This window comes from Salegentibacter agarivorans, assembly GCF_900113135.1.
GTDB lineage: Bacteria > Bacteroidota > Bacteroidia > Flavobacteriales > Flavobacteriaceae > Salegentibacter > Salegentibacter agarivorans.
Genome location: NZ_FOOH01000007.1, coordinates 1 through 115,343, shown reverse-complemented (window position 1 = coordinate 115,343; position 115,343 = coordinate 1). Strand labels below are relative to the sequence as shown.

Below are 115,343 nucleotides of genomic sequence, written 5' to 3'. Positions count from 1 at the left end.
CAAATGCATCAGAAGAAAGAGCAAAAAGAATAGAAAAAGCGATTCACGAATTAGGTGAAGATCTTCTTTCAGTATCAATTTAATTACCAATCACCACATTCCATTTTTTTACCGACCAGCTTTTAATAAGTCCGTTTTTTACATATGGGTCATTTTTAGCAAAAGCTTCCGCGATTTTCTCACTTTCGGCTTTAAAAACTAATACCGCTTCGTTTGCCGAGTCGATGGCTCCTCCAAGTATTAAATAGCCTTCATTAAAATATTCGGTGGCGTGATTTAAGTGTTCTTTTCGGTATTTCACCCTTTCCTCCAGGTAATTATCAGAGGTGATATAATCTAAAATATAATAATTCATCTTTAGTTTTTAAATTGTCTTCCCTTCCAGGAAAAGTCCGAAAATAGGGATTTAACCGCGACGTAAGTGCTAAAAAAAGGATAAAAGATACTGCTCCAAAAATAACTTCGCAATACTGTTTCTCGCTGAAAAAATTTAGCTGAACTGTAGATCAGAATAAAATCAAGATTAAATTTTACTAGAAAAATAATCAAAATAGGCTGGTAGAGCAGGATTTGAAAGAAGACTAAAAAAAGAGCGATCACAAGACTTAGGTTCATCAAAAGTACGCTTACTCCTGTGAATTTTGCAAATAAACCTTTATAAGCCGGCGCTTTAGAAGCCCAACGAATTCGCTGTGACACCAGATTACCAAAACTTTGTTGAGGTTTGGTATAAACGAGTACTTCTTTACTTTTTAAAAACCCGATTTTATAATTCTCCTGTTGAAATTTTTGAAGCAAAAAAACATCATCACCGCTTGCAATGTTATCATTTCCGGTAAACCCTGAAACTTCTAAAAAGGCATCTTTCTCATAACATAAATTTGCGCCATTGCACATAAATGCTTTCCCGATACCGAAGGCTCCGGCAGTAGATGCCTGCAGACTTAAAACATCTAACTCTTCAAAGTTCCTTAAGATATTTTTACGTTTTATATTTGTGTTTGCTGTTGGAAGAGAACTTAAAGCCACCGGCCCGGCAATGAGTTTATTTCCGGTTTTAAGGATAAAATCATTGTAGCTTTTTAACCAGTTTTTAGGAATCTTACAGTCGGCATCTGTGGTAATTATATATTCAAAATTAGCAGAATTAATCGCAGTGTTAATGGCGTTTTTTTTTGGAGAATTGGAAACCCGTTTGTTTTCTAAAAGTTTTACACCGAATTCTGAATGATTCTCCTGAAATTCCTCGATGATTTCCACCGAATTATCTTCAGATTCATCGTTCACCAGGAGTATTTCAAACTTAGATTCAGGATAATTTATCTGGGATAAGGAATTCAATAAATTCGGTAAATTTTCAGTTTCATTTCTAAAAGGAACAATGATCGAAAACCGGATTTCCGCAGGGGAACTTTCCGAAGAGAATTCAGGAATTTTTTTCCAGCCGTAAAGCAGCATTAGCATTAAAACCGAATAACAAATACAGATTATAACAAAGATGAACATACTCGGTTTTTAAAGTCTTAATTTCCCTGTAAAGTAAATCAAATCACTGCAAATTGAAGAGCAGTAGAAAGAGAAAATATCTTAACTATGGCGTATTTGAAATCTCGCTTAGCGAGTAAGGAAATGAAATTGCTTAGCTTTGCTAAGCTACCTATAATTTGGTGAATTTTAAATTGAAAAAAGTATTTTGAAAAGCGAAAGAATCATTTTAGGAATTGATCCCGGTACCACCATTATGGGCTTCGGACTCATAAAAGTGGAAAACAAGCAGATGAAATTTATGCAGCTAAACGAGTTGCAGCTAAGTAAATACAGCGATCATTACGTTAAACTAAAATTGATTTTTGAACGTACCATAGAGTTGATAGATACTTATCATCCAGATGAAATTGCAATTGAAGCCCCGTTTTTTGGTAAAAACGTACAATCTATGCTTAAGCTGGGAAGGGCACAGGGCGTGGCTATGGCCGCCGGACTTTCAAGAGAAATACCAATTACTGAATATTTACCCAAGAAAATTAAAATGGCAATTACCGGGAATGGGAATGCCAGTAAAGAGCAGGTGGCAAAAATGCTGCAAAGTTTATTAGGTTTGAAATCATTACCAAAGAATCTCGACTCAACCGACGGACTTGCAGCTGCGGTTTGTCATTTTTACAATTCAGGTATAACCGAAGTGGGGAAAAGCTATTCGGGTTGGGCTGCTTTTGTAAAGCAAAATAGCTCTCCAGATTCTAAAGGGGGAGTTAGTTCGGTAAATCTAAGGGGAAAAAATTCCAAAAAATAAAGAGATTATATTCTATGAAAACCAATAGTAGCGAGAAGGAATCTACGGGTTCCCCCTTTGGGGGCGGAGGGGGCTTATACATTCACATTCCTTTCTGTAAGCAGGCTTGTCACTATTGTGATTTTCATTTCTCTACCTCTTTAAAAAAGAAGGGAAAGCTTGTGGAAATGTTATGTAGGGAATTAGTGCTGCGGAAAAATGAGCTTAACTCTCCTGAAATCCAGACGATCTATTTTGGTGGCGGAACTCCCAGTTTGTTAGAAGCGGAGGAACTTCAGCAAATTTTTGAGACAATTTATGCGAATTATAAGATTGCTGAAAATCCTGAAATTACCCTGGAAGCAAATCCCGACGATCTAACCGAAGAAAAGTTGAAAATGTTGAAAGCTTCAAAAATAAACCGGTTGAGTATCGGAGTTCAATCTTTTTTTGAAGAAGATTTAAAGCTGATGAACCGCGCGCATAATTCCGAGGAAGCTTTAAAAAGTATAAAACTCGCAAAATCATATTTCGATAATATTTCTATAGATCTTATTTACGGAATCCCTGGAATGAGTGCGGAACGATGGCAACGAAATATAGAAATTTCACTTGAACTTGGCGTGCCTCATATTTCCAGTTATGCACTTACCGTAGAACCGAATACCGCGCTTCAAAAATTTATTGAAAGAGGAAAAATAAAACCGGTAGATGATGAAGCCGCTAAACTTCATTTCGAAATCCTGGTGGAAACCCTTACAAAAAATGGTTTTGAACATTACGAGTTTTCTAATTTCGGCAAGCCTGATTATTTTTCAGAAAACAACACTGCATATTGGCTGGGGAAACCTTATTTAGGTATTGGTCCTGCCGCGCATTCTTATGATGGGGATTCCAGGAAATGGAACATCTCCAATAATCCTTTATATATAAAAGCCCTGGAAAATGATAAAATTCCCCAAGAAACTGAGACCTTATCGCTTTCAGATAAATACAACGAATATGTAATGACGCGGCTTCGCACAAAATTTGGAGTAGAGCTTGCTGAGGTTTCCGGGAAGTTTGGAGAAAAATATAAAGCCCATTTTTTGGAACTTGCTAAACCGTTACAAAAGGAAGATCTACTTCGGGAACAAAATGGGATCTATCATATTACTTCCAAAGGGAAATTTTTAAGCGACGGGATTGCTGCAGATTTGTTTTTCCTGGATTAAGAAATGCTAGTTTTTGACTTTCAATTTAAAAACTATACAACAAACTCAAACCTCGTCAAGCTGAATTTATTTCAGCTTCTAACATGTTCTAGTTACTAAAAACTTAGATCCCCGAATAAAATCGGGGCAGGCTCTGAAACAAGTTCTGGATGACAATCAGATGACATTTGCCAAAGATTCTTATTATTCCATTTTCATATTTAATAGCAGAAACTTTTTAATACATTTATCTTGTGAAAGCAAGTATAGAACTCAACAGGAAAACTTACGAAACCGATCTTTCCAAACCAATTGATATTTCCATTGGTTTGCGGGGCGATGCTAAAAACCCGGTGGCCTGGTATTTAGATGCTCCTAAAATAAATCCGGTTAAAGACGGTGATTTTATTGGGAAAGTTTCAGAAGGAGCCTCGGTTAATTTTAATAATATTCAGTTTAATCCGCACGCTCACGGTACGCATACCGAATGTGTAGGGCATATTTCCAGGGAATTTTACAGCGTCAATCAAACCTTAAAAACTTTCTTCTTTCTTTCTAAACTGATTTCAGTAGAGCCTGAAACAAGAGGAGAAGATAAGGTGATTTCCGAGGCAATTTTGAGGGAGAAAATTCAGCCGAATGAAACGGAAGCTTTAATTATACGCACGCTGCCCAATTTCAGGGAAAAGCAGACTAAAAAATATTCACATACCAATTGGCCTTATCTTAGTGAAGAGGCCGCGGTTTATCTTAGAAATTCCGGTGTAAAACATTTGCTTATAGATTTACCTTCGGTAGATAAGGAAAAGGATGACGGGAAATTATTGGCGCATAAAGCTTTTTGGAATTACCCGAAAAACACTCGGTTTGATGCTACTATTACCGAACTTGTGTATGTTCCTAATTCTATGGAGGATGGGGATTATTTGCTAAACCTGCAAATAGCTTCTTTTGAAAACGATGCCAGCCCCTCAAAACCTGTTTTATATAAATTCTTATGAAAATAACACTCGCACTTGAAGAACTCGGAATGTTAATATTGGGAATCTTCGCTTTTAGCCGATTAGACTTTGCCTGGTGGTGGTTTTTAGTTTTATTTTTTACACCAGATTTTGGAATGCTTGGATATCTCTTCAATAATAAAATTGGTGCTTTAATTTATAACCTTTTTCATCATAAAGGATTTGCGATTTCAATCTGGTTCCTGGGATTTTACCTGCAAAATGAAGTATTTCAATTAATAGGTGTAATTTTGTTTTCACACGCGGCTTTTGATCGTATTTTAGGCTACGGGCTCAAGTATGAAAAAGGCTTCAAGTTCACTCATTTGGGAGAAATAGGAAATTAATATGGAATTTTTATTTATCGGATTGGCCGTGGGAGCGGTCGTGGCTTATTTTATTTTTGCCAGGTTTAATAAGGAGAAATCAAAGCTTAAAACCAATGAGCAGTCCTTGGTGATTATGGATAAAATAAGGAGTGTTTGCAAATTTATAACCGTTGAAGGCGATTTTTCTGAAGTCTATCATTACGAGAATTTAAAAGAAAAATACCTGAGTTTGCTCTTAGGAAAGAAAAAGGCCATAGTGTTGGTTAATGCCAAAGCGCACGTAGGTTTTGACCTTAGTAAAGTGCGAATGAATAGCGAGAATGAAAAGAAAACCATTGTGCTCACCAATTTTCCGCAGCCCGAATTACTTACTGTAGAAACAGATTTTAAATATTATGATAAGCGCGAGGGATGGGCAAATCCGTTCACTACTTCAGATCTTACTGATATTAACCGCGACGCCAAAAACTATATAGTTGATAAAATTCCCCAAAGCGGACTTTTAGACCAGGCGAGAAAAGAGGCGCTGGATACTATTTTATTGATGGAAAAAATAGTGGAAACCATAGGTTGGAAGCTAGATTATACCGCGCTGACTTTAGAAGATAGAAATCAGGCGAAGATTGAAAATTAGACGGTGACGTCATCCTGAACTTGTTTCAGGATCTAGCATATTGATTATTAGATAGATTTCCGTCTTCACGGAAATGACAATTCTTAAATATATGGACATCGAAACCCTTAGAAACTACTGCATCAGTAAAAAAGGCGTGACAGAAGGCTTACCTTTTGGTCCAGATACGCTGGTTTTTAAAGTTATGGGCAAGATGTTTGCCTTGGCCGGTCTTGATGCGATTCCGCTTAGTGTAAATTTAAAATGTGATCCAGAAGAAGCTATAAGATTGCGGGAAGAATACGAGAATAATATTTTACCCGGTTACCATATGAACAAACAGCATTGGAACACAGTGATCCTGGATGGTCACTTAAAGCCCGATTTTATTTTTCAATTAGTAGACGATTCTTACAATTTGGTAGAAGCGGGATTAACCAAAAAGCAACAACAAGAACTTAAAGATTTAGATGAATAACCCATTAGAATTTTATTCAAAGCAAAAAGAAATACACCAGCAGGAATTAAGCAAGATCTCTACAAAATTGCTGGTCTCCAGTTTAATCAGGCTTTTCATTTTTCTAGCAATATGTTTTACGATCTATTATTTTTTCGGAAATATGAATGTGATCGTTCCTGTAGTTATTGGTGGGATTGCACTTTTTTTATTCCTGGTTTCCAGGCACAGCAATCTTAAAGATAAGAGTGATAAGCAAAAGGAAATCATCAAGCTAAACGAACTGGAAATTGATATTTTAAAAACCCGGAATTTTCAGGATTTACCCGAAGGCAGTGAATTTGAAAATCCCGTTCATCCTTACAGCCAGGATATCGACTTATTTGGAAGGGGTTCCTTTTTCCAGTATTCCAACCGAACCGCACTTTATGAAGGTACTAAAAAGCTTGCTGGTATTTTTACTGAAAATAGCATAGAAGATATTTCTCAGAAACAGGAAGCCGTTAAAGAACTTGCAACTAAAGCTGAATGGAGACAGGAATTTACGGCCTTAGCCAGATTGGTAAAAACTGAGACCCCATCAAAAACCGTCATTAAATGGTTTAAAAATTATAAGAATTTTGTTCCGAATTATATGAAATGGTTGCCCACTGTCTTTTCGGTGATTTCCATTCTAGTGATCGCGGGTTATTCTTTTGATTATTTAAAGGGAATTCATCTTTTTCTGTGGTTCTTAGCCGGCTTACTTTTTACAGGAATTTACCTGAAGAAAATCAATTTACTTTCGGGGAGCGTAAGTAAAGTTCAGGATACTTTTCATCAATATCATTTGTTGCTGGAACTTCTTGAAAAAGAAGATTTTTCTTCAGAAATTTTAAAGAAAAACCAGTCGCTTATTCATTCAGAAAAGAAAAAGGCATCCGCAATTTTCAAAGAATTTTCCAAAGCGATCGATGCATTAGACCAGCGAAACAATATGATTTTCGGCATTTTTGGCAACGGTTTTTTACTCTGGGATCTTCGCCAGAGTTATAAATTAGAAAAATGGATTTCAGCATACCGCCAAAACGTCGAAAAATGGTTTGAGGTCATTGAATTTACCGATGCTTATAATTCCCTGGGGAATTTCGTGTTTAATCATCCAAACTATGTTTTTCCTGAAATTGTAAACGAAAAAAGAGGTATTTCAGCTATCAAATTGGCGCATCCACTTTTAGATCCTAAAAAGAGGGTTGCTAACGATTTTACGATTGGAGACGAAGAATTCTTTATTATTACCGGCGCGAATATGGCAGGGAAAAGTACGTTTCTAAGAACGGTATCCCTTCAAATTTTAATGAGCAATATTGGACTTCCGGTTTGTGCTGAAGCCTGTAAGTATTCGCCGATTAAACTCATTACCAGTATGCGTACCAGCGATTCGTTAAGTGACGACGAATCTTATTTCTTTTCAGAATTAAAGCGCTTAAAGTTTATAGTAGACGAAATTAAAACCGATCGATATTTTATTATTCTTGATGAAATTTTAAAAGGAACCAATAGTAGCGATAAAGCTATTGGCTCTAAAAAGTTTATCAGGAAACTGGTGAACTCTAATTCAACCGGAATTATCGCTACGCACGATTTGAGTTTATGCGAAATCACTTCAGAATTAAGTCAGGTGAAAAACCATTATTTTGATGCTGAAATTATCAATGATGAGCTGCATTTTGATTATAAATTTAAAGATGGAATTTGCCAGAATATGAATGCCTCATTCCTTCTAAGGAAGATGGAGATTGTTGATGATTAACAGCATCGTCACCCTGAATTTATTTCAGGGTCTAAATTGTCAAAGAGAATGAAGCTAAAGGAAAAAATATAAATGGATTCACTAACACAAATAGTCTTAGGCGCAGCCGTTGGCGAAGCGGTTCTCGGGAAAAAAGTTGGGAACAAAGCGATGCTTTATGGAGCCATTGCGGGCACAATTCCCGACCTGGATACTTTTGCAAGCACCTTTACCGATACTATTACCGCTATTGAAATTCACCGTGGCTTTACACATTCCATCGTATTTTCTATACTTTTTGCGCCCATTTTTGGTTGGCTCATTTCAAAGATTGAAAAGAAATCTATTGCCACCTGGCAAAATTGGTCCTGGTTGATGTTTTGGGGCTTTTTTACGCATCCGCTTCTGGATTCTCATACAACCTGGGGAACACAGTTATTCTGGCCCCTGGAAGTCCGTTTGGCGTATAAGAATATTTTTGTAATAGACCCTTTATACACTTTGCCATTTTTAGTGTTCTTAATCCTGGCGATGCGACAAGCAAAAGGAACTAAAAAAAGAAGAAAACTAAATAATCTTGGCCTCTTAATAAGTAGTATTTATTTGTTGGTTATTACCCCGGCCCTAAAACTTTACACGTTTTATAAGTTTACGGAAGCTTTGGAAAACCAGGATATTGCCTATTATAAAATTGAAACAAAACCTTCCCCGTTAAATGCCGTGTTATGGTCGGCTAATGTGGAGGTGGAAGATGCATATTTAATTGGGAACTATTCAATTTTTGATACCCAACCAATAGCGTTTGTGAAACATCATAAAAACCATCAATTGCTTGGTGACTGGATCGAAAAGCGAAATGTAAAACGGCTTATCAATATTTCGGAAGGTTGGTATACCATTTCAAAAAGAGATGGAGAAATTTATTTTAATGATCTTCGTTTTGGGACTTTAAGTCCGATAGCCAGAGTAGATGCCGACTTTGCATTTAGCTATAAACTGATCGAGGAAAATGGCGAAATCAAAGCCATAGAAGCCGAAAAAACACGCGGTGACGCAAAGGAATTATTATCGCAGTTAGGTACCCGAATTTTAGGGAATTAGATTTTTTGAGAACCAAGAACCAAGAATCAAGAGAAAAGAATAAGGAATAAGACAAAACATTCGTGTATTCGTGGCAAAAGGCTCTGTAAATTAGCATTTAGTTATTAGACGATATTTGTAATATAAATTCTACAAACTAAAGACTACCAGCTAGAGATTAAGAATAGCCGTGTATTCCTGGCAAACCAAATTCCATACAAACTTCTTCAGAAACCTTATCTTTATCAAAACTTCAATTTTTCTATGAAACAAATATTTACTCTCACCCTCGCTTTTTTATGTATTCCTACCTTAACTGCGCAGGAAGCTTCAGAAAATTTAAAAACTATTATTGAGGAAATGGATGATCATAAAGCCTACGATCGGGAAGAATTTCCTTTGGGATTATTTACCGAGAAATATTACAAAGAAGAATCGGAATTTGCTGAGAAGCAGTTGGAGCAACTCCAGGAAATAAAGGCCGATTCTTTAAGTGAAACCGAAAAGATTTCTCTGGAAATGCTAAAATTCAAGCTTCAGGAAACCGTAGATCGCTATAAATACGAAGCTTATTTAAATCCGTTGCTTTCAGATTCGGGATTTCATTTAAGCCTTGCTTACCAGGTTAGAGATTTAAATAATTATAATCAGGTAAAAGCATATTTGAATAAATTAAATGCGATTCCCACTTATGTAGATCAGCATTTCGTCTTATTGCGTGAAGGATTACAAAAAGGAAATACTCAGCCCAGAATAATTTTTGAAGGATACGAATCTACTTATAACGACCAAATCGTGGAAGATCCAAAAGAAAGCTACTTCTATGAACCTTTTGAAAATCTTCCGAAAACGCTTTCTGAAGTGCAAAAAGATTCTGTTTTAAAAGCCGCAGAAGAGGCAATTGGTAAGAATGTGATTCCCCAGTTTAAAAGAATTAAAACATTTTTTGAAACTGAATATCTACCAAATACGCGAAAAAGTTTAGGCGTTTCTGAAATTCCAAATGGAAGGGAATATTATCAAAACAGGCTGGATTATTATACTACTTTAGATCTGACAGCAGAGGAAATTCATCAAATTGGTTTAGAGGAAGTAGCGCGAATTAATTCAGAAATGAAAAAAATAATAGCTGAAGTTGAGTTTGAGGGTAGTTTCGAAGAATTCATTCATTTTTTAAGAACCGACGTACAATTTTACGCTAAAACCGGGGACGAATTATTAATGGAAGCACGTGATATCGCTAAGCGCATTGATGCTAAACTTCCAGCTTATTTTAAAACCTTACCCAGAAGACCTTATGGAGTGACAAAAGTACCTGATGCTATAGCGCCAAAGTATACCACGGGGCGTTATATTGGCGCTTCAAATGAAACCCAGCCGGGCTATTATTGGGTGAATACTTATAATTTATCCAATCGTCCGCTATATGTTTTACCTTCTTTAACCGCCCACGAAGCGGTACCGGGACATCATTTACAGAATGCTCTAAATGCCGAATTAGGCGACAGTATTCCAAAGTTCCGAAGAAATATGTACTTATCGGCTTATGGAGAAGGCTGGGGCTTATATTCCGAATTTTTAGCTGAAGATATGGGGATTTACACTACGCCATACGAGATGTTTGGTAAGCTTACTTACGAACAATGGCGTGCTTGCCGATTAGTTATCGATACAGGAATTCACGCAATGGGTTGGAGTAGGGAAGAAGCGGTAGAATATTTCGAGAAGAATACCGCACTTTCTATGCATAATATTAATACAGAGGTAGATCGTTATATTTCCTGGCCGGGACAGGCAGTTTCCTATAAAATAGGAGAAATTAAAATCAGGGAATTGCGTAAAAAAGCAGAAGAAGCCCTTGGGAGTGATTTTGATATTCGCGATTTTCACGAAGTGATTTTAGAGCAGGGTGTGGTTACGTTGCCTATTTTGGAAGAACGGGTGAAACAATATATTGAAGAAGCAAAGGAATAAAGAAAGGGATTTTTAAAGGTTTGTCAGCCTTTTTGTAATAAAAATATCAGCTCAGGTTTATAATATCCTATCTTCGCGACTTCAAAAATCACTCATGAGTTTAGAACAAGAATTAAGGAAACGCAGCGATAGTACCTGCGAACTTTGTAGTGCTACAGATAATTTACAGGTTTATAGTCTTGAAAATTTCCCGGGTGAAGTTACCGATGGAAGTTTTATGGCGTGCCAGGTTTGCACCGAACAGCTGGAAGATTTTGATAAAGTTGAGGTAAACCACTGGCGTTGTTTAAACGATTCTATGTGGAGCACGGTTCCTGCTGTTCAGGTAACGGCTTTTCAAATGCTGACAAAATTAAAAGCCGAAGGCTGGCCTCAGGATTTGCTTGATATGATGTATATGGAAGACGAGTTAAAAGCTTTTGCCAAATCCCAGTTGATTTCCGAAGAAAACACTACACCGGAATTTATTCATAAAGACAGTAATGGTGCAGTAATCGAAGCCGGTGACACCGTGGTGCTTACTAAAGATTTAAATGTGAAAGGCAGTAGTTTAACCGCTAAACGCGGAACGGCTGTGCGTAGGGTTTCTCTAGTACACAACAATGCAGAACAAATTGAAGGAAAGGTAGAAGGACAACAAATTGTTATTTTGACCAAATTCGTTAAGAAAGTATAAATTGAATTTTTTAGAACAGATATTTCAAATAAGCGTCTTGAATATTTTTCTAATAAAAAAGCCACGAAAACATATTGTATTCGTGGCTTTAGATTTTACAGAAAAATTGAAGAAGGAAATTGAAATTTTCGTTTCTTAATAATTTTTATGATAATTCAATTACTCGATAATCGAGATTAAATGCTCCGAGGCTTGCCTCGAAATCAAATTATATTTTTCAATAATAATGATTCGTGAGCTTGTTCCGAAGTTGTTTATTCCGCTCCGGCGTCTTCCTTTAAAAAGCTATATTTCTTTGAATACTCCAGCATTTGACTTTCAAAGCTTTCGGGCTGAGTTACCTTAATAGTCGTAATTTCACCATTTTCGTCCGTTTCGGTTACTAGCTCAGGATTTACAAAACCGCTGTAAGGCGCTGACTTAAAGACTGCATTTCGTTCTAAAACTTCTTTGTGAATTTCCTGATCTACTTTTACACCATAATTTTCTACAAGGTTTTTGGCAGCTTCGTAATCACCTTCAGATTTAATTCTTTGAGTTTCACGTAATAACTCTCCAAAAAGTTCTCTAAGTTTCTGGTAATCTTTTATGTCGTAATAAGTTTTTCCCTCTTTTTTAACTTTTTCGATCACTCCATCTTCTTTCCCTTTTTCAATAACCCAGGAACTTACCCACATCCTGTTTCTCATGTGAGCTTCCTCATTGTCTTCGCCCATCTCGATCCTGGTTAATTGGCCCAGCATTCCATTCCTGATATAATCGTTATAAGCCGCTTTACTAAGCTTCGAATGATCATCTGTTAATCCTAATTCTTCTAATTTTGGACCCATCAGGTAATAAAGTCCTACTAAATCAGCACGACCTTCTTCCATAGTAGAGGCATAACTTTTTAAGGTTTCTTTGGTCTGGCCAACTCCCTGGTTGATTTTACCCGATGCATGGCCCACTACTTCGTGGAGTGCAGTATGCAATTTATCGGCCTGTTCGCCGTATTGCTCACTTAGCTCAATCTCTTCTTCATCGTGAGAGAATTCTTTAAGTTTTTCGCTTCCGCCAGCTTTGCTATAGGCGTTAATAATATTACCTAGAGAAACCGATTTACTTCCGTGTTCCTGTCTTATCCAGTTTGCATTAGGAAGATTTACACCAATGGGCGTGCTGGGTGAAGCATCTCCAGCTTCCCCTGCAACAATAACGGTTTTGTAGGTTACGCCAACTACTTCTTCTTTTTTGTGCTCATCCATGATAGGGGCGTTGTCTTCGAACCATTGCACGTTATCTTCCAAAACTTTCATTTTTTGAGACATATCGAAATCTTTTATCTGCACAATATTCTCATAAGAACCACGGTAACCTAAGGGATCATTATACACTTCGATAAACCCATTAATATAATCGATATTTCCTTCTGTGGCTTCAACCCAGGCAACATTATAATCGTCCCAAACTTCAAGATCTCCGGTTTTATAATATTCTATGAGAAGTCCTAAAGCATTAGCTTGTTTTTCGTTTTCGGCAACTGCTTCAGCTTTTTCTAACCATTTGATAATTTCAGAAATTGCATCGCCATAAAGGCCACCAACCTTGTAGACCTGTTCTTTTAATTGCCCGTTTTCCTTGACAAGTTTAGAATTGAGACCAAAAGAAAGCGGTTTCTCAGGATTAGGGGATTTTTTATTTGCATAAAATTCTTCAACTTCATCAGCGGTTACATCCGCTCCGTAAAAATTGGTGGCAGATCCAGAAAGTAAACCTTCAGCTTCATCTAAGTTTACTTTTTTAGCGTCCTTGTCGTTAAAAATAACTTCTAAAGGCTCACCACTAAGTTCTGTATTAGTTTCTGATAATAATGATTGCAGGTATTCTTTATCAAAATCCGGCTTGATTTTATTATTAGAGTAATGATGATGAATACCGTTAGAAAACCAAATTCGTTTCAGGTAGGTTTCAAAAGCTTTCCAATCTTCAGAATCTTTGTCGCCTTCGTAATTAGCATACACATTCTCTAAAGCTTTTCTAATTTTTAGATTGTGTTTGTAGTTTTGAGCCCAAATAATATCTCGCCCGGAAAGGCCTGCCTGGGTTAAATAATAAACTAATTTTTGCTCCTTGAGGTCCAGATTTTCCCATCCCGGTATTTCGTACCTAAGAATCTTAATATCTGCGAATTCATCTACCTTAACAGAACTATTCTTTGTGGTTTCAGTTTGTTCCTGGTTAGTATTCGCTTCTTTTTCCTGATCATTACAGGAAATAAAAATGCTTGCAAGTGCAAGCAATAAAATTCCAAATTTATGCTTCATTTTGATGATTATTTAGATTCCAAAGTTAAGAATAATCCTCTTTCTTCGAAGCTTCCAGATGTGGAAATCAGCCGCCATTGTAATTTCAAAAAACACCTTGGTGATTTCCAAAAAATGCAGAAGTCTGGCTTTTATGAAACCTTTTTTGAGTCAGAATAAAAACCTGATTTAAGGAATTTCTGGGGAGAAAATTATCTTGTTGATCACTTATTGGCTTAAAACCTCTTTTCGTTCATCACTTTCTACTATCCCGTCACGAAGACGAATTACCCGGTGGGCGTGGTCTGCAACCTCCTCTTCGTGAGTAACCAAAATTACGGTATTCCCCGCAGCGTGAATTTCATCAAAAAGATTCATGATTTCTAATGAAGTTTTTGAATCCAGGTTTCCGGTAGGTTCATCGGCAAGAATTATAGATGGTTTGTTCACCAAAGCCCTTCCTACGGCTACCCTTTGACGTTGTCCACCCGAAAGTTGATTGGGTTTATGGTCCATTCTATCTCCAAGTCCTACGTTGGTTAAAACCTCTTCTGCACGTTTTTTTCGGTCGGCTTTATTGTAGCCGGCATAGATCATTGGTAAAGCAACATTCTCTAGAGCGGTAGTCCTGGGAAGCAGGTTGAAGGTTTGAAAAACAAAACCGATCTCTTTGTTTCTAATTTCGGCAAGTTCATCGTCACCCATTTGGCTCGCATCTTTTCCATTAAGGATATAGGTTCCGGAAGTTGGCGTATCCAGGCAACCCAATAAGTTCATTAAGGTAGATTTTCCCGACCCTGAGGGGCCCATAATGGCTACATATTCACCTCTATCAATATCCAGGTCAATCCCTTTTAAAACTTTTACCACTTCATTTCCCAGTGGAAAATCCCGGGTAATTTGCCTAATCTCAATGACTTTACTCATGCCAAAATAATTTTGTGTTTATAGGACGCTGCTTTGCCCTTTTTGTTACAACCTTATTGTAAAATGCTGTTTAGCCTGTTCTTTTCTAAAAAATACAAGTCCGAGGAAAAATGTGTCAATAGTTACTCTTACTTTAGGGTGCGCTTTAATTTCTTCCCAGGCTTCTTCCATCTCTGCAGACCAGTGAATATCATCAAAAACAAAAACTGAACTATTATGAGCGCTTGATAATAATTGTTGAAAATATTTTAAGGTAGCTTTTTTGGTGTGATGTCCATCGAAATAAATAAGATCGAAGGTTGTTTGGTGTTTATTGTTTTTTGTTTGTTGTTGATGTCCTTGAGAATCTTTGGAAGTTTTACTTTTTTCCTCAGGTTGGGTCACGATTTTAGAAAGAATTTCTTCAAACTCCCCAACAGTTAGTTTTACATTTTTAATATTGAATTTTTTCAGTTGTTTCCGTGCTACTTCGGCGGTTTGGGGGCAACCTTCAATACTTAATAAGTTACTTTTTTTATTTGCAGCCAGAGCAGCAGCACCTATTCCCAGGGAAGTACCTAATTCAAGATTATTTTTACAGCTTAAATAATTAACCAAACGAAATAAAAACCTGGCTCTTTTCTTCGGAATCCCCACATTTTTAGCAATCGCTGAAATTGTACGTTTATTAGAGGTAAACACTCGACTCCCGGCACCAAAATCGGTTACCTGAATAGTGGTGTTATTTTTCAGAAGATCTTTTCGGTACTGCTTTAACAGCTTATATTCGTTGTATTTCTTTTTATCATAAAAACAATTCGTCACCAAATCATACACAAACGGCGAATGCAATCCGTGCTGATTTTGGGATTTTAGAAGGAATTTTATGTAGGATTTTAATTGCAGAGTTTCTGGTATATTATTTTTTTATTAATTCAGATTTAAGAACTCAAATGCTTATCTCGAAATCAATTTATTTGTGAAAACTATCTCCTGGACCTCACCAGAGGTAGTTTGCTTAAGTTACTATATTTTAATTTGAACAGTTGGAAAAGCGACATTTCCGTCATCCTGAATTTATTTCAGGATCTAAGATGAGGATAATTCTATCAAGTTAGAAGCTGAAATAAATTCAGCTTGACGATTTTTTAAACTATTAGATAATTTATACAAACAAAATTTCATTTCAGACTGTCCAAATTTTTTAGTGTAATACTGCTTACTGCCACTAAAAACTGCCAACTGAAACTACTCCGCCTTCGCCCCAAGCTCAAACCAGCGTTCGGTTTTGGTTTCTATGGCATCATCAATTTCCTGGAGTTTTATTGAGTTTTCTTTAATTTCATCTGGATCCAGATCTTCTAAGAATTTTTGCTGAAATTTCTCTTTTTTCTGCTCCAGTTTTGCGATTTCTTTTTCCAGTTTTCCAAACTCTTTTTGTTCGTTATAACTTAGTTTAGTACCGGAACTGGTCTTTTTCCAATCTTTCTTATTATTATCGTTTTCGGAAGTTTCTTCCCTGGCTTCTATAATGGCGCTATCTTCATATGCACGATAATCGGTGTAATTTCCTGGAAAATCCTGGACTTCTGCATTTCCCTGAAACACGAAAAGGTGATCAACAATCTTATCCATAAAATACCTGTCGTGGGAAACCACTAATAAGCATCCCGGGAAGTCTAACAGGAAGCTTTCCAATACATTCAGCGTAACGATATCAAGATCGTTTGTAGGTTCATCGAGAATCAGGAAGTTGGGATTTTGAATAAGCACTGTGCAGAGATAAAGTCGTTTTCGCTCACCGCCACTTAATTTTTCAACAAAATCGTATTGTTTTTTTCGGTCGAATAAAAAGCGCTCTAAAAGTTGTTGTGCCGAAATTTGCCGACCCTTTTTCAAAGGAATATAATCGCCAAACTCCCGAATCACCTCAATAACTTTTTGACCGGGTTTAATATTAATTCCAGATTGAGTGTAGTAACCGAATTTTATGGTTTCCCCAATAACTACTTTGCCAGTATCGGGTTTAATTCCTCCGGTTAGAATATTTAGGAAAGTTGATTTTCCAGTACCGTTTTTTCCAATAATACCAATGCGTTCACCCCGTTTGAAATTATAACTGAAGTTTTCCAGCAGTTGTTTATCCTGAAAAGACTTGCCGATATTATGAAGTTCCACAATTTTGCTGCCCAGGCGTTCCATATTTAACTCCAGCTGCACTTCGTGATCCTGTCGGCGTTTATGAGCCCGGTCTTTAATATCCTGGAAATCGTCTATCCTGGATTTGGATTTCGTGGTACGCGCTTTGGGTTGGCGACGCATCCATTCCAGTTCTTTTTTGTAAAGCTGTTTGGCTTTTTCGGTATTAGTGGCTTCCTGGGCCATCCTTGCATCTTTTTTATCCAGGTAATAGCCATAATTCCCTTTATAGGTGTAGAGATTACCGTGATCAAGCTCAACGATCTCGTTGCAAACCCGTTCCAGGAAATACCTGTCGTGAGTTACCATAAAAATGGTGAAATTCTCTTTTTTGAAATATTCCTCCAGCCACTCGATCATATCCAGATCCAGATGGTTGGTAGGCTCATCCATTATTATGAAGTTTGGTTTTTGGAGTAACATCACGGTAAGAGCAAGTCGCTTTTTTTGTCCGCCTGATAGAAATTTCACCTCTTTAGAAAGATCATCCAGTTTCAGTTTAAACAAAATTTGTTTGTACTGGGTTTCAAAATCCCAGGCTTGCGCAGCGTCCATTTCTTCAAAAGCTTTTTGATAAGCTTCAGCATCATCAGGATTTTTAAGTGCTTTTTCGTAGCGGTTTATAATATTCAGAATTTCATTATCTGAAGAAAATATAGTTTCCTCTACCGTTAAATTCGGATCTAAATTGGGTTCCTGCGGAAGAAATGCAGTAGTGATATCCTTCCTATACACCACTTTACCCGCATCTGGCGCATCGAAACCTGCCAGGATATCCAGAAGCGAAGTTTTTCCGGTTCCGTTTTTAGCTATAAATCCTACTTTTTGTCCTTCATTGATTCCGAAGGAAATATCTTCAAATAACACGCGTTCCCCGTAGGCTTTAGCAATATTCTCTACACTTAAATAATTCACAGACTTGAGTTTTGTGCAAAATAAAAGGAAAATTGCGACTTAATTTTATTATTAGCCTACAAAAACTATATTTGTTAAAACTATCTAAATTAAGATGCTGGCTCGCTGTGGAAATGTGCGTTGGTCGATTTAAATCATCTTGATATCCCGAATCAATAGCAAAATATGCTGAAAAGATACTATCTCATTTTAATCTTAATGGCGGGAGTTTTAAGTTTCTCGTCTTGTATTTCTACTAAAAAAACAACTTACCTGCAGCGTAAGGACCGGGAAATGGATAGTATTATCCAGATTCAGCAACTAAAAAAACCATATCGCATCCAAACCGGCGACCTTTTAAGTATTCGGGTGAAAACCCTGGACCAGGAACTTGTGGGTATGTTTAATCCCGTTGGGGAAGCTAATAATAATGCCACGACTGAAGAGCGCGTTTATTTTGATGGGTTTACAGTAGATGATCACGGGAATATTCGTGTGCCTACTCTGGGAGAAGTAAACGTTTTAGGTTATACCGAAAGGGAAATAAGAGAGAAAATAGAAAACTTATTGTTAGAAAATTACTTTAAAGAGGAAGCAAATCTATTTGTGACGGTAAAACTGGCAGGGATACGATACACTACGCTTGGAGAAATTGGTACCGGCAGCCAGGTAATTTATAAAGAAAAAGTAACCATCATGGAGGCCGTGGCAAACGCCGGGGGAATTTCCGAATATGGGGATATGGAAAATGTAAAGATTATAAGGCAATATCCATATGGCGAAGAAGTTCATAAAATAGATCTAACCGATATTGAAGCGACCCAAAGTGAATATTATTATATACAACCTAACGATCTTATTTTGGTAAATGCTTTGCCACAAAAGGCGCTGGGATTGGGGACAACCGGATTAGAAATATTTAGAACAACAGTTACCATATTATCTTTTGTAACCACAACCATCTTATTATTTAGCAGGATTTAAATGGCGCACGAAGACGATCACATATCAGATGTTGGCTCAACCTTCGATTTTAAAGGTTTTGTACTAAAAGTTATAAGTTACTGGAAGCTTATTTTGCTTTCGGTAGGGATTAGTTTGGCAGTTGCTTACTACAATAATGTAAGGAAATTACCGGTTTATAATCTTGGAAATTCCATTTCTATAAAAGACGATCAGAATCCATTTTTTACCAGTAATACCAGTTTAACTTTTAACTGGGGAGGAACTTCAGATAAGGTAAATACGGCGATGACCATCTTGCGATCGCGGTCGCATAACGAAGAGGTGGTAGAGGAACTTCAGTTTTATACTCAATATTTAAAAGAAGGCGAATATCAACGTATAGATGCTTATGGCAGCACCCCATTCACAGTGGTGGCAGATACGGCAAAGGCCCAGGCTACAAATGTGACGATGACAATTACCTTTATAGATTCGGTAACCTATAATTTAAAAGCGAATGTACCGGCGAGTGTAAGTCTTCAGAATTATAAGACTAAAGAAAAAACTTACCGCGAGGTAGATCCTAAAGAGTTCAGTAAGAATTATAAATCAGGGGAACAGGTAAGGCTTCCTTTTTTCAATGGAACTATCCTTAGAGTAGATCAACCTTTACAAGCCGGCACCCCTTTTTACGTAAGTTTTATGAATTTTGACTCGGCAGTAGGGAGATATCGAAATGTAAATGTAAGTCCCGAATCTCAGGGGTCCTCTGTGCTAAAAATGAATCAAACCGGTGGAAATAAAGACCGGATTGTAGATTATCTCAATGGAACCGTTCGTGTACTTAGTGAAAATATGCTGGCGCGGAAAAACCTTTTTGCAACCAAAACCATTCGATTTATAGATTCCAGTTTAGCAGTACAATCTGAAGCATTAAAATTAGTTGAAGCAGAGCTGAATCAATTCAGGAATGAAAATGCAATAATGGATATTTCTGCGGAAAGTTCCCAGCTTTCCGACAGGCTCTCAGCTTTAGACCTTAGAAAAGAAGACATCAGGCGGCAACTTTCTTATTACGAAACCTTAAGAAATTACCTGGAAACCCGAAATGATTACTCCAATGTGCCAGCGCCTTCTGTAGCGGGGATCTCAGAAGGAAGTATTGCCAGTGGTGTATCCAGAATTATTGGCCTGGCAGAAGAAAGAAGTAATTATCAGTATTCACTTAAAGAGAATTCCCCGGTTTTTGACGATATAGATCGGCAAATCAATTCGGTTAAATCAATTTTGCTGGAGAATATCAGTTCTTCAAGAGGTTTGTTGAGGGAGGAGCAGCAGGATATTAACCGACAAATCGCCCAACTGGAATCTGAGATAAGTAAACTTCCGCAGGAAGAACAGGATCTACTTAAAATTCAGCGCCGTTACAGCCTTAACGAGAAATCTTATAATATGTTTCTTGAGAAGAGGAGCGAAGCCGGACTAATAAAAGCTGCGAATGTAAGTGATGTGATGGTGATCGATTCGGCTAAAGATACCGGTGGTGGGCAAATTGGCCCGAATACCCAGCTAAATTATGTTATGGCTGTGCTGGTTGGGGGCGTAATTCCCTTAACTTTTGTATTCCTGCTAGTTTTTATGAATACCAATATTCATAATGCACAGGAAGTAACGCGTTTATCTCCAATTCCTATTCTTGGTATGATAGGAAAAAGTAAAACCGATTCTAATCTGGTCGTTTTTAATAATCCAAAATCATCTATTTCGGAAGGTTTCAGAGGTTTGCGTTCCAGTCTTCAGTTTATGTATAAAAAACAGGGTGTTACAGGTTCCAAAACTTTGCTGATTACTTCTTCAGTTTCGGGAGAGGGAAAGACTTTTTGCGCAATGAACCTCGCAACGGTTTTTGCTCTTAGTGAACGAAAAACGGTGCTGGTTGGGGTCGATTTAAGAAAGCCGAAGATCTTCGATGATTTCCAATTGAATAACGATTTAGGAGTTGTGAATTATTTGATAGACCAGGCGAGTAGTGATGAGATTATTCAGCAAAGTAAGATTCCATATCTAGATGTAATTACCGCCGGGCCGGTACCGCCAAATCCATCAGAGTTGCTTATCAACGAGCAAATGGATAAGCTGATGGAAGAATTAAAGCAGAAATACGACTATATTATCCTGGATACGCCACCTATTGGGATGGTTGCCGATGCTTTAAATCTGGTGAAACATGCCGATGCTACAATTTATCTGGTGCGCCAGGATTACACCAAGCGTGGCATGCTGGAGTCTATAAACGAGAAATACGGTAAAGGGGAAATTAAGAACATCAGTTTTGTATTAAACCACTTTGTTCACCGTGCTAAATATGGTTATGGCTACGGCTATGGTTACGGCTACGGCTATGGTTACGGCTACGGATATAACCGGTATTCTAAAGGCTACGTAGAAAAATCTGATCCCACCCGGAAATTCAAACGCTGGTGGAAGAAAGCGATGCGAAATTTCGAATAGTTGGTTAAGCGTGAATGGTGAAGTGTGAAGAGAAATAAATAAATAACAAGATGAATCATAAAGATCTGGATGTTTGGAAAAGGAGTATGGATTTGGTGGAAGAGATTTATAAGGTGACTTCTAATTTTCCTTCTTCAGAAATTTATGGCTTGACAAATCAGCTTAGACGAGCTTCAGTTTCAATTCCTTCGAATATTGCTGAAGGAGCAGCCAGAAAGGGTAATAAAGAACTACTTTATTTTATCAATGTTGCAATTGGTTCAATTGCCGAAATAGAAACTCAATTACTTATTGCGGTGAGGTTAGAATATATAAATGAAGAAGATATCATCTTTGAGTCAGCTACAGAAGTTCGTAAGTTATTGCTGGGTTTCAGAAATTATTTAAACAAAAAGTAATGAATATATTATTTTATATTTTCATCTCTTCACTCCTCACTCTTTACTAATAATACAATAATGAGCGAAGCGAATAAAACTAGCCGAACTTTCCAAAATGATTAGTAGTTTGAAGCAATATTTGAAGAAATAAGAGTTTTTAGTCTGTAATGATTAGTCGTTAGAACCATAAGAACTACCGTCTAAAGACTAAAGTCTAGCGACTTTTTTTACGCCACGAATCCACGAATATTTAGTCTTTGTTCTTTATTCCTGGTTCTTGTTTCTCGTCATTACGAGCGACGCAGGAGCGTGGTAATCTTATGATTGAAAGTTTTCGAATAAAGAGATTGCTTCAGTCGTCCCTCCATCGCAATGATGCTTTTACTTGATAATCTAGATTGAAAACTCCGAGGCTTGCCTCGAAATCAAATTATATTTTCAATAATAGTGCTTCGTGAGCTTGCTCCGAAGTAGTTTGCTGATGTTTTGCCACGAATCCATGGATTTTTTAATATTTTGTTGCTTATTTCGAGATCAGGAATAAAAGCTCCTTCCCTTTTTCAAGGGAAGGTGGCACATCTTCGATGTGACGGAAGGGTTTTTGCGTAGTTAGAATGCTTCTTGTTCCGCTAAAGCTAATCAGAATCTCACACTATATTATATATTAGATGTTAGAAAAAACCTACCGACTAATAACTAATTAAAAATCCTTAATTTCGTTGCTGAAAAATTTTCCCAAAACACCTTGACAGAAAACAACGACTGGCTATACGAAATCACCCCAAAGCGAAAGCTGATCGATCTTAATTTTAAGGAGATCTGGCGGTATCGTGACCTGTTGATTCTTTTTGTGAAAAGGGATATAGTCACGGTTTATAAGCAAACCATTTTAGGGCCGCTTTGGTATTTTATCCAGCCGCTATTTACCTCGATAATCTTCACTCTTGTTTTTAATAATATTGCAAGTATTCCTACAGGAAATGTGCCTTCCTTTCTTTTTAACCTTACAGGAATAACCGCCTGGAATTATTTTAATCAGTGTCTTAGCGGAACCTCTAATACCTTTACAGCCAATGCAGGTATTTTTGGAAAGGTCTATTTTCCACGAGTAATTATGCCTTTAAAAACGGTAATTTCCAATTTGTTTAAATTCGGAATCCAGTTACTGATTTTAATTATTTTCTATTTCTATTTTCTATTTAATGGAGTTGAGTTAAGTCCTAATTCTAATCTACTCTTGTTTCCGGTTTATGTGTTAATGATGGCTTTACTGGGACTTGGGGCGGGAATGACGATTTCTGCATTAACCACAAAATACCGGGATTTGACGGTGTTGGTAGGTTTTGCCACTACTTTATTAATGTATATCTCTGCCGTGCCTTATCCTTTAAGTGAAGTTTCCGAAAAAATGCCCGACTGGGCCTGGTTAGTAAAATACAACCCCTTAACGCAAATTATTGAAGGCTTTAGGTATATGGTATTGGATACGGGCACATTTACCTGGCCTGGCTTTTTATATACTTTAGTGGTTTCAATTGTACTTTTTCTGCTGGGGTTAATAATTTTTAACCGAACGGAAAAGAATTTTATTGATACTGTTTAAAAGTGATGAGGAGTGAAGTGTTCTACGTGAAGAGTGAAGGGTTGAATTTTTTTAGTCAATTCAAACTTTAGTCCACTTTGGCTGATTCTATAGATTTTATTTTTGCGCCAACTTTTGCAGAAAAGAGTTGAGCTCCTTTGTTGTTTAGGTGGTTACAATCATAAAAGTAATCTTCGGTACTAAATAGTCTGGAAAAATTCCAAAGTGTAGGTAGCTTTCTTTTAAGTTTAGATATATAATCAAGATTTTTAGTTTTAGGACAAAAAGGCGCTGTAAAGTAAATTACATTTATATTTTTCTTATTGGAAAAATTATTTATAGCATTTACATAGGTATTTAAATTTCCAATAGATTTTGAAAGTTTCCCCTTTAGAGGAACTCCACTATAGCCATACTTTGGAAAATAACCATTTGCAAAGTCTGTTTTTGAAGGTTTCTGAATGCCTGAACTAAAAACTTCTCTAAAACCAATCTTATAGTCATATTTAAGATATTTATAAAATGGAAAGTTTATAACCCACCAATAGTCGTCAGTGGTTTCTTCCAGATGATTACTTATATGAGCATTTTGGGTATAAGGCATTAGATAACTGTTGAGAATCTTAGATTTCCCGCCCAAATCAAAACTATAGTCTATCTGAATAAATATCTTTTCCGTTTTAATATTTAGTTCATCAATTAATTTTAATAGTAAATAAAAATCATTCGGTTCAGTCGCTTGAATCCCAAGATTTAAAGCCTTTTTTCCAGTAATATCTTCAATTATTTCCGCATCAATTGTATTGTCTACTCTGGAAGATCCGAGGAAAATATAATCAATCTCTTTCCCTTCTAAAGACATTAGATATGATATTTTATTCCTGGGTAACCCATTCTTATAGACATAACTATATAGCTGATCTAATGTGAAAAGTAAGAACATTAAAGCAATTAAAATCGAGAGTATGTAGGCAATAAATCTTTTCATTTAGAATTGGAAATAAATAAAATCGGAATGTTCAGAATAAACCCCAAAGACAAGAATGAAAAATAGAATTGAGGTTGTTTTCAGCAACCTGTACTTGCCATAGATAGGCTGTTCTTTTTGTTGAGAAAACCATTCTATACCTACAAAAAGAATTATAAGAATCATCATTTCTATATTATAGCGCTCTATAGTGAGGTATTGCAACTGGAAATTCATATTGGTGAACATACGCTTTAGATAGTCAAAGCTAGTATTTATTGTGGGAGAACGGAAAAATATCCAGGCTAAACATATTGTTATAAATGTGCCTGAAATTTTCAAAAAGTCTTTAAAATGAACTGAAATAGAAGACCTTGAGTGATGAGTGTTTTTCTTCACAAAAAGGAGCGGTATATAAAAAAGCGCGTGTATAGCACCCCAAAAGATAAAAGTCCAGTTAGCTCCATGCCATAAACCGCTAATCAGGAAAACGATACTAATATTACGAATTGTTTTATTACGACTGAGTCTGGAACCCCCTAGAGGAATAAAAACATAATCGCGAAACCAGGTAGAAAGCGAGATATGCCATCTTCGCCAGAATTCTCCCAGGTTTTTAGAAAAATAGGGATAATTAAAGTTTTGCATAAGGTCGAACCCCAGTAACCTGGCACTACCAATAGCAATATTGGAGTAGCCTGCAAAATCTCCATAGATCTGGAAAGCGAAATATACAGCTCCCAGAATAAGACTTAAAGAATTCAAATTTTCATAATTTGTAAAAATTGTATTTACATATGTGGCACAATTATCTGCGATCACTATTTTTTGGAAAAGTCCCCAAATTATAAGTTCTATCCCGCTTCTTGCCTGAATAAAATTGAAATTTCTCATTTTTTTAAACTGGGGAAGCAAGCTGGACGCACGCTCTATGGGGCCTGCTACTAATTGTGGAAAAAAAGAGACGAATGCACTAAAGGCGATCAGGTCTTTGGTAGGTTTAATGCGCTGTTTATATATGTCTATAGTATAGCTTAGTGTCTGGAAAGTATAGAAGGAGATACCTACCGGCAATATTATATTAAGCGTATTAAAATTAATGTTCAAGCCTATGATAGATGTGAATTCAACCCAGCTATCTATAAAAAAATTATAATATTTAAAGAAGCCTAAAAGAGAGAGATTTGTAAATATGCTTATTGCCAATAAGTAGCGCCGCTTGCCAGGGGTTTTCTGTTTGTTTAGTTGAATTCCTACAAAAAAGTCTACCAGGGTACTAAATATAATTAGTACAAGAAAGCGATAATCCCAGCAGGCATAAAAGAAATAACTGGCAATAAGAATAAATAGGTTTTGAATATTAAGTTTTTTCTTTAAAAGCCAATAGATGGTAAAGACCAGAGGTGAAAATAGAAGATAGGAGATAGAGTTAAATAACATTCTTACATTTGAAGCTTGAGGAAAGTTTTATTGATATAGGATCTATAATTATTACTGAAAATTACCAGGATTAAAAATAATCAAATATTTTTGTCTTGATACCTATGCTTATAATAACTTAAACGGTTTTGGTTATACTTTTACTACTAGGATTAACCGCACCGAGAAAAAAATATAGATACAGTTGAAATTATATTCTCAACCTAACAAAGTCTCCCATGAAAAAGCTTATTTATAAAGCAATAAATAGATTAGGTTATACTTTTTATAACAAGAAAAATAGGGAGCAAGAAATTAGAGGAAAGTTAGAAAAATTTGAGGTTGAAATCCATAAAAATTTACTGCTCTATTCCTATAAGTATATAAATCTTTTAGCTAATAAATTTCCAGATTTAAGTATAACTGATGCCGAAAATAGTCTTAAAGTCTGTTTTGAAGATCTTACCTTTTATATTGAGAGTCAGGAGGAATTTTTGATTTTAAAGGAAATTTTTATCGATGAAGAGTATAAGTTTATAATAAAAGAAAAGTGTGTTTTAATTGATATAGGTGCTAATATAGGAATAGCTTCAATGTATTTTTCGCAGTTTGATTATATCCAAAGAATTTATGCTTTTGAACCCGTAAGAGATACCTACGACCTAGCGAGGAAGAATTTTAAAGAAAATAATATAACTAAAATAGCGGAATTTAATAATTATGGATTAGGTGCAGAAGATAGGGAAGAAAATTTTTTGTACAACAAATCCGTCAAAGGGAATAGTGGGATAAGAGGAAAATTAAGTCCCAGCCACACTAATCGTGAAAGTCCTGAAATTAGAAAAGTACAAATAAAGGATGTTGATAAAGTTTTGAATCCCATTATAAAAGACAATAGAGATTACAAAATAGTAATTAAGATGGATTGTGAGGGTGCAGAATATGAAATAATGAATAGATTAAGTTCTAATAGTCTATTAAATCATATAGATATTATTATTTTAGAATGGCACGATTTCAAAGCTGAACCATTAGAGGATGTCTTAAGAGAAAATAACTTTACTGTTTTTTCAAGAAATCTTGATTCCATTTCCGGAATAATATCTGCTGTAAAGAATTAACCATTTTGTAGGAATTTGATGAATATTATTTTAAAAGCTGAAAATATTTCTAAACAATACCGTCTAGGTACTGTTGGTACCGGCAGTTTACAGCACGATGTAAACCGGTGGTGGCACCAGATTCGAGGCAAAGAAGATCCATACTTAAAAGTTGGTGGTGTAAACGATAGGAGTGCTAAAGCTACTGAAGATTATGTATGGGCTTTGCGCGATATAAATTTTGAAGTTAAACAAGGAGAGGTACTCGGGATCATTGGTAAAAACGGAGCTGGGAAGTCTACCTTGCTAAAACTCCTTTCCAGGGTTACTGCTCCAACTACAGGCTCAATTAAAACCAAAGGTAGAATAGCTTCTTTACTGGAAGTGGGGACTGGATTTCATGGTGAGCTGACCGGCCGGGAAAATATCTTTATGAATGGAGCTGTATTAGGAATGTCTAAAGCAGAAATTAAAACTAAATTAGATGAGATCATCGCTTTTTCCGGTTGCGAAAAATATATAGATACCCCGGTAAAAAGGTATAGTAGTGGTATGACGGTACGTTTAGGTTTTGCAGTTGCCGCACATCTTGAACCGGAAATCTTAGTGGTAGATGAGGTGTTAGCGGTGGGTGACGCTGAATTCCAAAAAAAGGCCATAGGCAAGATGCAGGACCTTTCTACTGGTGAGGGGAGAACAGTGCTTTTTGTAAGTCATAATATGGCGAGTGTTAATAGTTTGTGTACAAGAGGTATCGTGTTGGAGGATGGGAAATCTGTTTTTAAAGGTCGCACTAGAGACTCTATTGATTTTTATCTTAATAATAAAAACCAACACAAAAAAGATCTGAATTTTTATGATCTAGATAAGCAAAAAGGTATTTATAAAGTAGAATTTTTGGACAAGGAAAATAAACTAATTAATACTGTCCAAATAGGACAGGAAGTAAGAATAAGAATAAAATATAAAAATCCTACAGGAAATAAAACATCTCTTTCGATAGCATTTTATGATGTTTATGAAAAGTTTCTATTCGCTTGTAGAAGCGACGTTGTAAATAAAAAATATTCTAATGAAACTGGGGAAGGAGTGTTGATAATTAATAAATGGCCTTTAAGCACAGGTGTGTATACATATAATACAGGTATGTTAGAAGCTAACATAATGATTGAAAATTTAAAGGAGCTAGGAAAGCTTACTGTAGAAAATGGGGATTTTTATGGTTCAGGCAAATTACCTGCTCCTAACAAAAGAGGATTTTATATAGATTTTAGATGGCAATAAAAAGAATCAAATCTTTTCTATTTAGGTTGAAGAAAAAAATCATTATTTTTTTTAAATCTTCTTATCGAAAAAAAAGAAGAGAAAAAATTGTTTTTGTATTAAGTACAGGTAGATGTGGTTCTACCAGCATTACAAGAATGTTCAATCAGCATCAAAAGTTTACGGCTTTTCATGAAGTTATACCAGAGCTAATTAAATTAAGTACAAAGTTAGCAGAAAATCCTAATACTAAAATCGAAGTTTATAATGAACTTAAATCGATATTTAGAAAAAGAAAGTGGGAAGGGAAAAAAAAACAGGTACTAATACATTCAGACCACAGAATGTGGAATTTGGTTGAATTTTTATCAGACTATTTTCCAAACTCTTTATTTATACATTTAATGCGTAACCCTTATGATTCTGTTCAATCCTTTTTGCCAAGAGGTTGGTATACAGAAAAAGATAATAGGATTGAAAATAATTTTGGTCAATTTAGGTTGAAAGGAGATAAAATTGGTGCAATGTCTTCTGCGGAATGGAAAAATTATTCACGTCTAGAAAAGTGTACATGGTATTGGGATTACGTAAATACACGTATAGAAAATCAACTCAAAGATTTAAAAAAGGAGCGTGTTGAGGTGATAAAGTTAGAAAACATTCAAGAAGATATGAATGAAATAATAAAAAATAAATTCGGCATTTCGCCAGACTTTAAATTTTCCAATATTGTTACTAATAGAGGTAAATATGATATTAAAAACTCAGTAGAAGATGAACAAGTGAAAAATGCACTCCAAAAAGTAGGAACTGGATTTTATTTAAGATATTATAAATAATGATCAACAATATAAAAAATAAAATAAAAAGATTTATTGATGTTAGAGTTAGACTTCTTAGGGACCAACAACATCAAAATCAGCAGGTTTTATTTAATGATAGCCAGCTTAAGCAACTATATAGCGAGGATTGTTTTATACCGTTTTCGGGATGGGCAATTTCTCCAAGTACTATTCTTCACGTTCTAAATGATATTAGTATTAATAAGCGAAAATGCATTATTGAATTCGGTTCAGGAGCTTCAACGTTTTATATTGCAAAATTATTAAAAGTTTTAAAATCAGATGCTGTTTTTTACAGCGTGGAATCAGATGAAAAATGGGCAAATGAATTGAAAAGACAGCTACAAATACATAGTGTTTCTGATTATGTAAAGGTAATATATGCTCCACTAGCCAAAGTTCCGGATAATTATTCCTTAGAAGAACAGGAAACCTGGTACGATATTCAAATTTTAGAAAAAACTTTTACTGGGGAGGAAAAATTTGATCTTATTTTAGTAGATGGCCCATTTGGTGGAAGTACTCCTTATGCTAGGTATTCAGCAATTCCTTTTCTAAGAAAACTAACTTTAGACCAAGCCAGTATTTTCCTGGATGACGTCCAAAGGACCGATGAGGCATTTATTTTAAAGGAATGGGAGCAATTATTAGGTAGAGAAGCTAACATTCAAGAGAGATATGGTTTTTTCAAAAATCACACATCCTTTGATGTTAAGCCTTTTCAATTATCGAAACCTGCTTTATAATTTTTAAATAACTTTTTTGAAGTCACTAGTTTCCATAATTATTCCCACTTATAACCGGGCTCATTTAATTGGAGAAACCCTAGACTCTATTATAAACCAAAATTATCCTAATTGGGAATGTTTGGTAATAGATGATGGTTCTAATGATTATACAAAAGAACTAATGGAGTTCTATTCTAAGGATAAGAGGATTAAATATTGTCATCACCCAGATAATTACAAGAAAGGGGCAAATGCTTGTAGAAATTATGCTCTAAGAAATTGTAAGGGTGATTATATCAAATTTTTAGATAGTGATGATCTTTTAATTACAGATTCATTGCTTATTCAAGCGGCTCATCTACAAAATAATCCTCACCTTGATGTTTCTATAGCTTATGTAAATTATTTTAATGGTAGTTTAGATTCTAATTGGAAATCTAAGCCTAAAAAGTTATTTTCAGACGATTTAGTTTTTGATTATGTGATGGGGGATTTTTTTTTAAGTACTGCAGGACCACTCTGGAGAAGCTCCTTTTTGAAGGAGCATCATTTTTTTTTTAATGAAAAATTCTATAGACTTCAAGACACAGAATTTCATTACAGAATTATTTTAAAAGGATTAAATTTTGAATTTTTAGATAGAGCTGTTGTGAACTATAGATTCAATACTCCAGATGCAATTACCTTAGATTCTTCTGATAGAAATTTGGGATCTATCTTTAAGTATTGGCTCTATGTATTAAATACCGCTAAATGTCAAAACACCACTAATCAAAAAAGAATGGAAAGATTTGTTGCTAACAACATCTCCCTGGTTTTTCATCGAATTTTACTAAATCAAGACTCAATTTTAAATAGACTAAAAACAACATATATATATTGGAGAGATTTGATGTGTACTTTGAAGAATGCCAATATTCCAGCTGCACAAAAGCTTAAGTTTTATGCAGGAATTATTATTACAATTATAACCGGTAAGGGCCTGCGATTTTTCAGAATTACCTAATTACATTTAATATTTTGGAAGAATCACCCTTATTTTCAGTAATAATACCTACTTATAATAGAGCAGATCTATTAGGCGCTACTCTTGAATCTATAATTAATCAGGAATATAAGTATTGGGAGTGCTTGGTCATAGATGATGGTTCGTCAGATTTTACTAAGGAGTTAATGACATTCTATGTAGAAAAAGATGAGAGGATTCGGTGCATTGAAAGACCAGAAAATTTAATTAAAGGAGCAAATTCTTGTAGGAATTATGGCTACGATTTATGTAGGGGAAGTTTTGTCTTATGGTTTGATAGTGACGACGTTATGTTGCCGGGGTATCTAGAAGAAGGTAGGATTGCATTATCAAACTCTGACATACATTTATTTATTTGTTCTGGATATTTTACAGATTCCCAATTAGATAATAGAACTCCAATGAGTTTAGATCTTAATATTGAGCTATTCAAGGATTATGTTATTTGGAACCAACAAATTATTACAAATTCAGTTATTTTTAAAAACTCTTTTTTAAAAGATAAAAAGCTTTTTGATACAAGGCTTACACGAGGCCAAGAAGCTGAATTATTTTCAAGAATATTCTTTTCTATTTCTAAAGAGCAGTACTTTATATCTTCGAGGAAGTTATTCTTGTATAGACAACATAATGGCACAAAAACTTCAGAGAATTTAAATTATAATAAATTAAATAAAGAATCTGAAGCGATATTTTTGATAGAGAATTTAAACAGGGCTATGTGCCTTAATGATTTAGACCTTCTAAATAACCTTTATAAAAGATTGATTGAACTATTTTTCTTAGGGATACATAATTCTCATTATGCAAATTCTAAATATGTAATTAATAATATGTCAAGAATTTTTCTTGGAAAGAAATTCTTTCTAGCTATAGAACACTTTGTTTTAGGTAATCTTCTAATACATTGTAAAAGAAGTAGCTATAAAATCGAAAAAAAATGGAACAACAGAATTATTTAAGAATATAATTATGATGGAACCACTCATTTCTATTATTGTGCCATGTTATAATCAAGCCGAATTTCTATCTGATGCATTAAATTCTGTCTTGTGTCAGGAATATAAAAACTGGGAGTGTATTATAGTAAATGACGGTAGCTCAGATAATACTTTGGAGGTGGCATCTGTTTGGTTAAAAAAGGATGAAAGATTTAAATATTTGCAACAAGAAAATAATGGAGTTAGTAATTGCAGGAATAATGGAATTCTAAAATCTAGAGGTGAATTTATTTTACCATTGGATGCTGACGATAAGATATCTAACAACTATATTTCATTAATTATTCGAGCTTTTCTAAGAGATTCTAATTTAAAAGTTGTCTATTCGGAAGCGGTTAAATTTGGAGAAGTAGAAGGAAGATGGGATTTAAATGATTTTTCATTAATTGAGCTTGCTAAATCAAATATGATATATAGTTCTGCAATTTTTAAAAAATGTGATTGGTTGCGTGTTGGCGGATACGATGAGAATATGCATTCGGGTTTAGAAGATTGGGAAATCTGGATTGCTATTTTGAAGGAGGGTGGAGGTGTTAAACGTTTGGGGTTCGATGGTTTTTATTATAGGGTTAAAAAAAAATCAAGAACTACAGGAGTTAGCAGTAAAGATTTTGTGTCAATTTATGAATACTTAAGTGTGAAGCATGCTGATTTTTATGTTAAGAATTTTGGTTCCTTCCATCACCTTAACGATCTACTTCTTAAGCAAAATAAAAATTTTGAGGAAAAATTAAAGAGTGAAAAATTTATAATTGACGTTTTTTGTAAAAAGGTTTTTAATAAAAGTTTATTTGGAAAATATGATTAATCGAAAATTAGCCATAGTCATTCCTTATTTTAAAAACGAATATTTCAGAGAATGCTTAGAGTCTTTGGAAAAACAAAACGACAATAGATTTAATGTTTATATAGGTGATGATTCATCACCACAAGATCCCTGGATTTTAATTAACTCATCACAAAAGAAACTAAACATTACTTATAAGAGGTTTGATAAAAATTTAGGTTCAATTTCTCTTACACAGCAATGGGAGCGTTGCTTGGGAATGATAAATGGTGAAGAGTGGATTATGTTGCTTTGTGATGATGATGTACTATCTGAAAATGTCGTTAATTCATTTTATAAAAATCTAGATGAAATAGAGGATGCCAAATCTAAGGTTGTTAAATTTGCATCACAGGTAGTTGATGAATACGGCAAACCAGTGACAGAAAAGTATTGTCATCCTAAATTACAAGATTATCGGGATGTTTTTTATGATCGTTTTTTTAATGCAAACAGAAGCTCGCTTTCCGAACATATATTTAGACGGACTTCATTTCAGAAATATGGATTTCATGATTACCCATTAGCTTGGCATGCAGATGATATGGCTTGGCTGGAATTTTCAGAATTTGGAAAAATTTATTCGATTAACGAGGCTTGTGTTTATTTTCGTTCATCTGCAATACATCTTTCCCGATCAGATTTTTTATTAGAGGAGAAGAGAGATACTACCTACTTGTTTTTTAATAACGTAATTTATGAGTATTTAGAAAATTTCAATCAATATCAGATTACAGCAATATTGAAAAGATATGAATTGTTAACATTTTCGTTTAAAAAGGTTAATTTCAATTTTGTATTTCAATTTTTTCGCCTAAAACTTAAGCATGAAGGAATTTATGAAGCCCTTAAATTTATCCGTCGTATTTGTATAAATAGAAAAGAACTTAAATGAGAAAAGTTTCTATCATTATACCAAATTTTAATAGGGCGCATCTCATATTAGAAACGTTGCAAAGTGTTGTTAATCAAAACTATACTAATTGGGAATGTGTAATCGTGGATGATGGGTCTACAGATAATTCCTTGCAAGTGATTCAAGATTTTATTTACAATGATGATCGATTCACGCTATTAAAACGACCTCTAAGTAGAAGGAAAGGAGCAAATGCCTGTCGAAATTATGGGTTTGAAAAAAGTGATGGTTATTATGTTCAATGGTTTGATAGCGATGATATAATGACAATTGATCATATAGAAAAATTAGTATCTGCTATAGAGATTAATAATGTTGACTTTGCTGTGGGGGATAGTCAAAATTTCCAAACTGAAAAAGGAAAATTAGGCAAGCCATATAATTTTGATAGAAAAAGTGATAAGATTAATGCTAATAATTTTGGAAGACAGGTAATAGGATGGATAACTGATGATTTTTTAGGCAAAAGAGAGGTGTTATGTTTTCTGAAATTTAATGAAGCAATTATAACAGATGGGGATGAATATAATTTTTTCACTCGATTTTTGCTCTTAAATAAGAATGGGATATTTGTGAATGAAATCTTAACATATGCAAGAATTCATGATGTAAGTTTAAGTACAATCAGTTCTATCACTCCTTTACTAAGAGTAAAATCAACCGCGTCAGTGAAAATTTTAACCCTTGATGATATTAATAAAACTTCTCCTTTTTTATTAAAGGAATGGTATTTATCGGGTTATGCGCAGTATGCTTTCAAATTAGCTTTGGAAAAAGAGAAAATTCCATATTTTTTAAAAAGTATAGTTTATTTTACCAGAATGAAATCTGTTACAAAAATGCTTTCTTTTGTTTTGGGAATATCGTTGGCTTATATTGTAGGAAAAGGATATAGTTTCATAAAATTTGCGAGAAACTAATGACACCTGAAGTAACCATCATTATTCCACTTTATAATAAAGAAAATTATATCTTAGAAACTCTTCAGTCGGTTTCCAATCAAACATTTAAAAATTGGTTGTGTATTATTATTGATGATGGATCTACGGATGATTCATTTCAAAAAGCCAATAATTTTATTAAAAATGATTCACGCTTTATCTTAATAAGGCGACCAGATCATAAAGTAAAAGGAGCTAGTTCTTGTAGAAATATAGGTATCCAACTTGCCAAATCTACTTATATTCAATTTTTAGATGCAGATGACATTATATCAGAAGAAAAAATTGAAGACCAAATAAAATTACTCCAAAATGAAAACACATTTAGTATAGCTATATGCAGTTGGGGAAGGTTTGGAAATGAGAAAAAATTTTATGATAACTTATCTTCATATTCAGATTTTAAATTACCTGAAGATTTTCTAATTTCACTGATAAGCTCTAAAGGTTATTTTCCAATTCATTCATATTTAATACATAGAGAAATAATTGAACTGACTGGACATTGGAATGAGTGTTTAAAGTTGAATGATGATGGAGAATTTATTTTAAGGGTAATAGCCAATTCTTATAATATAAAATTTAGTGTAAAGGGAATTGCTTGGTATAGATGGGCTACAGATAATAATTTAAGTTCTTTTTGTTCAAAGAATAATGTAGAAAAAGCCATTTTAAGCTGGCAATTAATAGAGGCCCAGTTAAAAATTAAATTCGAGGAAAGAGTAGATGAGTTTATTGATTGGAACAAGGAACAGTTGTATAAAAACGTAAAATCTTCATATCCAAAATTATTGAAAAAGCATTATTTCTTTTTCATAAAATCAATTAAAAAGGATAATAATCTATTAATATTTAGGATTATAAATAAACTTGAAATGTACAAACGATGAATGCTGTAATATCAATAATAATTCCCTGTTACGATGATGCAGAGTTTATTGAACAAGCAGTAAATTCGGCGATAGGTCAAAATTATCCATATAAGGAAATAATTATTGTAGATGATGGCTCAAATTTAGAAACTAAAAGAGTTTTAAAGAATCTCGAACATAAGATTGATCTTCTAATTACTCAGGAAAACAAAGGTCCTAGTTCTGCAAGAAACATTGGTATTCAAAATTCTTCAGGAAAATTTATTTTGGTATTGGATAGTGATGACTATTTCGATTCAAAATTTTGTGAATTAGCAATAAAAAGTTTTGAAAAAAATTTAAATATTAAGATGATTACCTGCTATGCAAGGTGGTTTTGGGATGATAATAATTTTCAATTATTTAAACCTGAAGGGGGGACAATACAGAATTTTTTGTTTAAAAATTCATCCTTAGGAACAATTTTCAGGAAACAAGATTGGAAAGAAGTGCTAGGTTACGATGAAAACATGCGTAATGGTTTCGAAGATTGGGAGTTTTATATACGAATTCTAAAGAATGGTGGAATTGCGTATGTAATTCCGGAAGTTTTATTTCATTATAGAAAAAAAAATGTATCAAGAACTACTTATGCTAACAAAAATAAATACTCATTGATGGAGTATGTTTATATAAAACATTCTGCCTTGTATATAGAGAATTTTGAAATTTTCGCTAAATTCTTATTAAATAAAATTAAAGCAGAAGAAAAGGGAAAAATAAAAAATATTAATAGGCTGGAATTCAAAATTGGTATGGCAATTTTAAAACCTTTAAGATATTTTAAACATAAATTGGGCAGATATTGAAAAATTCTTTAGTATCCATAATTATGGCTACTTATAATAGAGCGCATTTCTTAGAAGAGACTTTAAAAAGTATCCAACAACAGTCATTTTCCAATTGGGAACTTTTGATAATTGATGATGGAAGTGCTGATGGCACCTTTGAACTAATTCAAGATTTCATTAGAAAGGATGCTCGAATAAAATATTACAAAAGATCTACTTCTCATAAGAAGGGGTTGCCTGGCTGTCGTAATCAGGGATTAGAAATTGCTAAAGGAGATTATGTGATTTTTTTTGATGACGATGACATTACCCATCCATTACTATTAGAATTAAGCGTTCATGAATTAGAGAAAAATTCTGTGGATTACTGCAGATATCTCCGAACTGTTTTTAAAGGTGAATTTATTTATGATTTTAATTACTCTATTGATTATTTACTAAGTATTTTGACTATTAAAAACCTTGATCAAATTGTTACAGGTGCTGTTCCTCTTAATTCGTGTCAAGTTTTATGGAGAAAAGACTGTTTTCAAACACATCGTTTCAATGAAGATTTAATGTATGCTGAAGAGTGGGAACTTTACGCTCGTATTCTTTCTGAAGGTAAAATAGGGGTTAATATTGAAAAAATATTGTTTTTTGGAAGAAAGCATCTACACTCTAATACAGGAGAATTTGGGAATAAGAAGAAAATTAGGATTGATTCCTATATAAAAGCAATTTTACTAACCATAACTAATTTGAAAAGCAAAAACCTTTTAAATCATACTTTGAAACATTTCTTTATTAGGCTAGGTTTTCGATTAAATTCTATTATTATCATCAAAAATATATTAAATGCAACCAACACTGGAGAATTGGAAAAAATAAAATATATTTTTGGTTTTAAAATGTATCCCATTCTAAGACCAATTTTTTATATGAAGGGGAAAATACTTAAATTTTGAAAATACTTCTTTGTTTCGGTACTCGTCCAGAAGCTATAAAAATGGTTCCAATTATTAAGGAACTCCAATTTCGAGGATTAGATTATAAGGTATGTGTTACCGCTCAACATAGGGAAATGCTGGATCAGGTTTTAGATTTCTTTCAAATTGTTCCCGATTTTGATCTGGATCTAATGACACCAAAACAAAGTTTGAATACCCTTAGTGCTGCTGTTTTAAATGCAATAGATCCAATATTCGATAATTATTTACCAGATGTTGTACTTGTACAAGGAGACACTACCAGTGCTTCTATAATTGCGCTTGCAGCTTTCCATAGATCGATCTCGGTTGCACATGTAGAGGCGGGATTAAGAACTTATAATAAGAGATCGCCATTTCCTGAAGAAGGTAATCGACAAATTATAAGTAAGATTGCCGATTATCATTTTACTCCAACCCAAAATGCTACTGAAAATTTAAAACAGGAAGGAGTCAATGATAAATCTATTATCTGCACGGGTAATACCGTAGTAGATGCACTTTTTTGGACGCAAGAACTACTTGGAAGGGATTTAAATTTTAATGAAATTAAAGAACTTAGATCTCATTTAGATCAAACCAAGAAGCTTATTTTAATAACCGGACATAGAAGAGAAAGTTTTGGAGATGGGATATTGAACATATGTAAAGCGCTTTTAGAGATATCTAAAAGAGAAGATGTGGAAATAATCTATCCTCTGCATCTAAACCCTCAAATTAAAGAACCGGTAATGAACTTGCTTGGTGGTAGTTCCAACATTCATTTGGTTCCTCCGGTTTCTTATCCTGCTATGATTTGGTTGATGGAACAGTGTTATATGATAATCTCAGATTCTGGAGGTATTCAAGAAGAAGCTCCGAGTTTTAAAAAAAAGGTTGTGGTAACCCGAGAGTATACAGAGCGTATAGAAGCTGTAGAGGCGGGGTTTTGCTATTTAACAGGAACAAATAAGAATAAAATTATAGATAAAGTAATGAGTATTTTAGACGATCCTGTAGTGTTATCATCAATTCCTAATCCTTATGGTGATGGAAAAGCAGCAACACGCATTGTAGAATTTTTAATAAATTTAGAATAATCATACATTAGATTGTGACAAGTTGAGTCTCCTATTATACTGAATATTTAAAAAGGGATAGTTATTATATTCTCAAATAAAAATATATCCAAATACCTATCTTTAACCAAAAGTAGAATCCTTGATCCCTCAAACCAATAAGAAAATATTAATTATTGCAGAATCTATTAATGTAGAAGATAGCAGTGGATCTAAAGCTAATGTAGCTCTTATTGAGAATTTAAAGGAAGCCGGGTATGAACTAAAAGTATATCATTACAGTAGAAAAGAAATTCAACTTAATGCTATAGAATGTATAAACATAAAAGAGATTAAATATGGATCTAATTATTTTTTGAGTAGGTTACAAAGGAAGATCCAACATAACTCAAATCTTAATTTAGCCAAGCGTTTGGAGCCTATTTTTGGGTTTTCTTTTACCTTCTTTAACGATACTAGAAGTATTGGTAAAGCTTTGAAAATGGAGAATGTTCAGGACTATAATCTGATTCTAACTTTAAGTAAAGGAGCTAGTTTTAGACCTCATTATGCCATCTTAAAATTGCCAAAATTCCATTCCAAATGGATGGCTTATATTCACGATCCTTATCCGTTTCATTTATATCCAGAACCCTATAATTGGGATGAGCCTGGATATCTTAAAAAAATAGATTTTTTTAAAGACTTAGCTGCAAAGTGTAGATGGGCTGCATATCCAAGTTTGTATTTGCAACAATGGATGGAAAGTTATTATAGCATGTTCAAAAATAAAGGTGTAATTATTCCACATCAATTAAAGAAAACTGATGAATTATCAATGTTACCAGATTATTTCGATCCTTCAAAATTCAATTTATTGCATGCCGGTAATTTGATGAAGCAAAGACCACCTTTTGCTTTGATCAATGGATTTTTAAAATTTCTTAAAAAAAATCCTGAAGCTGAAAAAGATGCTCGTTTGTTGTTGATTGGGAGTTCTTCTTATCATAAAAAAGAATTAGATATATTAACATCTAATATATTAGAATTATACATTAGTAATGGAGTTGTAAACTACTCAACCGTACTTACCATGCAGAAATCTGCTAGCGTAAATATAATTTTAGAATCTAAAGCGAAACTTAGCCCATTCTTGCCCGGAAAATTTCCTCATTGCATAAAATCAGGAAATCCTATAATGATATTAGGTCCCGCAAAAAGTGAAGTAAGAAGATTGTTAGGTCAAGATTATAAATGGTGGGCAGAAATAGATGATGTTCAACAAATAGAGAGTTTAATAAGTAGCCTTTACTCAATTTGGAAAAATTATAGTGTACAAAATAAAGAATATGAACACTTATCTTATTATATGTCTTCAGCTTATTTAAGGGATAAGCTGAATAAAATAATACTATAATGAAAGATTTTAGTATTTTAATTACTACTTATAATAGATTGCAAGAATTAAAAATTACTCTGAGTTCACTATCCGATATTATTTTAAGTGAAACTAATATTTTGATTTGTGATGATGCTTCCACCGATGGGACCTATGACTGGTTAAAAATTAATTATCAAAATATTGAGGTATATAGAAATGACAATAACAGGGGATTAATTTATTCTCGAAACTTTTTATTGAGCAAAGTAAATTCAACTTTTGCCATTTCACTTGATGATGATTCGAATTTCTTAAGTATTGATCCTTTAGGTAAAATTAAGGAGCATTTTCAATATAACAATCGTTGTGCAGTAATCAGTTTTAGAATTTTTTGGGGTTTGACCGTACCTACATCGATTCAATCAAATGAAAATTCATCCATTGTTAAAAGTTTCGTCGGATGTGGCCATGTTTGGAATATGAAAGCGTGGAATGATATTCCCAACTATCCCAGTTGGTATAAATTTTATGGTGAGGAGGCATTTGCATCATTTCAGTTAGTCCAAAAAGATTGGGAAGTACATTATTTACCATCAGTTTTAGTACATCATCGAGTTGATAATAAAGCTCGAGTAAATAATAAAGATTATTACGTTAGGCAAATGTTGGCTCTGAGAGCAGATTGGTTTAATTATTTAATTTTCTTTCCAAAATTATTTATGGTTAAAAAAATATTTTATTCACTTATAATGCAGCTAAAAAAAGCTGTACAATATAAATCGTGGAAAATTTTCAACTTAACATTAAGGGCCTTATGGTCTATATTTGAAAATTATAAACTTATAAAGTTCTCAAGAAACTCCCTTTCAAAAAATCAGTTAAAAAAATGGATAGATTTACCACCTGCTAAAATTTATTGGAAGCCAATAGGAAATTATATTGGAAATGGAAAAAATTAAATTTTAATTATGAAAATTATTGCAGAAATTGGTCAGGCGCATGAAGGCAGTCTGGGTATAGCATTAAGTTATATCAGAGCACTCGCTGAAACGGGGGTAGATGCCGTTAAATTTCAGGTTCATATAGCAGAAGCAGAAAGTAGTGAATTTGAACCGTTTCGGGTTAAGTTTTCTCAGCAGGATAAAACAAGGTTCGATTACTGGAAGCGGATGAGTTTCACAGAAGAAGACTGGAGACTTTTAAAAAATGAATGTGATAAAAATAAGGTGGAATTTCTAGCATCACCTTTCAGTAATGAGGCGGTGGATCTTTTAGAGAGATTAGGTGTAAACCAATATAAAATAGGTTCTGGGGAAGTAAATAATTTTTTATTGCTTCAAAAAATTGCCGATACGGGAAAACCAGTAATTCTATCTTCTGGAATGAGCTCCTTTAATGAGCTGGATGATACTGTAAAGTTCTTAAAAGAAAAAAAAGTCGCTTATTCTATTTTACAATGCACCACTGCATATCCAACAAAACCTGAGGAATACGGGTTGAATGTTATAGCGGAATTGAAGGAAAGGTATAATGTATCTATAGGCTATTCAGATCATTCTGCGAAAGTAGAAACCTGTATTGCAGCTGCTGCTTTGGGTGCAGAGATTTTAGAATTTCATGCTGTTTTCTCCAGAAAGAGTTTTGGTCCCGATGCGACTTCTTCTCTGGAAATAGAGGAAATCACTACTTTAGTAAATGCTGTAAGAAATATTGAAAAGGCAAGAAATAATCCTGTGGATAAAACTGATAATTCAAAATTCACTGCTTTAAAAAATATTTTTGAAAAGTCTTTGGCGGTAAATAAAGATATAAAAGATGGCCAGGTTATCCAATTTGATAATCTGGAAGCAAAAAAACCTAAAGGTTTTGGAATTCCTGCTTCCGAATTTGAGAAGGTGATTGGTAAGAAGATTAAACAGGACTTAAAGCAGTGGGATTTTTTACAAGAGGAGGATTTGAAATAAAATATTTTATTATGCGAACCGTCATTGCGAGTCCACCGCTGGTGGACGTGGCAATCTGCTGTAAGTTTTCTCCTAACACGATCGTGACTAAACTGCAACGGATTGCTTCGCTTCGCTCGCAATGACGTCTTCGCATGGAGGGTTTCTGAGATACATCACTTCCAATGACGTTCATAAACAAATTTCCTACTTTAGCAAAACTAACTGAGAACTAAAATGCCAAAACGAAAAATTTGTGTAGTAGTTACCGCCCGTCCATCTTATAGTCGAATAAAGTCTGCACTTACTGCAATTAACGCACATCCATCTTTGGAACTTCAGCTTGTTTTAGCAGGTTCTGCATTATTAGATAGATATGGGAATGCTGCAGATTTTATTGAAAAAGACGGTTTTAAAGCAAGTGCCAAAGTCTTTATGGTCCTTGAGGGGGAAAATCCTACAACAATGGCGAAAACTACCGGGATAGGTGTGATGGAGCTAACAAATGTATTCTATAATCTTCAGCCTGATGCGGTGGTGACTATAGCCGATAGGTTTGAGACCATTGCTACTTCCATTGCTGCCGCTTATCAGAATATTCCCCTGGTTCATATCCAGGGCGGCGAAGTTACCGGCAGTATAGACGAGAAAGTAAGACATGCTAATACCAAACTAGCTGATCTGCATTTAGTTTCAAGTGATGATGCCAGGGCCAGGGTAATCAAATTGGGTGAGAACCCGGAAAAAGTTATTAATACTGGTTGTCCTTCCATAGATTTAGTGAAAGAGATTTGTGCTGAACAGACACTGAATTTTGATCCAATTGAAAAATACGGCGGTGTAGGAGAAGAACTCAATTGGAAAGATGGCTACGCCGTGGTAATGCAGCATCCGGTAACTACCGAGTATCAAAAATCCCGAGAGCATATTACTGAGACCCTTGAAGCTATTAATAAATTAAACTATCCTGTTTTTTGGTTTTGGCCAAATGTTGATGCCGGTTCCGATGGCACCTCTAATGGAATTAGAACTTTCAGGGAAATGGTTAAGCCAAAAAGCATTCATTTTTTTAAAAATATGGAACCATTGGATTTTCTGAGACTCCTAAAGCATTCAAGTGCCTTAATTGGAAATTCAAGTGCAGGGATAAGAGAATGTTCCTACCTGGGATTACCGGTAGTAAATATTGGAAATAGACAAAACCGAAGGTTACGAGGGAAGAACGTAAGAGATGTTTCGCCTCAAAGGGATGAAATTTATGATGCGCTGAAAGAGATTATTAACTATAATAAATTCCCTGGCTCTCAGATTTATGGCAACGGAGAAGCCGGAAAGAAAATAGCAGAGATTTTGGCAAGCTCAGAACTCAGCTTTAGTAAAACAATAAATTACTAATGAAGATTCTTGGAATTATACCTGCCAGGGGCGGAAGCAAGGGAATTCCTGGTAAGAATATAAAGGTTCTGGCAGGAAAACCACTTTTAGGATATACTATCGAGGCAGCTTTAGATTCAAAACTGCTTACTCGATGCATCTTAAGTTCGGATTCTCAAAAGATTATAAATACTGGAAAACAGCATGGGATAGAGGTGCCTTTTACCAGGCCTTCTCAACTTGCCGAAGATAATACTCCCTCTCTTGATGTTGTAAAGCACGCTTTGTCATATTTTGAAAATGCCAATGAGGATTATGATGCTGTTTGCCTCCTTCAGCCAACAACTCCTTTTAGAAAAAAAGGCTTAATAGATGAAGCTATCAAAGAATTTGAGTCAGGAAATCATGATTCTCTTATAAGCGTTCGGGAGGTTCCTCACGAATTCAATCCGCATTGGGTGTTTGAAGAGCAGAATGGAGCACTGCAAATCGCTACGGGGGAGGAGAATATTATTTCACGCCGGCAGGAATTGCCGAAGGCATTTCATAGAGATGGGGCTATATATTTAGTCAAAACAGATATTATACTCAAAGAAAATTCGCTTTACGGAGAGAATATTGGATTTATTGAAAATTCAGATACTGATTATGTGAATCTTGATACCGAAGCCGACTGGATGAAAGCGGAAAGTATACTAAAAAGCAGGTCTTAATGTGCGGCATAGCTGGAATTATATCTCCATTTGATCGTCAACGGGATCTGGAGCAAATGCTTGAATTACAAAAGCATCGTGGACCGGATAACACGGGGAAAGTTCATGATATTGGCTTTGCTTATCTTGGACATAACAGGCTTTCAATTATAGACTTAAACGATGCTTCAAATCAGCCATTTTCTGATAATTCAGGTAGATACCAATTAAGTTTTAATGGTGAAATTTATAATTACCTTGAACTGCGTGAAGAATTAAAACCATTCTACGAATTTAAAACTGAGTCTGATACGGAAGTTCTAATGGCTGCCTATATTAAATTTGGGCAAGATTTTCTGAATAAACTGAATGGGATGTTTTCTTTTGCGATATGGGATACAAAAGAAAAATCTTTATTTGCTGCCCGTGACAGGTTTGGAGTTAAGCCATTTTATTATTCCAAAAATGCGGAAGAATTTTTCTACGCTAGTGAGATCAAGAGTATAAACGGAATCCTCAGAAACAATGAACCATCCTTAAAAGTATGGGCAAATTACTTCGCGTATGGATCATATGGTCTTCCCAGTGAAACTTTTTATCAGCATATTTTCCAATTACCGGCGGGGCATTTTCTAAGCTTTAAGAATGGTGAGCTGAAAATTCAACAATGGTATGACTTCGTTGAGAATGTTCAGAAAGTTAAAGTTTATAATAATATTGAAGAAGCCAAAGCGAAATATCTTAGCCTCTTAAAGGACAGCATTTCGTTAAGGTTTAGAGCCGATGTAGAAGTTGGTTTTAATATAAGTGGAGGATTAGATAGTTCCCTTTTACTAGCTCTTGTGAATCAATATCAGGAGAAAGAAAAGATTAGTGCGTATACATTCTATTCAGATGATGAACGATATGATGAGTTACCCTGGGTAAAAAAAATGATATCTAAAACAGGAAATCCTTTATCAAAAATTCGACTTGATGTTAATGAAGTTAAAGAATTATCGAGAACCATAAGCACTATACAGGATGAACCATTTGGGGGATTTCCTACGATTGCTTATTCAAAAATATTCCGGCAGTCAAGACAGGATAATGTGTTGGTACTTCTGGATGGTCAGGGGATGGATGAGCAATGGGCTGGATACGATTATTACCGTGGTGGAGGTCCTTCTGATACTATTCAGGGGCAAAAAAAGAATTTCTCTCCTTTTAAAATAAATTGTTTTAGTAAAGAATTATTGAAATTTGCCGAAAAACCAAATTATCCTAAGCCTTTTGATAATCAACTCCAAAACCTACAATATAGAGACATCTTCTATACAAAAATTCCAAGAGCCCTAAGATTCAATGATAGAATATCTATGGCTGCCAGTACCGAACTCAGGGAGCCATTTCTTGATTACCGATTAGTAGAATTTGCCTTTGCTCAATCTGAAAATTTTAAGATTAAAGGGGGTATAAATAAATACCTGTTACGTGAACTCGTAAAAGAACTGGTACCTTTAGGGATTTCTTATGCACCAAAACGTCCCTTGCAAACACCTCAACGAGAATGGCTTGGTGACGAATTAAGTGTTTGGGTAGAAGCACAACTAAACAGAATAGCGGAAAGCCAATATGCTGATTGGTTTGATCTTGATGAATTGCAGAAGGAATGGCTAAAATATAAAGAAGGAGAGCGGCATAGTAGTTTTCACATCTGGCAATGGGTGAATGCAAGTTTTTTGCTTCATCAATAAACTAATCGCTTAGGCTTGTAGTTAATTTCTAATTATATTTGAACACGAATTTAGCCTAATATTAGTGTAAATGCTTATTCAAGAAAATGACTAAAAAAATGGATTCCGATAACACTTTAGGCTTGGTGATTACTGACGGGGTTGGTTTTCGGAACTTTTTTTTAAGCGGTTTTTTAGAAGAAATAAAGTCGAATTTTCAGCAAATAATTATTTTTTCTGCGCTTCCCAGCTCAGTTTTCAACGAATTTGATCTTTCCGGTTGTGTGTTGGTGCATCTGGAAGATTATCGTGAATCAGGTTTTAACTGGTTTTTTAGAAAAACCAAGGAGCTAGCGCATCTTAAGAAAAATGCTGGGAATAATTTTGGGTTTCAGGATAATCTAAGGGCAAATTATACTGAATCAAATTCAAGAAGGGGTAAACTTGTTAGATTCGCCTATAAGCTTAGCGAGCGTTTTAATTCTGAAGAATCAATAGAGAGGTTCTACAGGCTTCAACAAAAAAGTTTTGCAAATCATCCTTCAACTAAAAATTATAGAAAACTTCTAAGTAAGTATAAACCTGGTCTTCTTTTTTTTACTCATCAAAGACCTCCTTATATCGCTCCACTTTTATACGCGGCGGAAAAAGAAGAAATAAAAACCTGCAGCTTTATTTTCAGTTGGGACAATCTTGCTTCTAAAGGAAGAATGGCGGGAAATTTTAATCATTATTTGGTATGGAGTGGGTTGATGAAAGATGAACTACTTCAGTTTTACGGTAGAATTTCAGATAAACAGGTTCAAGTTGTGGGAACTCCACAGTTTGAACCTTATGTGATGCCAGAGTACAGTAGTACTAAAAATGAATTCCATAATCGGTTTGACCTGGATTCTGAATTGAAGACTATTTGCTTTAGTTGTGGAGATGTCTCTACCAGTGCAAACGATCCGTTATATATTGAAACCATAGCCGAGGCTTTAATAAAAAATGAAATTGAGGAAAATCTTAATTTTCTTGTAAGAACCTCCCCGGCAGAGGAACCTGAAAGATTTACTTATTTAAGAGAAAAATATCCTTTTATAAAGTGGAATTATCCCGCCTGGACCCAAAGCAGAAGTAATCATTCTGAAACCTGGTCGCAACGAATTCCCTCAACCAAAGATCTTAAAGACCTTAGGATGATTTTAGAATTTTCAGATCTCGGTATTAATATGTGTTCTACGATGAGCCTAGATTTTATGGTTTTTGATAAACCGGTGATAAATCCCGTTTTTGGTAGTGAAAATAACGGACTTTATAACGATCAGCGCTTTTTAAAATATGCCCACTATAAAAAAGTGGTTGAAAGCGGTGCGGTTATAATAGCTGAAAATAAAAAGGAATTAATAGCAGGGATAAATACATATTTAGAAAAACCAGGCTTGCATTCCCCGGAACGTAAATCTTTGTTGCGATTGCAAATTGGTAAACCTCTTAAGGGAACTAGTGCAGGGATTGCCGCTTCACTAAAACAACTTTCCACAGCTTGAAAATTTCAAAACATATAGCAGTAATTTGTAACTACGAACTAAAGTCGGAAAGGATAGGTGGAATGGATCGCTTCTTTATGGCCTACAACCAGGCTTGTAAAGAAAAAGGTTATGAAGTAGATTGGTTTTTTAGTAACAGCCAGGTTCATTCTTTTTATAAAAAATTAAAGGTTTTTGCTTCTGAAGGAATTTCTGCAGAAAATCAGTTTCTTGAACATTCAAAGAATTCAAAGCGATATGATATTGTAGTTACTCATTTCGTCGCCTTATGCACACCATTTTTTCAGAAGCTCAAAAATAAACAGGAAGCTTATATAATCGCCGTAGATCATAATCCAAGACCCATTAATGGTTTTCCTATTAAAAAGAAGCTGAGAAATAGGCTAAAGGGGCTTTTATACGCTAAGTATATTGATTGTTTTGTGGGAGTATCAAAATATACCATTAATTGCATTCTAGAAGATTATGGCAGTCATATAAAAAGGAAGACGGCACTCGTTTATAACGGAATAAAAGCTTCTTTATATGAAGAAAAAGCGAACGAAAATTTTGGGAAGATGGTCGTGGCTTCTCATTTGAGAGAATCAAAAGGGATTCAGGATCTCATTGAGGCTGTGAATTTGCTGGCTGAAGAGAATAAAGTCTTACTCCATATTGATATATACGGGGAAGGCCCAATGCAAATGGAGTTAGAACGTAAAGTGAAGTTATATCATCTGGAAAATAAAATCACTTTTAAAGGAAGTTCTTCTGAATTGCCTAATCTGTTGCAAGAATATTCTTTTTTATTGCAGCCTACCTATATGGAATGTTTTAGCCTATCAATATTGGAAGCTCTCGCGGCAAATGTACCGGTAATTACCACTCCAGTAGGGGGGAATCCTGAGGTAATCAAAGAAGGAAAAAACGGATTTATTTTTAAAGCTGGCCATATACAAACCTTATCTTCTATTATAGACAAGGTTTTGCAAAAGCAATATAGAATTGATAAGAAAGTAAACTTGTTGGTTAAAGAGCAATTTTCTCTGGAAAGAATGGTAGAAGAACATATAAAATTGTTGCCATGCACATAGGATTTCTTACCCCTGAATACCCACACTCTAAATCTACATCATCGGGCGGACTCGGAACAAGTATTAAAAATCTTGCATCTTCTCTTGTAGCCGAAAATATACGAGTAAGTGTATTTGTCTATGGGCAAAAAACACCACGCAGGTTTAAAGAGAACGATATTGAATTTCATTTTATAGAACAGCGAAAATATAAGTTTTTTGGATGGTACCTTTATAGAAAATATTTGCAAGCCTATCTTAATACTGCGATAATTAAAAATAAAATTGATCTTATAGAAGCGCCAGACTGGACAGGGATCACTGCCTTTATGAAATTTCCATGTTCGTTGATTATTCGAATGAATGGATCTGATGCTTATTTCTGTGCCCTGGAAAGTAGGAAACAGAAATTTAAAAATCGCTTTTTTGAAAATTCAGCATTAAAATCGGCAAATGCTCTTGTTTCGGTAAGTCGTTTTACTGCAGAGAAAAGCAGGGAAATATTTAAGTTAAAAGAGGATATAGAAGTTATTCCAAATAGTATTGAGGTAAATAAGTTCTCAGGAGCTGAACAAGTAGAGATTAAAAATAGGGTTTTGTATTTTGGGACCCTTATAAGGAAAAAGGGGGTGCTGGAACTTGCCGAAATTTTTAATGAAGTAATTTATGGAAATTCGGAAGCAGAATTATTTCTTATCGGTAAAGATGTGGTAGATATTTTTGAAGACAAATCTACCCTGGAATTGTTTCAAGAAAGATTAAGTGTTGAAGCTGCAAACCAGGTTAAATATTTTCCCGAAGTAAGTTATTCAGAGATAAAAGAACATATCTCCAGGGCAGCTGTAATCGCTCTGCCCAGTTTTGCAGAGGCTTTACCCATGACCTGGCTGGAAGCCATGGCAATGGAAAAGCCACTGGTTACCTCAAACATTGGTTGGGCAAAAGAAGTAATGCTTAACGGGGTAACTGGATTTACTGAAAATCCTAAAGATCATAAAGCTTATGCAGAAAAAATCCTTTACTTGTTAGATAATCCTTGTGAGGCGGCTGAAATGGGTAAGGCAGCTAGAGATAGAGTGAAAAAGAAATTTTCAACTGAGGTAGTGGTTAAAAGAAATTTAGCCTTTTATAAGAAGATCGTTGAAAATGGAAAAATATAAATGTTTGATAAAATGGAACTAAAGCAATATCAAACGAAAGATGGAGAGTATTTACTCTATACAGGAGAACCTGATTTTAATCTTCTGGAAGATCTGGTTTCCGGGCCTGGTGATCTATGGCACAGTTCGCTGACACAAGGTTATCAAGATATTTTTCCTGAACTGGTTTATCAAACAGCTGTGTTTTGGTTTTATTTAAACGATTTGCCTAACCTGAATTATTCTGTGAACTGGAGGATTAACCCACATAGTTTTGTGGTTAGAAAAAAAAGTTGGGAATTTTTTAATGGATTTAGTGAAGAATATTTTTCAGTATCTACCGCTGCCCTAGACCTTGGTTATAGGATGTTAAGGTTTGGCGGTGCCGTTCCGCTCTTTGTTGATGGACTTTTTTCAAGCGAAAATAATGACCCGATTATTTCTGCAGAAGATCGTTATTTATTTTTTCTAAAAAATTTTAAAAAACGACATAGTTGGTATATGTATCTGAGAGAATCTGTAACTGCTCCAATAAGAGAATTTAGGTCCTATAATAAATCAAGAGGGAAAGAATTCAAAAAGCATAATTCTGTCAGTTTTCATTCAAGACCGCTTACTAACTTAATTGGTAAGCCAACTGTAGATGTAATTATTCCTACAATGTTTCGCCAGGATTATACGTTGCAATTGCTGGAAGATTATAAACATCAAACTTATTTACCCAAACGAGTTATTGTTGTTGATGCTACACCAAAAGAAGAGAGGGACATAAGTTTGTATAAAAAATCTGATTATCCTTTTGAATTGATAATCAAATGGCAAAAATCTAAAGGAAGTTGTAAAGCCAGGAATGAGGCGATTGAACTGTGTAGATCAGATTATATAATTTTTGCAGATGATGATACACGAGTCCTCTCGGATTTTGTTGAGAATCATCTTAGGTTTCTCCAAACTTATAAGGTTGAGGGTTGTACTGGATTGGATATTCAAGCCTCAGATTATCGTCAGGATTTAGATGATTTGCGTAGAATTTTAAAAGGAAAGGGGAGAGAACGCTATAAGGCAGGGGCTGCTCAAACCTTTAATAATGCGAATTCTTGCGTGAAGAGGGAATGGGTAGAAGAAATTAAAGGAAATGATATTAATTTTGATGGCGGTTACGGAGAAGATGCTGACTTTGGTTTCCGGCTTATAAAAAATGGTATGCTATTAATGTTTAATCCTTATTCGGTTAACTTACATCTTAAACCACCTTCAGGAGGATATAGATTTTGGGGAATGCAATCTTCAGTTTTAGGGAAAAAACGAAAAAGACAGCCATGGGAGTTAGATAAGCCAGTAGGTAAAATTAGACCGGTACCAAGCCCTACCATTCTTTATGGGATTTTAAAGCATTTTAAGCCTGAACAAGTGAAGGAATATAAAAAACGTTATCTCTTTTTGTACCTTTTGAAGGATTTTAAAAAAACACCTTTACGTTTTCTTAATCTACCCTTTAAAATCCTGCAATTTAATAAAGCCATGTTTTATGCTCAAAACCTTCTGAAAAGAGGGGAGCGCTTTTAATAGCATTTAATGAAATTCACCTTAATCGTTTGCACCTACCAGAGGCCGGGACCTTTGTTAACATTACTTAAATCAGTATCCAAACAAACACTTTTTCCGAATCAAATTCTAATTATAGATGGTTCTAAGAATGATGAGACCCGAAAGGAACTTGAAGGGTATTCTATTAAAAACCTGGAATACTTCAAGGTGGAAGAAGATAATCGGGGACTCACAAAGCAGCGAAATTTCGGTATAGAAAGAGTAGTCACTTCTTCGGAAATTGTTTGTTTTCTGGATGATGATATTGTGATTACTCCAACATATTTCCAAAATCTTTTAGATACTTACCAAAAATTTCCTGATGCCCTGGCAGTTGGGGGATATATTAAAAATGAAGTAGAATGGAGAAAAGATAAGGAGGTTATAAAATTTGATGATTTTGAATATGACGGATTTACAAGAAAATTGGGAAGTAGGCACCTGCTTAGAAAGAAGCTAGGCTTACAGCCAGATGTTCCACCGGGATATATGCCCAAATTTTCTAATGGCTATGCCATTGGATTTCTACCGCCTACCGGAAAAAACTATAAAGTAGAAAGTTTTATGGGGGGTGTGGCGTCCTACCGAAAAGATCTTTTTAATAAAATTAAATTTTCATCTTACTTTGAAGGCTATGGCCTTTATGAAGATATGGATTTTTGCCTGAGAGCTTCAAAATTAGGTCAGCTATACGTTAATACTGCAGCACAACTTTATCATTATCACAATGAATCTGGTCGTCCCAATCAGTTTAAATACGGCAAAATGGTAATAAGGAATGGTTGGTATGTATGGCGGGTAAAATATCCTTCACCGGGTTTAAAGTCGAAGATAAAATGGCACGCTACAGCTTTTTTATTAACTTTAGTTCGATTCAGTAATGTCCTTAACACTTCACAAAGAAAAAAGGCTTTTACCGAGAGTCTGGGACGAGTTATAGGATGGTGGAGTTTGCTAATAAATAAACCAGTTTAATGAGAGGAGTTATAAAATTTTTACCCAAATTTATGACGGAACGAATTAAAGTTTTTTACTATAATTCAAAACAACCCGGATATAAGTTTAGCCTTAAAAACAATTCTTACAAGACAGAAACAGCTTCTTGGTCTATTTTTTCTTCCACTCCCTTATATTTTATTACAAAGGAAATTGAGCGTTATGAAAAATATTATAAGATTGGTAGAGATGATACTGTAATTGATGCTGGCGCTTTTAATGGAATCCTCAGTTTGGTATATGCTGAAAAAGCGAAATCTGGTAAAGTATTTTCATTTGAGCCCGATAGAAAGAATTTACAAGGATTGGACGAAAACTTAAATTTAAATGGAAACCCAAAAAATATTCAGCTTATTAAAGAAGGGCTTTGGTCTTATAGGGGAGAAATTAAATTTTATGAAGCGGGCAGTGTCGCCTCTTCATCATTTTATAAAGCTGAAGATTCTCAGGAAAATATAATTTCAGTTACAAGTCTTGATAATTTTGTTGAGGAAAATAATATTAAAAAAATAGATTTTATTAAAATGGATGTTGAAGGCGCAGAGCTAAATATCCTAAAGGGAGCAAGAAAAATGCTTTCGAATTTCAAACCCAATTTAAGTATTGCAACCTATCATCTAGTTGAGGGGGAATTAACTTATAAATCAGTTGAAGAGTTTTTTAAGGAGATGAATTATCCTTTTGAAACTGTATTCTTCAATGATGGTGAAATTATAACATATGCAGGTCCTCAAATAGAAAATTGAAAATGAGAAAAATTTTAATATGGTTTATTAGTTTTTTTTTTATTCATTCTGATAATCCTTTTAATCTTTAATTATAGATATCCTTTTATAACTCCGGCCGTAGGAAATTGGTCAGTTGGTTATATGCAAACCCAAAAGTTCTTTTCTGCACCAAAATTGGACAAAAACAACATTTTTAGTTACAAAGAAATCGATGCTTTAATTCCTGAAGATATTAATTATATAGCTGATCCCTTTTTTATTCAGGATAGTTCAAAATTTTATTTGTTTACAGAGTTAAAGGGAAGAGGCAATGCCAATATTGTTTTGTTCTCATCAGAGGATGGAAATAATTATCAATACCAGGGAATCGTTCTGGATGAAGATTTTCATCTTTCTTATCCGCAAGTCTTTAAATATAAGCATGAATATTATATGCTCCCGGAAACTAAGGGAAGCGGAAATGTTTTATTATATAAAGCAAGAAAATTTCCATTGGAATGGGAGGTAGAAGATACTTTACTACATAATACTGGAATTAAAGACCCTTCTATTTTATTAAGTGAAGAACTGAACCTTATAGTAGGGGTAAATGATAATCTTGAACAACTTTTTTTCACGGCAGATTCTTTAGATGGAAAATGGAAAGAACATCCAAATTATAAATCGAAATGGGGGAATGAGAGTAGACCCGGAGGTCGATTTTTTAAATTAGATGAAGAATGGTATTTGCCTGTTCAAAACAGGACACTGGGATATGGAACCGGTATTTCAATACATAAACTGAAGAACAATTCCGGGCAATTAGAGTTAACTTTAGCCCACAAAATGTATCTAGGTCCTCAACCAGAAATTCCCTGGTTTAATCGGGGGATGCATCACCTGGATGTGCAGTCAAACGAAAAAGGATATTATATGGTATACGACGGGGATAGAAATACAAGTGGAGAAAAGGCTTTTCAATATAAAAGAACTTTAAAATTTAATTTTGTAGATCTTTATAATCTTTTTCAATAAATGCGTTTCGCTGTAATTACATATATTCCCCATTCAATACAAAATAATAAATACTACAGCTATTCACCATATATTAGAGAGATGAATATATGGTTTCAGCAGGTAGATGAGGTCTTGATACTTGCACCTGAAAATAGTTTAAAACCAATAAATAATGAAGAAGCCTATAGAACTAATAGTCTTAATTTTTTCAAGGTTCCAGCTATAAGTTTTACAGGAATAGGAAAGGTTCTTACTTCATTAATAAAGTTACCTTATATTTTTTTTTCTGTATTTAAAGTAATGCAGAAAGCAGATCATATCCATTTGCGCTGTCCAGGCAATATTAGTTTAATAGGATGTCTTCTTCAGGTCTTTTTTCCGAAGAAACCTAAGTCGGTTAAATATGCAGGAAACTGGGATCCAGAGGCTAAACAACCCTGGACATATAGGTTTCAGAAATGGATTTTAGGTAATAGATTTTTGAGTAGGAACATCAAGGTGCTGGTCTATGGGGAATGGCCGAATCAGTCCGATAATATAATACCTTTTTTTACTGCGAGTTTTTCGGAAAAAGAAAGAGAATCTATCATAAAAGATTTTAAACAAGCCTATAAATTTATTTTTACAGGGAACCTGGTGGAAGGAAAGGGAATTTTTGAGGCTATTGACCTTATTGAAAGCCTTAAAAATAAGGAAGTGATTTCAGAACTAGATATCTATGGTGACGGAGTACTGGAAGATTCTTTAAGATCGTATATTCAAAAGCAAGAACTCCAAAATCTCGTAAAACTAAAAGGCCGTAAAAGTCTGGAAGAATTAAAGCAAGCTTATAAAAAAGCAGATTTTGTTGTTTTACTCTCAGATAGCGAGGGCTGGCCTAAAGCCCTGGCGGAAGGGATGTGGTATGGCTGTATTCCCCTCGCTATGCCTGTTTCTTGTGTGCCCTGGATGCTAAATTACGGGGAGCGGGGTATAATAATTCCGGGTATAGATCAGAGAATAAAGAGTAGAGAGAAGAGAGGGATTTTACTAAATAATATACATTCAGATAAATCTCAGAAAGGCCGTCAGTTCGAGTGTTCCGACGTGAGTCGGGATGTATCGAGAATAGGTTTTTCTGAAAAAGACTTGTCAAAAATAATCAGCCTAATAGAGAATCCAGAAAAACTGAAGCAAATGTCTATTGCCGCCCAGGAATGGAGTCAGCAATATACTTTAGAAAAATTTGAAAAGGCAATCCAGAAAGTTTTAGGAAAGCACAACCAACAACCCATAACCTACAACCGAGAACTCACAAACGATAACTCCAAACAACAAGCGCCAAACACCAAACGGAGAAACGAAAACCCACAACCCACAACGGATAACATTCATCGAGAAACCCCAAACCGGGAACCATTAAGAGTACTGCAATTAATTGATAGTTTACGCCCCGGTGGTGCAGAGCGAATGGCGGTTAATACCGCTAATTCGTTAGAGCCATTCGTGAATGGATCTTTCATTTGCTGTACACGGCAGGAAGGTTTACTAAAAGAAGAATTAAAACCTGAGGTGGGATACCTGTTTTTGGATAAAAAATCCAGTCTCGATCCAAAAGCGATTCTAAAATTCACAAAATATATTCGTAAGAATAAAATTGATATTATTCATGCTCATGGAACCTCCTGGTTTTTGGGAGTGTTGATGAAGTTATCGAATGAAGTAAAACTCGTATGGCATGATCATTATGGGGAAAGTGAAAATTTGGAAGCAAGAAACATAAAAGTGCTTAAGCCACTTTCAGGATATTTTGACGGAATTATATCTGTAAATAAAGTTTTAAAAAAATGGGCCGAAAAAACACTGAAGGCTGAACGGGTAATTCATTTAAATAACTTTATTGTTGAAAATGGAATAAAAAGTCCATTTCCTAAATTAAAAGGAGAAATTGACAGGTTTAAGATTATTTGTGTTGGAAATATAAGACCGCAAAAAGATCATCTTAATCTCTTGAGGGCTTTCGATATAGCGGCGGTATCTAACCGGATGATTAGTTTACATTTAATAGGGGAAGATCCTGACACTGTCTACTCTAAAGCTGTGCTGGAAGAAATTTCTTCATCTGCAGCCGCTGATAGAATCTTTTTCTACGGAACCCAAAAGAATATCTCTAAAATATTAAAGCAGGCGGACCTGGGAATTTTATCCTCTCGTTCGGAAGGTATGCCTTTGGCATTAATGGAATATGGAATGGCCGCTCTGCCGGTTGTATGCACAAATGTGGGGCAGATTCCAGAAGTAGTTGGAAACGCCGGAATTTTGGTGGATCGGAAAAACTCCGAAGAACTTGCTCAGGCAATTTTAAGTTTTGCTGAAAATAAGGAACTTTGTTTACTTAAAGGAGCAGAACTAAAAAGTAGAATAAGTTCTCGATTTGGAGAAAATTCCTATAGATTAGATTTACTTAATTTCTACAAAAGAATTTAAGTTTATTCAAGCGAAATCTTATTGAAACAAGTGAGTAAATAAACAGGTTCTAGAATATTAAAATTTATTCGATGATTTCATCCTGAGATTATATATAAAAGGAAACCCTATTAAAAAACTAGAATACATAAACTATCTAAAATTACTATTGCTTCATCTTTTGATAGCAGTGGTGGTATATATGTATAGACCGGCGGGCCAGTTTTTGTTATTCGGTACGTTAGGCTTTTGGATATTTTATGTCATTCTAAAAGAAAATAAAAATAATGAAGCCCTAATGGCAGCGGCCTATATTTCCGGGGCTGAGGTTTTTTATCGTATGACCGGTTCTATGGTTTTTTATGAAACCGGTAAATATTCCGTCATTTTGTTTCTTCTCATTGGAATGTTTTACAAAGGAACTTCGGTAAAAACTGTCTCGTATTGGTTTTATCTCCTTATTCTTTTCCCTGGTGTGGTCGTCGCTTCGTTTACATTAGAGTATGATGTGGTTTTTAGAAAAGCTGTAGCTTTTAATCTTAGCGGTCCGGTGACTTTAGGAGTGTCAGCATTATACTGCTATTATAAGAAGATAACTAAAACGCAGTTTAATTATGTTTTGTTAATGCTTTTACTTCCGCTAATAGCAAATATGATCTATTTGTTCTTATATACACCAAGTATTGGAGAAGCTTTAATGAGTGGCACAAACTCTAATTACGCAACTTCGGGTGGTTATGGGCCTAATCAGATTTCTACGGTCATGGGAATGGGGGCAATAATTCTATTTACGCGTTTTTTTCTCATTAAGAATAAAACAATAAATTTTATAGATCTGGGTTTGCTTGCACTAATGAGTTATCGCGCTATCATAACTTTCTCCCGGGGAGGAGTTTTAACTGCGGTAATTTGTATCATGGCTTTTGTAGTGGTATATTTTTATAAACAGGATAGCAAAGAACAAAACAAGATCGTATTTAAAATGGGGCTCTTTGCGGTAGTTGGTGTTATTATATGGTTGTTTACTGCTGTTAAAACCGAAGGCCTTATTGTAAATAGATATACCAACAGGGATGCAGCCGGAAGACTGGAAGATGATATAACTACAGGTAGAACGGAGCTTATTATTACCGAGCTCCAGGGATTTTATTATAATCCCGTAATTGGGATCGGCGTTGGAAAGGGAAAAGGAATGCGAAGTGAAATGACCGGAACTGCCACGGCTTCACACAATGAAATTAGTAGATTGCTCTCAGAACATGGACTTCTAGGATTGGTTGCGATTCTAATTCTTATCTTAGTTCCTATAATTTTCTGGACAAAGTTTAAGAACAATTATTATTTTTTGGCGTTCTTAGCATTTTGGTTCTTAACCATTAATCATTCGGCTATGCGAATTGCCCTACCGGGCTTCGTTTATGGACTGGCTTTATTATATATAGTAGATGACAAAAAGCATCCTGTACATAGGAAACGACTTACAGATTAATAGCTTTACGGCTACCTATATTTCTTTCTTTAGTAAAATGCTGCGTAAGGAAGGTTATAAGGTTAAAACAGCTTCTACCCGAAGCAACAAAGGTCTGCGTTTAATCGAAATGCTCGGACTTATTGTTCGCTTTCATAAAACTACCGATGTGGTGCTTATTGATACTTATGGGGCGATGAACTTTTACTATGCCTATCTGGTGGCTAAAACCTGCCAGGCATACAATTTAGAATATATACCCATTTTACACGGTGGTAACCTTCCGGAACGCTTACACGCTTCCAAAAAATATAGTAAGAGTCTCTTTGGAAAGGCGAAAATCAATATAGCGCCTTCTAAATTTTTGTACGATATTTTTAAGGCTGAAGGTTTTAATAATACCAAAATTATTCCGAATGCGATTCAGATGGAAAATTATCCCTTTAAAAAACGGGAAGATTTTCAGCCTAAATTATTGTGGGTTAGACGTTTTCAGAAACGCTATAATCCGGTAATGGCTTTAGAAGTGCTTTTATTGTTGAAAAAAGATTATCCAAACGCCAAACTTTGTATGGTGGGACCCGATAAGGACGGAACGATGAAAACCTGTAAGAAGTTTGCCGCCAAAAATCAACTTGACATTGAGTTTAAAGGGAAATTGAAGAAAAAAGCCTGGGCAAAACTTTCAAAAAACTACGATTTCTTTATCAACACCACAAATATAGATAATACTCCCATTAGTGTTATAGAAGCAATGAGCCTCGGGCTGGCAGTGGTTTCCACAAATGTTGGAGGAATGCCTGTTCTTATTAAAAATAATGATGATGGCTTACTGGTACCGGTGAATAATGCCCAGGATATGGCTGCCGGAATTGATAGGCTTATAAAAAACCCGGAAAAAGCACAATCTCTTACCGAAAATGCCCGAAAAAAAGTTGAAAATTTTGCCTGGGAAAAAGTAAAAACCGATTGGAATAGAGTGCTCAATTCATGAAACCACCACAATGCTGGACCCAAAGATTGGCCACAAGCCGAAGTATAATTATAAATTTGTTCCTAATTCCAACCTTGGGTTAAAAATATAAACAGATGAAAAAACTGCTTTATATAGGCAATGAACTGGAAGACCGGGGCGGGGCGCCAACTTTTATAGATAAATTATCTCCATTATTAAAAAATGAAGGTTTTGAAGTAAAAACTTCATCTTCCCATAAAAATCAGGTGCTGAGGTTATCTGAAATGTTAACTTCTATTATTAAAAATAAAACCTGGGTAGATTATGTGCTAATTGATACCTACAGTACGCGAAATTTCTGGTATGCAGTGCTGGCGGCCCAACTTTGTAGAAATTTACAGCTCGATTATATTCTTTTACTCCACGGTGGTGAACTTCCGATGAGATTAAAAAAAAATCCTCAACTATCTACCTCCTTATTTAAGAATGCTAAACAAAATATTGCGCCTTCACGCTATCTTTTTGACATATTTCACAAAGCAGGATTTACAAATCTGAAATATATTCCGAATTCTATTTTTTTAAAAGATTATCCGTTTAAGCCGAGGAAAGTCTTAAAACCAAAACTCCTTTGGGTTCGTGCTTTTGCTGAGATCTATAATCCGATACTTGCACTCCAGGTTTTGGAAAAACTTTTAAAAGAATTCCCTGAAGCCGAACTTTGTATGGTGGGTCCTGAAAAAGACGATTCTTATAAGGAATGCGTGAATTATGCTAAAAAAAATAAGTTACCGGTAAAATTCACTGGAAAATTAAGCAAGTCTGAATGGATCGCACTTTCAGAAGGATATGATATTTTTCTAAATACAACTAATGTAGATAACACCCCTGTAAGTCTAATTGAAGCAATGGCTTTAGGTTTCCCAATCATTTCTACAAATGTAGGTGGGATTCCTTACTTACTTCAGGATAAAAAAACAGGTTTGCTGGTGCCGCCAGATGATAAGGAATCAATGCTAAGTGCCATTAAAGAATTACTTATAAACCAGGATTTAGCCGAAAAAATTAGCAGAAATGCCCGACAGCAGGCAGAAAAATTTGATTGGGAAATTGTGAAAAAGGATTGGAAAGAAGTTTTAGTATAAATATTCGCTTCTCTGGCTGTATTATATAAAAAAAGCTGCCTAAAAAGTAAATAATAGACGTCATCCTGAACTTTTTCAGAGCCTGCTCCGAAATTTTTTCGGAGATCTAAGCTGTTTTAAGTAATAACATGTTAGAAGCTGAAACAAGTTCAGCTTGACGAAACCAGGTCTTTCCGGAAAGTATCTGATTTTTTCCGCACAGCGTAAAAGTTGGTGGGTTTCTTCATTTTAAGCAAAAAGATATTCGTGCCTTTGTGGCCAAAATACTCCTGTTTCATTTTCCTGTAATAAGAATGGTAGAAATCAAAAAAATTCTATCTTTAGCCCGTAAGTAGGTAAGCTATGTCCCAACGGCCACTTGTACATTTTGAAATCTCTGAGCGTAAGGTATTACTACGTTTGTTAGACTCGCTTTGTATTTTAACCTGTCTCAGCCTGATAGGAATTATCTTTGAATTCGATTATTTTAGAATAGATTCACAAAACTGGTATTGGACCCTCGTTTTACTCCTTTATTTTAATCTTTTTGCCAGCATTTTTGAACTCTACGATCTTCAAAAAGCGTCAAATTTTGATAGCGTATTGCAGAACTCATTGTTAAGCTCTGGAGCAACGGTTTTGTTCTATATCCTTACGCCTTTTTTAACGCCAAGTTTGCCTGAAAATCGCTTGCAAATTCTCTTTTTCTTTCTCGCAATTTTGATTCCGCTGTTACTATGGCGACTGGTTTATATTACTTTAATTTCTTCTCCAAGGTTTTATAAGCGGGTACTGGTGGTAGGCAATTCTTTTGATATAAACCTTATTAGCTCCGATCTTCAAAAATCTGATCCGAATTACGTGGTGGTGGGTTATATTAAAACCGAAGACCGGATTTCTTCAGAAATAGATGAAGATAAGCTGATTAGGTTTGAGGTGGAAGACCTTACAGAAGCTATTAAAGAGCATCATATAAACGAAATTGTGGTGGCCAGTGGCTACAAAGAAGGTTTGATGCTGCCATTGTATAACCAGTTAAGTGTTTTGCTGAAGGCGGGTTTTCCTATTAAAGATTATACACAGGTTTACGAAGAAATTACCCAGCGCATTCCCGTGCAGCACGTAGATAAAGATTTTTACCGATATTTTCCTTTTAGCCGAAGTAATCAGAATAAATTTTATCAATTTTTCTTTAGAATATTCGATATTATTATCGCGATAATAGGGCTAACTTTTTTGATACTAATGCTGCCAATTATTTTAATAGCTAACTTTCTGGGAAACCGTGGATCCCTTTTTTATAGGCAGGAAAGGATTGGTAAATATGGAGAAGTTTTCAGGATTTTGAAGTTAAGAACTATGGTAAAGGATGCCGAACCTAACGGACCTCAATACGCCCAAAAGAACGATTTACGCACTACTCGCTTTGGAAAGTTTTTAAGAAGGTCTCGTCTAGATGAAATCCCGCAGTTTTATAATGTATTAAAAGGTGAAATGAGCCTGATTGGGCCTAGACCGGAAAGGCCGGTTTTTGTGAATGAATTATCTAAAGTAATCCCTTTTTACGAAACGCGACACGTGGTAAAACCGGGTTTAACCGGTTGGGCGCAGGTAAAAGCAGATTATGGGAATTGCCATACCGATAGCCTGGTAAAGCTTCAGTATGATCTCTATTACATAAAACATCGCGGAATTTTTCTTGACCTGAATATTATCCTGAAAACCTTAAGCACGGTAATTTTTTTCCGGGGACAATAGTTCAGTTCTCAGTTGGCAGTGCGCAATAGCAGTAAGCATGAAAAGCTTTATGAAGGCCTGTTTCGTTTATACTTTACTATCGCAAAGAGAAAAATAAACAAAGCCAGGAATTGCGCTACTCTCGCTAAATAATCTCCATATTCTACGTAAAAAGTTTTTTCTGAATTAAGATGAATATCAGCCTTGATGCTGCCTTGTTCCTCATAACCCAGACTTTTTGTGATTTCTCCTTTTTGATTGATAAATGCTGAAATCCCAGTATTTGCACTTCGCACTACATCGCGACGGGTTTCTATGGCACGTAATTTAGCATAACTAAGATGCTGTTTGTGGCCTTGTGAGTTTCCCCACCAGGCATCGTTCGTAATAATGCTAAGAAAATCTGCGCCATTTTCTACATATCCTGTTACATATTCTCCATAAACGGATTCGTAGCAAATAATGGGGCCCGTAGCCGAATTATTATCCAAAGCGAAAACTTCCCGGTCTTCCTGTGTGGTCTTCATCGCTACGGTGCCACCGAGATCTATCATAACATCACCTAAAATAGGTTTCAGGATTTCCTGATAAGGAAAGTTCTCTACGCCAACTACGAGTTTAGATTTATGATAAAGCTGCGGAATATCTTCCGTATTCATTAAAAAAGCCGAATTATAATCATCATACCAGACGTTTGGCCCTAATTGATTGCTTTGTTCCCTAACTTTTGCCGGATCACTGAACCTTTCATAAAAAGAAATCCCACTAAGAAAATTAGTTTGAGGATATTTATTTATAAGTTGTCTGGAGAAAAAAGCTGCTTCAGATTGTTCAAAATTTGGCAGCACGGTTCCATCGGCAAAAACGGTTTCTGGAGCTAAAATAAGTTTAGTTTTCTCACTCACTTTTTCTTCACTGAGCTTCAGTAGTAACTCGCCAATCCGTGTATCGGTGGTATTGTATTTTTCGGTATACGGATTAATATTTGGCTGCAGGATAACCACTTCCATCGTTTCTCCTTTTTCTTCAACCTGGCTTAATAATAAATAGGAAACACCAATAGGGATTAAAATCAGTAATACAATTTTGAAGATTCCACGGTAAATAAAATCTTTATACTTGAATTCTTTGTAGAGTAATACCGCTTTAAAGCAAGCGATATTGGCGAGCCAAACCCAAAGTGTGCCGCCAAAGGTTCCTGTATATTCATACCACTGCACCCAGTTTTGGAATTCAGAAAAAGCATTTCCCAGGTTTAACCAGGGCCAGGAAAATTCCCAGGCGAGATGCAGTTTTTCGAAAACTATCCAAATACTAACCAAAAAGGCTGATGCAGCGCTAAATCCGGTACGTTTTGCTACTATATGATAGAGCAAAAATACCAGTGCCATTAGGAGGGAATTTACCAGGACGGCAAAAGCACCGCCAAATGCGGTAGAAAAATAGAGCCAGTATGTTGTAATGAGATTCCAGAGGAAAAAGCTTAGATAAGCCAAGCCAAGCACCCTCCATTTAATATATTTCTTTTTTGAATTTCTAACTTTAAATTCTGCATAGAGCATTGGGACAAAGGCAAAAAATAAAAGCAAAGGAAAGCCATAAGTTGGCCAGGCAAATGCTAATAAAAGTCCGCTTGAAATTGCATAAAGAAGGTTTTTCATACTTAGGGAATTCTGTTCAAAAATAGCAAACTATTATATTTTAATCCTTCATTGAGGGATTAATTCCCGACACCTGCCCGGAATGGCGGGCTTGTACCGAGGGTCAAGATTTTTTTCCGATTCCCGAGGTTGTGTGAAACGCCAGATTTCGTCAAGCTGAACTTGTTTCAGCTTCTAACATGGTTTGATTATCAACATCTTAGATTCTGAAATAAATTCAGAATGACGATTTGCAAAAAAAATCAGTCATCTTTATTTGGATTTTAATAATTTCTTTGAAGTTAAAGCTTTTGTAATTGTTCTTTCTGAAATTAAAAAAACTTGTAGAAACAGGTGGCAATTGATTAGTTTAGTGTTTCAGAAATCAATCTATGAGCAATCTATGAGCATAAAAAGACATATTCCGAATTTAATTACGCTTTTAAATCTTCTCTGCGGAACCATCGCGGTTATTTTCGCTGTACAGGGGAGTCTCATTATGGCCGCTATTTTTGTAGCCGGAGGAATTTTCTTCGATTTTTTTGATGGGCTTGCAGCCAGAAGCTTAAAAGTTTCCAGTGATATTGGGTTGCAACTTGATTCTTTAGCCGATGTTGTTACCAGTGGAGTAGTGCCGGGAATTGTAATGTATCAATTGCTAGATAACGCCTTGCCGGGAAATTCGGGGGTAGAAAACACGGGTTGGGAAGTGAATACCGGTTGGTGGGATTGGAATTTTAATACGCTTGCTTTAATTGGTTTGCTCATTTCTTTAGCCTCGGCTTACAGACTGGCGAAATTCAATGTAGATGATCGTCAAACCGATTCATTTATTGGCGTTCCCACTCCGGCAAATGCACTACTGGTTTTAAGTTTTCCACTTATTTTAACTTATCAACCCGATAGTTTTTTAACCGGTTTAATTTTAAATGAATGGTTTTTAATTGCTATTACGCTTCTTAGTTGTTATCTCTTAAATGCCGAAATAAAACTTTTTGCCCTTAAATTTAAAAACTGGGGATTTGCCGATAATAAAGTACGATACTTCTTTCTTTTATTATGTTTGGTGTTAACCCTGGTATTTCAGTTTGTAGCCGTACCCTTAATTATTTTTAGTTATGTGATTTTATCGGTGGTTTTTCCGAAGAATGAGGAGGTATGATAAAGGTTTTTAATGTAGGTATACTTTTTATATTTTATTTTTAACGCAGATCGTATCGTCACCCTGAACTGGTTTCAGGGTATAGGTTGTTTCGTAATAGATGCTGAAACAAGTTCAGCATGACGTTCTTTTGTAGTTTTTACTTAAATAACTTCTTTTTTCTTAACTCAAAGTTTTGTCCCAGGTAAACTTTTCTCACCATTTCGTCTTCGGCGAGTTCTTCGGGTTGGCCGTGCTTTAGGATGCTTCCTTCAAACATCAGGTAAGTTCTGTCGGTAATCGCCAGGGTTTCCTGCACGTTGTGATCGGTAATAAGAATCCCGATATTTTTATCCTTTAACTGTGCTACAATTCTTTGAATATCTTCTACAGCAACGGGATCTACGCCGGCAAAAGGTTCGTCGAGAAGAATAAAGTTAGGATCGGTTGCGAGGGCACGGGCAATTTCGGTACGGCGGCGCTCTCCACCACTTAAAAGGTCACCACGGTTTTTTCGAATATGGCCTAAACCGAATTCTTCAATTAGGGTTTCCATTTTATGGTGACGCTCTTCTTTAGAAAGATCTGTGAGTTCCAGTACACTCATAATATTGTCTTCAATACTAAGTTTTCTGAAAACCGAAGCTTCCTGGGCTAAATATCCAATCCCGTGCTGTGCTCTTTTGTACATTGGATATTTAGTGATATTAACCTGGTCTAAAACAATTTTTCCGGAATTTGGCTTTATTAGACCCACAATCATATAAAAAGAAGTGGTTTTACCGGCACCGTTTGGTCCCAGTAATCCAACAATTTCTCCCTGGTTTACTTCCAGCGAGATTCCTTTTACAACTTCTTTTCCTTTATAGGCTTTAACTAAATTCTCGGCGCGTAATTTCATTCAAATAGCATTTTAGAGCTAAGTTACATTTTTTATGCCAGCCTGTTATTCTTTAGATTCCTCTAAGGCTTCCCAGTATTCGTGGGCACGACGCAGATGAGGGATTACAATTGTACCTCCAATTAAAGTTCCAATACTCAGGGTTTCCATAACCTGCTCTCGGGATAAACCTTCTTTGTAACTGGATTCTAAGTGGTATTTTACACAATCGTCGCAACGTAAAACTAATGAGGCAACAAGGCCTAATAATTCTTTTGTTTTTTTATCTACCGCGCCTTCTGTAAAAGCGTTGGTATCTAAATTAAAAATCCTTTTGAGTACTTTATTGTTCTCACCAAGAATTTTATCATTCATCTGCTGACGGTAAGCATTGAATTCGTCAACTTTATTAATCATAGCTATTTTTTATTAAATTTTCTTTGTTCTTGTTTGTAGATTACTTTTGAAATAATAATACTTACTTCATAAAGTATCAATACCGGAATTGCCACAATTATCTGGCTAACAATATCTGGAGGGGTGATTATTGCTGAAAGAATTAGCACAATTACCAAAGCATATTTTCGGTATTTTTTTAGGAATTGTGGCGTTACCACTCCAACCCGGGTAAGGAAATAAATCACAATAGGGAGTTCAAAAATAAGTCCGCTGGCTAGTACTGAAGCTCTAACCAAACCTATATAACTACCCAAATCAAAATCGTTGAAAACCGTTTCACTGACCTGATATTTTCCGAGGAAATTTATAGATAATGGCGTAACCACATAGTAACCAAAAATTACTCCTATAAAAAATAACAGGGAAGTAATAAATATAAATCCTTTGGCATGTTTGCGTTCATTATCGTGCATTGCCGGGGCCACAAATAACCAAAACTGGTATATTACATAGGGAAAAGCAATAATAAACCCTGCCGTTATAGAGGTCCAGACGTGGGCTGAAAATTGCCCGCCCATGGTTCTACTTTGAATTCTAAACGGCATCTCGTCAAAACAGAAACCGGCATCTAAGCCAAGCGAAGTAGAAATTCGGCAAAGAATATCATAAGAGAAAAAATCGCCTCTACTGGGGCCAAAAAGTAATACGTCAAAGATAAATCCCTTTAAAAGAAAAGCTATAGAGCCTGCCACAACAATTGCTACAACAGATCTTATTAGATGCCATCTTAAATCTTCTAAATGGTCCAAAAAGGACATCTCTGGTTCAGGGGTGCCAATTTGCTTCATTATAAAATTCCTTCTCGAATTAGGTTATGTATATGTACTACACCCGCGTAGGTTTGGTTATCCAGGGCAAGTAACTGGGATATTTTATTTTCTTCCAGCATTTCTAAAGCGTCTACCGCCAGGGAATCGTGGTCTATGGTTTTTGGCGCGGGACTCATAATATCTCTTGCTGTAAGATTTTTGAATTCGGTATTGTTTTTAAGCATTCGCCTAATATCTCCATCTGTGATTATACCAATAATTTTATTGTTTTCAATTACTGCGGTAACTCCAAGCATTTTTTCTGAAATTTCTATTATTGCATCGGTAACTGAAGTTTCTGGTGAAACCCGGGGTTTCATATTTTGTGCGGTAATATCGCTTACCCTCAGGTAAAGTTTTTTACCAAGCGAACCACCGGGATGGTATTTTGCAAAATCCTTTCTTGAAAATCCTTTCAATTTTAAAAGACAAATTGCCAAAGCATCTCCTATAACCATTTGTGCCGTTGTACTTGTTGTAGGTGCCAGGTTATTTGGGCAGGCTTCTTTTTCTACATAAGAATTCAATACATAGTCAGATTCCCTTCCAAGAAAAGATTCTTTATCGGCCGTAATTCCTATAAGTAGATTATTGAAATCCTTAATATAAGGTACCAGTACTTTTATTTCAGGGCTATTTCCGCTTTTAGAAATACAAATTACGACATCGTCTTTTTGTATGGTTCCCAGGTCTCCGTGAATAGCGTCTGCAGCGTGCATAAAAATTGCAGGTGTGCCGGTAGAATTAAGTGTAGCTACTATTTTTGTGGCAATTACGGCACTTTTTCCTATGCCGGTTACAATTACCCTTCCTTTAGCTTTATATATTTTTTCTACGGCTTCGGCAAACTCACTATCAATAAAATTTTCCAGGTTTGCAATTGCTTTGGCCTCAATGGAAATGGTTTCTTTTGCAGCAATAAGGATTTTTTCCTTCAGTTTCAAATTTAGATAAAATTAAGGATTGTGAGTTTAAAGAAATATGTATCTTTAGTTATGCAAATGTATGTAAAATTGTAACACAATTGAATGAGTTTGACGGAAATTGATTTACACCAACAGCTAAAGAAGTACTTTGGGTTTAGTCAATTCAAAGGCCTTCAGGAAGAGGTGATTACCAGTATAGTGAATAAAAATAATTCGTTTGTGGTAATGCCGACCGGAGGAGGGAAATCCCTATGTTACCAACTCCCTGCGTTGATTGAAGAAGGAACGGCAATTGTGGTTTCGCCCCTTATCGCTTTAATGAAGAACCAGGTAGATGCTATACGTAGTATTTCTGCAGAGCACGGCGTTGCGCATGTGCTAAATTCCTCTTTGAATAAAACCGAAGTAAAACAGGTTAAGGAAGACATCGCTAACGGTGTTACCAAGCTGCTTTATGTAGCACCTGAATCACTTACCAAAGAAGATCATGTTGAGTTTTTAAAACAGCAAAAGATTTCTTTTTTGGCTATAGATGAGGCGCATTGTATAAGTGAATGGGGTCACGATTTTAGACCAGAATATCGAAATTTACGAAGTATCATAAAACGTATAGGCGATAATATTCCAATTATTGCCCTTACGGCTACAGCGACTCCAAAAGTACAGGAAGATATTTTGAAGAATCTTGGTATTCCAGATGCAAATACCTTTAAAGCGAGTTTTAACCGACCGAATTTATATTACGAGGTACGGCCAAAAACCAAAAATGTTAATGCGGATATTATCCGTTTTATCAAACAGCACCGCGGTAAATCTGGGATTATCTATTGTTTAAGCAGGAAAAAGGTTGAAGAGCTCGCACAAACACTGCAGGTTAACGGGATTAATGCCGTACCCTACCACGCGGGGCTGGATGCCAAAACCCGAAGCAGACACCAGGACCAGTTTCTTATGGAAGAAATTGATGTTGTGGTGGCTACTATTGCCTTTGGGATGGGAATAGATAAACCAGATGTTCGGTTTGTGATTCACCATGATATTCCAAAAAGTATAGAAAGTTATTACCAGGAAACCGGTCGGGCAGGAAGAGATGGTGGCGAAGGCCATTGTTTGGCTTTCTATTCTTATAAAGATATTGAAAAGCTCGAAAAATTTATGAGCGGAAAACCAGTAGCCGAACAGGAAATTGGTCACGCTTTACTTCAGGAGGTAGTTGCCTATGCAGAAACTTCCATTTCCCGCCGAAAGTTCATTTTGCATTATTTTGGGGAAGAGTTTGACAGCGAAACCGGCGAAGGCGCCACTATGGACGATAACGTTAGGTATCCTAAAAAGCAACATGAGGCTGGCAAAGAGGTAGAATTACTTTTAAAAACAATAAAAGAAACAAAGCAATTATACAAATCTAAAGAAGTTGTAAAAACACTTATAGGAAAATCTAATGCGGTTATTTTATCACATAAAACCGATGCTCACCCACTGTTTGGAAAGGGAAAAGACCGGGATGGGAAATACTGGATGGCTTTAATTAGGCAGGCTTTGGTAGCCGGTTTATTAAAGAAAGATATAGAAACCTATGGCGTAATAAAACTTACTTCTAAAGGAGAAGAATTCTTAGAGAATCCAACTTCTTTTATGATGACAGATGATCATATTTTTGATAGTACTACTGAAGCTGTTCCTACTGCAAGTCAGTCGGGAGGTTCTGGGGTCGATAAAACCCTGGTGAAAATGCTGAAAGATCTTCGGAAAAAAGTAGCAGTAAAAAACGAGGTGCCTCCTTTTGTAGTTTTCCAGGATCCTTCGCTGGAAGATATGGCTATAAAATATCCGGTAAATATTGAAGAGCTTACCAATATTTTTGGAGTAGGCGAAAACAAGGCCAAAAAGTTTGGGAAAGAGTTTGTAGAACTTATTCAGCGTTATGTAGATGAAAATGAGATTGTTCGTCCAGACGATTTGGTGGTGAAATCTACCGGAGCAAATTCAGCTTTAAAATTATATATAATTCAGAACGTAGACCGCAAATTACCTTTAGATGATATTGCTTCTGCCAAAGGAATGGAGATGAAGGAATTCATCAAAGAAATGGAAGCAATTGTTTACAGCGGAACCAAGTTGAATATAAATTACTGGATAGACGATATTTTAGATGAAGATCAGCAGGAAGAAATTCATGAATATTTTCTGGAAGCTGAAACCGATAAAATAGATGAAGCCATCCAGGAATTTGATGGCGATTATGACGATGAAGAACTTAGGTTATACCGCATTAAATTTATAAGTGAAGTAGCGAATTAGATTGTAAGGGTATAGGAGTATTTAATCGTCATCCTGAACTTGGTTCAGGACCTAAGATGTTTGTTGTTTGTAGTTCTAAACAGGTTAGAAGCTGAAAAAAGTTCAGCTTGACAAGGAGTTAAACTTGACAAAGATTCAAAACTATCGTCCCCCGGCAGCTTGCAGATCTCTAATACAGTGCATTCCTAATTGTGGGATACGCCCTCCTTCAATTTCATCAATAATTCCGCTTCCAAATTCTATAGAAGCGCGCATCAGGCAGTCGGGAACATTGCAATGGCCTTCGTTATCATCATCTTTATGGTCAGATTGCGGTTCGGTACCAATATCTACCAGGCCAAATAAATGCCCAAATTCGTGGTTTAAAACTGCTGCTTCTATATCACTTTCAATCGGAGCGTTAGGCCTTGCCGCAAAATCTTCAATAGTTCTTCCGAAAATCACCATAGATGTATTTCTAAAAGCTGAACCCAGGGTGAATTTATTTTCTTCGTCTTTTTCACTTTTTCCGTCAGCAAAATAAATATACACCGCAATTTCATCTCCCGCATTGTACACAGTACGGGTTTCTTTTTCTATTTCTACAATTTCCTCTATAGAAAAAGGAGCTTTGCCAGATGAAGAAACTGCTCTTAAACTAATATTTATACCATCGGGTTTAAAAGTTCGTTCTTCAAGAAAACTTTTAAAATTTGATAGAGCTGCCTGGTTAGGAGCATACCCGTTAACATAAACAATTTCTATATTCATTGAAGTGAATTCAGCATCGCTTAAAAGGTGGGAAGCTGAATCTCCCAAACCTTGCAAATTTGCTGTTTTATCTATTCCAACCACTCCATCATCATCATTTTCACCTGAATCTGAAGTACAGGAAAAGCTAAACAATATAATTAAAAGAAGAAGGCTGTATTTGTATTTAGACATTGAAAAAGCAATTTTGGTAAAAATATAAATTTATTGTTTTAAAGCTTGTAATTCAGCTAAATAATCGTAGTGTTTTCCCTCTTTTATTCGTTTACAACTAAAGTTATTGGTTTCAGCGGCAAATTTTAAAGTTTGAAAATCTATATAGAGCCAATTGAAATAAGCAGAATTTTCTCCTTTATAACTCACTTTAAATTCCAGTTCACCGTAATATGCAGCTTCAGAGTCTACCCAAATTCCGCCATCTTCATCCCGGTCAAATAAATAACTTAAATCTGAAGAATCTAAAAGGACTTTACCATTGGGATTTAGCAATTCCCTGGTTTTTTTAAAGAATTTGTCAAGCTGGTTGAGCTTGCCAATTATTCCGCTGCCATTCATTAGCATCAAAATGGTATCAAATTTTTCATTTTTCAAATCGAAAAAATCAATATTTCGAGCATCTTTAATTCCGCGTAGACGGGAAATTTCTATAGCTCCTTTAGAGGTATCAATGGAAGTCACCTGAAGGTTTTTTTCTTGCTGAAGATAAAGCGAATGGCTTCCTGCGCCGCAGCCAACATCTAAAACTTTTCCCTTTGCAAGTTGCAGCGCTTTTTGCTCTAAGGGTGGCATTTCAGCATAATTTCTGAACAAATAGGGAACAGGAATTACATCATCATCAAAGTCGGGGGAATGTACCTGGATATCTGTAGTATCCTTTTCGTAATAGTAAGCGGAAATAGCTTTTCCAAAAATGTCTTTTACTGAAGTTTGCTGATTCATTGATAAGGTGTAGCTTGGTTTTATATCTTTGCCCAATGGAAGAAATTCTAAAAAATCTCCCTGAAAAGGCCAAAGATAAGCATAAGGAAAATAAAAAGTTTTTTGCAAAGCTTAGAAAAAGGCCGCCAAAAGATTTGGATAGGCAGATGCAGGAAATGCACGAGGAAGAATTTTCGCGCACTAATTGCCTGGACTGTGCAAATTGCTGTAAAACTACCGGCCCTTTATTTACCAATAAAGACATAGAGCGCATTAGCAAGCATTTAAAATTAAAGCCGCAACAGTTTATTGAGCAGTATTTGCGAATAGATGAAGATAATGATTATGTGCTGCAACAAGTGCCCTGTACTTTTTTGGCTGCAGATAATTACTGCCTAATTTATGATGTGCGACCAAAAGCCTGCCGGGAATTCCCGCATACCGACCGGAAAGATTTTCATAAAATCTCTAATCTTACTATTAAAAATACGGCTATTTGCCCCGCTGCATATAATATTGTAGAAGAGATGAAGAAGAGGGTTAAGGGGTAGAAGGATTATTTTTTAGGGTTTGGGTTTGATTAGATTGTAGGTTTTTTCTGGATTGTGCCTTTATTGTTGCGCGGTACGGGTTGCGTGTTTCACGGTTTTATTAAATAACACTAAAATTCTAAATTAGAGAATTACTTTAAATTCAAAAAATATGAGCTCGAGTTACCGTGATCTTGATATTTATAATGCTTCCCTGAATTTATTCTTTAAAATTCATTCTCTAAGTTTAAAGCTTCCCAAATATGAATTGTACGAATTGGGGAGTCAGATAAGAAGATCTTCAGATTCTGTAGTTACAAATATTGTTGAAGGTTATGGAAGAAAACGGTACAAAGCTGACTTCATTAAGTTCTTAATTTATTCCCACGCCAGTAATGATGAAATCATTTTACATTTTAATAAGTTATTACACCTTTGTCCTGCTATTATGGGACCTCATCAAGACCTAGTTAAGGACTACGAAATTCTGGGAGCAAAAATTAATAAATTCATTCAATATGTAGAATTGAACTGGAAAAGTTAATATTCCGAAACCCGCAACTCGCAACTCGTATCCCGCCACGCCCTTAATAAATTAGGTATTGCTTTCTTTTAACTTCAAAATTTTCCAAACCTTGCTGCCAACTATCCCTTATTTCTTTAACAGATAAACCAGCTTCAATTTGAGTTTGTAATTCTTTGGTTCCCGCCAGTTTTGTGAAAAAAGCATTGAAGAATTCATCTCTATTCGCGGTGTTTTCATATGCTTCAATTAGCCATTCTAAATTTATTTGATCTACCCGCGCTATTTCACTAAGATCCCGTCCATAGCATTTTTTCCCGAGATGTTTTGGGCTTTTTGCGCCAGGCTTAGATTGTGGAGTATAGGTGAAATCAAAATAATTTTCATCTAAAAACGGCGAGCCGAATACCTGGAATTGTTTGTCGGTGCCACGACCGGCGTTCACATTGGTACCTTCAAAGAAACATAGACTTGGGTATAAATTTATTGCCTGTGCATTGGGTAAATTTGGTGAAGGTTTCACCGGAAGATCGTAAGCTTTGGAGTGGTCGTAATTTTCCATTTCAATTACTTCCAAATCGCATTGAATGCCGTCTTTTAACCATTTTTCGCCATTAATCATTTTTGCGTATTCTCCCATGGTTAAGCCGTGAACGGTTGGAATTGGATGCATTCCTACAAAACTTTTAAACTCGGTTTCCAGGATGGGGCCGTCTATATAATGTCCGTTTGGGTTTGGGCGGTCAAAAACGATAAGTTGTACGTCATTTTCGGCGCAGGCTTCCATCACATAATGTAAGGAAGAAATATAGGTGTAAAAACGGGTTCCTACATCCTGTAGGTCAAAAATTAATACATCAAGATCTTCTAGCTGTGCTGCTTTCGGCTTTTTGTTATCGCCATAAAGCGAAATTACCGGTAAGCCGGTTTGAGCATCTTTACCATCTTCTACTGCTTCCCCGGCATCAGCAGTGCCACGAAACCCGTGCTCAGGGGCAAAACCTTTTACCAGATTCACTTCTAAGGCCAGCAAAGAATCTACTACATGGGTAAATTCTCCCGCTTCATTTTTCATAATTGAAGTCTGGTTTCCTACAATCCCCACTCTTTTTCCATCCAGTAAAGGAAGGTAAGCTTCGGTACGATTGGCTGCGAGAATAATGTCTTTAACAGCAGTTTCATCTTGATTATTTATTGCAATTTCTTCTGAAGATTGCTCTTTCTTATTTTGGTTTCCGCAGGAAAGAATACCTATAAAAGCGAATAAAAATGTACTTTTGAATAACCTTTTAAGCATCGTGATAATTTGAATTTCGAATTTTTTGTTGTTAAACGCCTTATCGGCGGTAAAAGCCATAAAAGTAGTATTTCTGCGCCTATTATAAAAATAGCGATTGCGGCAATTGCTATTGGTGTGGTGATGATGTTGGTTTCTTTTGCTACCGGGCTTGGTTTGCAGGAAAAAATAAGGGATAAGATTGCAGCTTTTAACGGGCATATCAATATTTCTAATTACGATAATAACAGCTCGCAGGTTACGCTTACCCCGGTTGATAAAGACCAGGATTTTTATCCTGAATTTAATACCGTTGATGGTATTGCCCACGTACAGGCGGTGGCAACAAAATTTGGGATAATTCGTACTGAAACAGATTTTGAAGGGATTGTGGTAAAAGGTGTGGGCACCGATTATAACTGGAGTTATTTTGAAGATTTCCTGGTTAAAGGTGAACTGCCAGATGTTGATAATAAACTGAATGATGAGGTTTTAGTTTCAGCATATTTAGCGAACAGGCTTCAATTAAATGTAGGAGATAAAATTCCAACTTATTTTCTGCGCGATGGCAGCGATAGGCCGCTAACCCGTGGTTTTGTGGTTACCGGTATTTATGATTCTGGGTTTATGGACTTTGATAAACTCTATGTGCTGGCCGATATTCGGCATATTCAACGTCTTAATCGCTGGGGAGAAAATGAGGTAGGCAATTTTGAAGTTTTTCTAAACGATTTTGACGAAATTGATGAAAAAGGCCAGGAAGTTTATGAGAACACGGGGTCGTTTTTAGATACGCAAACCATAAACCAGAAGTATTATTCGATATTTGAATGGCTGGCGCTTTTCGATTTTAATATCGCCCTTATTATTGGAATTATGATTTTGGTGGCTGGCATTAATATGATTACTGCTTTGCTGGTTTTAATTCTTGAGCGCACCCAAATGATAGGGATTTTAAAAGCCCTGGGCGGTAACGACTGGAGTATTAGAAAGATTTTTCTTTACAATGCAGGTTACCTTATTATTAAAGGACTTTTCTGGGGAAATTTAATCGGAATCGGAATATTATTGCTGCAGAAATATTTTAAACTGGTACCATTAAATCCTGAAACCTATTATGTGACTGAAGTTCCCGTTTATCTAAGTTGGGACTATATTTTAGCGGTAAACCTGGGAACCTTAATTTTATGTATGCTGATGTTGATAATTCCATCAGTAATAATTTCAAAGATTTCTCCTTCCAGAGCAATTAAATTTGAATAAATTATAACAAATCGAGTGCTTTTGGTGATTCTATTGAAGTAAATTCAATTTTTTACCTTTGCAACTTAAAAAATAAAGAAATGGATTACGTAGAAAATATATTGGGGACTATTGGGAATACGCCAATGGTGAAAATGAATAAGATCACTAAAGATATAGACGCTTTGGTTTTAGCAAAATATGAAACTTTTAACCCGGGAAATTCGGTTAAAGATCGTATGGCGGTGAAAATGGTAGAAGAAGCTGAAGCCAACGGACTTTTAAAACCGGGCGGAACTATTATTGAAGGAACATCTGGAAATACGGGAATGGGCCTTGCCCTCGCAGCCATTGTGAAAGGTTATAAAATGGTTTGTGTACTTTCTGATAAACAAAGCAAGGAAAAAATAGATATTTTAAAAGCCGTAGGTTGCGAAGTGGTAGTTTGTCCCACTGATGTTGCCCCAGAAGATCCACAATCTTATTATTCAACCTCTAAAAGAATGGCTGAGGAAACTCCAAATTCCTGGTATGTGAATCAATATGATAACTTGGCAAATACCAAAGCACATTACGAAAGTACCGGTCCTGAAATTTGGGAACAAACCGATGGGAAAGTGACTCATTTTGTAGTAGGCGTAGGTACCGGCGGAACTATTTCTGGAGTGGGAAAATATTTGAAGGAGAAAAATCCGAATATTAAAGTTTGGGGAATTGATACCTATGGTTCTGTTTTTAAAAAATACCATGAAACCGGGGAATTTGACGAAAAAGAGATTTACCCATATATCACCGAAGGGATTGGAGAAGACATTTTACCAAAAAATGTAGATTTTAGTGTGATTGATGGATTTACCAAGGTAACTGATAAAGATGCCGCTGTTTATACTCGTAAATTGGCCGAAGAAGAAGGTTTCTTTTTAGGAAATTCAGCCGGCGCTGCAGCAAAAGGATTGCTTCAACTTAAAGAACATTTTACCAAAGATGATGTGGTGGTTGTTTTATTTCACGACCATGGCAGCCGTTATGTAGGAAAGATATTTAACGATGAGTGGATGAAAAAACAAGGATTCATCGATTAATTTTTATATGAATTCTGAATTAAATGTTCAGAAATTATATTTAGCTGAGAGTATTAAAAATATATATTATTATAAATTTTTAATACTTTCATTTTTTTATGCAAATAATATTATATCAGATAAATAGTAAAGAAATTTAGTTTATGAGGAATTTATGGCTTTTTACCAGTATATTTTTAATGTTAACAGCCATTACCGGGGCACAGGAAAACACACAAAATAATTCTGATTTACAGGTAGAAGTAACTCTTTCAAACCCTTCACGGGAAATTAACGACGGGATAGCCGAAGTTATTGTAACCGGGGGAGAAAAGCCATACCAGTATAAATGGACCAATCAATCTACTGCCTTAGATGCCAGGAAATCTACTGGTTTAATTGAGGGAATGGAACATACCATTAAAGTGACAGATGCGAATAATAAATCTGTTTCTAAATCCTTTACAATTCCTGCCGAATCTATTACCGAAATTTTTAATAGTAATGTACAGCCCGCCGTAGATTTTCTTGGCGGGATTTTATTTTGGGATCCATTTGCTTCTTTGGGTATTTTTGATCCCGTGGTGTATACTCCCACTAAACAAATTCCTATTCCCGAATGGGATGCTTTAAGCAATAATTCCTATACTTTAAAAGAATGGTTAATCACAAAAAATGCCGAGGTTAATGAAGGCGATAAAATTGCCATAATCCAAACTAATACAGGGGAAGAAATTGAAGTTTTTTCGCCGGTAAAAGGAAGACTCAATTACCTGGTTAAAGAAGGCCACGTAATTTTTGATCCAAATAGTACCAGTGATGTTGTAGAACAGGATGCACACGTTTTTGCAGAAGTAGTTTACGCTGAGCCGCAACCCTTGTTACATCCTAATGGAGATGTGAAGATGAATGCGATTCCCTTTATTGTAATGTGGTTAATTATAGGAAGTATCTTTTTTACGATTAGACTTGGGTTTATAAATATCCGTGGGTTCAGGCATTCCATAGACCTGGCCAGGGGGAAGTATGACGACCCAAATGCACCGGGTACTATTACTCACTTCCAGGCTATGGCAACTGCTGTTTCTGCAACAGTTGGTCTAGGAAATATCGCGGGCGTGGCAGTAGCTATTTCCCTTGGTGGTGCCGGTGCTACCTTTTGGATGTTTTTAGCAGGATTTTTTGCTATGTCTTTAAAATTTGTAGAGTGTACTTTAGGGGTAAAATACCGATTTATAAATAGTGAAGGCCGAATTTTTGGCGGACCAATGAATTATTTGAGATATGGCCTTGAAAAAAGAAATATGAGAGGTCTTGGTAAATTTCTTGCCGGCCTTTTTGCCGTTCTTGGCGTTGGGGCTTCATTTGGCGGGGGCAATATGCTACAATCTAACCAGGCATTTAAAATTGTTTCTGAGCAATTACCATTTCTACAGGGTCACGGTTTTTGGTTTGGTGTAGGCTTCGCTATATTAGTTGGGGTGGTAATAATTGGCGGTATTAATAGTATTGCTAAAGTTACCGGAAAAGTGGTTCCTTTTATGGCCATGGTATATATTCTTGGATGTGCTATTGTAATTGGCACCCATATAGAAAATATAGGTGGTGCTTTCTCTGCAATCTTTAATGGAGCACTCTCTGCAGATGCACTTAAAGGTGGATTTATTGGAGTGTTAATTATTGGTTTACAACGGGCAGCGTTTTCCAGTGAAGCCGGGGTTGGTTCGGCTGCAATTGCGCATAGTGCTTCAAAAACCAATAATCCTATAGCCGATGGTTTTACTTCTTTGGTAGAACCATTTATAGATACTATGGTGGTTTGTACTATGACGGCTCTTGTCCTTATTTTCACCGGTATGCACGAAGTGAATGGGCTTGGAGGAGTCGAGTTAACCTCAGATGCATTTGGTAGTGTGATCTCGTGGTTTCCCGCAGTTCTGGCTTTTGCCGTTTTCTTATTTGCATTTTCAACTATGGTCTCCTGGTCTTATTACGGAATGAGATCCTGGACTTATCTTTTTGGGAAAAGTGTGAAATCTGAAACCGTTTATAAAATTATGTTCCTTCTATTTGTGGTTCTTGGCGCTTCTACAAGTCTGGGGGCCGTACTTAGTTTCTCTGATATGATGATTTTAGCCATGTCTTTTCCTAATATCATAGGTTTATATATAATGTCTTCTGAAGTACGGGAGGATATGAAAATTTACCTGAAACGACTTAAAGCGGGAGAAATTTACATCAGTGAAAAATTCAGGAAAGCAGCTTAAGGAGGTAAATTGACTCTATAATCGAGATTCAATTGCTATGATGCTTTGCTCGGAATAGAATATTATTCTTTTTAATAGCTTCGTGAGCTGGCTTCGAGGTTGTTTGGTTAAGTTAATTTCTGAAGAAAATAAAAGAGAAAACTTCCAATTAAATATAGAAGCACGTCAATTATATCGGCCGTGTATCTCCAGTGTAGTGGTGGTAGAATAACTTCAAAATAAATAGCATACATCACGAATACTGAAAGTACAGTTATAAGATTTAAACGTAAAGTTTTATCCTTTTTAAGAAGCTGTACCGTATAGAGACAAATGCTTAATACAATAGGCATACAAAGAAAATTTGCCAGGTAGAAATTGATGAAATCGGGGAGCGGGATCTCAAAAAAATAAAAAGTTTGGAGAAGAGCAAAAAGAAAGCAGCATATAAAAAAGAATGTTCTTAGACTTTTCATAATACCAGGAGGGAAACCAGGAAAGCAATTATACCACCAACTATCATTACCGCTATCCAAATTGAATACCCCACTTTAGAAAAGAAACGTCCGAATCCGGTTTTAGGTTCTTCTTTTTCCTGGGTTGGTTCTGAAGTAATATTGGAAGTGGTTGTTTTATTTTCTTGGTTGGGTTCCATAATTGAGTTGCTGGTTCACTTTGCTAAAAAAGATAAACAAAAATTCCAAAAAAGGAATTATTTCCGCAGGGTTTAACCGCAATTTAGGTATTGCTTACAAAATAATCTTAAATATTATTCTTCCCATCCCCAGGGAGCATCAGGTGTTTTTATTGGATTGGAAAGATCAAATTCTACACTAAAATTAGTTTTAGCACCAATTCTTTTAAGATTGTAACTAAAAATTTCATCATCTAAGCTTATCCACCAAACATTGGTTGCCGCAGCGGGAAGTAATTCGGCCGTTTCGTCATCAGCAGGAAATACCTGGATGTTGGCTAAACCGTTGTTAGAAGCCGTGCCGCCGTACTGCGTTATTTTATCTTCGCTGCCATCGGGTTTGCGGTGATCATGTTTCAGCTCAATTTTATTATCTTTTAATCGTAAAATCCAGGTCCGGGATTTATTTTCTCCTACAAAAAATGGGATTTTAATTTCATTTTCCTCGCAAGACCTCACGTGCATAATTAATTTCTTGCCATCAAAATCAGCGTTGCCTATTCCCTGGGTTATAGTGCCTTCATAAGATTTACCGCAGTGTTGCTGAAGTTGGTTCCAAAAGCTTTTGCCGGTGTTTCCTGGGCAAAGACTGCGCTGCTTAAAAAGAATAAAATGAAGTATAATTTCATATTACAAATGGGCTAAATGTTTTAAATTGCTGCAAAATACACTATTTAAAGCCCTAAAAAGATTCTGAATGAAAAATTTCTACTTTATAATTTTAGCATTTTTAGTAATTGGTTGCAACACATCTAATTCTGTCACCCAGAATACAGAAACCGATAATTCTTCAGGTATGGATTATAGTTACCTTGCCCTGGGTGATTCTTATACCATTGGTGAAAGTGTACCCGAAAAAGAGCGCTGGCCGGTACAGTTGGTGGCTCAACTTAACGAAAGAGGTTATAAAGTAGCACCGCCGAAAATTATTGCCAAAACCGGTTGGACCTCTGGAAATTTATTAGCCGCAATGCGATCTGAATTGAATTATACCCGAGAATTTGATTTAGTTTCTATTTTAATTGGAGTTAATAATCAGTACCAGGGACAAGGTATTGAAGATTATGAAGAAGAATTGCGCGAGATTTTTAAGTTGGCGCTTAATCATTCTAAACGTAGGGAAAAAGGCGTTTTTGCTTTGAGTATTCCAGATTATGGAGTGACGCCTTTTGGAGCAGAAAATGCAGAAACTATTGGCGAGGAAATAGATGAGTTTAATGCGGTTTTTAGAAGAATTGCGGCAGAATTTGAGGTTGATTTTTATAACATTACGCCAATTTCCCGTGAAGCTGAAAGAGATGCCGCCCTTATTGCCGAAGATAATTTACACCCCAGCGGATTGATGTATCGCTTTTGGGTGGAAGAAATTATAGATGAAATCCCCCAAATGTTCCCCCAGTAGCTTAAAAGACTGGTCTTAAAGCGCATTTTTCTAATTTTAGAAGATGCGCGAAGATTTTTTACATTATCTATGGAAATACAAGAAATTCGATTTCACCAATGCAAAAACCACGCAGGGAGAAAAAATACTTCTAATAGATAGTGGAACTCATAATTTTAATTCGGGCCCCGATTTCTTCAATGCGCGCTTAAAAATTGGAGACCAGCTATGGGCCGGAAATGTAGAGTTGCATATCAAAGCATCAGATTGGTATTTTCACCAACACGAAAAAGACACAAATTACGATAATGTTATTTTACACGTAGTTTGGGAAGACGATGTTGACGTACAAAGGCATAATAAAACTTCTATACCCGCTTTAAGCTTAAAAAGTCTTGTAGATCAGGATTTACTTTTGGGTTATCGCCAACTTTTTGCTTCTCCTGAAAACTGGATTAATTGCGAGAAAAATTTTAAAGAAGTAGATGATTTCACGCTGCGCCATTGGCAGGAGCGTCTTTATTTAAAGCGTTTAGAAGAAAAATCTATACTTATTTTAGATTTATTAGGGAAATCTGGGAATAACTGGGAAGCAGTTTTATTTCAGATGTTAGCTAAAAACTTTGGGCTTAATCTTAATGGAGATGCGTTTCTAAGTATGGCGCAAAGTTTGGATTTTTCTGTGGTGCAGAAATCCTCTCAAAATAATTTACAACTTGAAGCTTTGTTTTTTGGCCAGGCCGGTTTGCTTAGTAAGCAAATAAATATCCCTTATTATAAAAAACTGCAGCAGGAATATGCCTATCTAAAACATAAATACAAACTCTCAAATTCTGGCGTGATTCCTCCAAAATATTTCAGGTTACGGCCAGATAATTTTCCGAATATTAGGCTGTCTCAGTTGGCTTCGCTTTATTTTAAGCAGAAGAATTTGTTTTCAGAATTAATTGCTTCAAAATCTTTAGAGCCTATTTATAAAATTTTAGATGTAGAAACTTCTGAATTTTGGCGGCAGCATTATTCATTTCCGAAGAAACATAGAGAAAGGGAAAAAAGGCTAAGTCCCGCTTTTAAAGATCTGGTGCTTATAAATACTATTATTCCGCTTCGTTTTTGTTATTCCCAATCGCGCGGTAATGATGAAATAGAAATTTTACTAGAGCTAATAGAAAAAATACCTGCCGAGAATAATAAGATTGTTCAGAATTTTAATAAAATTAAAAATGGCAGTACGCAAAACGCTTTACATTCCCAGGCTATGATAAACTTAAAAAAGAATTATTGTGAAGCCAATAAATGTCTTGATTGTGCTATTGGTGTAAAATTACTGCAACGAAAGACTTAAAATCTTATATTTGTAACGATGACAAAAATGGTGCACAATATTCGTTATTTTTTTGAAAGACATGGTTTTTATGTTTCTTCCCGAGTGGCCGATAAAATGGGAATACGCGCCAAAAGTGTACGCTTGTTTTTTATTTATGCCTCGTTTGTAACACTGGGCTCCTGGTTTGTGGTGTATTTGGTCCTTGCATTTTGGTTAAAACTTAAAGACTTGGTGTACACTAAAAGAACTTCAGTTTTTGATCTATAACCGGTATTTAACTGCATTTTTATCAATAATTTTAAGTTTCTTCAGGATTTAATCAAACTAAATTTAACAATACCTTTACATTTTAACTCCCAAAAATTTGAAAAGGCCCATTTTTTTAGCATCTTGCTTCGCGGAAATTATCAATCTAAATTAAACAACCTTTATACTATATGAGAAAGTATCTGCTTTCAATGTTCTTTTTGTTTTCAATTTTAGCGATTAATGCACAAGAACTGGATGTCCAGGCCAAAGTTGGCAATCCTTCCAATATTATTAATAACGGGTTTATTGATCTTGAGGTTGAAGGAGGAGTACCTCCTTATAAATACCAATGGTCTGATCCCGAAACTTCTTTAGAATCATCCAGAGCAGAAGGTCTTACCGAAGGAGTTCCTTATGAAGTAACAGTTACCGACAGTGAAGGTAATTCTGTAACAAAAAGTTTTGAAATAAAGGCTGATGCTATTACCGAACATTTTAACGGTACTTTTGTTCCCATTGTAGAAGGAATGACGGCTATTCTTTTCTGGGATCCATTTACCGCTGTAGGAATCTACGATCCAAAGGTATATGCCGAAAAACGTTTTGTCCCCACTCCAGATTGGAGTGCTGATACAGAAGATAAATTCATCTTAAAAGAATGGCAGGTAGAAGAGGGAGCTCACGTAGAAGAAGGTGACCTTATTGCCATTGTAGGATCTCAAAATAGCGGTGATCTAGAGGTTATGGCCAATGCTACTGGAACAGTAGAATATCTGGTAGGAGAAGGCGAAACAATATGGGATTATCAAAATAGTTCAGATCTTATTGAAACAAACGCCCATATGTTGGCCCAAATTCAATATGATGAACCGCAAATTCTAACCAATCCTAATGGAACTCCACAAAAACATAATATTCCTTTTATTGTTGTTTGGTTAATTTTTGGTGCAGCATTCTTTACTGTAAAAATGGGCTTCATCAACTTTAAAGGTTTTAAACACTCTATAGACCTTGCCAGAGGAAAATATGACGAGCCTAACGCGCCGGGTAGTATTACTCACTTTCAGGCGCTGGCTACCGCAGTTTCTGCTACAGTAGGTCTAGGTAATATTGCCGGTGTTGCCGTTGCAATTTCCCTTGGTGGTGCAGGAGCAACTTTCTGGATGATTATTGCAGGTTTACTGGGTATGGCATCAAAATTCGTAGAATGTACGCTTGGTGTAAAATATCGTTTTATAAACTCTGAAGGGAGAATCTTTGGAGGACCAATGAACTATTTGCGCTACGGACTTGAAAAAAGAAATATGCGTGGTTTAGGTAAATTCCTTGCTGCGTTTTTCGCTATTTTAGGTATTGGTGCCTCATTTGGTGGTGGAAATATGTTCCAGGCCAATCAATCTTTTGAAATCCTTTCTGGCCAGTTTACTTTCTTAATTGGTAATGGATTTTGGTTTGGTATTGGAGTAGCAGTTCTTGTAGGTATTGTTATTATTGGAGGTATTCAAAGTATTGCTAAAGTAACCGGTAAGGTGGTGCCATTTATGGCTGCAGTATACGTTCTTGGTGCTTTAACTGTAATATTTATAAATATAGAAAATATTGTTCCGGCATTTGGAGCTATTTACGATGGAGCTTTTAACGCTACAGCGATGAAAGGTGGAATTATAGGGGTGCTAATTGTTGGTTTTCAACGTGCAGCATTCTCTAACGAAGCTGGTGTTGGGTCGGCAGCGATTGCTCACTCGGCAGCAAAAACAAATCACCCGCCATCTGAAGGTTTTGTCGCTTTATTAGAGCCTTTTATTGATACTGTAGTGGTTTGTACTTTAACTGCTTTAGTATTAATCTTTACCGGAATGCACGAAGTAGAAGGAGTAGGTGGGGTTCAATTAACCTCAGATGCTTTTGCAAGTGTAGTTTCCTGGTTCCCTTATGTGTTGGCAATGGCAGTTTTCTTATTTGCATTTTCAACAATGATTTCCTGGTCTTATTACGGGATGCGTTCCTGGACTTACCTCTTCGGAAAAAGCAAAAAAACAGAATTGGCATATAAAATATTATTCCTTGTGTTTGTTGTAGTAGGAGCTTCCATTAGTTTAGGAGCCGTATTAGACTTCTCTGATATGATGATCCTTGCGATGTCCTTCCCGAACATTATAGGACTTTATATTATGTCTAGTGAAGTAAGAAAAGATCTAAATGAATATTCCCGAAAGCTAAAAGCAGGAGAATTATTCAAGAAACAACGAGAGGCAAAAGCTAGCTAACCTTGTAAAATTATGAAATTGATAAAATCCCATTTTGTGTTCAACAGGAGCCAACAAAATGGGATTTTTCTTTTGGTAATAATTATAATTCTTTTTCAGGCGATTTATTTTTTTGCTGATTTTTCTTCGGAAAGTAATTCTGAAGCTTTATCCCCGGAAGAAATAGAATCTTTTCAAGCACAAATAGATTCTATAAAATTAGCCAGGGCAGAGGCAGATACAATTAAGATATTTCCTTTTAACCCTAATTACATTACAGATTTTAAAGGCTACACTTTAGGAATGAGTGTTGAAGAAATTAATAAACTTCATCAATTTAGAGAAGAAAATAAATGGATTAATTCTGCAAAAGATTTTCAAAAAGTTACGGGTGTTTCAGATTCTTTACTTGCTACAATTTCTCCGTATTTTAAATTCCCAAATTGGGTTACTGAGGCCGAAAAGGAAAAAGAGAACAATAGAAATATCCCTTCTGTGAAAATTTCAGATTTAAATACAGCAAAATCAGAAGATTTACAAAAGATAAATGGAATGGGTGAGGTGCTGGCCAATAGGATTGTAAATTATAGAAATAAAATTGGTGGTTTTAGAAGCGAGATTCAGTTAAAAGATATTTATGGTTTAATTTATGAAACGCGGGAAAAGTTGCAGCAGCAATTTAAGGTTTTTAAAGATGAAGATTTCAGCTTAATAAATATTAATAAAGCGAAAGTTCTAGACCTGGTAGATGTTCCGTATATTAAATATGAGCTTGCGAGGGAGATTATAGATTACCGCCAACTACACGAAGAAATTAGTTCTTTTGAAGAATTATCAAAAATAGAAAGTTTTCCTTCAGATAAAATCGATAGAATTCAATTATATTTGATCTTAAATTGAATATTCGGAATTTTAGCTTACTTAAATATTTATCCGTGGATTAATTACTATAATAAAAATTGATTTTATTTTAGTGGCCCGGAAGTTTGCTTCCTTTCTAAATAAAAGAAAAAAGAAAATAGCATGAATACATTGTATTTTACAGAGGAACACGAACTTTTTAGAAAAAGTTTTCAGGACTTTTTACAGAAAGAAGTGGTACCTCATATTGATAAATGGGAGAAGACCGGCACAATAGAACGCTTTATCTGGAAGAAATTTGGTAAAATGGGCTACTTTGGCCTTAACCAGCCCGAGGAATACGGCGGGATGAACCTTGATATTTTCTACACCGTAATCTTCCTGGAAGAACTTCAAAAAATTAATAGCGGTGGTTTTGCTGCTGCTATGTGGGCCCACGCTTATTTGGCAATGACGCACGTAAATAAAGAAGGTGACGATGCAATTAAGAAAAAATATCTTAACCCAAGTATTGAAGGAGATAAAATAGGCTGTCTTTGTATCACCGAGCCTTTTGGTGGCTCTGATGTTGCCGGAATGCGAAGTACCGCAATTAAAAAAGGCGATAAATATATTTTAAACGGTTCCAAGACTTTTATTACCAACGGAGTTTATTCAGATTATTTAGTAGTAGCTGCCAAGACCGATCCTGATAAGGGAAATAAGGGGATGAGCATTTTTATTGTAGACAGGGAAACTCCCGGAATTTCGGCTTCAAAATTAGATAAACTGGGCTGGAGAGCTTCAGATACTGCAGAAATTGCTTTTGACGATGTTGAGATTCCTGCTGAAAATCTAATGGGTGAAGAGGGAAAAGGTTTTTCTTATATCATGCAGCACTTTGCTTTAGAGCGATTAATTATGGGAATTAACGCCCACGCCCGTGCTGAATATGCCCTGGATTATACTTTAGGTTACATGGCCGAAAGAGAAGCATTTGGCAGAACCATAGATAAATTCCAGGCTTTGAGACATTCGGTAGCCGATATGGCCAGCGAAGTAGAAATGAATAAGGAATTCAATTATTCTATTGCAAAACGCCTTAATGACGGGCAATATGTGGTGAAAGAAGCCAGTATGTCTAAATTACTTTCAACAAAAATGGCAGATAAGGTTATTTACGATTGTTTGCAGATGTTGGGAGGTTATGGGTATATGGAAGATTATCCATTGGCAAGAATGTTTAGAGATAGCCGTCTAGGCCCAATTGGTGGTGGAACTTCAGAAATTCTTAGAGAGATTATCGCTAAAATGGTGATCGATAAAAAAGAATACAAGCCAGCGGCGAAGTAATCTTTTAGATTAACATTTTTGCGAAAATTCTACTTTTATCGCTAAAATGGTGATCGATAAAAAAGAATACAAACCAGCTGCGAAATAGCATTGAAAATAATTAAAATATTGGTTGTGGGTTCTTAGATTTAAATTATCTTTGCAGCCTATTTCTAAAGAAAGGGGGTGATGACACTATGTTAATAATACCAGTAAAAGACGGAGAAAATATTGATAGAGCGCTGAAGCGTTTTAAGAGAAAATTCGATAAAACCGGAACAATGCGCCAGCTGAGAAGCCGCCAGCATTTCACGAAACCTTCTGTTGCGAAGAGAGCTCAGGTTCAAAAAGCCGAGTACATTCAACATTTGAGAGATCAGGAAGATATCTAGTAAAAAGATATAATCGAATTTTTCCGAAGCTATTCGGAAAAACAAATATAACTGTTGATAGATTAAAGTTTGCTAACTTTGTCTATCAACAGTTTTTTTATGCCCTTTTCCCAGTTTTTAGATTACCTGCAGTTGGAGAAAAAATACTCTCCCAATACACTAACCGCCTATAAAACCGATTTAGAATCTTTTTCAGAATTTATTTTATTTGAGTTTGAAGAAAAAGATCTTAGAAATGTTCATTATTCCCAAATTAGAAACTGGATTGTTTCATTGGTAGATCAGGGTGTATCTAATAGAAGTATTAACCGAAAGATTTCTTCTTTAAAAGCTTACTACCGCTTTCTTCAAAAAACCGGCGATATAGAATTTTCTCCCCTCGCAAAACATAAAGCTTTAAAAACTGCTTCTAAAATTCAGGTTCCATTTTCTGAAGCTGAAATAAGCCAGGTTTTGGAACAAATTGATATTTCAGATTTTGAAGGTTTGCGGGACCGGTTAATTGTAGAGCTTTTTTATACTACGGGAATGAGGCGTATTGAGCTAATTGAAATTAAACTTCAGGATGTAGATTTGAGTGGAAAGTACGTTAAAGTGCTTGGTAAAAGACAGAAGGAAAGAATTATACCATTATTGCCTGGCGTGATTTCTAATTTAGAAAATTATATAAGTAAACGATCAGATTTGGTGAAAGGGCAGGAGCCATCCTATTTATTTGTAACTCAAAAAGGTATAAAATTATACGAAAGCCTTGTGTATAGAATTATTAATAATTATTTTAGTAAGGTGTCTGGCAAAATAAAAAGGAGTCCGCATATTCTGCGGCACTCATTTGCTACACATTTATTGAACCAGGGCGCCAACCTAAACGCGGTTAAAGAATTACTTGGGCATTCCAGTCTTGCTGCTACGCAGGTATATACCCATAATAGTATTTCAGAACTTAGTAAAGTTCATCAAATGGCGCATCCCAGGAACAAAAAGACCAATTAAAATAATGTTTAATTAAATTCTACCGAAGATGAAAGTAAATGTGCAGTCTGTTAACTTCAACGCCGATCAAAAATTAATTGATTTCATCCAACGCAAATTGGATAGGCTTGAAAATTATTACGATAAAATTATCTATGCTGATGTCTTTTTAAAAGTTCAGAATACAAGTGGAAAGGATAATAAGATTACCGAGGTTTTATTAAGTATCCCCGGCGGAGATATTATGGTAAAAAAAACCTGTAAGAAATTTGAAGAATGCGTAGATGAATGTGCTTCATCACTACAAAGGCAGTTAATTAAACGCAAGGAAAAATTAAGTGCTCACGTTTAAATATTTTTTTTGCAGAATTGTTTTGTGAAAGGAATAATTTGTATACATTTGCAGTCCGTTAGAAATAGCGGACTTTTTTATGCTGAAAAAGTAGCGTAAAGGCCGATGTAGCTCAGCTGGCTAGAGCAGCTGATTTGTAATCAGCAGGTCGTGGGTTCGAGTCCCTCCATCGGCTCTTGAAATTTTGAAATAAAGTATTTTTAGTTTAATCTCCTGGAGATTAAATGAGTAAGAAAAATATCGAAAAATTTTAAAAAATGCTTTGGACGGTGCTGTAAAATTATGTTTATTTGCAGCCGTTAAAAAACAAACCGTCATAAAGCTTAGCTGGCAAGCCGGCTACGGTTCTATGAAATAGTGGAAAAATAAATTTGGGGAGATACTCAAGCGGCCAACGAGGGCAGACTGTAAATCTGCTGTCTTTCGACTTCGCAGGTTCGAATCCTGCTCTCCCCACAAGAATTGTTTAAAGTTCCAGATTCAGGGATGTGAAAATCCGGGAACTTTAAATTTATAAGCCCTGAATCGATAATGCGGGAGTAGCTCAGTTGGTAGAGCGTCAGCCTTCCAAGCTGAATGTCGCCGGTTCGAACCCGGTCTCCCGCTCTTAATTAGAAAGCAGGAAAGTATATTCTTGTTTTCTAAATTTATTTTTCCGGTTTAAGTAAAGTTAAACATCCGTAAACCAGTATTGGTTTATGGTTATTCTTGTTTGAACCGGTGAACCTTGAAAGTGGAGACTTTCGGCTTGCCGACGTAGCTCAGGGGTAGAGCGTTTCCTTGGTAAGGAAGAGGTCACGAGTTCAATTCTCGTCGTTGGCTCTAGATTGTATTAAATTGAACACTAATATATAACTAAGATTAAATAAGTATTAATTATGGCAAAGGAAACTTATGATCGTTCCAAACCGCACCTTAACATAGGTACAATTGGACACGTAGATCACGGAAAAACGACTTTAACAGCAGCGATTACTAAAGTAATGGCTGATGCTGGATATTCAGAAGCTAGTGCTTTTGATCAAATTGATAATGCTCCTGAAGAAAAAGAAAGAGGTATTACGATTAACTCTTCTCACGTAGAGTATCAAACTGCTAACCGTCACTACGCACACGTTGACTGTCCTGGTCACGCCGATTATGTAAAGAACATGGTTACTGGTGCTGCTCAAATGGACGGTGCAATTCTTGTAGTTGCTGCAACTGATGGGCCTATGCCACAAACTCGTGAGCACATCCTTCTTGGACGCCAGGTTGGTATTCCAAGAATTGTTGTATTCTTAAATAAAGTTGACCTTGTTGATGATGAGGAGCTTTTAGAATTAGTAGAAATGGAAGTTAGAGATCTTCTTTCTTTCTATGAGTATGATGGTGATAACGGTCCTGTAATTTCAGGTTCTGCACTTGGAGCTCTTGAAGGTGATGAGAAGTGGTCTAAAACCGTTCTTGATTTAATGGAAGCTGTAGATAGCTGGATTGAATTACCAGAGCGTGATGTAGATAAGCCTTTCTTGATGCCTATTGAAGATGTATTCTCTATTACAGGTCGTGGTACTGTTGCAACTGGTCGTATTGAGACTGGTGTTGCAAACACTGGAGATCCTGTAGAGATTATTGGTATGGGAGCTGAAAAACTTACTTCTACTATTACTGGTGTTGAGATGTTCCGTAAGATCCTTGATAGAGGTGAAGCTGGAGATAACGTTGGTATCTTATTAAGAGGTATTGAAAAGTCTCAGATCTCAAGAGGTATGGTAATTACCAAGCCTGGATCTGTAACTCCTCACGCTAAGTTTAAAGCAGAGGTTTATATCCTTAAAAAAGAAGAAGGTGGACGTCACACTCCATTCCACAACAACTACCGTCCTCAGTTCTACGTACGTACAACTGATGTAACAGGAACAATTAACCTTCCTGATGGAGTTGAAATGGTAATGCCTGGTGATAACCTTACGATTACTGTAGAGCTTATCCAGACTATTGCAATGAATGTTGGTCTACGTTTCGCTATCCGTGAAGGTGGTAGAACTGTAGGTGCTGGACAGGTTACTGAAATTTTAGACTAATTACAGTTTAAATATAAAAAGGTTTCCCGCTCGGGCGGGAAACCTTCATTTATATTATATTTACGGGTTTAGCTCAGTTGGTAGAGCACTGGTCTCCAAAACCAGGTGTCGGGAGTTCGAGCCTCTCAACCCGTGCAAATACCTTAAGAATCACATGGCAGGAATTGGCAATTATATATCAGAATCTTATAACGAATTAAAAAACCACGTTACCTGGACAAGCTGGCCCGAAGCACAGAGGCTAACCATCCTTGTAGCCGTTTTTTCTATTATTTTTTCACTGGCTATTTGGGGTGTAGATACCGTATTTAGTTCGGCTATCGAAGAATATTTCAAATGGATTAAATCTTAAAGATAGTAGGATGGCAGAAGGAAAGGAAAAAAAGTGGTATGTGGTTCGTGCCGTTAGCGGTCAGGAAAACAAGGTTAAAGACTATATTGAGAAAGAGGTTAACCATCTTGGGATGGAAGATTATCTGGATCAGGTTTTAGTTCCTACCGAAAAAGTTATCCAAATTAGAAATGGTAAGAAAGTAAACAAAGAACGTGTTTATTTTCCTGGGTATGTAATGATTCAGGCTAGTCTTGAAGGTGAAATGCCTCACGTGATTAAAAATATTAATGGCGTTATTGGATTTTTAGGCGAAACAAAAGGAGGAGATCCTGTGCCGCTTAGAAAATCTGAAGTTAATAGAATGCTTGGTAAAGTAGATGAACTTTCAGTAAAAACTGATAACGTAGCAATACCTTTTACTATTGGAGAAACCATAAAAGTTATAGACGGACCGTTTAATGGCTTTAATGGTACAGTAGAAAAGATAAATGAAGAAAAGCGTAAGCTTGAGGTAATGGTTAAGATTTTCGGAAGAAAAACACCATTGGAATTAAGCTATATGCAAGTAGAAAAAGTATAAAGATTTTAGTTACATATTTTTTGATGGTTTTTTAAAGCTTCCACTCTAACAAACTATCACCTTAAAAATTAAGAAAATGGCAAAAGAAGTAAGTAAAGTTGTAAAACTACAAGTTCGCGGAGGTGCTGCTAACCCATCACCACCAGTTGGACCTGCTTTGGGTGCTGCCGGGGTAAATATCATGGAATTCTGTAAGCAATTCAATGGTAGAACCCAGGATAAACAAGGTAAAGTATTGCCGGTTGCGATTACGGTTTATTCAGATAAGTCTTTTGACTTTGTGATTAAAACTCCTCCAGCTGCAGTACAATTGTTGGAAGCATCTAAGAACAAAAAAGGTTCAGGAGAACCAAACAGAAAGAAAATAGCAAGTGTTTCTTGGGATCAGGTTAGAACTATTGCAGAAGATAAGATGCAGGATTTAAATGCCTTCACCGTAGAATCTGCAATGAAAATGGTTGCTGGAACAGCTCGTTCAATGGGAATAACTGTAAAAGGTGATGCACCGTTTTAATCCAAAAAGAAATTAAAAATGGCAAAATTAACTAAAAAGCAAAAGGAAGCCCAATCTAAGATCGAGAGCAATAAAGCTTACTCGGTGGCAGAAGCTTCAGCTTTAATTAAAGAAGTTGCTAACGAAAACTTCGATGCATCTGTGGATTTAGCGGTTCGTTTGAATGTAGATCCAAGAAAGGCCAACCAAATGGTAAGAGGTGTTGTAACCCTTCCACACGGTACAGGTAAAGATGTAAAAGTACTTGCGTTAGTTACTCCAGATAAGGAAGAAGAGGCTAAAGAAGCCGGAGCCGATTATGTTGGTCTTGATGAATATCTTGACAAAATAAAAGGTGGATGGACAGATGTTGATGTAATTATCACTATGCCTAGCGTAATGGGTAAATTAGGACCTTTGGGACGAGTACTTGGACCAAGAGGATTAATGCCTAACCCAAAAACAGGAACAGTAACTATGGATGTTGCCAAAGCAGTATCTGATGTTAAAGCGGGTAAAATTGACTTTAAAGTTGATAAAACCGGTATTGTTCACGCTGGAATTGGAAAAGCATCTTTTGAAGCTGAAAAAATTGCTGGAAACGCGAGAGAATTATTAACTACTTTAGTGAAGTTGAAACCTCAGGCATCTAAGGGTGTGTATATTAAGAGTATACACATGTCTTCTACAATGAGCCCGAGCGTTCAGGTTGATACTAAAAGGTTCACTGAGCAATAATAGTATAGATTATGACAAGAGAAGAAAAATCAATAGTAATTGAAGATTTAACTGCCCAGTTAACAGATAATTCTGTGGTTTATTTAGCAGATATATCTGGCCTTGATGCCGGAACAACTTCAAACTTGCGTAGAGCTTGTTTTAAAGCTAACGTAAAGCTGGCTGTAGTTAAAAATACGTTGCTTGCTAAAGCGATGGAAGCTTCAGATAAAGAATTTGGAGACCTTCCTTCAGTATTAAAAGGCAACACTTCCATAATGTTTTCTGAAACCGGTAATGCACCGGCCAAAGTAATTAAAGAATTCAGAAAGAAAAACGAAAAACCACTTCTTAAAGGAGCTTTTGTTGAAGAAGCTGTTTATGTAGGAGACGAATATCTTGACGCACTTGTAAATATCAAGTCTAAAGAAGAGGTTATTGGAGATATCGTTGGACTATTACAATCACCTGCTAAGAATGTTATTTCAGCACTTAAGTCTGGTGGCGGTAAAATCTCTGGAATCCTTAAGACACTTTCAGAAAAGGAAGGATAAATTAGTACGCACTTTTTAACAAATATAAATTAAAGAACTTTTTAAAAACGATAGAAAATGGCAGATTTAAAAGAATTCGCAGAACAATTGGTTAACTTAACCGTAAAAGAAGTAAACGAGTTAGCTGATATTTTAAAAGAAGAATATGGTATAGAGCCTGCAGCTGCTGCAGTAGCTGTTGCTGGTGGCGGTGCTGCTGGTGGTGGTGAAGAAGCTGAAGAGCAGTCTGAATTTGATGTAATTCTTAAGGCTCCAGGTGGATCTAAACTAGCAGTTGTAAAACTTGTAAAAGAACTTACAGGTCTTGGTCTTAAAGATGCTAAAGCATTAGTAGATGGCGCACCAGCTCCAGTTAAAGAAGGAGTAGCTAAAGACGAAGCAGAAGCACTTAAAGCACAGCTAGAAGAAGCAGGAGCTGAGGTTGAGCTTAAATAAGCTTGCCAGCAGCAATATTATTTAGGTTTAGACCTCAGGAATTCGTTCCTGAAGGTCTAAACCCTTTTGCGTATATAGGGGATTAACTCCTTGCGCGCCCGTTTTTTTATAAATTATAATCCGTCCATTGATGTTAGCAAAGCAAACTGAAAGAGTGAGTTTCTCTTCTGTAAAGAACAGACCTGATTACCCCGACTTCCTGGATATCCAGATCAAGTCTTTTCAGGATTTCTTTCAACTAGAAACCAAATCAGAAGAGCGGGGAAATGAAGGTCTCTATAATACCTTCCTGGAAAACTTCCCAATTACGGACACCCGTAACCAATTTGTACTAGAATTTTTAGATTATTTTGTGGACCCGCCAAGATATTCCATTCAGGAGTGTATAGAGCGTGGTTTAACATATAGTGTGCCTCTTAAAGCAAGATTAAAACTATATTGTACCGACCCTGAACACGAAGATTTTGAAACCATCGTACAGGACGTTTACTTAGGAACTATACCTTATATGACTCCAAGTGGTACTTTTTGTATCAACGGGGCAGAACGTGTGGTAGTTTCTCAGCTTCACCGTTCACCAGGAGTTTTCTTTGGACAATCGTTCCACGCAAATGGAACAAAACTTTATTCTGCCCGTGTAATTCCTTTTAAAGGTTCATGGATAGAATTTGCTACCGATATTAACAGCGTTATGTACGCATATATCGATAGAAAGAAAAAATTACCTGTTACCACACTTTTCCGTGCCATAGGTTTTGAGCGCGATAAAGATATTTTAGAAATCTTTGACCTTGCAGAAGAGGTGAAAGTTTCAAAAACAGGACTTAAAAAAGTATTAGGTCGTAAACTTGCGGCCCGTGTATTGAATACCTGGTATGAAGATTTTGTAGATGAAGATACAGGAGAGGTAGTTTCAATAGAACGTAATGAGATCGTTTTAGATCGTGATACAGAACTTGAAAAAGAGCATATAGAAGAAATTCTTGAAACCGGAAGTAAAACTATTCTTCTTCATAAAGAAGATAATTCTACCGGAGATTATGCTATTATTCATAATACATTACAAAAAGACCCTACCAACTCTGAAAAAGAAGCGGTAGAACATATTTATCGTCAATTACGTAATGCAGAACCGCCAGATGAGGAAACTGCTCGTGGTATTATCGATAAATTATTCTTCTCAGATCAGCGTTACAGCCTTGGAGAAGTTGGTCGATATAGAATGAACAAAAAATTAGGTCTTGATGTTGCTATGGATAAGCAAGTGCTTACCAAAGAAGACATTATTACCATAATTAAATACTTAATCGAGCTTATTAATTCTAAAGCTGAGATTGATGATATTGACCACTTATCTAACCGTCGTGTTAGAACTGTAGGTGAGCAATTATCTCAACAGTTTGGAGTTGGTCTTGCTCGTATGGCACGTACCATTCGTGAAAGAATGAACGTTCGTGACAACGAGGTGTTTACCCCAATAGATTTGATTAATGCGAAGACATTATCTTCTGTGATTAACTCTTTCTTTGGTACCAACCAGTTGTCTCAGTTTATGGATCAAACCAACCCGCTTGCCGAAATTACACACAAGCGTAGACTTTCAGCATTAGGGCCAGGTGGTTTATCTAGAGAAAGAGCAGGGTTTGAGGTACGTGATGTTCACTATACTCACTACGGAAGACTTTGCCCAATTGAAACTCCTGAAGGTCCAAACATTGGACTTATTTCTTCACTTTCAGTTTATGCTAAAGTGAACGGAATGGGCTTCATTGAAACGCCATACCGTAAAGTAGAAAATGGAAAATTAGATTTTTCAGAAGAACCTATTTATTTAAGTGCAGAAGAGGAAGAGGACAAGAAAATTGCCCAGGCTAACATTCCACTTAAAGAAGATGGAACTATAGATTCTGAAAGAGTAATTGCTCGTATGGAAGGTGACTTCCCGGTAGTAGACCCAAAAGAAGTTCATTATACCGATGTTGCACCAAACCAGATTTCATCTATTTCGGCTTCGTTAATTCCGTTCCTGGAACATGATGATGCGAACCGTGCGTTGATGGGATCTAACATGATGCGCCAGGCATTACCATTATTGCAAGCCGATTCTCCAATTGTTGGAACCGGATTGGAACGCCAGGTAGCTACAGATTCTCGGGTATTGATTAATGCTGAAGGAGAAGGTGAAGTAGAATATGTAGACGCTAAGAAAATTATTATAAAGTACGATAGAACTGAAGAAGAACGTATGGTAAGCTTTGATAGCGATTCAAAGTCTTATGATCTTATTAAGTTCCGTAAAACCAACCAGGGTTCTTCTATTAACCTTAAGCCAATTGTTAGGGTAGGAGATAGAGTAACTAAAGGTCAGGTTTTATGTCAGGGTTACGCTACAGAAGCCGGGGAACTTGCTTTAGGTAGAAATATGAAGGTTGCCTTTATGCCCTGGAAAGGTTACAACTTTGAGGATGCGATTGTAATTTCAGAAAAAGTGGTTAGAGAAGATATCTTTACTTCTATCCATATTGATGAATACTCACTCGAAGTTCGTGATACAAAATTAGGTAACGAAGAATTAACCAACGATATTCCTAACGTTTCAGAAGAGGCTACTAAAGACCTTGATGAACACGGAATGATTAGAATTGGTGCAGAGGTTAAACCTGGCGATATTCTTATTGGTAAGATTACTCCAAAAGGAGAAAGCGATCCAACACCAGAAGAAAAATTACTTCGTGCTATCTTTGGAGACAAGGCCGGTGATGTAAAAGATGCATCGCTTAAAGCTTCTCCTTCTTTAAATGGTGTGGTAATAGAGAAGAAACTCTTTGCCCGTGCTATTAAAGATAAACGTAAAAGAGCTCAGGATAAAGAAGATGTTGCCGCGCTTGAGAAAAAGTACGACGCTAAATTCGCCAATTTAAAAGCTGAACTTGTAGATAAGTTATTCGCTATTATAGGCGGAAAAACTGCTCAGGGAGTTCAAAATGATCTTGGAGAAGAGGTAATGCCAAAAGGTAAGAAGTATACGTTGAAAATGCTTAATGCAGTAGACGATTATACTCACTTAACTCACGGTACCTGGACTACAGATGATCACTTAAACACTTTGGTAGCAGATCTTATTCATAACTATAAGATTAAGGAAAACGATCTTCAGGGTAACTTGAGAAGAGAGAAGTTTACCATCTCTGTTGGAGATGAACTTCCTTCTGGTATCCTTAAACTTGCTAAGGTTTACATCGCTAAAAAGCGTAAACTAAAAGTAGGTGATAAAATGGCGGGACGTCACGGTAACAAAGGTATTGTTGCAAGAATAGTTCGCCAGGAAGATATGCCATTCCTTGATGATGGTACACCGGTTGATATTGTGTTGAACCCACTTGGGGTACCTTCACGTATGAACATTGGTCAGATCTACGAAACTGTACTTGGATGGGCAGGACAAAAGCTTGGTAATAAATATGCAACTCCAATTTTTGATGGAGCTACCATAGACCAGATTAATGAGCTTACTGATGAAGCTGGAATTCCAAGATACGGGCATACCTATCTTTATGACGGTGGAACAGGAGATCGTTTTGACCAACCTGCAACAGTAGGGGTAATCTATATGTTGAAATTAGGACATATGATTGAAGATAAGATGCACGCCAGATCTATTGGACCATACTCGCTTATTACTCAGCAACCACTTGGTGGTAAAGCACAATTTGGTGGTCAGCGTTTTGGTGAGATGGAGGTTTGGGCACTTGAGGCTTATGGAGCATCAAGCACCCTGCGTGAAATCTTAACAGTGAAGTCAGATGATGTGATAGGAAGGGCTAAAACTTACGAGTCTATCGTAAAAGGAGAGCCTATGCCAGAACCCGGCCTGCCGGAATCTTTCAACGTACTTATGCACGAATTGAAAGGTCTTGGTTTGGATATTAAATTAGAAGAATAAAATACTGTTTTAAAGGGGCGTTACGGCGCCCCAAAAACAGATTTTTCACAATAATTATAGCAGCAGAGTTATTATGGCTAGAAATAATGATAAGAATACAGTAAAGAGATTTGATAAAATCTCTATCGGTTTGGCTTCCCCGGAATCTATCCTCGCAGAATCTCGTGGTGAAGTTCTAAAACCGGAGACTATCAATTATCGTACGCACAAACCCGAACGTGACGGTTTGTTTTGTGAGCGTATTTTTGGTCCTGTAAAGGATTACGAATGTGCCTGCGGTAAATATAAAAGAATACGTTACAAAGGAATTGTTTGTGACCGTTGTGGGGTAGAAGTAACCGAAAAACAAGTACGTAGAGACCGTGTTGGGCACATTAATTTGGTAGTTCCTGTAGCACATATCTGGTATTTCCGTTCTTTACCTAATAAAATTGGATACTTGCTTGGTCTTCCATCTAAGAAATTAGATATGATCATTTACTACGAGCGTTACGTAGTAATTCAAGCCGGTATTGCTAAAAACGAAGAAGGTGAACCATTAAAGAAAATGGATTTCCTTACTGAAGAAGAATATCTAAACGTTTTAGATAGCCTTCCGCAAGAAAATATGTATTTAGAAGACAGCGACCCAAATAAGTTTATCGCTAAAATGGGAGCCGAATGTCTTATTGAAATACTAAGAAGAATAGATCTTAACGAACTTTCTTACGAGTTAAGACACAAGGCAAATAACGAAACTTCAAAACAACGTAAAACCGAAGCGCTTAAACGTCTTCAGGTTGTAGAAGCTTTCCGTGATGCCAATAATAATCGCGAGAATCTTCCAGAATGGATGATTATGAAAGTGGTTCCTGTAATTCCACCAGAATTACGACCTCTTGTACCTCTTGATGGTGGGCGTTTCGCGACTTCAGATTTAAATGATCTTTATAGAAGAGTTATTATTCGTAACAACCGTCTAAAAAGATTAATGGAGATCAAAGCTCCTGAAGTGATTTTACGTAACGAAAAACGTATGCTTCAGGAATCTGTAGATTCATTGTTTGATAACACAAGAAAATCTTCAGCGGTAAAAACAGACTCTAACCGTCCGTTAAAATCGCTTTCAGATTCTCTTAAAGGTAAGCAGGGACGTTTCCGTCAAAACTTACTTGGTAAACGTGTAGATTATTCAGCACGTTCGGTAATTGTTGTAGGACCTGAGTTGAAGATGCACGAATGTGGTCTTCCAAAGAACATGGCAGCTGAACTTTACAAACCTTTTGTAATTAGAAAACTAATTGAAAGAGGAATTGTAAAAACAGTAAAATCTGCCAAGAAAATAATAGATAAGAAAGAGCCGGTAGTATGGGATATCCTGGAGAATGTTCTTAAAGGACACCCTGTATTGCTTAACCGTGCTCCTACGCTTCACCGTTTAGGTATACAGGCATTCCAGCCAAAACTTATTGAAGGGAAAGCGATACAATTACACCCATTAGCCTGTACGGCATTTAACGCCGATTTTGATGGTGACCAGATGGCGGTTCACTTACCGCTTGGGCCAGAGGCTATTTTAGAAGCTCAGTTATTAATGCTTGCTTCTCATAATATCCTTAACCCTGCAAACGGTTCACCTATTACAGTACCATCTCAGGATATGATTCTTGGTCTTTATTATATGACCAAGTCTAGAAAATCTACAGACGAGGTTAAGGTTAAAGGGGAAGGACTTACTTTCTATTCTGATGAAGAAGTGGTAATCGCTTACAACCAGAAGAGAGTAGACCTTAATGCCGAAATCAAGATTCGCGCTAAAGATTTTAATGAAGTAGGTGAGTTAACTTACCAAATTATAGAAACTACAGTTGGTAGAGTATTATTTAACCAGGCTGTACCAGAAGAAGTTGGATATGTGAATACAGTATTAACCAAGAAAAACCTTAGGGATATTATTGGTGATGTATTGGCTAAAACCAGTGTTCCTGCTACAGGTGAATTCCTTGATGCTATTAAGGAAATGGGTTATGGGTACGCTTTCCGTGGTGGACTTTCCTTCAGTTTAGGTGATATTATTATCCCTGAAGAGAAGCAAACTATGATTGATGAAGCTAACGAGCAGGTTGAAGGTATTGTAGGAAACTATAATATGGGTCTTATTACTAATAACGAGCGTTACAACCAGGTAATTGATATCTGGACTTCTACCAATGCCGGTCTAACCGAATTGGCTATGAAACGTATTCGTGAAGATAAGCAAGGTTTCAACTCTGTGTTTATGATGCTTGATTCTGGTGCTCGTGGATCTAAAGAACAGATTCGTCAGTTAACCGGTATGCGTGGTCTTATGGCCAAGCCTAAGAAATCTAACTCTGGTGGAGGTGAAATTATTGAAAACCCAATTCTTTCTAACTTTAAAGAAGGGCTTTCAATTCTTGAGTACTTTATCTCTACTCACGGTGCACGTAAAGGACTTGCCGATACCGCACTTAAAACTGCCGATGCTGGTTACTTAACCCGTAGACTGGTAGATGTTTCGCAAGATGTTATTGTAAATGAAGAAGACTGCGGAACTTTAAGAGGAGTAGAAGTTAGACCACTTAAAAAGAACGAAGAAATTGTAGAATCTCTTGGAGAACGTATTTTAGGACGTATTTCTCTTCACGATGTTCTTAATCCTTCTAATAATGAACTTTTAGTAGCCTCAGGCGAAGAAATTACTTCAGAAATTGTTACAAAAATTGAAAACGCTCCAATAGAAAGCGTTGAAGTAAGATCTCCATTAACCTGTGAAGCTAAAAAAGGAATTTGTGTAAAATGTTACGGAAGAAACCTTTCTACCAATAAACTGGTACAAAGAGGTGAAGCTGTAGGTGTTGTTGCTGCGCAATCTATTGGAGAGCCAGGTACACAGTTAACACTACGTACATTCCACGTGGGAGGTATTGCAGGTAACATTTCAGAAGATAATAAACTTGAGGTTAAATTTGACGGTATAGCCGAAATTGAAGACCTTAAAGTTGTGAAAGGAGAAGCTCCAGATGGTAGCCAGTCTGAAATTGTGATTTCACGAACTGCCGAGCTTAAAGTAAAAGATAAGAAAACCGGAGTGGTATTGAGTAATAATAACATTCCTTATGGTTCTCAAATCTTTATAGATAACGGTGCTGAAGTTTCTAAAGGTGACGTAGTTTGCCAGTGGGATCCTTATAACGGGGTTATTATTTCAGAATTTGCCGGTAAGATTAAATATGAAAACGTTGAACAGGGTGTAACTTACCAGGTAGAGATAGATGAGCAAACAGGATTCCAGGAAAAAGTAATTTCTGAATCTCGTAACAAAAAGCTTATTCCAACTTTACATATTTTAGGTAAAAAGGATGAAGTGATTCGTTCTTATAACCTTCCGGTTGGTGCCCACCTTATGGTAGACAATGAAGAAAAAATAAGTGTTGGTAAGATTTTGGTTAAGATTCCGCGTAAATCATCTAAAGCAGGGGATATTACCGGTGGTCTTCCAAGGGTAACCGAGTTGTTTGAGGCTCGTAACCCATCTAACCCAGCAGTTGTTAGTGAGATTGATGGTGTTGTTTCCTTCGGAAAAATTAAAAGAGGTAACCGCGAGATTATCGTAGAGTCTAAATTGGGAGAGGTTAAGAAATACCTAGTGAAGTTATCTAACCAGATTCTTGTTCAGGAAAACGATTATGTTCGTGCAGGTATGCCACTTTCTGATGGATCTGTTACTCCAGAAGATATTCTTAATATCAAAGGACCAAACGCGGTACAACAGTATCTTGTAAACGAAGTTCAGGAAGTTTACCGACTCCAGGGTGTGAAAATTAATGATAAGCACTTTGAAGTTGTTGTAAGACAAATGATGCGTAAGGTTAGAATTCAGGATCCGGGAGATACTATTTTCTTAGAAAACCAACTTGTTCATAAATCAGATTTCATCGAGGAGAACGATAAAGTCTTCGGAATGAAAGTGGTTGAAGATGCTGGAGATTCAGAGAATTTAAGACCAGGACAAATCGTTTCACCAAGAGAACTTAGAGATGAGAACTCATTGTTAAGACGTGAAGATAAAAACCTTGCAACTGCAAGAGACGTAACTGCTGCAACCGCTACACCGGTTCTTCAGGGTATTACTCGTGCATCGCTACAAACAAAATCGTTTATTTCTGCGGCTTCCTTCCAGGAAACTACCAAAGTATTAAACGAGGCTGCCGTAAGCGGTAAGATCGATAAACTTGAAGGATTGAAAGAAAATGTAATTGTAGGACATAGAATTCCTGCAGGTACAGGTATGCGTAAGTACGATAGCATTATCGTTGGTTCTAAAGAAGAATTTGACGAAATGATGGAACACAAGCAAGAAGTTAATTATAACTAATGCCTATAAAAGAGCCGCAAACGCGGCTCTTTTATTTTTAATTAAGCACAGGAAATCCCGACTTTAGATCGGGATTTCTTGGTTTTTATAATAGAGGTTAAAAATACTTTTGTTCCTTAATATCAAAACCGGTCTTTAAAAGTTCGGACTAATAGAAGTATATTTTATTATCTTTCAACACCTTTCTTCAGAACCTAGTGTATCGATGATATCCAGAATTTTTGATCTTTCTATATCAGCTTCAATAGATCATCTTTAGTTAACTGTTTGAAGAACCCGGAATCGGTGTGAATGAGCTCTTCTACTAATTTCTTTTTCCGGTCTTGCAACTCTATGATTTTCTCTTCGATGGTATTAGGAGTAATCATACGCACAGCTACAACCTTATTGGCTTGTCCAATCCGATAAGCACGATCTATTGCCTGGTTTTCAACGGCGGGGTTCCACCAGGGGTCGACGATGAAAACATATTCTGCCGCTGTTAAATTGAGTCCTGTGCCCCCGGCTTTTAAACTGATGAGAAAAACCCGCGTCTGCTCATCTTCCTGAAATATTTCAACCTGTTCTTGGCGTTTTCTGGTTTTACCGCTGAGGAAAGCATATTTTATCGTTTCCTGGTCCAGACGTTCCTTAATTAACTCTAACATTCCAACGAACTGTGAGAAAATCAGCACCTTGTGTTCACTTTGTAGGTTTAAGACCTGTGTGATCAACTCGTCCAATTTGGCCGACTGGCTTCCATAATATTCCTGGTCGGAAAGCAGGGCAGGGGAATTACAAATTTGTCGCATTTTTGTTAAGCCCTGTAAAATATGCATACTGGATGCTTTTAATTCTTCATCACTGCTATTGTTGAGATATTGCTGAAATTCTTTTTTATAAATATCATATACGCGGCGTTGTTCCTTGCCCATTTCGCAATAAACTATCATTTCTGTTTTCTCCGGGAGTTCTGTAGCGACTTCTTTTTTAGTTCGCCTCAAAATAAAGGGATGTACTTTTTGCTGAAGTTCCTTCGCCCTGGATTCATCTTGGAATTTGTCAATCGGTGTTGAATAGTCGGCAGCAAATTGTTTGGCATTCCCAAAAAGTCCGGGCATGGCAAAAGAAAGTTGGGAAAATAGGTCAAAGGTATTGTTTTCTACCGGGGTTCCTGTTGCCACAATTCGTTGTCTTGCCTTGAGCAATCGTGCCGCTTTATAACGTTTTGAGGCAGGGTTTTTTATTGCTTGGGATTCGTCAAGAACAATCACGTTAAAACTAATATTTTTTAAAATTTCAGCATCGTTCAACATAGTTCCATAGGAGGTGATAAGTACCTCATATTCTTCAAATGGGATATTTTTTGTCTCACGGTTGATTCCGTAAATAATTTTATACTTGAGTTTCGGTGCAAACTTTTTAATTTCAATTTCCCAGTTGTGTAGAAGGGAGGTGGGAACGATCACTAAGTTTGGATTTTTGTTCCCTTTCTCAATTTGAACCAGGAAATAAGCTATAATTTGAATAGTTTTACCTAATCCCATATCATCTGCCAGGCAACCGCCGAACCCAAATTCATCCAAAAAATTCAACCAATTCAAACCTTCTTTCTGATAATCCCGTAAGCTGGCTTTTAAATTCTTCGGTATTTTTACATTCCGGATGGAATGAAAATTGGCCAATTTATCCCGGTAATTTTCTAATTCTATTTTTACTTCGGACGACAATACTTCTTTTTCAAAAAGTTCATCCACCAGTCCAAAATGAGATTTGTGTGTGCGGATCGCATCATCTTTAATTTCCCCGGAACGGAAATAGCGACTGAATTTTTCTACCCAATCCTCAGGCAAAATTCCTTTAGAGCCGTCGCCTAATTTTACATAGCGGTTTTTATTAATTATGGATTTGCGTATTTCCTTCAATCCTACTTTTTGATTCCCAAAGCTGATATTGGTATGAATGTCGAACCAGTCAATACCGGATTTTACCGAAGCCTGTACCTGCATTTTGTTTGGGTTCAGGTTGTTGCTTTTTAACTGTTTGAATCCCAGGATAGTATAGCCGTGTTCACGCCAGGCTTCAAAAGCATCAATAAACCAACCCTTATCCAAAAACTCTTGTTTATGTAAATAATAAAATTCATTTTGCGGATTATCGTCAAAATCGAGGTGTTGCGCTTGAATATTGCGTTTAAACCTATGTTCCATGCTTTCATTTCGGTCGACGACGTACATTTTTCCTTTTTCATCTTCGGTATAGATATTTCGCCTGGAAAGAATGGGCGCCTCAATTTCTCCGTAACGAATAACCGGGGTAATAAGAATATAATCATCTGATTCGGATAAGTAAACCATATGTTCGGTAACCTGGTCCAGAAATTTTTCTTTTCTGACTTTCTCTGGTACTTTTTTTATAAAATCATACTTTACTTTAACGGCTTGCTCCAAAGGGTCTAAAAGTTCTTTTTTAAGTTGTAGGAATTGAACCTGGGTTAAATATATTTCGTGCTTTTTCTGCCGGAAAAATGCCAGGAGCTTATTTACCTCTTCATTTTTAATAAAATAAAAGTTGTGGTCAATCTCGAAATAATTTCCTACCTGCAAAATGTTATAGGAGAAATAATTATGTCCGTTGATTTTAAAATTAAGTTTTAAGACATACAAATTATTTTTTTGTTCCACTTGCACTGTGGTATCAAAATCTTCTATCAGAAACCGAACAGGCCTGATTTTTCCCGGGGTTATTTTTCTGTTGCGCCAATCAGGTTCAAAATAGTAGAATTGTAAATTGAAAGGATTTTTTAGAATATGAGGGTCAACAGAAAAATCCAGGCTATAATTTTCCTGTTGTAAAAGAGAAGTAATGAATAAAAATTCTTCTGGTTGCGAAAGCGTTTTTAATTTGTCTTGCAGGTTTAGCGGCCGAATTGGTGATTTGATCCGACCACTTTTTGTCAAAGCTGCTTCCATTAATTGAAACTTAAAACGAGTGCCTTGCTGGTCCTCCGCTAAGATAAATTCTATTTTATTATCTTCTGAAATGGAGGGGGGAAATTTGAAATCCGGGAGCAATTCCTTTTTGAGATTTATTAGGTCCGGTTTAGTAAGCGATAAAAAGCTATGTTTAGCTTCTATATATATTCTATCATATCTTTGGTAAATTGTGTAAAATTCATCTGGATTATTAATATCTCCCAGCCCCTGGGCGTCTGCTTTTTGTTTAATGAGCTGAAAGCGACTTTTTTCATCAAAGGATAATAGGAGCCCTTCTGATTCAGGTATTTTTAATAGGACAAAGGAAAGGTGAAGACAAAGTAGATCAGAATTATTTGAACAGCTACATTCCAAAAGAAGATTCCTGTCCTCCTGAATGATTTTTAGGTCGAAAAAATTCCTATAGGATTCGCTGATTCTAGCAACCAGAACATTGGGCAGTATCTTAGCTTCAATTAAATTTAATAAATAGTTCCACCTGGAATTATCTGGGGTAATGGAAATGCTCTGGAGATCCGGGACTGTTAATTCTAAGATATTCTGATTCTCAAGGATAAAAGTTTTGCCTTCTTTTATTAATGAAAGATCCGAAAGCTCCAGGGAATTAATGGAATGAGTTTGACTTGAAAGCACTTCTTGTTGTACCCGGCTATCGGCTTCCACCAGAACGTTTACAATATGCTTGCAATATCCTCCCTGGTCATAAGGGCAGGTGCAGTGGGCGGCGATTACTTCATTGGTGTTGAAGGTGATGGCAACATGGTAACGAGTGGAACCCCAAACTTCGGCTTGTATATCATTAGTGCCTACTTCCAGACTGGTGATTAAGGAATCAGCGTAGCGACTTCGGGTTTTTACCGTCGTGTTATTTTGTATAAAGGTTTGAAAGGGTTTATGAGAGAGCTTCATGTTCACTGTCTTTGCCGGAAATTTTAAAAGTAAATTTAATAAACCGGAACGAATGGAATCATAGAAAAAAAGTAAAAAAAATTATATCGGTTGGGAAAATTAGTGGTTTAATAAACTTTCAGAAAACTGTTTAAAAATGAACTCAATTTAATTGCTTGTTATGGTTTAATAATAAAATCGGAGATATACTTTATAACTACGAAAGAGCAGTTGATATGTAGCAATATTTTTCGATGGTTTAGCGCTAGTCGGAGAGTTATAGCTAAGGGACAACTGGTATTTATGATTTCCACCTTTGGGTTCAGTTGGAAATATCAAATTATGATCGTCTACGGCCTAATATTTTTAAAGATTGGGTCCAGGCTTACACCTATGATCTTCTGTAGCTGATCCGGTCTATTTGTCATCGTGGTTTTTTTTGTACTTTTAACCTATTGAAAAGGTTTGTAAAGATATATCAATTATCCTTTACTGCTTTGATGTTCTGCTTTTTCAGGAGGGGCTATAATTAAGCGTCATCTGGTATAGACTTACTTGCAGCAACTTCTATTGATGTCCTGAATGAAATGATTATATTCTAAGAATTAAATTTAAAATAATTATACTAATGAGTGAAGAAAAAAAGAAACCTAAAAAAGGTCAGATAAATATAGAACTTGACGAAGCCGTAGCTGAAGGAACTTATTCCAATTTAGCTATAATCAATCATTCGGTTTCAGAATTTGTAGTTGATTTTGTGAATATTATGCCGGGGAGACCGAAGAGTAAAGTAAAATCCCGAATTATTCTAACTCCACAACACGCCAAACGCTTATTGAAAGCTTTAAACGATAATATTCATCGATTTGAAAAAGCCCACGGTGAAATTAGGGATTACGAAAAAGCACCAATGCCATTAAACTTTGGTCCAACCGGCCAGGCTTAATCCAGGTTTATAATATATTCTGGAAACCCACGGAAGTTTTATCTCCGTGGGTTTTTTGTGGTGTGCCGTGCATGGCATATCACTTGACGGTGCAAGTCCGTTATGGGGGTTTATAGCTACCTACCATTAGCCAACGGCAAGGGTATCCATCGTGAGTTGGAATCTGAAGGAAGCCTGCGGCAAAGTTCCGATCCGAGGAACACGAACATCATATAAGGCATATCTGATCTGGATGAGCTTGCCATACAAAGCGAAGTCCTAAAGCTATACGGAGATCAGGGTGTAGATGATGCGGGTATATGGAATGAAAGTGATATGTCTTACCGCGGGAGATCTCACAGACATAGGTGAAACAGCCGTATGATGCGCGAGTATCACGTACGGATCTGGGAGAGGCTCAGGGGGCGGTTCCTTGGGCCTACTCGATTGATGATCGTCTGCAAAAGTAAGCTAAGCGCGGAGCGGACGCTAAGGAATATTATTCCTTTTATCGAGGATAAGTTATTCCTTAAAGTGAATAAGGGGAAAACCAATGTGTCTAATATCTCTAAAACTAAATTCCTCGGATACACCTTCTACCGATATAAAGGAAAAGGCAGACTCCGAGTCCACCCTATCAGTATCCAAAAGATGAAACGACGTATAAAGTTGTTGACGTCAAGGAGCAACGGGTGGGGTGAGGCCAGACGAAAGGAGGCACTCAACCAATTTATCAGAGGTTGGGTAAACTACTTTAAACTGGCTGATATGAAAAGTCTAATGCAGAAAGTAGACCTATGGTATCGCAGAAGGTTACGAATGTGTATCTGGAAAAGATGGAAACTCATACGAACCCGACTAAGGAATCTCCGAAAATTAGGGATATCCAACTCTAAAGCGCTAAAACTGGCTTCAACAAGAAAAGGATACTGGAAAATATCAGGAACTCCTACGCTTAATGTTGCAATAACCAAAGAGCGCCTAAGAGAAGCGGGGTACACTTTCTTACTGGATTCTTTTCTAAAGTGGAATACATAAATTAAGAAACCGCTCAGTACGGACCCGTACGCTGAGTGGTGTGAGAGGACAGATAGGGAACAATAATCTTAATAAGATAATCCCTATCTTCCTACTCGATTGACTTAAAACAGCGAAAAGATTTTAATAAATATTACCTAATTTAGAAGTACAACAACCTGAAGGATACTTCAGTTTAAAATTGCGAGACAATGGCAAAAAACGCTTCCAATTCTAAACCTAAAAAGCGCATAGCTGCAATAGACCTTGGTACCAATTCATTCCACGCAGTGTTGGTAGATATATATCCCGATGGTAGTTTCCGTACCGTGAATAAATTAAAAGAGATGGTTATTCTCGCTGAAAAAGGTCTGGAAGATAGATTAAGCCGGGATGCAATGGACCGCGGGTTGGAAGCGCTTAAACGAATAAAATTTTTATGCGATAGCCATAAAGTTGAAAATATTCTCGCTTTTGCCACCAGTGCTATTCGGGAGGCAAAAAATGGAGGCGATTTTATTAAAGAAGTAGGAGAAAATGTTGGGATAAGAGTAAGAGCAATTTCCGGAAAAATGGAAGCCGAAATGATTGGGCTGGCCATTAGACATAGCATTGTTTTAGGAGATGAAATGGTGCTTATGGCCGATATTGGTGGTGGTAGCGTTGAATTTATTATTGGTAACCAAAAAGAATTTATTTATTATAATAGTTTAAAACTGGGTGTGGCAAGAATGGCCGCTGGGTTTGTAGATTCAGATCCTATAGAAGAAAAAGACGTTAAAAAGCTTCAAAAGCATTTTGCCAAAGAACTTGCTGAAGTGTTGAAATTGGCCAAAAAACATAAAGTAAAGACCATTATTGGTTCTTCGGGAACTATGGAGAATATTGGCGAAATGGTAGCCAATAGAAATTCTATTACTGCCAAAAGAAGCCTTAACGAACTGGAGTTTAGCGCAGCCGACTTTAAAGATTTATATAAGGATTTTATTAAACTGAATAAAAAAGATCGTCTTAAAGAAAAAGGCCTGGAAGAAAAAAGGGTGGATATTATAAACCCCGGAATGGTTTTGCTGAATTTTCTGATAGATAAATTTAAGATTGAAAATATTAAAATTTCTGAAGGTGCACTTCGGGAAGGTATGATCTTAAACTTCATCAACAATCAAAAAGAGCAACTCAACCTTGATCTTGTAGCCAGTTTTAAAGATCCCAGACGCAGAAGTATTTACGAACTATTAAGAAAATGTAACTGGCCTGAAAAACATTCCCGGCACGTTTCAAATTTTGCATTGCAGCTTTTTGATGAATTTAAAGAAGAATTAAAATTAAAAGAATCAGACAGGGAATTGCTGGAGTATGCCAGTTTAATGCACGATATAGGGTATTATATTTCTTATAGAAAACATCATAAACACGCTTTGTATCTTATTCGGTATTCAGATTTACTGGGTTTTAAAGAAGATGAAGTAAATATTATGGCAAATGTTGCCAGGTATCATAGAAAATCAACACCAGCTAAGCGCCACGAACATTATAAACAATTAAATAAAAAAACTCGAAAGCGGGTAAAGAAACTTTCAGCAATACTTAGAGTTGCTGATGGTTTGGATAGAAGCCATTATCAAAATGTAGAAAAATTGGAAATCAATAATAAGAAGAACAAAATTCAATTAATTATCACCACACATAGTGATCCCGAACTAGAAATATGGGGAACTTTAAGAAAAGGCGACTTACTAGAAAAACTAACTGATAAGAAACTTGAAGTTTTTCATGTTGTTGAAAATGAAAAAAAATAATTCAGCGGAGTATACCCTAATCTTTATATTTCTTAAAATAAATTCGCGCAGCTTTCATCACTCGGGGCGCAAGGATTAAAGTAGAGATCATCGTTGGTATTGCCATTAAAGCGAAAAAACCATCAATTAAATTAATCATCATACTTAAAGAAGTAGTTGCACCTAAGAGGATACTAATAATATAAAAATAGTTATAATAATGTTTGTTTTCAGCCCCTGCCAGGTAAGAAAGACATTTTGTTCCGTAGTAAGAGAAGGAGAACAAAGAGGAAATACTAAAAGCGGCTATACAAAGTAATAACAGGTAATCTCCCACATAAGGAATAGAATCTTCAAAAGCGGCTGCGGTAAGACTTACACCATTTACATCTGTAGTCTGCCAAATTCCCGTTACCAGGATACATAGAGCAGTAAGTGTACAAACCACCAGCGTATCAATTGCCGGCCCCAACATTGCTACTAATCCTTCTCGCACAGGTTCAGAAGTTTTACTCGCTCCGTGAGCCATTGTGGCGGTTCCTATCCCTGCTTCATTAGAAAAAGCACCTCTTCTTACTCCCAGGATTATTAAGCCGCCAAGAACGCCGCCAAGCATAGGCTCCCCTTTATAATTTTCGGCAGCAAAAGCATCAGTGAAAATCGTTGAAAAGTAATAAGGAACAACATCGTAATTAACGATTAATATAATAATTACCGAAACAAAATAGAGGGCTACCATTGCAGGTACCAATCTTGAAACAGTTTTGCTTATTCGCTGTAATCCACCAAGAATTACTACTGAAGTAAGGATGACTAAAATAATACCGATAATAAGGTTTGTACCAAAACCGGTGGGAATATTATTAGGTTCTAAAAGAATAAAATTAATAGCCTGCGTAAGCTGGTTTACATTGAAAACCGGTAATGCTCCAATAAGCCCAGCAACACTAAAAAAGATGGCCATAAACTTCCATTTCTTTCCAAGGCCTTCTTCAATAAAATACATCACCCCACCCTGGATATTTCCCTGAGTATCTTTACCACGATACATAACCGCAAGAGTGTTGGTAAAAAATTTAGTCGCCATACCCACAACTGCACTAACCCAAAGCCAGAAAATGGCACCAGGGCCACCTAAAGCGATAGCCACGGCTACGCCAGCAATATTTCCCATTCCTACAGTAGAGGAGAGGGCAGTAGAAAGTGATTGGAAATGATTGATTTCCCCGGGATCATTAGGGTTATTATATTTTCCTCGTAAAAGGTCTAAGGAATGTCCTAAATATCGAAAGGGAAGAAAATTAGATAAAATAAGCAGATAAAGTCCGCCTCCAATTAATAAAATTACCAAAGGAAGTCCCCAAACCGCCGAAGCAAATTGGGAGACAAATTCATCTAATTGATTCATAAAACCTTAATTATGCTGAAAATATATGAAATTAAGTCCTATTAAACACAGCGTACTAATAGGTTTCTTTCAATCTAAGCATTACTGGTTTAGAATCAGAAACTTAAAATTCTGAAGTAAAATGGAATTTAATTGAACGATACTTGTCCTGCGTCATTTGTAATGAAAATTGGGAATCTGCTAAGAATACCAATTGTCCCTTTTTATCCTTCGCAAGGAATTTAGCTTTTACACGCTTAAAATCTTTAAATTCTTCGCTTTTTTCATCTTCAGCTTCTACCCAGGTAGCTTTGTAAACGTTTAGATTTTCGTAGGTACATTTGGCGCCGTATTCGTGCTCCAGCCTGTATTGAATAACTTCAAACTGAAGCGCTCCCACTGTTCCAATAATCTTTCTTCCGTTGAGTTCTAATGTAAAAAGCTGCGCTACACCTTCATCCATCAACTGGTCAACTCCTTTAGCGAGCTGTTTCGATTTCATTGGATCGGCGTTGTTGATATATCTAAAATGTTCTGGAGAGAAACTTGGAATTCCGCGGTAATTTAAATTTTCACCTTCGGTAAGTGTATCACCAATTTTGAAATTTCCGGTATCGTGTAAGCCTACAATATCACCGGGATAAGAAACATCTACAATTTCTTTCTTTTCAGCAAAAAAGGCGTTTGGACTGGAAAACTTAAGATTCTTATTGTGTCTCACGTGCAAATAAGCTTTATTTCGCTCAAACTTTCCGGAAACGATCTTTACAAAAGCCAGCCTGTCGCGGTGTTTAGGATCCATATTCGCGTGAATCTTAAACACAAAACCGGTAAATTTATCTTCATCTGGTTTTACCAGGCGTTCTTCACTTTCTTTTGGTCTTGGAGTTGGAGCGATGTTAATAAAGCAATCTAGCAATTCACGAACTCCAAAATTATTTAAAGCCGAACCAAAAAACACGGGCTGCAATCGGCCTTCCAGGTAAGCTTCTTTATCGAATTCAGGGTAAACGCCCTGGGCAAGTTCGAGTTCTTCTCTTAAATTATCGGCCGCCTTACTTCCAATAAGTTCATCTAATTCTTCAGAAGTTAAATCGGAAATTTCAATAGTATCTTCAATATCTTTTTTAGGATCACCGGTAAATAAGTTTACATTTTTCTCCCAAATATTATAAATTCCTTTAAAATCGTAACCCATCCCAATAGGGTAGCTTAGCGGCGTTACGGTAAGATTTAATTTTTGTTCAATTTCATCCAGTAATTCAAAAGCGTCCTTCCCTTCCCGGTCCATTTTATTAATAAAAACGATCATCGGGATATTTCGCATTCTACAAACCTCTACCAGTTTTTCAGTTTGTTCCTCTACACCTTTTGCAACATCTATCACCACAATAACGCTATCTACAGCCGTTAAGGTTCTAAAAGTATCTTCAGCAAAATCCTTGTGGCCCGGAGTATCCAGGATATTGATTTTAATATTTTTATATTCAAAAGCTAAAACCGAAGTCGCTACCGAAATTCCCCTTTGGCGTTCAATCTCCATAAAGTCACTTGTAGCGCCTTTTTTGATCTTGTTAGATTTTACCGCCCCGGCTTCCTGGATAGCACCACCAAATAGCAGCAGTTTCTCAGTAAGCGTGGTTTTACCGGCATCGGGGTGAGAAATAATCCCAAAAGTTCTTCTTCGTTTTAGTTCTTTTTGAAAACTTTTCATCTATAAAATTTAGAGCAGCAAAAGTACTATTATTTTGAAGAAATTTAAGGATAAATTATTTACTCCTTTGGGGAAGAGCCTTCAGCATTTCAGTAAAAATCTATTAAAAACTTACGGCTTTAAAAACATTCAGTAATTTTACAATTATGGGGCAGTATTTTATAAGATCAATAGTTTTTTTGAGTTTGCTATTTTCGGACTACCATTGCTTTGGGCAGGGAACTGAACAGGTAATAGCTCCCGGTGCCTATGTTATAAATATGGGCTCAAAACCTCAAACCGCAAAGAATTCTTTGCAAGCTTATGGATTGCTCTATAATTTGCTTAAAAATGAAAAAATTGAAGTAAAATGGATCATTAACCCCCGGAAAGAAAAAGACGGGGTAGATTTTAACTATAAGGATACTGATTTTAAAGGGAGTGCTTTTATTATTCCGGTTTCTTATATCACAGAAGATATTAAAAACTTAATTGCAGCCTGGGAAGAGAAAGGAATTGTGGGAATTTATTTAGAAGAAGCTATTCGCGTGCCAGTTTTTACTAGCCTATCGGTCGCTCCAAGATGGACCCTGGATAGAGAAAATGGTTATATAGCTGTACCGTTTTTTAAAGCGGCGGCAATTCCTGAAGAAGCTTATGGTGGGAATAGCAGTAAAAACTGGAAGTCTCCGGAAGATCTTGGAGTTTGCGACGATATTTTTGTAATGCCCCATGCCGATCCTGCTTTTTCAACCCATAAAAATCTTTATAATTGGAATAGTAAATATAAAGGAGCAATTTGGGCCGGTTGTCACGCCGTAAGTATATTAGAAAATCTTACCGGAAATATTAAGCTGAAAGAGAGTGATAGCACAGAATTTGTTCAGTTAAATTTTTTGAGTTCCGGGTTCCCGGGAGCACAAAGTGCAGGTTTAATTCCCTATAAAAAACATAGACACGGCACGCCCCCTTATCTAAACTTACTACCGGCCGATCCTGTTGCGCAATACATTGGCAGCCCAGATGCTGCACATCTCAATGGTTCTGAAAGAATTTTTTTTCCGAAGAAAATAAACAGGTGGCGAAGAGAAACAAAGAAAATTGTAATAGATGAAGATGCGCCAGATATTCCTGAGATCGCTGAAGATACCGCGGTAGTTGCAGCTTACGGTCCTGCTTTTGGAAACCCAGAAAATGGATTGGTTATGTACCAGGCAGGGCATAGTATTTATGGAAAAGGACCTTCAAATATTGCAGCATTGCGGGCCTTCTTTAACTGGAGTTTTTATGCTACAGAGATTAAACGAAGAAAGAATGTGCTGGAATTCGGAAATTTGGAAGGTAGGCCGGTGCTGGACGCTAAAGTAGGCGATGATCTTGCAGGAATATTGCGCCTAAAGCCTATTCATTTTGATTTGGATAAAGCCGAAATTAGAAAAAGTGATACCCAGGCCCTGGATAGTATTGCAACATTTATGAAAACGCATCCAGAATTATTGCTTGATATTAGGTCGCATACAGATAGCCGGGCAAATGATAGCTATAATATGGAACTTTCTGAAAGAAGGGTTGAAGCCACATTTAAGTATTTAACCGAAAAAGGAATTTCTAAAGACCGAATTACGGGGAGAGGATATGGCGAAACAGAGCTTTTAAATAATTGTGGAAATAACAGTAATTGTACTGAAACCGGGCACGAAGAAAATAGGAGATCAGAATTTATTCTGGCTATAGATTGTGATATTTACGCAAAAAACGAATTTTAAAGGATTTTACTTGTAAATAATTCAACATAATTTTAGGAAATGTAGACTTGTAAAACCCCCGCTTCATTTCGTACATTTGGCACTCAAAGAAAAAAATGGGAACAGATAAAGTAATATTAGTAAACGAAAACGACGAGCAAATTGGAGTGATGGAGAAGATAGAAGCTCACGAAAAAGCTTTACTTCATCGGGCATTTTCAGTCTTTGTTTTTAATGAGAAGGGCGAGTTAATGATCCAGCAACGCGCACATGCTAAATATCATTCTCCAGGATTATGGACTAACACTTGTTGTAGCCACCAAAGAGAAGGGGAGAGCAATGTTGCTGCGGGAAAAAGAAGACTTCAGGAAGAAATGGGCTTTAGCACAGATTTAAAAGAAATTATGTCTTTTATTTATAAAGCGCCTTTTGATAACGGACTTACAGAGCACGAATTCGATTATATTTTGATTGGGAATTATGAAGATGATCCCAACCCTAATCCCGATGAAGTGGCCAGTTGGAAATGGATGAGCCTGGATGCTATAAAATCTGATATGGAAGTAAATCCCGGTGTTTATACCGAATGGTTCAAGATTATTTTTGACAAATATTATTCAAGTATTCAAAAATGAGATTAAGCGTACATAGAAAAGCTCATTTTAATGCGGCGCATAGGTTATATCGCAAAGATTGGAGTGATGAAAAGAACCTTCAGGTTTTTGGGAAATGCAGTAACCCGCACTATCATGGGCACAATTATGATCTAATTGTAAAGGTTACCGGTGAAATAGACCCGGAAACTGGTTTTGTAATGGATCTAAAACGGCTTAAAGATCTTATTTATGAAGAAGTTGAAGTACCTTTTGACCATAAGAACTTAAACGAAGAGGTGCCACCTTTTAACAATCTAAATCCTACGGCTGAAAATATTGCGGTAGTAATTTGGAATAAAATAAGGGAAAAATTAAAACCTGCGCTCGATTTGGAGATCACTTTATACGAAACTCCAAGAAATTACGTAACCTATAAAGGAGAATAGATGGCACTTAAAATTGGAGATAAATTACCGAGGTTAACTTTAAAAGATCAGGACGGGGAAAACTACCATTTTTCCAGGGTAGAAGATAAAGCTTTGGTAATCTTTTTCTATCCAAAAGATTTTACTCCCGGTTGTACCAAAGAAGCCTGTAGTTTTAGAGATCATTATGAAGAGTTTCAGGATTTGGGAGCAGAAGTAATTGGGATAAGTACAGATAATGAAAACTCTCATAAAAAATTTGCTACTAAACATCAACTTCCGTTTGTGTTACTTTCTGATAAGGAAAAGCGAGCGATACAGGCGTTTGGGGTAAAAGCAGGTTTATTGGGTCTGCTCCCGGGTAGGGAAACTTTTGTTTTTGATAAGAATAAAAGATTGATCCATAGATTTAATAGTATGGGAGCTTCACAGCATATTCCCGAGGCACTTAATTCACTAAAGGAAATTCAGGAAAAATAATTTTAGTCTTGCTGTAATTTGTATTAAAAAATAGCCTAAATTCGCAGCCGAAATTTAAGTGATATGGCAAGTAAGAGATTATTAAAAAGAGATGTGAATTACGTAATGGGAGACATTATTGATGCAGCATACATACATCAAATGGCTAACCCTGATGACGCATCTAAAACTGAAGCGATTGTAGACGAAGCCATTGCAGATTTTGATGAATTGATCACTAAGATCAACCAAAAAGATGTAGAGAATAAAAAGCAACATTTTAAAGCAGTATCAAAAGAGCTGGAAGCAAAAGCTGAAGCCTTAATTGCGAAAATAAACGCTTTATAAAGATTACTGGCCGATGTAGCTCAGCTGGCTAGAGCAGCTGATTTGTAATCAGCAGGTCGTGGGTTCGAGTCCCTCCATCGGCTCTAAAAACCTCTCAATTTTTTGAGAGGTTTTTTGTTTGCCCTGCATGCAAACAATTCCGAGGCTTGAAAGAAAGCCCGCTCACCTGATCGGAGGGAAGAGCAATGTAAAGTCAAGTGCGTCACTGGCAACGGTGGTGTGTGAAGGAAGACCTAGCAAGTTAGTGGAACATAGAGAAATCGAACCGATTCTGGCATATATTGGGGGTAAGGTTGCAAAAAGTGCCGATGCCCAAAATCCGAATAGCAATATATGTTAAAACGGATGGCTTCACTAACAGGAATGTTTGCTTAACGGGGGAAGCCTGATTATTCGCCTTTCCAGGCTAAGCAGAAACAAGTCGAGAGACAAGGATTTGTTATGGAAAATCAGGTGG

Annotated in this window: 102 protein-coding genes and 6 tRNA genes (1 of these 108 running past the window's edge); 86 read left to right on the top strand and 22 right to left on the bottom strand. The window is 36.1% G+C overall.

The features are described from left to right. On the top strand, positions 1–83 hold the 3' end of the coding sequence (locus BM084_RS07015) for a type II toxin-antitoxin system HicB family antitoxin (protein WP_093303885.1). The gene continues 322 nt to the left of window position 1, outside the view; only the last 83 of its 405 coding nucleotides appear in the window; its start codon lies off the left edge, out of view; its stop codon occupies positions 81–83. Here the strand turns inward: BM084_RS07015 and BM084_RS07010 are convergent. Both BM084_RS07010 and BM084_RS07005 read right to left on the bottom strand, forming a co-directional pair. Next, on the bottom strand, positions 80–355 hold the full coding sequence (locus BM084_RS07010; RefSeq protein ID WP_093303882.1) for a YciI-like protein: 276 nt from the start codon (positions 353–355) through the stop codon (positions 80–82). The genes BM084_RS07015 and BM084_RS07010 overlap by 4 nt on opposite strands. 2 nt (positions 356–357) lie before the next feature. Further along, positions 358–1,506 (bottom strand): glycosyltransferase family 2 protein, encoded by a 1,149-nt coding sequence (locus BM084_RS07005; protein WP_093303881.1) that lies wholly within the window; start codon positions 1,504–1,506, stop codon positions 358–360. 187 nt (positions 1,507–1,693) lie between these two features. Here BM084_RS07005 and ruvC point away from each other — a divergent pair, with 187 nt between their 5' ends. From ruvC to BM084_RS06955, 10 genes are all read left to right on the top strand, one after another. Next, positions 1,694–2,293 carry a crossover junction endodeoxyribonuclease RuvC gene (ruvC, locus tag BM084_RS07000; protein WP_245764352.1) on the top strand — a complete coding sequence of 200 codons (600 nt, stop codon included), beginning with the start codon at positions 1,694–1,696 and terminating at the stop codon, positions 2,291–2,293. A 14-nt stretch (positions 2,294–2,307) separates the two neighbouring features. Then, positions 2,308–3,486, top strand: a complete 1,179-nt coding sequence (hemW, locus tag BM084_RS06995) for a radical SAM family heme chaperone HemW (RefSeq protein ID WP_093303878.1) — start codon at positions 2,308–2,310, stop codon at positions 3,484–3,486. 233 nt (positions 3,487–3,719) lie between these two features. Then, positions 3,720–4,466 carry a cyclase family protein gene (locus BM084_RS06990; RefSeq protein WP_093303874.1) on the top strand — a complete coding sequence of 249 codons (747 nt, stop codon included), beginning with the start codon at positions 3,720–3,722 and terminating at the stop codon, positions 4,464–4,466. Then, entirely contained in the window at positions 4,463–4,813 is a 351-nt protein-coding gene (locus BM084_RS06985; protein WP_075325927.1) for a DUF4260 domain-containing protein, read from the top strand. Before BM084_RS06990 ends, BM084_RS06985 begins: the two co-directional genes overlap by 4 nt. 1 nt (position 4,814) lies before the next feature. Continuing rightward, entirely contained in the window at positions 4,815–5,429 is a 615-nt protein-coding gene (locus tag BM084_RS06980; RefSeq protein WP_075325928.1) for a DUF4230 domain-containing protein, read from the top strand. A 91-nt stretch (positions 5,430–5,520) separates the two neighbouring features. Beyond that, positions 5,521–5,886, top strand: a complete 366-nt coding sequence (locus tag BM084_RS06975) for an MmcQ/YjbR family DNA-binding protein (RefSeq protein WP_093303969.1) — start codon at positions 5,521–5,523, stop codon at positions 5,884–5,886. Then, positions 5,879–7,657, top strand: coding sequence for a MutS-related protein (locus BM084_RS06970; RefSeq protein ID WP_093303871.1), 1,779 nt, complete (start codon positions 5,879–5,881; stop codon positions 7,655–7,657). Before BM084_RS06975 ends, BM084_RS06970 begins: the two co-directional genes overlap by 8 nt. A gap of 72 nt (positions 7,658–7,729) precedes the next feature. Further along, positions 7,730–8,737, top strand: coding sequence for a metal-dependent hydrolase (locus BM084_RS06965; protein WP_093303868.1), 1,008 nt, complete (start codon positions 7,730–7,732; stop codon positions 8,735–8,737). Positions 8,738–8,980: 243 nt separating this feature from the next. Beyond that, positions 8,981–10,690 carry a DUF885 domain-containing protein gene (locus BM084_RS06960; RefSeq protein ID WP_093303865.1) on the top strand — a complete coding sequence of 570 codons (1,710 nt, stop codon included), beginning with the start codon at positions 8,981–8,983 and terminating at the stop codon, positions 10,688–10,690. 94 nt (positions 10,691–10,784) lie between these two features. Further along, positions 10,785–11,366 carry a PhnA domain-containing protein gene (locus BM084_RS06955; RefSeq protein WP_093303863.1) on the top strand — a complete coding sequence of 194 codons (582 nt, stop codon included), beginning with the start codon at positions 10,785–10,787 and terminating at the stop codon, positions 11,364–11,366. A gap of 254 nt (positions 11,367–11,620) precedes the next feature. On the opposite strand, the gene BM084_RS06950 is transcribed toward BM084_RS06955, so the two are convergent. Next, the gene (locus BM084_RS06950) at positions 11,621–13,669 is read right to left on the bottom strand and encodes a dipeptidyl-peptidase 3 family protein (protein ID WP_093303860.1); all 2,049 of its coding nucleotides are present in this window, start codon (positions 13,667–13,669) and stop codon (positions 11,621–11,623) included. Here BM084_RS06950 and BM084_RS19150 point away from each other — a divergent pair. After that, a complete protein-coding gene (locus BM084_RS19150; protein ID WP_177195670.1) occupies positions 13,661–13,828 on the top strand; it encodes a hypothetical protein in 168 nt (55 codons plus the stop codon). The genes BM084_RS06950 and BM084_RS19150 overlap by 9 nt on opposite strands. Positions 13,829–13,876: 48 nt before the next feature. Here the strand turns inward: BM084_RS19150 and BM084_RS06945 are convergent, their stop codons facing one another. The 3 genes from BM084_RS06945 to BM084_RS06935 all read right to left on the bottom strand — a co-directional run bounded on the left by BM084_RS06945 (position 13,877) and on the right by BM084_RS06935 (position 17,668). Continuing rightward, a complete protein-coding gene (locus BM084_RS06945) occupies positions 13,877–14,575 on the bottom strand; it encodes an ABC transporter ATP-binding protein (RefSeq protein WP_093303858.1) in 699 nt (232 codons plus the stop codon). A gap of 45 nt (positions 14,576–14,620) precedes the next feature. Continuing rightward, the gene (locus BM084_RS06940) at positions 14,621–15,406 is read right to left on the bottom strand and encodes an O-methyltransferase (protein WP_245764351.1); all 786 of its coding nucleotides are present in this window, start codon (positions 15,404–15,406) and stop codon (positions 14,621–14,623) included. A gap of 396 nt (positions 15,407–15,802) precedes the next feature. Then, a complete protein-coding gene (locus BM084_RS06935; protein WP_093303852.1) occupies positions 15,803–17,668 on the bottom strand; it encodes an ABC-F family ATP-binding cassette domain-containing protein in 1,866 nt (621 codons plus the stop codon). Between the two features lie 165 nt (positions 17,669–17,833). Here BM084_RS06935 and BM084_RS06930 point away from each other — a divergent pair, with 165 nt between their 5' ends. The 4 genes from BM084_RS06930 to BM084_RS06915 all read left to right on the top strand — a co-directional run bounded on the left by BM084_RS06930 (position 17,834) and on the right by BM084_RS06915 (position 23,086). Then, positions 17,834–18,631: a polysaccharide biosynthesis/export family protein gene (locus tag BM084_RS06930; RefSeq protein ID WP_245764350.1), complete on the top strand. Its 798-nt coding sequence runs from the start codon at positions 17,834–17,836 to the stop codon at positions 18,629–18,631. Further along, positions 18,632–21,103 (top strand): polysaccharide biosynthesis tyrosine autokinase, encoded by a 2,472-nt coding sequence (locus BM084_RS06925; protein ID WP_093303849.1) that lies wholly within the window; start codon positions 18,632–18,634, stop codon positions 21,101–21,103. It abuts the gene before it with no gap. A gap of 50 nt (positions 21,104–21,153) precedes the next feature. Beyond that, complete coding sequence (locus BM084_RS06920) at positions 21,154–21,501, top strand: four helix bundle protein (RefSeq protein WP_075325944.1); 348 nt, start codon at positions 21,154–21,156, stop codon at positions 21,499–21,501. A 727-nt stretch (positions 21,502–22,228) separates the two neighbouring features. Then, positions 22,229–23,086, top strand: coding sequence for an ABC transporter permease (locus BM084_RS06915; protein WP_075325945.1), 858 nt, complete (start codon positions 22,229–22,231; stop codon positions 23,084–23,086). Between the two features lie 67 nt (positions 23,087–23,153). Here the strand turns inward: BM084_RS06915 and BM084_RS06910 are convergent, their stop codons facing one another. Next, a complete protein-coding gene (locus BM084_RS06910; RefSeq protein ID WP_143083628.1) occupies positions 23,154–23,927 on the bottom strand; it encodes a hypothetical protein in 774 nt (257 codons plus the stop codon). A gap of 126 nt (positions 23,928–24,053) precedes the next feature. Next, entirely contained in the window at positions 24,054–25,472 is a 1,419-nt protein-coding gene (locus BM084_RS06905; protein ID WP_093303846.1) for an MBOAT family O-acyltransferase, read from the bottom strand. A 218-nt stretch (positions 25,473–25,690) separates the two neighbouring features. Between BM084_RS06905 and BM084_RS06900 the strand changes: the two genes are divergently transcribed. The 31 genes from BM084_RS06900 to BM084_RS06750 all read left to right on the top strand — a co-directional run bounded on the left by BM084_RS06900 (position 25,691) and on the right by BM084_RS06750 (position 60,687). Further along, positions 25,691–26,572, top strand: a complete 882-nt coding sequence (locus BM084_RS06900) for an FkbM family methyltransferase (RefSeq protein ID WP_075325948.1) — start codon at positions 25,691–25,693, stop codon at positions 26,570–26,572. Between the two features lie 18 nt (positions 26,573–26,590). Then, positions 26,591–27,835, top strand: coding sequence for an ABC transporter ATP-binding protein (locus BM084_RS06895; RefSeq protein WP_075325949.1), 1,245 nt, complete (start codon positions 26,591–26,593; stop codon positions 27,833–27,835). Continuing rightward, a complete protein-coding gene (locus BM084_RS06890; protein ID WP_075325950.1) occupies positions 27,826–28,653 on the top strand; it encodes a sulfotransferase in 828 nt (275 codons plus the stop codon). The genes BM084_RS06895 and BM084_RS06890 overlap by 10 nt, the downstream gene beginning before the upstream one ends. Then, on the top strand, positions 28,653–29,402 hold the full coding sequence (locus BM084_RS06885) for an O-methyltransferase (RefSeq protein ID WP_075325951.1): 750 nt from the start codon (positions 28,653–28,655) through the stop codon (positions 29,400–29,402). Before BM084_RS06890 ends, BM084_RS06885 begins: the two co-directional genes overlap by 1 nt. 16 nt (positions 29,403–29,418) lie before the next feature. Next, entirely contained in the window at positions 29,419–30,390 is a 972-nt protein-coding gene (locus BM084_RS06880; protein ID WP_218152240.1) for a glycosyltransferase family 2 protein, read from the top strand. Positions 30,391–30,404: 14 nt separating this feature from the next. Further along, positions 30,405–31,373: a glycosyltransferase family 2 protein gene (locus BM084_RS06875; RefSeq protein ID WP_075325953.1), complete on the top strand. Its 969-nt coding sequence runs from the start codon at positions 30,405–30,407 to the stop codon at positions 31,371–31,373. A gap of 10 nt (positions 31,374–31,383) precedes the next feature. Further along, complete coding sequence (locus tag BM084_RS06870) at positions 31,384–32,220, top strand: glycosyltransferase family 2 protein (protein ID WP_083634151.1); 837 nt, start codon at positions 31,384–31,386, stop codon at positions 32,218–32,220. Then, positions 32,213–33,133, top strand: coding sequence for a glycosyltransferase family 2 protein (locus BM084_RS06865; RefSeq protein WP_075327919.1), 921 nt, complete (start codon positions 32,213–32,215; stop codon positions 33,131–33,133). Before BM084_RS06870 ends, BM084_RS06865 begins: the two co-directional genes overlap by 8 nt. Beyond that, on the top strand, positions 33,130–34,074 hold the full coding sequence (locus BM084_RS06860; RefSeq protein WP_093303840.1) for a glycosyltransferase family 2 protein: 945 nt from the start codon (positions 33,130–33,132) through the stop codon (positions 34,072–34,074). The genes BM084_RS06865 and BM084_RS06860 overlap by 4 nt, the downstream gene beginning before the upstream one ends. Next, positions 34,074–34,985 (top strand): glycosyltransferase family 2 protein, encoded by a 912-nt coding sequence (locus tag BM084_RS06855; RefSeq protein ID WP_093303837.1) that lies wholly within the window; start codon positions 34,074–34,076, stop codon positions 34,983–34,985. Before BM084_RS06860 ends, BM084_RS06855 begins: the two co-directional genes overlap by 1 nt. Next, a complete protein-coding gene (locus BM084_RS06850) occupies positions 34,982–35,815 on the top strand; it encodes a glycosyltransferase (RefSeq protein ID WP_075325956.1) in 834 nt (277 codons plus the stop codon). The genes BM084_RS06855 and BM084_RS06850 overlap by 4 nt, the downstream gene beginning before the upstream one ends. Further along, the gene (locus BM084_RS06845; protein WP_232228904.1) at positions 35,812–36,744 is read left to right on the top strand and encodes a glycosyltransferase family 2 protein; all 933 of its coding nucleotides are present in this window, start codon (positions 35,812–35,814) and stop codon (positions 36,742–36,744) included. The genes BM084_RS06850 and BM084_RS06845 overlap by 4 nt, the downstream gene beginning before the upstream one ends. Continuing rightward, positions 36,741–37,844, top strand: a complete 1,104-nt coding sequence (gene wecB, locus BM084_RS06840; RefSeq protein ID WP_317040651.1) for a non-hydrolyzing UDP-N-acetylglucosamine 2-epimerase — start codon at positions 36,741–36,743, stop codon at positions 37,842–37,844. Before BM084_RS06845 ends, wecB begins: the two co-directional genes overlap by 4 nt. Before the next feature lie 121 nt (positions 37,845–37,965). Next, entirely contained in the window at positions 37,966–39,219 is a 1,254-nt protein-coding gene (locus BM084_RS06835; RefSeq protein ID WP_245764349.1) for a glycosyltransferase family protein, read from the top strand. Next, positions 39,219–40,142 carry a glycosyltransferase family 2 protein gene (locus tag BM084_RS06830; protein ID WP_075325958.1) on the top strand — a complete coding sequence of 308 codons (924 nt, stop codon included), beginning with the start codon at positions 39,219–39,221 and terminating at the stop codon, positions 40,140–40,142. The genes BM084_RS06835 and BM084_RS06830 overlap by 1 nt, the downstream gene beginning before the upstream one ends. Positions 40,143–40,151: 9 nt before the next feature. Continuing rightward, the gene (locus tag BM084_RS06825) at positions 40,152–41,147 is read left to right on the top strand and encodes an N-acetylneuraminate synthase family protein (protein WP_075325959.1); all 996 of its coding nucleotides are present in this window, start codon (positions 40,152–40,154) and stop codon (positions 41,145–41,147) included. Positions 41,148–41,363: 216 nt separating this feature from the next. Next, positions 41,364–42,521 carry a UDP-N-acetylglucosamine 2-epimerase gene (neuC, locus tag BM084_RS06820; RefSeq protein WP_075325960.1) on the top strand — a complete coding sequence of 386 codons (1,158 nt, stop codon included), beginning with the start codon at positions 41,364–41,366 and terminating at the stop codon, positions 42,519–42,521. After that, the gene (locus BM084_RS06815; protein WP_075325961.1) at positions 42,521–43,213 is read left to right on the top strand and encodes an acylneuraminate cytidylyltransferase family protein; all 693 of its coding nucleotides are present in this window, start codon (positions 42,521–42,523) and stop codon (positions 43,211–43,213) included. Before neuC ends, BM084_RS06815 begins: the two co-directional genes overlap by 1 nt. Continuing rightward, positions 43,213–44,928, top strand: coding sequence for an asparagine synthase (glutamine-hydrolyzing) (gene asnB, locus BM084_RS06810; protein WP_093303833.1), 1,716 nt, complete (start codon positions 43,213–43,215; stop codon positions 44,926–44,928). The genes BM084_RS06815 and asnB overlap by 1 nt, the downstream gene beginning before the upstream one ends. Before the next feature lie 98 nt (positions 44,929–45,026). Continuing rightward, positions 45,027–46,439: a hypothetical protein gene (locus tag BM084_RS06805; RefSeq protein WP_075327922.1), complete on the top strand. Its 1,413-nt coding sequence runs from the start codon at positions 45,027–45,029 to the stop codon at positions 46,437–46,439. Beyond that, the gene (locus BM084_RS06800) at positions 46,436–47,512 is read left to right on the top strand and encodes a glycosyltransferase family 4 protein (protein WP_232228906.1); all 1,077 of its coding nucleotides are present in this window, start codon (positions 46,436–46,438) and stop codon (positions 47,510–47,512) included. The genes BM084_RS06805 and BM084_RS06800 overlap by 4 nt, the downstream gene beginning before the upstream one ends. Beyond that, positions 47,503–48,651: a glycosyltransferase family 4 protein gene (locus BM084_RS06795; RefSeq protein WP_093303830.1), complete on the top strand. Its 1,149-nt coding sequence runs from the start codon at positions 47,503–47,505 to the stop codon at positions 48,649–48,651. Before BM084_RS06800 ends, BM084_RS06795 begins: the two co-directional genes overlap by 10 nt. Before the next feature lie 12 nt (positions 48,652–48,663). Continuing rightward, a complete protein-coding gene (locus BM084_RS06790; RefSeq protein ID WP_075327923.1) occupies positions 48,664–50,196 on the top strand; it encodes a glycosyltransferase family 2 protein in 1,533 nt (510 codons plus the stop codon). 9 nt (positions 50,197–50,205) lie between these two features. Further along, positions 50,206–51,192, top strand: coding sequence for a glycosyltransferase family 2 protein (locus BM084_RS06785; RefSeq protein WP_075325965.1), 987 nt, complete (start codon positions 50,206–50,208; stop codon positions 51,190–51,192). Positions 51,193–51,224: 32 nt separating this feature from the next. Then, a complete protein-coding gene (locus tag BM084_RS06780; protein WP_177195669.1) occupies positions 51,225–51,959 on the top strand; it encodes an FkbM family methyltransferase in 735 nt (244 codons plus the stop codon). A gap of 156 nt (positions 51,960–52,115) precedes the next feature. Then, positions 52,116–52,955 (top strand): glucosamine inositolphosphorylceramide transferase family protein, encoded by an 840-nt coding sequence (locus BM084_RS06775; RefSeq protein ID WP_177195668.1) that lies wholly within the window; start codon positions 52,116–52,118, stop codon positions 52,953–52,955. An 81-nt stretch (positions 52,956–53,036) separates the two neighbouring features. Continuing rightward, a complete protein-coding gene (locus BM084_RS06770; protein WP_245764348.1) occupies positions 53,037–55,403 on the top strand; it encodes a glycosyltransferase family 4 protein in 2,367 nt (788 codons plus the stop codon). Positions 55,404–55,680: 277 nt separating this feature from the next. Further along, positions 55,681–56,871 (top strand): O-antigen ligase family protein, encoded by a 1,191-nt coding sequence (locus tag BM084_RS06765; protein ID WP_083634227.1) that lies wholly within the window; start codon positions 55,681–55,683, stop codon positions 56,869–56,871. Beyond that, entirely contained in the window at positions 56,828–57,844 is a 1,017-nt protein-coding gene (locus tag BM084_RS06760; RefSeq protein WP_075325969.1) for a glycosyltransferase family 4 protein, read from the top strand. Before BM084_RS06765 ends, BM084_RS06760 begins: the two co-directional genes overlap by 44 nt. Before the next feature lie 95 nt (positions 57,845–57,939). Further along, positions 57,940–58,950, top strand: a complete 1,011-nt coding sequence (locus tag BM084_RS06755; RefSeq protein ID WP_075325970.1) for a glycosyltransferase family 4 protein — start codon at positions 57,940–57,942, stop codon at positions 58,948–58,950. 342 nt (positions 58,951–59,292) lie between these two features. After that, positions 59,293–60,687, top strand: coding sequence for an exopolysaccharide biosynthesis polyprenyl glycosylphosphotransferase (locus BM084_RS06750; RefSeq protein WP_075325971.1), 1,395 nt, complete (start codon positions 59,293–59,295; stop codon positions 60,685–60,687). Between the two features lie 47 nt (positions 60,688–60,734). Here BM084_RS06750 and lnt read toward each other — a convergent pair whose 3' ends face one another. After that, complete coding sequence (gene lnt, locus BM084_RS06745) at positions 60,735–62,327, bottom strand: apolipoprotein N-acyltransferase (protein WP_075325972.1); 1,593 nt, start codon at positions 62,325–62,327, stop codon at positions 60,735–60,737. 382 nt (positions 62,328–62,709) lie between these two features. On the opposite strand from lnt, the gene BM084_RS06740 reads away from it, so the two are divergent. Further along, positions 62,710–63,468, top strand: coding sequence for a CDP-alcohol phosphatidyltransferase family protein (locus tag BM084_RS06740; protein ID WP_093303960.1), 759 nt, complete (start codon positions 62,710–62,712; stop codon positions 63,466–63,468). A 139-nt stretch (positions 63,469–63,607) separates the two neighbouring features. Here the strand turns inward: BM084_RS06740 and lptB are convergent, their stop codons facing one another. Genes lptB through BM084_RS06720 form a run of 4 tightly spaced genes read right to left on the bottom strand, consistent with a single transcriptional unit; the run spans position 63,608 to position 66,539 of the window. Further along, a complete protein-coding gene (lptB, locus tag BM084_RS06735) occupies positions 63,608–64,348 on the bottom strand; it encodes an LPS export ABC transporter ATP-binding protein (protein WP_075325973.1) in 741 nt (246 codons plus the stop codon). A 45-nt stretch (positions 64,349–64,393) separates the two neighbouring features. Further along, complete coding sequence (locus BM084_RS06730; protein WP_075325974.1) at positions 64,394–64,744, bottom strand: carboxymuconolactone decarboxylase family protein; 351 nt, start codon at positions 64,742–64,744, stop codon at positions 64,394–64,396. Positions 64,745–64,746: 2 nt separating this feature from the next. Continuing rightward, a complete protein-coding gene (tatC, locus tag BM084_RS06725; protein WP_075325975.1) occupies positions 64,747–65,574 on the bottom strand; it encodes a twin-arginine translocase subunit TatC in 828 nt (275 codons plus the stop codon). Continuing rightward, positions 65,574–66,539, bottom strand: coding sequence for a KpsF/GutQ family sugar-phosphate isomerase (locus BM084_RS06720; protein WP_075325976.1), 966 nt, complete (start codon positions 66,537–66,539; stop codon positions 65,574–65,576). The genes tatC and BM084_RS06720 overlap by 1 nt, the downstream gene beginning before the upstream one ends. An 84-nt stretch (positions 66,540–66,623) precedes the next feature. Between BM084_RS06720 and recQ the strand changes: the two genes are divergently transcribed. After that, positions 66,624–68,822 carry a DNA helicase RecQ gene (gene recQ / locus BM084_RS06715; RefSeq protein WP_075325977.1) on the top strand — a complete coding sequence of 733 codons (2,199 nt, stop codon included), beginning with the start codon at positions 66,624–66,626 and terminating at the stop codon, positions 68,820–68,822. Positions 68,823–68,963: 141 nt separating this feature from the next. Here recQ and BM084_RS06710 read toward each other — a convergent pair whose 3' ends face one another. Next, on the bottom strand, positions 68,964–69,746 hold the full coding sequence (locus BM084_RS06710) for a hypothetical protein (RefSeq protein ID WP_075325978.1): 783 nt from the start codon (positions 69,744–69,746) through the stop codon (positions 68,964–68,966). Between the two features lie 30 nt (positions 69,747–69,776). Beyond that, positions 69,777–70,511 (bottom strand): class I SAM-dependent methyltransferase, encoded by a 735-nt coding sequence (locus BM084_RS06705; protein WP_093303957.1) that lies wholly within the window; start codon positions 70,509–70,511, stop codon positions 69,777–69,779. A 35-nt stretch (positions 70,512–70,546) separates the two neighbouring features. Between BM084_RS06705 and BM084_RS06700 the strand changes: the two genes are divergently transcribed. Beyond that, complete coding sequence (locus tag BM084_RS06700) at positions 70,547–71,041, top strand: YkgJ family cysteine cluster protein (RefSeq protein WP_093303821.1); 495 nt, start codon at positions 70,547–70,549, stop codon at positions 71,039–71,041. Between the two features lie 151 nt (positions 71,042–71,192). Beyond that, on the top strand, positions 71,193–71,564 hold the full coding sequence (locus BM084_RS06695) for a four helix bundle protein (RefSeq protein WP_093303819.1): 372 nt from the start codon (positions 71,193–71,195) through the stop codon (positions 71,562–71,564). Between the two features lie 43 nt (positions 71,565–71,607). Here BM084_RS06695 and BM084_RS06690 read toward each other — a convergent pair whose 3' ends face one another. Then, positions 71,608–72,840: an exo-beta-N-acetylmuramidase NamZ family protein gene (locus BM084_RS06690; RefSeq protein ID WP_093303816.1), complete on the bottom strand. Its 1,233-nt coding sequence runs from the start codon at positions 72,838–72,840 to the stop codon at positions 71,608–71,610. A gap of 9 nt (positions 72,841–72,849) precedes the next feature. Here BM084_RS06690 and BM084_RS06685 point away from each other — a divergent pair, with 9 nt between their 5' ends. The 3 genes from BM084_RS06685 to BM084_RS06675 all read left to right on the top strand — a co-directional run bounded on the left by BM084_RS06685 (position 72,850) and on the right by BM084_RS06675 (position 77,389). Further along, positions 72,850–74,082 carry an ABC transporter permease gene (locus tag BM084_RS06685; RefSeq protein ID WP_093303814.1) on the top strand — a complete coding sequence of 411 codons (1,233 nt, stop codon included), beginning with the start codon at positions 72,850–72,852 and terminating at the stop codon, positions 74,080–74,082. Positions 74,083–74,162: 80 nt separating this feature from the next. After that, positions 74,163–75,143, top strand: coding sequence for a PLP-dependent cysteine synthase family protein (locus tag BM084_RS06680; RefSeq protein ID WP_093303811.1), 981 nt, complete (start codon positions 74,163–74,165; stop codon positions 75,141–75,143). A 143-nt stretch (positions 75,144–75,286) separates the two neighbouring features. Beyond that, positions 75,287–77,389, top strand: a complete 2,103-nt coding sequence (locus BM084_RS06675; RefSeq protein WP_075325983.1) for an alanine/glycine:cation symporter family protein — start codon at positions 75,287–75,289, stop codon at positions 77,387–77,389. Positions 77,390–77,496: 107 nt separating this feature from the next. On the opposite strand, the gene BM084_RS19015 is transcribed toward BM084_RS06675, so the two are convergent. The 3 genes from BM084_RS19015 to BM084_RS06660 all read right to left on the bottom strand — a co-directional run bounded on the left by BM084_RS19015 (position 77,497) and on the right by BM084_RS06660 (position 78,527). Then, positions 77,497–77,721 carry a hypothetical protein gene (locus tag BM084_RS19015; protein ID WP_143083627.1) on the bottom strand — a complete coding sequence of 75 codons (225 nt, stop codon included), beginning with the start codon at positions 77,719–77,721 and terminating at the stop codon, positions 77,497–77,499. A 119-nt stretch (positions 77,722–77,840) separates the two neighbouring features. Further along, positions 77,841–78,023: a hypothetical protein gene (locus BM084_RS06665; protein ID WP_075325985.1), complete on the bottom strand. Its 183-nt coding sequence runs from the start codon at positions 78,021–78,023 to the stop codon at positions 77,841–77,843. Between the two features lie 114 nt (positions 78,024–78,137). Next, complete coding sequence (locus BM084_RS06660) at positions 78,138–78,527, bottom strand: hypothetical protein (protein ID WP_245764347.1); 390 nt, start codon at positions 78,525–78,527, stop codon at positions 78,138–78,140. A gap of 232 nt (positions 78,528–78,759) precedes the next feature. Here BM084_RS06660 and BM084_RS06655 point away from each other — a divergent pair, with 232 nt between their 5' ends. The 23 genes from BM084_RS06655 (at position 78,760) to rpoC (ending at position 100,650) form a co-directional block, all read left to right on the top strand. Beyond that, on the top strand, positions 78,760–79,464 hold the full coding sequence (locus BM084_RS06655; RefSeq protein WP_075325987.1) for an SGNH/GDSL hydrolase family protein: 705 nt from the start codon (positions 78,760–78,762) through the stop codon (positions 79,462–79,464). Positions 79,465–79,507: 43 nt separating this feature from the next. Then, positions 79,508–80,788, top strand: coding sequence for a DUF2851 family protein (locus BM084_RS06650; protein ID WP_093303805.1), 1,281 nt, complete (start codon positions 79,508–79,510; stop codon positions 80,786–80,788). A gap of 18 nt (positions 80,789–80,806) precedes the next feature. Further along, positions 80,807–81,037: a PspC family transcriptional regulator gene (locus BM084_RS06645; RefSeq protein ID WP_093303803.1), complete on the top strand. Its 231-nt coding sequence runs from the start codon at positions 80,807–80,809 to the stop codon at positions 81,035–81,037. A gap of 170 nt (positions 81,038–81,207) precedes the next feature. Continuing rightward, a complete protein-coding gene (locus tag BM084_RS06640; protein WP_093303800.1) occupies positions 81,208–83,286 on the top strand; it encodes an amino acid carrier protein in 2,079 nt (692 codons plus the stop codon). A 12-nt stretch (positions 83,287–83,298) separates the two neighbouring features. Next, entirely contained in the window at positions 83,299–84,165 is an 867-nt protein-coding gene (locus tag BM084_RS06635; RefSeq protein WP_093303798.1) for a ComEA family DNA-binding protein, read from the top strand. Between the two features lie 123 nt (positions 84,166–84,288). Beyond that, the gene (locus BM084_RS06630) at positions 84,289–85,458 is read left to right on the top strand and encodes an acyl-CoA dehydrogenase family protein (RefSeq protein ID WP_093303795.1); all 1,170 of its coding nucleotides are present in this window, start codon (positions 84,289–84,291) and stop codon (positions 85,456–85,458) included. 176 nt (positions 85,459–85,634) lie between these two features. Next, on the top strand, positions 85,635–85,829 hold the full coding sequence (rpsU, locus tag BM084_RS06625; protein WP_037316435.1) for a 30S ribosomal protein S21: 195 nt from the start codon (positions 85,635–85,637) through the stop codon (positions 85,827–85,829). A gap of 99 nt (positions 85,830–85,928) precedes the next feature. Further along, positions 85,929–86,822, top strand: a complete 894-nt coding sequence (locus BM084_RS06620; protein ID WP_075325994.1) for a tyrosine-type recombinase/integrase — start codon at positions 85,929–85,931, stop codon at positions 86,820–86,822. Positions 86,823–86,850: 28 nt separating this feature from the next. Next, entirely contained in the window at positions 86,851–87,153 is a 303-nt protein-coding gene (gene hpf, locus BM084_RS06615; protein ID WP_075325995.1) for a ribosome hibernation-promoting factor, HPF/YfiA family, read from the top strand. Between the two features lie 101 nt (positions 87,154–87,254). Beyond that, a tRNA-Thr gene (locus tag BM084_RS06610) sits at positions 87,255–87,328 on the top strand. Positions 87,329–87,526: 198 nt separating this feature from the next. Continuing rightward, positions 87,527–87,609, top strand: a tRNA-Tyr gene (locus tag BM084_RS06605). Between the two features lie 77 nt (positions 87,610–87,686). Further along, positions 87,687–87,759 (top strand) — tRNA-Gly (locus BM084_RS06600). A gap of 144 nt (positions 87,760–87,903) precedes the next feature. Then, positions 87,904–87,975, top strand: a tRNA-Thr gene (locus BM084_RS06595). A gap of 56 nt (positions 87,976–88,031) precedes the next feature. Then, positions 88,032–89,219 carry an elongation factor Tu gene (gene tuf / locus BM084_RS06590; RefSeq protein ID WP_075325996.1) on the top strand — a complete coding sequence of 396 codons (1,188 nt, stop codon included), beginning with the start codon at positions 88,032–88,034 and terminating at the stop codon, positions 89,217–89,219. A 62-nt stretch (positions 89,220–89,281) separates the two neighbouring features. After that, positions 89,282–89,354 (top strand) — tRNA-Trp (locus BM084_RS06585). A 19-nt stretch (positions 89,355–89,373) separates the two neighbouring features. Next, a complete protein-coding gene (gene secE, locus BM084_RS06580) occupies positions 89,374–89,571 on the top strand; it encodes a preprotein translocase subunit SecE (protein ID WP_075325997.1) in 198 nt (65 codons plus the stop codon). A gap of 10 nt (positions 89,572–89,581) precedes the next feature. After that, the gene (gene nusG, locus BM084_RS06575) at positions 89,582–90,133 is read left to right on the top strand and encodes a transcription termination/antitermination protein NusG (protein WP_075325998.1); all 552 of its coding nucleotides are present in this window, start codon (positions 89,582–89,584) and stop codon (positions 90,131–90,133) included. Between the two features lie 76 nt (positions 90,134–90,209). Next, entirely contained in the window at positions 90,210–90,647 is a 438-nt protein-coding gene (gene rplK / locus BM084_RS06570) for a 50S ribosomal protein L11 (RefSeq protein WP_057482053.1), read from the top strand. 18 nt (positions 90,648–90,665) lie between these two features. Next, positions 90,666–91,364, top strand: coding sequence for a 50S ribosomal protein L1 (gene rplA, locus BM084_RS06565; RefSeq protein WP_075325999.1), 699 nt, complete (start codon positions 90,666–90,668; stop codon positions 91,362–91,364). An 11-nt stretch (positions 91,365–91,375) separates the two neighbouring features. Then, entirely contained in the window at positions 91,376–91,897 is a 522-nt protein-coding gene (gene rplJ, locus BM084_RS06560) for a 50S ribosomal protein L10 (protein ID WP_075326000.1), read from the top strand. A gap of 57 nt (positions 91,898–91,954) precedes the next feature. Further along, a complete protein-coding gene (rplL, locus tag BM084_RS06555) occupies positions 91,955–92,332 on the top strand; it encodes a 50S ribosomal protein L7/L12 (protein WP_075326001.1) in 378 nt (125 codons plus the stop codon). Positions 92,333–92,462: 130 nt separating this feature from the next. After that, on the top strand, positions 92,463–96,275 hold the full coding sequence (gene rpoB / locus BM084_RS06550; RefSeq protein ID WP_075326002.1) for a DNA-directed RNA polymerase subunit beta: 3,813 nt from the start codon (positions 92,463–92,465) through the stop codon (positions 96,273–96,275). 73 nt (positions 96,276–96,348) lie between these two features. Beyond that, a complete protein-coding gene (gene rpoC, locus BM084_RS06545) occupies positions 96,349–100,650 on the top strand; it encodes a DNA-directed RNA polymerase subunit beta' (protein WP_093303793.1) in 4,302 nt (1,433 codons plus the stop codon). 230 nt (positions 100,651–100,880) lie between these two features. Here the strand turns inward: rpoC and BM084_RS06540 are convergent, their stop codons facing one another. Beyond that, positions 100,881–104,534 (bottom strand): SNF2-related protein, encoded by a 3,654-nt coding sequence (locus tag BM084_RS06540; protein ID WP_093303790.1) that lies wholly within the window; start codon positions 104,532–104,534, stop codon positions 100,881–100,883. A 607-nt stretch (positions 104,535–105,141) separates the two neighbouring features. On the opposite strand from BM084_RS06540, the gene BM084_RS06535 reads away from it, so the two are divergent. The 3 genes from BM084_RS06535 (at position 105,142) to BM084_RS06525 (ending at position 108,254) form a co-directional block, all read left to right on the top strand. Then, positions 105,142–105,459, top strand: a complete 318-nt coding sequence (locus tag BM084_RS06535) for a DUF3467 domain-containing protein (RefSeq protein ID WP_093303787.1) — start codon at positions 105,142–105,144, stop codon at positions 105,457–105,459. A 360-nt stretch (positions 105,460–105,819) separates the two neighbouring features. Next, entirely contained in the window at positions 105,820–106,476 is a 657-nt protein-coding gene (locus BM084_RS19605) for a group II intron maturase-specific domain-containing protein (RefSeq protein WP_093303785.1), read from the top strand. Between the two features lie 191 nt (positions 106,477–106,667). After that, on the top strand, positions 106,668–108,254 hold the full coding sequence (locus BM084_RS06525) for a Ppx/GppA phosphatase family protein (protein WP_093303782.1): 1,587 nt from the start codon (positions 106,668–106,670) through the stop codon (positions 108,252–108,254). A 16-nt stretch (positions 108,255–108,270) separates the two neighbouring features. On the opposite strand, the gene BM084_RS06520 is transcribed toward BM084_RS06525, so the two are convergent. Both BM084_RS06520 and BM084_RS06515 read right to left on the bottom strand, forming a co-directional pair. Beyond that, positions 108,271–109,641 carry an alanine/glycine:cation symporter family protein gene (locus BM084_RS06520; RefSeq protein ID WP_075326006.1) on the bottom strand — a complete coding sequence of 457 codons (1,371 nt, stop codon included), beginning with the start codon at positions 109,639–109,641 and terminating at the stop codon, positions 108,271–108,273. 103 nt (positions 109,642–109,744) lie between these two features. Continuing rightward, on the bottom strand, positions 109,745–111,334 hold the full coding sequence (locus tag BM084_RS06515; protein ID WP_093303779.1) for a peptide chain release factor 3: 1,590 nt from the start codon (positions 111,332–111,334) through the stop codon (positions 109,745–109,747). Between the two features lie 146 nt (positions 111,335–111,480). Between BM084_RS06515 and BM084_RS06510 the strand changes: the two genes are divergently transcribed. From BM084_RS06510 to BM084_RS06485, 6 genes are all read left to right on the top strand, one after another. Next, positions 111,481–113,079, top strand: coding sequence for an OmpA family protein (locus tag BM084_RS06510; protein WP_093303777.1), 1,599 nt, complete (start codon positions 111,481–111,483; stop codon positions 113,077–113,079). A 95-nt stretch (positions 113,080–113,174) separates the two neighbouring features. Next, positions 113,175–113,693, top strand: coding sequence for an isopentenyl-diphosphate Delta-isomerase (idi, locus tag BM084_RS06505; protein ID WP_075326009.1), 519 nt, complete (start codon positions 113,175–113,177; stop codon positions 113,691–113,693). Beyond that, positions 113,690–114,100 carry a 6-pyruvoyl trahydropterin synthase family protein gene (locus BM084_RS06500; RefSeq protein WP_093303772.1) on the top strand — a complete coding sequence of 137 codons (411 nt, stop codon included), beginning with the start codon at positions 113,690–113,692 and terminating at the stop codon, positions 114,098–114,100. The genes idi and BM084_RS06500 overlap by 4 nt, the downstream gene beginning before the upstream one ends. Beyond that, the gene (locus BM084_RS06495) at positions 114,101–114,559 is read left to right on the top strand and encodes a peroxiredoxin (protein WP_093303769.1); all 459 of its coding nucleotides are present in this window, start codon (positions 114,101–114,103) and stop codon (positions 114,557–114,559) included. 63 nt (positions 114,560–114,622) lie between these two features. Beyond that, on the top strand, positions 114,623–114,886 hold the full coding sequence (locus tag BM084_RS06490; protein WP_079714298.1) for a hypothetical protein: 264 nt from the start codon (positions 114,623–114,625) through the stop codon (positions 114,884–114,886). 9 nt (positions 114,887–114,895) lie between these two features. Further along, positions 114,896–114,969, top strand: a tRNA-Thr gene (locus BM084_RS06485). The last annotated feature ends 374 nt before the right edge of the window (positions 114,970–115,343 follow it).

What these genes read in the sequence shown, in the direction of transcription:
- BM084_RS07010 (WP_093303882.1), bottom strand. Translation starts at nt 355, where the DNA reads ATGAATTATTATATTTTAGATTATATCACCTCTGATAATTACCTGGAG.
- BM084_RS07005 (WP_093303881.1), bottom strand. Translation starts at nt 1,506, where the DNA reads ATGTTCATCTTTGTTATAATCTGTATTTGTTATTCGGTTTTAATGCTA.
- hemW (WP_093303878.1), top strand. Translation starts at nt 2,308, where the DNA reads ATGAAAACCAATAGTAGCGAGAAGGAATCTACGGGTTCCCCCTTTGGG.
- BM084_RS06985 (WP_075325927.1), top strand. Translation starts at nt 4,463, where the DNA reads ATGAAAATAACACTCGCACTTGAAGAACTCGGAATGTTAATATTGGGA.
- BM084_RS06980 (WP_075325928.1), top strand. Translation starts at nt 4,815, where the DNA reads ATGGAATTTTTATTTATCGGATTGGCCGTGGGAGCGGTCGTGGCTTAT.
- BM084_RS06975 (WP_093303969.1), top strand. Translation starts at nt 5,521, where the DNA reads ATGGACATCGAAACCCTTAGAAACTACTGCATCAGTAAAAAAGGCGTG.
- BM084_RS06970 (WP_093303871.1), top strand. Translation starts at nt 5,879, where the DNA reads ATGAATAACCCATTAGAATTTTATTCAAAGCAAAAAGAAATACACCAG.
- BM084_RS06965 (WP_093303868.1), top strand. Translation starts at nt 7,730, where the DNA reads ATGGATTCACTAACACAAATAGTCTTAGGCGCAGCCGTTGGCGAAGCG.
- BM084_RS06960 (WP_093303865.1), top strand. Translation starts at nt 8,981, where the DNA reads ATGAAACAAATATTTACTCTCACCCTCGCTTTTTTATGTATTCCTACC.
- BM084_RS06955 (WP_093303863.1), top strand. Translation starts at nt 10,785, where the DNA reads ATGAGTTTAGAACAAGAATTAAGGAAACGCAGCGATAGTACCTGCGAA.
- BM084_RS19150 (WP_177195670.1), top strand. Translation starts at nt 13,661, where the DNA reads ATGCTTCATTTTGATGATTATTTAGATTCCAAAGTTAAGAATAATCCT.
- BM084_RS06950 (WP_093303860.1), bottom strand. Translation starts at nt 13,669, where the DNA reads ATGAAGCATAAATTTGGAATTTTATTGCTTGCACTTGCAAGCATTTTT.
- BM084_RS06945 (WP_093303858.1), bottom strand. Translation starts at nt 14,575, where the DNA reads ATGAGTAAAGTCATTGAGATTAGGCAAATTACCCGGGATTTTCCACTG.
- BM084_RS06930 (WP_245764350.1), top strand. Translation starts at nt 17,834, where the DNA reads ATGCTGAAAAGATACTATCTCATTTTAATCTTAATGGCGGGAGTTTTA.
- BM084_RS06925 (WP_093303849.1), top strand. Translation starts at nt 18,632, where the DNA reads ATGGCGCACGAAGACGATCACATATCAGATGTTGGCTCAACCTTCGAT.
- BM084_RS06920 (WP_075325944.1), top strand. Translation starts at nt 21,154, where the DNA reads ATGAATCATAAAGATCTGGATGTTTGGAAAAGGAGTATGGATTTGGTG.
- BM084_RS06910 (WP_143083628.1), bottom strand. Translation starts at nt 23,927, where the DNA reads ATGTCTTTAGAAGGGAAAGAGATTGATTATATTTTCCTCGGATCTTCC.
- BM084_RS06905 (WP_093303846.1), bottom strand. Translation starts at nt 25,472, where the DNA reads ATGTTATTTAACTCTATCTCCTATCTTCTATTTTCACCTCTGGTCTTT.
- BM084_RS06900 (WP_075325948.1), top strand. Translation starts at nt 25,691, where the DNA reads ATGAAAAAGCTTATTTATAAAGCAATAAATAGATTAGGTTATACTTTT.
- BM084_RS06895 (WP_075325949.1), top strand. Translation starts at nt 26,591, where the DNA reads ATGAATATTATTTTAAAAGCTGAAAATATTTCTAAACAATACCGTCTA.
- BM084_RS06890 (WP_075325950.1), top strand. Translation starts at nt 27,826, where the DNA reads ATGGCAATAAAAAGAATCAAATCTTTTCTATTTAGGTTGAAGAAAAAA.
- BM084_RS06885 (WP_075325951.1), top strand. Translation starts at nt 28,653, where the DNA reads ATGATCAACAATATAAAAAATAAAATAAAAAGATTTATTGATGTTAGA.
- BM084_RS06870 (WP_083634151.1), top strand. Translation starts at nt 31,384, where the DNA reads ATGATGGAACCACTCATTTCTATTATTGTGCCATGTTATAATCAAGCC.
- BM084_RS06865 (WP_075327919.1), top strand. Translation starts at nt 32,213, where the DNA reads ATGATTAATCGAAAATTAGCCATAGTCATTCCTTATTTTAAAAACGAA.
- BM084_RS06860 (WP_093303840.1), top strand. Translation starts at nt 33,130, where the DNA reads ATGAGAAAAGTTTCTATCATTATACCAAATTTTAATAGGGCGCATCTC.
- BM084_RS06855 (WP_093303837.1), top strand. Translation starts at nt 34,074, where the DNA reads ATGACACCTGAAGTAACCATCATTATTCCACTTTATAATAAAGAAAAT.
- BM084_RS06850 (WP_075325956.1), top strand. Translation starts at nt 34,982, where the DNA reads ATGAATGCTGTAATATCAATAATAATTCCCTGTTACGATGATGCAGAG.
- BM084_RS06830 (WP_075325958.1), top strand. Translation starts at nt 39,219, where the DNA reads ATGAAAGATTTTAGTATTTTAATTACTACTTATAATAGATTGCAAGAA.
- BM084_RS06825 (WP_075325959.1), top strand. Translation starts at nt 40,152, where the DNA reads ATGAAAATTATTGCAGAAATTGGTCAGGCGCATGAAGGCAGTCTGGGT.
- neuC (WP_075325960.1), top strand. Translation starts at nt 41,364, where the DNA reads ATGCCAAAACGAAAAATTTGTGTAGTAGTTACCGCCCGTCCATCTTAT.
- BM084_RS06815 (WP_075325961.1), top strand. Translation starts at nt 42,521, where the DNA reads ATGAAGATTCTTGGAATTATACCTGCCAGGGGCGGAAGCAAGGGAATT.
- asnB (WP_093303833.1), top strand. Translation starts at nt 43,213, where the DNA reads ATGTGCGGCATAGCTGGAATTATATCTCCATTTGATCGTCAACGGGAT.
- BM084_RS06805 (WP_075327922.1), top strand. Translation starts at nt 45,027, where the DNA reads ATGGATTCCGATAACACTTTAGGCTTGGTGATTACTGACGGGGTTGGT.
- BM084_RS06795 (WP_093303830.1), top strand. Translation starts at nt 47,503, where the DNA reads ATGCACATAGGATTTCTTACCCCTGAATACCCACACTCTAAATCTACA.
- BM084_RS06790 (WP_075327923.1), top strand. Translation starts at nt 48,664, where the DNA reads ATGGAACTAAAGCAATATCAAACGAAAGATGGAGAGTATTTACTCTAT.
- BM084_RS06785 (WP_075325965.1), top strand. Translation starts at nt 50,206, where the DNA reads ATGAAATTCACCTTAATCGTTTGCACCTACCAGAGGCCGGGACCTTTG.
- BM084_RS06780 (WP_177195669.1), top strand. Translation starts at nt 51,225, where the DNA reads ATGACGGAACGAATTAAAGTTTTTTACTATAATTCAAAACAACCCGGA.
- BM084_RS06770 (WP_245764348.1), top strand. Translation starts at nt 53,037, where the DNA reads ATGAATATATGGTTTCAGCAGGTAGATGAGGTCTTGATACTTGCACCT.
- BM084_RS06765 (WP_083634227.1), top strand. Translation starts at nt 55,681, where the DNA reads ATGGCAGCGGCCTATATTTCCGGGGCTGAGGTTTTTTATCGTATGACC.
- BM084_RS06760 (WP_075325969.1), top strand. Translation starts at nt 56,828, where the DNA reads ATGACAAAAAGCATCCTGTACATAGGAAACGACTTACAGATTAATAGC.
- BM084_RS06755 (WP_075325970.1), top strand. Translation starts at nt 57,940, where the DNA reads ATGAAAAAACTGCTTTATATAGGCAATGAACTGGAAGACCGGGGCGGG.
- BM084_RS06750 (WP_075325971.1), top strand. Translation starts at nt 59,293, where the DNA reads ATGTCCCAACGGCCACTTGTACATTTTGAAATCTCTGAGCGTAAGGTA.
- lnt (WP_075325972.1), bottom strand. Translation starts at nt 62,327, where the DNA reads ATGAAAAACCTTCTTTATGCAATTTCAAGCGGACTTTTATTAGCATTT.
- BM084_RS06740 (WP_093303960.1), top strand. Translation starts at nt 62,710, where the DNA reads ATGAGCATAAAAAGACATATTCCGAATTTAATTACGCTTTTAAATCTT.
- lptB (WP_075325973.1), bottom strand. Translation starts at nt 64,348, where the DNA reads ATGAAATTACGCGCCGAGAATTTAGTTAAAGCCTATAAAGGAAAAGAA.
- BM084_RS06730 (WP_075325974.1), bottom strand. Translation starts at nt 64,744, where the DNA reads ATGATTAATAAAGTTGACGAATTCAATGCTTACCGTCAGCAGATGAAT.
- tatC (WP_075325975.1), bottom strand. Translation starts at nt 65,574, where the DNA reads ATGAAGCAAATTGGCACCCCTGAACCAGAGATGTCCTTTTTGGACCAT.
- recQ (WP_075325977.1), top strand. Translation starts at nt 66,624, where the DNA reads ATGAGTTTGACGGAAATTGATTTACACCAACAGCTAAAGAAGTACTTT.
- BM084_RS06710 (WP_075325978.1), bottom strand. Translation starts at nt 69,746, where the DNA reads ATGTCTAAATACAAATACAGCCTTCTTCTTTTAATTATATTGTTTAGC.
- BM084_RS06705 (WP_093303957.1), bottom strand. Translation starts at nt 70,511, where the DNA reads ATGAATCAGCAAACTTCAGTAAAAGACATTTTTGGAAAAGCTATTTCC.
- BM084_RS06700 (WP_093303821.1), top strand. Translation starts at nt 70,547, where the DNA reads ATGGAAGAAATTCTAAAAAATCTCCCTGAAAAGGCCAAAGATAAGCAT.
- BM084_RS06695 (WP_093303819.1), top strand. Translation starts at nt 71,193, where the DNA reads ATGAGCTCGAGTTACCGTGATCTTGATATTTATAATGCTTCCCTGAAT.
- BM084_RS06690 (WP_093303816.1), bottom strand. Translation starts at nt 72,840, where the DNA reads ATGCTTAAAAGGTTATTCAAAAGTACATTTTTATTCGCTTTTATAGGT.
- BM084_RS06680 (WP_093303811.1), top strand. Translation starts at nt 74,163, where the DNA reads ATGGATTACGTAGAAAATATATTGGGGACTATTGGGAATACGCCAATG.
- BM084_RS06675 (WP_075325983.1), top strand. Translation starts at nt 75,287, where the DNA reads ATGAGGAATTTATGGCTTTTTACCAGTATATTTTTAATGTTAACAGCC.
- BM084_RS19015 (WP_143083627.1), bottom strand. Translation starts at nt 77,721, where the DNA reads ATGCCTATTGTATTAAGCATTTGTCTCTATACGGTACAGCTTCTTAAA.
- BM084_RS06665 (WP_075325985.1), bottom strand. Translation starts at nt 78,023, where the DNA reads ATGGAACCCAACCAAGAAAATAAAACAACCACTTCCAATATTACTTCA.
- BM084_RS06660 (WP_245764347.1), bottom strand. Translation starts at nt 78,527, where the DNA reads ATGCACGTGAGGTCTTGCGAGGAAAATGAAATTAAAATCCCATTTTTT.
- BM084_RS06655 (WP_075325987.1), top strand. Translation starts at nt 78,760, where the DNA reads ATGAAAAATTTCTACTTTATAATTTTAGCATTTTTAGTAATTGGTTGC.
- BM084_RS06650 (WP_093303805.1), top strand. Translation starts at nt 79,508, where the DNA reads ATGCGCGAAGATTTTTTACATTATCTATGGAAATACAAGAAATTCGAT.
- BM084_RS06645 (WP_093303803.1), top strand. Translation starts at nt 80,807, where the DNA reads ATGACAAAAATGGTGCACAATATTCGTTATTTTTTTGAAAGACATGGT.
- BM084_RS06640 (WP_093303800.1), top strand. Translation starts at nt 81,208, where the DNA reads ATGAGAAAGTATCTGCTTTCAATGTTCTTTTTGTTTTCAATTTTAGCG.
- BM084_RS06635 (WP_093303798.1), top strand. Translation starts at nt 83,299, where the DNA reads ATGAAATTGATAAAATCCCATTTTGTGTTCAACAGGAGCCAACAAAAT.
- BM084_RS06630 (WP_093303795.1), top strand. Translation starts at nt 84,289, where the DNA reads ATGAATACATTGTATTTTACAGAGGAACACGAACTTTTTAGAAAAAGT.
- rpsU (WP_037316435.1), top strand. Translation starts at nt 85,635, where the DNA reads ATGTTAATAATACCAGTAAAAGACGGAGAAAATATTGATAGAGCGCTG.
- BM084_RS06620 (WP_075325994.1), top strand. Translation starts at nt 85,929, where the DNA reads ATGCCCTTTTCCCAGTTTTTAGATTACCTGCAGTTGGAGAAAAAATAC.
- hpf (WP_075325995.1), top strand. Translation starts at nt 86,851, where the DNA reads ATGAAAGTAAATGTGCAGTCTGTTAACTTCAACGCCGATCAAAAATTA.
- tuf (WP_075325996.1), top strand. Translation starts at nt 88,032, where the DNA reads ATGGCAAAGGAAACTTATGATCGTTCCAAACCGCACCTTAACATAGGT.
- secE (WP_075325997.1), top strand. Translation starts at nt 89,374, where the DNA reads ATGGCAGGAATTGGCAATTATATATCAGAATCTTATAACGAATTAAAA.
- nusG (WP_075325998.1), top strand. Translation starts at nt 89,582, where the DNA reads ATGGCAGAAGGAAAGGAAAAAAAGTGGTATGTGGTTCGTGCCGTTAGC.
- rplK (WP_057482053.1), top strand. Translation starts at nt 90,210, where the DNA reads ATGGCAAAAGAAGTAAGTAAAGTTGTAAAACTACAAGTTCGCGGAGGT.
- rplA (WP_075325999.1), top strand. Translation starts at nt 90,666, where the DNA reads ATGGCAAAATTAACTAAAAAGCAAAAGGAAGCCCAATCTAAGATCGAG.
- rplJ (WP_075326000.1), top strand. Translation starts at nt 91,376, where the DNA reads ATGACAAGAGAAGAAAAATCAATAGTAATTGAAGATTTAACTGCCCAG.
- rplL (WP_075326001.1), top strand. Translation starts at nt 91,955, where the DNA reads ATGGCAGATTTAAAAGAATTCGCAGAACAATTGGTTAACTTAACCGTA.
- rpoB (WP_075326002.1), top strand. Translation starts at nt 92,463, where the DNA reads ATGTTAGCAAAGCAAACTGAAAGAGTGAGTTTCTCTTCTGTAAAGAAC.
- rpoC (WP_093303793.1), top strand. Translation starts at nt 96,349, where the DNA reads ATGGCTAGAAATAATGATAAGAATACAGTAAAGAGATTTGATAAAATC.
- BM084_RS06540 (WP_093303790.1), bottom strand. Translation starts at nt 104,534, where the DNA reads ATGAAGCTCTCTCATAAACCCTTTCAAACCTTTATACAAAATAACACG.
- BM084_RS06535 (WP_093303787.1), top strand. Translation starts at nt 105,142, where the DNA reads ATGAGTGAAGAAAAAAAGAAACCTAAAAAAGGTCAGATAAATATAGAA.
- BM084_RS19605 (WP_093303785.1), top strand. Translation starts at nt 105,820, where the DNA reads ATGATGCGCGAGTATCACGTACGGATCTGGGAGAGGCTCAGGGGGCGG.
- BM084_RS06525 (WP_093303782.1), top strand. Translation starts at nt 106,668, where the DNA reads ATGGCAAAAAACGCTTCCAATTCTAAACCTAAAAAGCGCATAGCTGCA.
- BM084_RS06520 (WP_075326006.1), bottom strand. Translation starts at nt 109,641, where the DNA reads ATGAATCAATTAGATGAATTTGTCTCCCAATTTGCTTCGGCGGTTTGG.
- BM084_RS06515 (WP_093303779.1), bottom strand. Translation starts at nt 111,334, where the DNA reads ATGAAAAGTTTTCAAAAAGAACTAAAACGAAGAAGAACTTTTGGGATT.
- BM084_RS06510 (WP_093303777.1), top strand. Translation starts at nt 111,481, where the DNA reads ATGGGGCAGTATTTTATAAGATCAATAGTTTTTTTGAGTTTGCTATTT.
- idi (WP_075326009.1), top strand. Translation starts at nt 113,175, where the DNA reads ATGGGAACAGATAAAGTAATATTAGTAAACGAAAACGACGAGCAAATT.
- BM084_RS06500 (WP_093303772.1), top strand. Translation starts at nt 113,690, where the DNA reads ATGAGATTAAGCGTACATAGAAAAGCTCATTTTAATGCGGCGCATAGG.
- BM084_RS06495 (WP_093303769.1), top strand. Translation starts at nt 114,101, where the DNA reads ATGGCACTTAAAATTGGAGATAAATTACCGAGGTTAACTTTAAAAGAT.
- BM084_RS06490 (WP_079714298.1), top strand. Translation starts at nt 114,623, where the DNA reads ATGGCAAGTAAGAGATTATTAAAAAGAGATGTGAATTACGTAATGGGA.